This window comes from Pseudomonas sp. G5001 (assembly GCF_013385475.1).
Taxonomy (GTDB): Bacteria; Pseudomonadota; Gammaproteobacteria; order Pseudomonadales; family Pseudomonadaceae; genus Aquipseudomonas.
In genome coordinates this window covers 1-114,189 of sequence record NZ_JACAPZ010000043.1, presented here as the reverse complement: position 1 = coordinate 114,189, position 114,189 = coordinate 1, and the positions used below count along the sequence as shown (strand labels likewise).

Annotated in this window: 109 protein-coding genes and 1 tRNA gene (1 of these 110 only partly in view); 58 read left to right on the top strand and 52 right to left on the bottom strand. The window is 61.3% G+C overall.

Annotation, left to right across the window (positions count from 1 at the left end; genetic code table 11):
• Together HX805_RS28485 and HX805_RS28480 are read left to right on the top strand one after the other, a co-directional pair.
• Positions 1-122: the 3' end of a pyridoxal phosphate-dependent aminotransferase gene (locus HX805_RS28485; protein ID WP_177117518.1), read on the top strand. It extends 1,087 nt beyond the left edge of the window; 122 of the gene's 1,209 nt are visible here — the last part of the coding sequence; its start codon lies beyond the left edge, outside the window; the stop codon is at positions 120-122.
• A 91-nt stretch (positions 123-213) separates the two neighbouring features.
• On the top strand, positions 214-1,509 hold the full coding sequence (locus tag HX805_RS28480) for a cation:dicarboxylate symporter family transporter (protein WP_177117517.1): 1,296 nt from the start codon (positions 214-216) through the stop codon (positions 1,507-1,509).
• Positions 1,510-1,610: 101 nt separating this feature from the next.
• On the opposite strand, the gene yghU is transcribed toward HX805_RS28480, so the two are convergent.
• The 4 genes from yghU to HX805_RS28460 form a co-directional block, all read right to left on the bottom strand.
• Positions 1,611-2,444, bottom strand: a complete 834-nt coding sequence (gene yghU / locus HX805_RS28475) for a glutathione-dependent disulfide-bond oxidoreductase (RefSeq protein WP_177117516.1) — start codon at positions 2,442-2,444, stop codon at positions 1,611-1,613.
• A gap of 133 nt (positions 2,445-2,577) precedes the next feature.
• A complete protein-coding gene (locus tag HX805_RS28470; protein WP_008433267.1) occupies positions 2,578-4,005 on the bottom strand; it encodes an efflux transporter outer membrane subunit in 1,428 nt (475 codons plus the stop codon).
• Positions 3,998-5,179: an efflux RND transporter periplasmic adaptor subunit gene (locus HX805_RS28465; RefSeq protein WP_177117515.1), complete on the bottom strand. Its 1,182-nt coding sequence runs from the start codon at positions 5,177-5,179 to the stop codon at positions 3,998-4,000. Before HX805_RS28465 ends, HX805_RS28470 begins: the two co-directional genes overlap by 8 nt.
• Position 5,180: 1 nt before the next feature.
• A complete protein-coding gene (locus HX805_RS28460) occupies positions 5,181-8,369 on the bottom strand; it encodes an efflux RND transporter permease subunit (RefSeq protein WP_008433261.1) in 3,189 nt (1,062 codons plus the stop codon).
• Between the two features lie 309 nt (positions 8,370-8,678).
• Here HX805_RS28460 and HX805_RS28455 point away from each other — a divergent pair, with 309 nt between their 5' ends.
• Both HX805_RS28455 and mug read left to right on the top strand, forming a co-directional pair.
• Positions 8,679-9,065 carry a MarR family winged helix-turn-helix transcriptional regulator gene (locus tag HX805_RS28455; protein WP_003207888.1) on the top strand — a complete coding sequence of 129 codons (387 nt, stop codon included), beginning with the start codon at positions 8,679-8,681 and terminating at the stop codon, positions 9,063-9,065.
• 361 nt (positions 9,066-9,426) lie between these two features.
• Positions 9,427-9,942: a G/U mismatch-specific DNA glycosylase gene (gene mug, locus HX805_RS28450; protein ID WP_177035754.1), complete on the top strand. Its 516-nt coding sequence runs from the start codon at positions 9,427-9,429 to the stop codon at positions 9,940-9,942.
• On the opposite strand, the gene HX805_RS28445 is transcribed toward mug, so the two are convergent.
• Positions 9,929-11,974 carry a prolyl oligopeptidase family protein gene (locus tag HX805_RS28445; protein ID WP_177080317.1) on the bottom strand — a complete coding sequence of 682 codons (2,046 nt, stop codon included), beginning with the start codon at positions 11,972-11,974 and terminating at the stop codon, positions 9,929-9,931. The two genes, mug and HX805_RS28445, sit on opposite strands and share 14 nt — an antisense overlap.
• A gap of 152 nt (positions 11,975-12,126) precedes the next feature.
• On the opposite strand from HX805_RS28445, the gene HX805_RS28440 reads away from it, so the two are divergent.
• Positions 12,127-12,390 carry an Ada metal-binding domain-containing protein gene (locus HX805_RS28440; RefSeq protein ID WP_177047093.1) on the top strand — a complete coding sequence of 88 codons (264 nt, stop codon included), beginning with the start codon at positions 12,127-12,129 and terminating at the stop codon, positions 12,388-12,390.
• A gap of 65 nt (positions 12,391-12,455) precedes the next feature.
• On the opposite strand, the gene HX805_RS28435 is transcribed toward HX805_RS28440, so the two are convergent.
• A tRNA-Asn gene (locus HX805_RS28435) sits at positions 12,456-12,531 on the bottom strand.
• 176 nt (positions 12,532-12,707) lie between these two features.
• On the opposite strand from HX805_RS28435, the gene HX805_RS28430 reads away from it, so the two are divergent.
• Positions 12,708-14,090, top strand: coding sequence for a glycerophosphodiester phosphodiesterase family protein (locus tag HX805_RS28430; RefSeq protein ID WP_177117514.1), 1,383 nt, complete (start codon positions 12,708-12,710; stop codon positions 14,088-14,090).
• A 42-nt stretch (positions 14,091-14,132) separates the two neighbouring features.
• Here HX805_RS28430 and HX805_RS28425 read toward each other — a convergent pair whose 3' ends face one another.
• From HX805_RS28425 to HX805_RS28415, 3 genes are read right to left on the bottom strand one after another with little or no spacing between them, the layout of a single operon-like run.
• On the bottom strand, positions 14,133-15,365 hold the full coding sequence (locus HX805_RS28425; protein ID WP_003216714.1) for a CaiB/BaiF CoA-transferase family protein: 1,233 nt from the start codon (positions 15,363-15,365) through the stop codon (positions 14,133-14,135).
• Between the two features lie 26 nt (positions 15,366-15,391).
• Positions 15,392-16,921 (bottom strand): 3-hydroxyacyl-CoA dehydrogenase, encoded by a 1,530-nt coding sequence (locus HX805_RS28420; protein WP_177117513.1) that lies wholly within the window; start codon positions 16,919-16,921, stop codon positions 15,392-15,394.
• Positions 16,922-16,923: 2 nt separating this feature from the next.
• Positions 16,924-17,709 (bottom strand): enoyl-CoA hydratase, encoded by a 786-nt coding sequence (locus tag HX805_RS28415; protein ID WP_010175990.1) that lies wholly within the window; start codon positions 17,707-17,709, stop codon positions 16,924-16,926.
• Between the two features lie 263 nt (positions 17,710-17,972).
• Here HX805_RS28415 and HX805_RS28410 point away from each other — a divergent pair, with 263 nt between their 5' ends.
• The 4 genes from HX805_RS28410 (at position 17,973) to HX805_RS28395 (ending at position 22,612) form a co-directional block, all read left to right on the top strand.
• Entirely contained in the window at positions 17,973-18,830 is an 858-nt protein-coding gene (locus HX805_RS28410; protein ID WP_008433245.1) for an IclR family transcriptional regulator, read from the top strand.
• Between the two features lie 69 nt (positions 18,831-18,899).
• Complete coding sequence (locus HX805_RS28405) at positions 18,900-20,054, top strand: acyl-CoA dehydrogenase family protein (RefSeq protein WP_003216725.1); 1,155 nt, start codon at positions 18,900-18,902, stop codon at positions 20,052-20,054.
• Positions 20,055-20,241: 187 nt separating this feature from the next.
• Positions 20,242-21,516 carry an MFS transporter gene (locus tag HX805_RS28400; RefSeq protein WP_003216727.1) on the top strand — a complete coding sequence of 425 codons (1,275 nt, stop codon included), beginning with the start codon at positions 20,242-20,244 and terminating at the stop codon, positions 21,514-21,516.
• Positions 21,517-21,685: 169 nt separating this feature from the next.
• Positions 21,686-22,612 (top strand): GGDEF domain-containing protein, encoded by a 927-nt coding sequence (locus HX805_RS28395; protein ID WP_003216729.1) that lies wholly within the window; start codon positions 21,686-21,688, stop codon positions 22,610-22,612.
• Between the two features lie 21 nt (positions 22,613-22,633).
• On the opposite strand, the gene HX805_RS28390 is transcribed toward HX805_RS28395, so the two are convergent.
• The 7 genes from HX805_RS28390 to HX805_RS28360 form a co-directional block, all read right to left on the bottom strand.
• The gene (locus tag HX805_RS28390; protein ID WP_218166164.1) at positions 22,634-23,395 is read right to left on the bottom strand and encodes a TenA family transcriptional regulator; all 762 of its coding nucleotides are present in this window, start codon (positions 23,393-23,395) and stop codon (positions 22,634-22,636) included.
• Between the two features lie 79 nt (positions 23,396-23,474).
• Positions 23,475-25,937 carry an EAL domain-containing protein gene (locus tag HX805_RS28385; protein ID WP_177117512.1) on the bottom strand — a complete coding sequence of 821 codons (2,463 nt, stop codon included), beginning with the start codon at positions 25,935-25,937 and terminating at the stop codon, positions 23,475-23,477.
• Between the two features lie 75 nt (positions 25,938-26,012).
• Positions 26,013-27,833: an ABC transporter ATP-binding protein gene (locus HX805_RS28380; RefSeq protein ID WP_003216734.1), complete on the bottom strand. Its 1,821-nt coding sequence runs from the start codon at positions 27,831-27,833 to the stop codon at positions 26,013-26,015.
• Entirely contained in the window at positions 27,826-28,461 is a 636-nt protein-coding gene (locus HX805_RS28375; protein WP_008433236.1) for a DsbA family protein, read from the bottom strand. The genes HX805_RS28380 and HX805_RS28375 overlap by 8 nt, the downstream gene beginning before the upstream one ends.
• A gap of 3 nt (positions 28,462-28,464) precedes the next feature.
• A complete protein-coding gene (locus HX805_RS28370; RefSeq protein WP_003216738.1) occupies positions 28,465-29,409 on the bottom strand; it encodes a rhodanese-related sulfurtransferase in 945 nt (314 codons plus the stop codon).
• 274 nt (positions 29,410-29,683) lie between these two features.
• Positions 29,684-29,977, bottom strand: coding sequence for a BolA family transcriptional regulator (locus HX805_RS28365; protein ID WP_003216739.1), 294 nt, complete (start codon positions 29,975-29,977; stop codon positions 29,684-29,686).
• A gap of 6 nt (positions 29,978-29,983) precedes the next feature.
• A complete protein-coding gene (locus HX805_RS28360; protein ID WP_003216742.1) occupies positions 29,984-30,502 on the bottom strand; it encodes a DUF2059 domain-containing protein in 519 nt (172 codons plus the stop codon).
• Between the two features lie 193 nt (positions 30,503-30,695).
• Between HX805_RS28360 and HX805_RS28355 the strand changes: the two genes are divergently transcribed.
• Entirely contained in the window at positions 30,696-32,084 is a 1,389-nt protein-coding gene (locus HX805_RS28355; RefSeq protein WP_003216744.1) for a class II fumarate hydratase, read from the top strand.
• Here the strand turns inward: HX805_RS28355 and HX805_RS28350 are convergent.
• The 3 genes from HX805_RS28350 to pap all read right to left on the bottom strand — a co-directional run bounded on the left by HX805_RS28350 (position 32,081) and on the right by pap (position 36,029).
• Positions 32,081-33,037 carry a DMT family transporter gene (locus HX805_RS28350; protein WP_177117511.1) on the bottom strand — a complete coding sequence of 319 codons (957 nt, stop codon included), beginning with the start codon at positions 33,035-33,037 and terminating at the stop codon, positions 32,081-32,083. The genes HX805_RS28355 and HX805_RS28350 overlap by 4 nt on opposite strands.
• Positions 33,038-33,224: 187 nt before the next feature.
• Positions 33,225-34,409: a thiolase family protein gene (locus tag HX805_RS28345; protein WP_003216747.1), complete on the bottom strand. Its 1,185-nt coding sequence runs from the start codon at positions 34,407-34,409 to the stop codon at positions 33,225-33,227.
• A gap of 102 nt (positions 34,410-34,511) precedes the next feature.
• Entirely contained in the window at positions 34,512-36,029 is a 1,518-nt protein-coding gene (gene pap / locus HX805_RS28340; RefSeq protein WP_177009485.1) for a polyphosphate:AMP phosphotransferase, read from the bottom strand.
• A 141-nt stretch (positions 36,030-36,170) separates the two neighbouring features.
• On the opposite strand from pap, the gene mnmC reads away from it, so the two are divergent.
• The 5 genes from mnmC (at position 36,171) to HX805_RS28315 (ending at position 43,477) form a co-directional block, all read left to right on the top strand.
• Positions 36,171-38,159 carry a bifunctional tRNA (5-methylaminomethyl-2-thiouridine)(34)-methyltransferase MnmD/FAD-dependent 5-carboxymethylaminomethyl-2-thiouridine(34) oxidoreductase MnmC gene (mnmC, locus tag HX805_RS28335; protein ID WP_177080311.1) on the top strand — a complete coding sequence of 663 codons (1,989 nt, stop codon included), beginning with the start codon at positions 36,171-36,173 and terminating at the stop codon, positions 38,157-38,159.
• Between the two features lie 154 nt (positions 38,160-38,313).
• Positions 38,314-40,086, top strand: coding sequence for an N-acetylglutaminylglutamine amidotransferase (locus tag HX805_RS28330; protein WP_003216754.1), 1,773 nt, complete (start codon positions 38,314-38,316; stop codon positions 40,084-40,086).
• 3 nt (positions 40,087-40,089) lie between these two features.
• Positions 40,090-41,835 (top strand): N-acetylglutaminylglutamine synthetase, encoded by a 1,746-nt coding sequence (gene ngg / locus HX805_RS28325; protein ID WP_177117510.1) that lies wholly within the window; start codon positions 40,090-40,092, stop codon positions 41,833-41,835.
• A gap of 170 nt (positions 41,836-42,005) precedes the next feature.
• Positions 42,006-43,190: an osmoprotectant NAGGN system M42 family peptidase gene (locus tag HX805_RS28320; RefSeq protein ID WP_003216760.1), complete on the top strand. Its 1,185-nt coding sequence runs from the start codon at positions 42,006-42,008 to the stop codon at positions 43,188-43,190.
• Between the two features lie 59 nt (positions 43,191-43,249).
• Positions 43,250-43,477 (top strand): YheU family protein, encoded by a 228-nt coding sequence (locus HX805_RS28315; RefSeq protein WP_003192759.1) that lies wholly within the window; start codon positions 43,250-43,252, stop codon positions 43,475-43,477.
• A gap of 3 nt (positions 43,478-43,480) precedes the next feature.
• On the opposite strand, the gene csrA is transcribed toward HX805_RS28315, so the two are convergent.
• A complete protein-coding gene (csrA, locus tag HX805_RS28310; RefSeq protein WP_008433220.1) occupies positions 43,481-43,690 on the bottom strand; it encodes a carbon storage regulator CsrA in 210 nt (69 codons plus the stop codon).
• 283 nt (positions 43,691-43,973) lie between these two features.
• On the bottom strand, positions 43,974-44,795 hold the full coding sequence (locus HX805_RS28305; RefSeq protein WP_177028910.1) for an SDR family oxidoreductase: 822 nt from the start codon (positions 44,793-44,795) through the stop codon (positions 43,974-43,976).
• A 329-nt stretch (positions 44,796-45,124) separates the two neighbouring features.
• Here HX805_RS28305 and HX805_RS28300 point away from each other — a divergent pair, with 329 nt between their 5' ends.
• Positions 45,125-45,277, top strand: a complete 153-nt coding sequence (locus HX805_RS28300; protein ID WP_003216767.1) for a DUF3309 family protein — start codon at positions 45,125-45,127, stop codon at positions 45,275-45,277.
• 60 nt (positions 45,278-45,337) lie between these two features.
• Here HX805_RS28300 and HX805_RS28295 read toward each other — a convergent pair whose 3' ends face one another.
• From HX805_RS28295 to HX805_RS28275, 5 genes are all read right to left on the bottom strand, one after another.
• Positions 45,338-47,425, bottom strand: a complete 2,088-nt coding sequence (locus HX805_RS28295) for an LTA synthase family protein (RefSeq protein ID WP_134326018.1) — start codon at positions 47,423-47,425, stop codon at positions 45,338-45,340.
• 396 nt (positions 47,426-47,821) lie between these two features.
• Positions 47,822-48,013 (bottom strand): PLDc N-terminal domain-containing protein, encoded by a 192-nt coding sequence (locus HX805_RS28290; protein WP_003172956.1) that lies wholly within the window; start codon positions 48,011-48,013, stop codon positions 47,822-47,824.
• A 68-nt stretch (positions 48,014-48,081) separates the two neighbouring features.
• A complete protein-coding gene (locus HX805_RS28285) occupies positions 48,082-48,612 on the bottom strand; it encodes a hypothetical protein (protein ID WP_177117509.1) in 531 nt (176 codons plus the stop codon).
• Between the two features lie 41 nt (positions 48,613-48,653).
• A complete protein-coding gene (locus HX805_RS28280) occupies positions 48,654-49,169 on the bottom strand; it encodes an ankyrin repeat domain-containing protein (RefSeq protein ID WP_003216773.1) in 516 nt (171 codons plus the stop codon).
• Positions 49,170-49,265: 96 nt separating this feature from the next.
• Entirely contained in the window at positions 49,266-51,092 is a 1,827-nt protein-coding gene (locus HX805_RS28275) for a long-chain-acyl-CoA synthetase (RefSeq protein ID WP_102368460.1), read from the bottom strand.
• 398 nt (positions 51,093-51,490) lie between these two features.
• On the opposite strand from HX805_RS28275, the gene HX805_RS28270 reads away from it, so the two are divergent.
• Entirely contained in the window at positions 51,491-51,769 is a 279-nt protein-coding gene (locus HX805_RS28270) for a DUF3509 domain-containing protein (RefSeq protein WP_003216777.1), read from the top strand.
• A 54-nt stretch (positions 51,770-51,823) separates the two neighbouring features.
• Here HX805_RS28270 and HX805_RS28265 read toward each other — a convergent pair whose 3' ends face one another.
• From HX805_RS28265 to aroC, 4 genes are all read right to left on the bottom strand, one after another.
• Complete coding sequence (locus HX805_RS28265) at positions 51,824-52,108, bottom strand: response regulator transcription factor (RefSeq protein WP_003216779.1); 285 nt, start codon at positions 52,106-52,108, stop codon at positions 51,824-51,826.
• A 235-nt stretch (positions 52,109-52,343) separates the two neighbouring features.
• Positions 52,344-52,889 (bottom strand): acireductone dioxygenase, encoded by a 546-nt coding sequence (locus HX805_RS28260; RefSeq protein WP_177028913.1) that lies wholly within the window; start codon positions 52,887-52,889, stop codon positions 52,344-52,346.
• Between the two features lie 28 nt (positions 52,890-52,917).
• Entirely contained in the window at positions 52,918-54,069 is a 1,152-nt protein-coding gene (locus HX805_RS28255) for an MFS transporter (RefSeq protein WP_168197526.1), read from the bottom strand.
• A gap of 148 nt (positions 54,070-54,217) precedes the next feature.
• Positions 54,218-55,309: a chorismate synthase gene (gene aroC, locus HX805_RS28250; protein WP_003213122.1), complete on the bottom strand. Its 1,092-nt coding sequence runs from the start codon at positions 55,307-55,309 to the stop codon at positions 54,218-54,220.
• Between the two features lie 143 nt (positions 55,310-55,452).
• Between aroC and HX805_RS28245 the strand changes: the two genes are divergently transcribed.
• Positions 55,453-56,415, top strand: coding sequence for an alpha/beta hydrolase (locus tag HX805_RS28245; protein WP_177117508.1), 963 nt, complete (start codon positions 55,453-55,455; stop codon positions 56,413-56,415).
• 100 nt (positions 56,416-56,515) lie between these two features.
• Positions 56,516-57,319: a hypothetical protein gene (locus HX805_RS28240; protein ID WP_003213127.1), complete on the top strand. Its 804-nt coding sequence runs from the start codon at positions 56,516-56,518 to the stop codon at positions 57,317-57,319.
• 147 nt (positions 57,320-57,466) lie between these two features.
• Here the strand turns inward: HX805_RS28240 and prmB are convergent, their stop codons facing one another.
• Entirely contained in the window at positions 57,467-58,375 is a 909-nt protein-coding gene (gene prmB, locus HX805_RS28235) for a 50S ribosomal protein L3 N(5)-glutamine methyltransferase (protein ID WP_003213129.1), read from the bottom strand.
• Between the two features lie 240 nt (positions 58,376-58,615).
• Between prmB and HX805_RS28230 the strand changes: the two genes are divergently transcribed.
• The 5 genes from HX805_RS28230 to HX805_RS28210 all read left to right on the top strand — a co-directional run bounded on the left by HX805_RS28230 (position 58,616) and on the right by HX805_RS28210 (position 61,390).
• The gene (locus HX805_RS28230; protein WP_008433198.1) at positions 58,616-59,206 is read left to right on the top strand and encodes a cysteine hydrolase family protein; all 591 of its coding nucleotides are present in this window, start codon (positions 58,616-58,618) and stop codon (positions 59,204-59,206) included.
• Between the two features lie 130 nt (positions 59,207-59,336).
• Positions 59,337-59,657, top strand: a complete 321-nt coding sequence (locus HX805_RS28225; protein ID WP_003213133.1) for a hypothetical protein — start codon at positions 59,337-59,339, stop codon at positions 59,655-59,657.
• A gap of 75 nt (positions 59,658-59,732) precedes the next feature.
• Positions 59,733-60,290 (top strand): Smr/MutS family protein, encoded by a 558-nt coding sequence (locus HX805_RS28220; RefSeq protein WP_003213135.1) that lies wholly within the window; start codon positions 59,733-59,735, stop codon positions 60,288-60,290.
• Positions 60,291-60,369: 79 nt separating this feature from the next.
• The gene (folE, locus tag HX805_RS28215) at positions 60,370-60,915 is read left to right on the top strand and encodes a GTP cyclohydrolase I FolE (RefSeq protein WP_003204506.1); all 546 of its coding nucleotides are present in this window, start codon (positions 60,370-60,372) and stop codon (positions 60,913-60,915) included.
• Between the two features lie 103 nt (positions 60,916-61,018).
• Positions 61,019-61,390, top strand: a complete 372-nt coding sequence (locus HX805_RS28210) for a glutathione S-transferase N-terminal domain-containing protein (protein ID WP_063031984.1) — start codon at positions 61,019-61,021, stop codon at positions 61,388-61,390.
• A 46-nt stretch (positions 61,391-61,436) separates the two neighbouring features.
• Here the strand turns inward: HX805_RS28210 and HX805_RS28205 are convergent, their stop codons facing one another.
• The 3 genes from HX805_RS28205 to HX805_RS28195 are packed head-to-tail and all read right to left on the bottom strand — an operon-like array spanning position 61,437 to position 64,379.
• Entirely contained in the window at positions 61,437-61,757 is a 321-nt protein-coding gene (locus HX805_RS28205) for a hypothetical protein (protein WP_087694789.1), read from the bottom strand.
• On the bottom strand, positions 61,754-63,085 hold the full coding sequence (locus HX805_RS28200) for an acyclic terpene utilization AtuA family protein (RefSeq protein WP_177080307.1): 1,332 nt from the start codon (positions 63,083-63,085) through the stop codon (positions 61,754-61,756). Before HX805_RS28200 ends, HX805_RS28205 begins: the two co-directional genes overlap by 4 nt.
• A 1-nt stretch (position 63,086) precedes the next feature.
• Complete coding sequence (locus HX805_RS28195; RefSeq protein ID WP_003213142.1) at positions 63,087-64,379, bottom strand: CitMHS family transporter; 1,293 nt, start codon at positions 64,377-64,379, stop codon at positions 63,087-63,089.
• Between the two features lie 131 nt (positions 64,380-64,510).
• Between HX805_RS28195 and HX805_RS28190 the strand changes: the two genes are divergently transcribed.
• Positions 64,511-65,407, top strand: a complete 897-nt coding sequence (locus HX805_RS28190; protein WP_177051909.1) for a LysR family transcriptional regulator — start codon at positions 64,511-64,513, stop codon at positions 65,405-65,407.
• Between the two features lie 105 nt (positions 65,408-65,512).
• Here HX805_RS28190 and HX805_RS28185 read toward each other — a convergent pair whose 3' ends face one another.
• Positions 65,513-66,115 (bottom strand): glutathione S-transferase family protein, encoded by a 603-nt coding sequence (locus HX805_RS28185; RefSeq protein WP_008432197.1) that lies wholly within the window; start codon positions 66,113-66,115, stop codon positions 65,513-65,515.
• Between the two features lie 10 nt (positions 66,116-66,125).
• Complete coding sequence (locus HX805_RS28180) at positions 66,126-67,292, bottom strand: PLP-dependent aminotransferase family protein (protein ID WP_134326011.1); 1,167 nt, start codon at positions 67,290-67,292, stop codon at positions 66,126-66,128.
• Positions 67,293-67,374: 82 nt separating this feature from the next.
• Here HX805_RS28180 and HX805_RS28175 point away from each other — a divergent pair, with 82 nt between their 5' ends.
• From HX805_RS28175 to HX805_RS28165, 3 genes are all read left to right on the top strand, one after another.
• On the top strand, positions 67,375-67,809 hold the full coding sequence (locus tag HX805_RS28175; RefSeq protein ID WP_003212841.1) for a MarR family winged helix-turn-helix transcriptional regulator: 435 nt from the start codon (positions 67,375-67,377) through the stop codon (positions 67,807-67,809).
• Positions 67,810-68,000: 191 nt separating this feature from the next.
• A complete protein-coding gene (locus HX805_RS28170) occupies positions 68,001-69,347 on the top strand; it encodes an NCS2 family permease (protein WP_003212843.1) in 1,347 nt (448 codons plus the stop codon).
• A gap of 63 nt (positions 69,348-69,410) precedes the next feature.
• Positions 69,411-70,037, top strand: coding sequence for a LysE family translocator (locus HX805_RS28165; protein ID WP_008432192.1), 627 nt, complete (start codon positions 69,411-69,413; stop codon positions 70,035-70,037).
• A gap of 130 nt (positions 70,038-70,167) precedes the next feature.
• On the opposite strand, the gene uraH is transcribed toward HX805_RS28165, so the two are convergent.
• A complete protein-coding gene (gene uraH, locus HX805_RS28160) occupies positions 70,168-70,521 on the bottom strand; it encodes a hydroxyisourate hydrolase (RefSeq protein ID WP_134326010.1) in 354 nt (117 codons plus the stop codon).
• Between the two features lie 462 nt (positions 70,522-70,983).
• Here uraH and puuE point away from each other — a divergent pair, with 462 nt between their 5' ends.
• The 8 genes from puuE (at position 70,984) to HX805_RS28120 (ending at position 78,261) form a co-directional block, all read left to right on the top strand.
• A complete protein-coding gene (gene puuE, locus HX805_RS28155; RefSeq protein ID WP_008432189.1) occupies positions 70,984-71,910 on the top strand; it encodes an allantoinase PuuE in 927 nt (308 codons plus the stop codon).
• Entirely contained in the window at positions 71,907-72,422 is a 516-nt protein-coding gene (gene uraD / locus HX805_RS28150; RefSeq protein WP_102606293.1) for a 2-oxo-4-hydroxy-4-carboxy-5-ureidoimidazoline decarboxylase, read from the top strand. The genes puuE and uraD overlap by 4 nt, the downstream gene beginning before the upstream one ends.
• An 80-nt stretch (positions 72,423-72,502) precedes the next feature.
• Complete coding sequence (alc, locus tag HX805_RS28145; RefSeq protein WP_003209112.1) at positions 72,503-73,498, top strand: allantoicase; 996 nt, start codon at positions 72,503-72,505, stop codon at positions 73,496-73,498.
• A 137-nt stretch (positions 73,499-73,635) separates the two neighbouring features.
• The gene (locus HX805_RS28140; RefSeq protein ID WP_003209110.1) at positions 73,636-74,139 is read left to right on the top strand and encodes an ureidoglycolate lyase; all 504 of its coding nucleotides are present in this window, start codon (positions 73,636-73,638) and stop codon (positions 74,137-74,139) included.
• A gap of 50 nt (positions 74,140-74,189) precedes the next feature.
• Positions 74,190-75,491: a urate hydroxylase PuuD gene (locus tag HX805_RS28135; RefSeq protein WP_087694785.1), complete on the top strand. Its 1,302-nt coding sequence runs from the start codon at positions 74,190-74,192 to the stop codon at positions 75,489-75,491.
• 196 nt (positions 75,492-75,687) lie between these two features.
• A complete protein-coding gene (locus tag HX805_RS28130) occupies positions 75,688-77,040 on the top strand; it encodes a nucleobase:cation symporter-2 family protein (RefSeq protein WP_087694784.1) in 1,353 nt (450 codons plus the stop codon).
• 43 nt (positions 77,041-77,083) lie between these two features.
• Positions 77,084-77,479 (top strand): hypothetical protein, encoded by a 396-nt coding sequence (locus HX805_RS28125; protein WP_143495519.1) that lies wholly within the window; start codon positions 77,084-77,086, stop codon positions 77,477-77,479.
• Positions 77,476-78,261: an outer membrane protein OmpK gene (locus HX805_RS28120; RefSeq protein WP_003209104.1), complete on the top strand. Its 786-nt coding sequence runs from the start codon at positions 77,476-77,478 to the stop codon at positions 78,259-78,261. The genes HX805_RS28125 and HX805_RS28120 overlap by 4 nt, the downstream gene beginning before the upstream one ends.
• Before the next feature lie 140 nt (positions 78,262-78,401).
• Here HX805_RS28120 and HX805_RS28115 read toward each other — a convergent pair whose 3' ends face one another.
• Entirely contained in the window at positions 78,402-79,553 is a 1,152-nt protein-coding gene (locus HX805_RS28115) for a patatin-like phospholipase family protein (RefSeq protein WP_177117507.1), read from the bottom strand.
• Between the two features lie 32 nt (positions 79,554-79,585).
• The gene (locus HX805_RS28110; protein ID WP_003209101.1) at positions 79,586-80,521 is read right to left on the bottom strand and encodes a lipid A biosynthesis lauroyl acyltransferase; all 936 of its coding nucleotides are present in this window, start codon (positions 80,519-80,521) and stop codon (positions 79,586-79,588) included.
• Between the two features lie 118 nt (positions 80,522-80,639).
• Here HX805_RS28110 and minC point away from each other — a divergent pair, with 118 nt between their 5' ends.
• The 5 genes from minC (at position 80,640) to HX805_RS28085 (ending at position 84,840) form a co-directional block, all read left to right on the top strand.
• Positions 80,640-81,377: a septum site-determining protein MinC gene (gene minC / locus HX805_RS28105; RefSeq protein ID WP_003209099.1), complete on the top strand. Its 738-nt coding sequence runs from the start codon at positions 80,640-80,642 to the stop codon at positions 81,375-81,377.
• Positions 81,378-81,576: 199 nt separating this feature from the next.
• The gene (minD, locus tag HX805_RS28100) at positions 81,577-82,389 is read left to right on the top strand and encodes a septum site-determining protein MinD (protein ID WP_003209098.1); all 813 of its coding nucleotides are present in this window, start codon (positions 81,577-81,579) and stop codon (positions 82,387-82,389) included.
• A 3-nt stretch (positions 82,390-82,392) separates the two neighbouring features.
• Positions 82,393-82,647 (top strand): cell division topological specificity factor MinE, encoded by a 255-nt coding sequence (minE, locus tag HX805_RS28095; protein ID WP_003175252.1) that lies wholly within the window; start codon positions 82,393-82,395, stop codon positions 82,645-82,647.
• 96 nt (positions 82,648-82,743) lie between these two features.
• Positions 82,744-83,379 carry an RluA family pseudouridine synthase gene (locus HX805_RS28090; RefSeq protein ID WP_008432172.1) on the top strand — a complete coding sequence of 212 codons (636 nt, stop codon included), beginning with the start codon at positions 82,744-82,746 and terminating at the stop codon, positions 83,377-83,379.
• A 171-nt stretch (positions 83,380-83,550) separates the two neighbouring features.
• On the top strand, positions 83,551-84,840 hold the full coding sequence (locus HX805_RS28085) for a M18 family aminopeptidase (protein ID WP_003209095.1): 1,290 nt from the start codon (positions 83,551-83,553) through the stop codon (positions 84,838-84,840).
• A gap of 143 nt (positions 84,841-84,983) precedes the next feature.
• Here the strand turns inward: HX805_RS28085 and glp are convergent, their stop codons facing one another.
• On the bottom strand, positions 84,984-86,210 hold the full coding sequence (gene glp, locus HX805_RS28080) for a gephyrin-like molybdotransferase Glp (RefSeq protein WP_023659056.1): 1,227 nt from the start codon (positions 86,208-86,210) through the stop codon (positions 84,984-84,986).
• Complete coding sequence (gene moaB, locus HX805_RS28075; RefSeq protein ID WP_003209092.1) at positions 86,194-86,733, bottom strand: molybdenum cofactor biosynthesis protein B; 540 nt, start codon at positions 86,731-86,733, stop codon at positions 86,194-86,196. The genes glp and moaB overlap by 17 nt, the downstream gene beginning before the upstream one ends.
• A gap of 75 nt (positions 86,734-86,808) precedes the next feature.
• On the opposite strand from moaB, the gene mobA reads away from it, so the two are divergent.
• Both mobA and HX805_RS28065 read left to right on the top strand, forming a co-directional pair.
• Positions 86,809-87,411, top strand: coding sequence for a molybdenum cofactor guanylyltransferase MobA (mobA, locus tag HX805_RS28070; RefSeq protein ID WP_177035739.1), 603 nt, complete (start codon positions 86,809-86,811; stop codon positions 87,409-87,411).
• A gap of 80 nt (positions 87,412-87,491) precedes the next feature.
• Positions 87,492-87,713, top strand: coding sequence for a YgdI/YgdR family lipoprotein (locus HX805_RS28065; RefSeq protein ID WP_003209090.1), 222 nt, complete (start codon positions 87,492-87,494; stop codon positions 87,711-87,713).
• 57 nt (positions 87,714-87,770) lie between these two features.
• On the opposite strand, the gene HX805_RS28060 is transcribed toward HX805_RS28065, so the two are convergent.
• The 3 genes from HX805_RS28060 to HX805_RS28050 all read right to left on the bottom strand — a co-directional run bounded on the left by HX805_RS28060 (position 87,771) and on the right by HX805_RS28050 (position 89,372).
• Entirely contained in the window at positions 87,771-88,655 is an 885-nt protein-coding gene (locus tag HX805_RS28060; RefSeq protein WP_177028920.1) for a pseudouridine synthase, read from the bottom strand.
• Positions 88,656-88,725: 70 nt separating this feature from the next.
• The gene (locus HX805_RS28055; protein ID WP_003209087.1) at positions 88,726-89,061 is read right to left on the bottom strand and encodes a hypothetical protein; all 336 of its coding nucleotides are present in this window, start codon (positions 89,059-89,061) and stop codon (positions 88,726-88,728) included.
• 74 nt (positions 89,062-89,135) lie between these two features.
• A complete protein-coding gene (locus tag HX805_RS28050) occupies positions 89,136-89,372 on the bottom strand; it encodes a glutaredoxin family protein (RefSeq protein ID WP_177035738.1) in 237 nt (78 codons plus the stop codon).
• Positions 89,373-89,513: 141 nt separating this feature from the next.
• Between HX805_RS28050 and HX805_RS28045 the strand changes: the two genes are divergently transcribed.
• Complete coding sequence (locus tag HX805_RS28045) at positions 89,514-91,235, top strand: monovalent cation:proton antiporter-2 (CPA2) family protein (protein WP_177117506.1); 1,722 nt, start codon at positions 89,514-89,516, stop codon at positions 91,233-91,235.
• Here the strand turns inward: HX805_RS28045 and HX805_RS28040 are convergent.
• A complete protein-coding gene (locus HX805_RS28040) occupies positions 91,222-92,430 on the bottom strand; it encodes an ammonium transporter (protein WP_003209083.1) in 1,209 nt (402 codons plus the stop codon). The two genes, HX805_RS28045 and HX805_RS28040, sit on opposite strands and share 14 nt — an antisense overlap.
• 348 nt (positions 92,431-92,778) lie before the next feature.
• On the opposite strand from HX805_RS28040, the gene HX805_RS28035 reads away from it, so the two are divergent.
• From HX805_RS28035 to HX805_RS28000, 8 genes are all read left to right on the top strand, one after another.
• Positions 92,779-93,093, top strand: a complete 315-nt coding sequence (locus HX805_RS28035) for a YqjD family protein (protein WP_003209080.1) — start codon at positions 92,779-92,781, stop codon at positions 93,091-93,093.
• 2 nt (positions 93,094-93,095) lie between these two features.
• A complete protein-coding gene (locus HX805_RS28030; protein WP_003209078.1) occupies positions 93,096-93,482 on the top strand; it encodes a phage holin family protein in 387 nt (128 codons plus the stop codon).
• Positions 93,479-93,820, top strand: a complete 342-nt coding sequence (locus HX805_RS28025; RefSeq protein WP_008432159.1) for a hypothetical protein — start codon at positions 93,479-93,481, stop codon at positions 93,818-93,820. The genes HX805_RS28030 and HX805_RS28025 overlap by 4 nt, the downstream gene beginning before the upstream one ends.
• Before the next feature lie 92 nt (positions 93,821-93,912).
• Positions 93,913-95,076, top strand: a complete 1,164-nt coding sequence (locus HX805_RS28020; protein ID WP_008432158.1) for an EAL domain-containing protein — start codon at positions 93,913-93,915, stop codon at positions 95,074-95,076.
• A gap of 72 nt (positions 95,077-95,148) precedes the next feature.
• Positions 95,149-96,480, top strand: a complete 1,332-nt coding sequence (locus tag HX805_RS28015) for a deoxyguanosinetriphosphate triphosphohydrolase (protein ID WP_003209075.1) — start codon at positions 95,149-95,151, stop codon at positions 96,478-96,480.
• 225 nt (positions 96,481-96,705) lie between these two features.
• Positions 96,706-97,113 carry a response regulator gene (locus tag HX805_RS28010; protein WP_177117505.1) on the top strand — a complete coding sequence of 136 codons (408 nt, stop codon included), beginning with the start codon at positions 96,706-96,708 and terminating at the stop codon, positions 97,111-97,113.
• A gap of 249 nt (positions 97,114-97,362) precedes the next feature.
• A complete protein-coding gene (locus HX805_RS28005) occupies positions 97,363-97,989 on the top strand; it encodes a response regulator transcription factor (protein WP_003209072.1) in 627 nt (208 codons plus the stop codon).
• 8 nt (positions 97,990-97,997) lie between these two features.
• Positions 97,998-101,630 carry a transporter substrate-binding domain-containing protein gene (locus HX805_RS28000; RefSeq protein ID WP_032898907.1) on the top strand — a complete coding sequence of 1,211 codons (3,633 nt, stop codon included), beginning with the start codon at positions 97,998-98,000 and terminating at the stop codon, positions 101,628-101,630.
• A 44-nt stretch (positions 101,631-101,674) separates the two neighbouring features.
• Here the strand turns inward: HX805_RS28000 and HX805_RS27995 are convergent, their stop codons facing one another.
• Complete coding sequence (locus HX805_RS27995; protein WP_003209067.1) at positions 101,675-102,157, bottom strand: GAF domain-containing protein; 483 nt, start codon at positions 102,155-102,157, stop codon at positions 101,675-101,677.
• Positions 102,154-103,044 carry an ATP-binding protein gene (locus tag HX805_RS27990; protein WP_003209065.1) on the bottom strand — a complete coding sequence of 297 codons (891 nt, stop codon included), beginning with the start codon at positions 103,042-103,044 and terminating at the stop codon, positions 102,154-102,156. Before HX805_RS27990 ends, HX805_RS27995 begins: the two co-directional genes overlap by 4 nt.
• Before the next feature lie 167 nt (positions 103,045-103,211).
• Here HX805_RS27990 and HX805_RS27985 point away from each other — a divergent pair, with 167 nt between their 5' ends.
• Complete coding sequence (locus HX805_RS27985) at positions 103,212-105,521, top strand: response regulator (protein WP_003209064.1); 2,310 nt, start codon at positions 103,212-103,214, stop codon at positions 105,519-105,521.
• Here HX805_RS27985 and HX805_RS27980 read toward each other — a convergent pair.
• The 3 genes from HX805_RS27980 to msrB form a co-directional block, all read right to left on the bottom strand.
• On the bottom strand, positions 105,505-105,957 hold the full coding sequence (locus HX805_RS27980; RefSeq protein WP_177022168.1) for a MarR family winged helix-turn-helix transcriptional regulator: 453 nt from the start codon (positions 105,955-105,957) through the stop codon (positions 105,505-105,507). The genes HX805_RS27985 and HX805_RS27980 overlap by 17 nt on opposite strands.
• A complete protein-coding gene (locus HX805_RS27975; RefSeq protein WP_003209061.1) occupies positions 105,954-106,439 on the bottom strand; it encodes a glutathione peroxidase in 486 nt (161 codons plus the stop codon). The genes HX805_RS27980 and HX805_RS27975 overlap by 4 nt, the downstream gene beginning before the upstream one ends.
• A 131-nt stretch (positions 106,440-106,570) precedes the next feature.
• Entirely contained in the window at positions 106,571-106,963 is a 393-nt protein-coding gene (gene msrB, locus HX805_RS27970) for a peptide-methionine (R)-S-oxide reductase MsrB (RefSeq protein ID WP_087694771.1), read from the bottom strand.
• A gap of 202 nt (positions 106,964-107,165) precedes the next feature.
• Here msrB and HX805_RS27965 point away from each other — a divergent pair, with 202 nt between their 5' ends.
• On the top strand, positions 107,166-108,377 hold the full coding sequence (locus HX805_RS27965) for a pyridoxal phosphate-dependent aminotransferase (protein ID WP_003209058.1): 1,212 nt from the start codon (positions 107,166-107,168) through the stop codon (positions 108,375-108,377).
• Positions 108,378-108,691: 314 nt separating this feature from the next.
• Positions 108,692-109,579, top strand: coding sequence for a protease HtpX (gene htpX / locus HX805_RS27960; RefSeq protein WP_003209055.1), 888 nt, complete (start codon positions 108,692-108,694; stop codon positions 109,577-109,579).
• 51 nt (positions 109,580-109,630) lie between these two features.
• On the opposite strand, the gene HX805_RS27955 is transcribed toward htpX, so the two are convergent.
• The gene (locus HX805_RS27955) at positions 109,631-110,287 is read right to left on the bottom strand and encodes a thiopurine S-methyltransferase (protein WP_177040539.1); all 657 of its coding nucleotides are present in this window, start codon (positions 110,285-110,287) and stop codon (positions 109,631-109,633) included.
• A 102-nt stretch (positions 110,288-110,389) separates the two neighbouring features.
• Between HX805_RS27955 and HX805_RS27950 the strand changes: the two genes are divergently transcribed.
• Positions 110,390-111,157: a class III extradiol ring-cleavage dioxygenase gene (locus HX805_RS27950; protein WP_003209052.1), complete on the top strand. Its 768-nt coding sequence runs from the start codon at positions 110,390-110,392 to the stop codon at positions 111,155-111,157.
• Positions 111,158-111,226: 69 nt separating this feature from the next.
• Here HX805_RS27950 and HX805_RS27945 read toward each other — a convergent pair whose 3' ends face one another.
• Positions 111,227-112,900, bottom strand: a complete 1,674-nt coding sequence (locus HX805_RS27945) for a DEAD/DEAH box helicase (RefSeq protein ID WP_003209050.1) — start codon at positions 112,898-112,900, stop codon at positions 111,227-111,229.
• Positions 112,901-113,323: 423 nt separating this feature from the next.
• Here HX805_RS27945 and HX805_RS27940 point away from each other — a divergent pair, with 423 nt between their 5' ends.
• Positions 113,324-114,115 (top strand): crotonase/enoyl-CoA hydratase family protein, encoded by a 792-nt coding sequence (locus tag HX805_RS27940; protein WP_134326003.1) that lies wholly within the window; start codon positions 113,324-113,326, stop codon positions 114,113-114,115.
• Positions 114,116-114,189: the final 74 nt, after the last annotated feature.

Sequence of the window (114,189 nt, the reverse complement as noted above, 5' to 3'; positions counted from 1 at the left end):
CCACCGTGAGTGGTGCGGCGTACGGCATGTCGCCGTATATCCGCCTGTCTTTCGCCAGCTCGCTTGACGTGATTGAAGAAGGTTGCCGTCGCCTGAATGAAGCGTGCCATCGATTGCGCTGACGGATTCCCGCCCCATCCGGCGGCCAGGGATGGCCGCTCATTGACTGCCTAGAACAACACTCATAATCATTGATATAAATGAGGCATTCCCATGCACAAGCCCCGCATCGCGCTGGTCTGGCAAATCCTGATCGGCTTGCTCGCCGGCATCGCCATCGGCGCCCTGCTGCACCGTTTTCCCGAATCCCGGCCGTGGCTGGTGGACAACCTGCTGCAACCGGCGGGCGATATCTTTATCAAGCTGATGAAGATGATCGTCGTGCCCATCGTGTTTGCCTGCATGGTGGTGGGCATTGCCGGGCACGGTGACGGTAAATCCCTGGGACGCATCGGGGCCAAGTCCCTGGGCTATTTCTTCTGCATCACCACCCTGGCGATCATCGTCGGGCTGGTGATGGGCAACCTGCTCCAGCCGGGCGCCGGCACCGAACTGGCCAGCCTGCAAGCGAGTGCCGTGACCTTGCCCACCAGCAGCGCCGGCGGCGGCCACAGCCTGGGGCAGATCATTGTCGGGATCATTCCGGACAACGTCATCAATGCCATGGCCCAGGGCAGCCTGCTGTCGGTGCTGTTCTTCGCGGTGATGTTTGGCCTCGGGGTATCGCGCTTGCCGGCCGAGCGCAAGGACCCGGTGATTGCCCTGCTGCGCGGGGTGTCGGAGGCGATGTTCAAGGTCACGTCGATGATCATGGCCTATTCGCCCATCGGCGTGTTCGGGATGATCGCAGTGACCGTGGCCAACTTCGGGTTCAGCTCGCTGTTGCCGTTGGCCAAGCTGATCCTGGTCAGCTACGTGTCGATTGCATTCTTCGTGCTGGTGGTGCTCAACCTGGTGGCGCGGCTGTGGGGGATCAACCTGTTTGCGTTGATGCGACATATCAAGGACGAACTGATTCTGGCGTTCTCCACCGCCAGTTCGGCGGCGGTGATGCCGCAACTGATGAAGAAACTCGAAACCTACGGCGTGCCGCCTTCACTGGTGAGCTTTGTGGTGCCGGTGGGGTATTCGTTCAACCTGGACGGTGCGTCGCTGTTCCTGGGGATCGGCACGCTGTTTGTGGCGCAGCTGTATGGCATCGACCTGAGCCTTGGCGACCAGGCCCTGCTGGTGGTGACCATGGTGCTGACATCCAAGGGCGCGGCCGGGGTGCCGGGGTTCATGTTCGTGATTCTGTCGGCGACCCTGGCGAGTGCGGGCTTGCCGTTGGAGGGCATCGCCTTCATCGCCGGGGTGTATCGCCTGATGGAAATGCCGACCACCGCGTTGAACGTGCTGGGCAATGCCCTGGCACCGCTGGTGATTGCCAAATGGGAAAGGCGTGAGAGCACCGCAGAAACCTGTGGCGAGGGAGCTTGCTCCCGCTGGGCCGCGAAGCGGCCCCAATAAGCATCCCGCATTCTTTCAGGTAGAAAGTGGGCGCAGGTTTTGGGGCTGCTGCGCAGCCCAGCGGGAGCAAGCTCCCTCGCCACAAGGGTGGGTGTGGTGGGTCAGTCGAGGTCCGACGCGTCATGCCGCTCGCGCAGTTGCTCTGACGGCTCGCCCGACACACGGTTGACCCGGCGCCCACGCTGCACCGCCGGCCGCGCTTCGATGGCATTGGCCCAGCGCACGACGTGCTTGTAATCCTGCACCGAGAGAAACTCCCCCGCCTCATACAAGCGGCCTTTCACCAGGCCGCCATACCACGGCCAGATCGCCATGTCGGCGATGGTGTACTCATCCCCGGCAATGTATTCGTGCTCGGCCAATTGCTTGTCCAGTACGTCCAGTTGGCGCTTGGTTTCCATGGCGAAGCGGTCGATGGCGTATTCGATCTTGGTCGGCGCGTAGGCATAGAAATGCCCGAAACCACCGCCCAGGTAAGGCGCGCTGCCCATCTGCCAGAACAACCACGACAGGCATTCGGCACGGGCCGCCGGTTCGGTGGGCAGGAACGCGCCGAACTTCTCGGCCAGGTACTGCAGGATCGCACCCGACTCGAACACCCGAATCGGCTTGGGCCCGCTGCGGTCCAGCAGCGCGGGAATCTTCGAGTTCGGGTTCACGCCGACGAAGCCGCTGCCGAACTGGTCGCCGTCACCGATCTTGATCAACCACGCATCGTATTCCGCCCCCTGGTGACCCAGGGCCAGCAGCTCTTCCAGCAGGATCGTGACCTTCTGGCCATTGGGCGTTGCCAACGAATACAGCTGCAACGGATGACGGCCTACCGGCAATTCCTTGTCGTGGGTCGCGCCGGCAATGGGCCGGTTGATGCTGGCGAAGGTGCCGCCGTTTTGGGTCTTCCAGGTCCAGACTTTTGGCGGTACGTAATCAGTCATGCCACTACTCCTTGGATTCAATGTTCACAACAACTAACGGCAGGAGCGAGCTTGCTCGCGAAAAACTCGAGGGCGCCGTGTTCTTTCAGGATGCCCGCGGTGTGGTCGACGACCTTCGCGAGCACGCTCGCTCCTACAGGTTCTTTTGGGCCAGTTGGGCCATATTCCAACCGCCACCCAGTGCCTTGATCAGCCCTACGTTGGCGCTTAACTGTTGAGTCTGCAGATCCAGCACCGTGCGCTGTGCCTGCAACGACGCTACCTGCGCCGTCACCACGTCCAGGTACGCCGCGCCACCCTGGCGATAGCGTGCCAGGGACAAGTCCTCGGCGTACTGCGCGGCTGCCGCCGCATCGCGCTGATCCACCAGGGCGGTGTCGAGCCCGGAGATGATCGAGAGGTTGTTCTCCACCTGCTCGAACGCGGTCAACACTACACCACGATACTTGGCCGCGGCTTCATCGGTTGCCGCCTTGGCACTGTCCACCCCGGCCTGGCGCGCGCCGCCGTCAAAAATCGTCCCCACCAGCGACGGGCCGATGGCCCAGAAAATGTTGGGCGCGCTCAACAAGTGCGCGAACTCATCACTCTGGAAACCTCCCTGGGCACTCAGGGTAAGGGCCGGGAACCAGGCGGCTTTCGCCACCCCTATGCGCGCATTGGCCGAGGCAATCCGGCGCTCGGCAGCGGCGATGTCCGGCCGACGCTGCAACAGCGTAGACGGTACACCGGTGGGCACGCCGGGCAAGGCGATATCCGCGACGCTTGGGGCAATCGTGTAGGTCGATGCGGACTCACCCAGCATCGCCGCTATCGAGTGTTCAAGCACTGCACGCTGCACCAAATTCTGGCTCAGCTGCGACTTGACCGTCGACAGTTGGGTACGCGCCCGCGCCACGTCCAGCCCGGAGACGATACCGCCGCCGTGCAAGCCTTCGGTCAGGCTCAAAGCCTTGGCATAGGCATCGCTGGTTTCCTGCAGCAACTGGTCTTGCCGGTCGATGCCACGCAGGCGGATGTAGCTGTCGGCCAATTGCGCCTGCAAGCTCAGACGCACCGAAGCCAGGTCCGCCTTGGCGGCCTGGGCGTCGCTGGTGCCGGCGGCAACGGTGTCGCGCACACGGCCCCAGAGGTCGACTTCATAGTCCAGTTCGACCCCCACTGTCCCGGAATCGTAAACATTCGGCGGGCTGGCCGAGCGCAGTGGCCGGGTGTCCGACTGGCGAATGCGCTGGGCATTGCTGGAACCGATCAGCTTTGGAAACAGCCCGGATTGCGCCTGGGCCAAAAACGCCTGGGCCTGGGAATAGTGAGCCAGTGCCGCGCTCAAGTCCGGGTTGCTTTGCAGCAACTGCTGCTCCATCGCATCCAGTTGCGGGTCCTTGTAGATGTGCCACCAACCGTCGCGACTTGCTTGGTCGTTCGGCGTGCCGACGGTCCACGGTCCCTGGGTATGGAACTGCGCGGCAATGGGTACCTCCGGCACGTCCAGCGGTGGCGCAAGGTGGCAGGCACCGAGGCCCAGGGTCGCGACCAATACCAGGCAAGTGCGCTTAGCCATGGGGTTTGGCCTCCACGGGATTGGCGGCCAGCTGCACCGAATCGTCGTCGGCCAGGCCGTCGGGCGGGGTGTCGATCACGCGGTCGGTGGCGACCAGGCCGCTGCCGATTTCCACGCTGTCACCGAAGTCCCGGGCGATGGTCACGGTCTTGAAGTGCACATGATTATTCGCGTCGAGGGTGGCCACGCGCATGCCCTTGTCATCGAACACCAGGGCGCTGGCAGGCAGGCGCAGCACGTCGGTCTGCACCGGCAAGGTGAACTGCACGCTGGTGTAGCCGCCCGGCAACAGGCGGCTGCCGGGGTTCTCCACCAACAGTTGCACCAGGGTGCTGCCGGACGCGGCGTTCACCGCATCGGCAGTGGCGATCACCTTGGCGTTGAAGGTTTCACCGCGATACTCCGGCACGCTCAGACGTGCCACGGTGCCCACCTGGATCTGCGGCGCCGACGACTGCGGCACCTGCACATACACCCGCAGGCGGCTGACGTCAGAGACCGCGAACAGCTCTTTGCCGGTGGCACCACCGGCACTGATCAACGCCCCCACATCGGTGGAGCGTGCAGTGACCACGCCGGCGAACGGCGCAGTCAAACGCTGGAAGCCCTTGGTGGCAACCAACTGGTCGACGTTGGCCTTGGCCGCGACCACTTTGGCCTGCTTGGCAGTCAGGTCGCCGGTGCGCTCATCCACGTCCTGGCGCGACACCGAGTCCGACGAAAGCATCGCCTGCCAGCGCTTGGCGGTGGTCTGTGCCAGCGACTCGTCGGCCTGGGCCGAAGCCAGCACGGCCTTGGCTTGCAGCAGTTGCTGATCGAGCTCCGGCGTGTCGATTTCGGCCAGCAGTTGCCCGGCCTTCACGTGGTCGCCGATGTCGACGTTCCAGGTCTTGAGGTAGCCATTGACCCGGGCAAAGATCGACGCCCGCGAATACGCCTCAAGACGCCCCGGCAGGTTCAGGATCGGACCCTGGGGCTGCACGCTCGGGGTGATCAGGATCACGCTGGGCAACGCCTGGGCATCGGTCCAGGTTTTCAGGTCATGGGATTCGCTGGCGCGCACGCCGATGCCGAATACCACCACGGCAACCAGGACCACCAGCCCGAGCAACAGCCAGAGCAGACCACGGGATTTACGGCGGGGCGAACCCGGATTGGAAACGGAAGCAGACATGTCAAACCCCTTGAGTGGCGGTGGTCGCAAGCGTGGCGTGCTGACGCCGCCCGTGCACAAGACTGAAAATCAGCGGAACCAGGAACAACGTGGCAATGGTGGCGAAGGCCAGCCCGCCGATGACCGCACGGCCCAGCGGGGCATTCTGTTCGCCGCCCTCCCCCAGGCTCAGCGCCATCGGCGCCATGCCGATGATCATCGAAATCGCGGTCATCAATACCGGGCGCAGACGGGTAAAGCCGGCTTCAAGCGCCGCCTGCACCGCATCCCCGTGCACGGCCAGGCGTTCGCGGCAGAAGCTCACCACGAGGATGGCGTTGGCGGTGGCCACGCCCATGCACATGATCGCCCCGGTCAGCGCCGGTACCGACAGCGGCGTGTGGGTGATGAACAGCATCCACACGATGCCCGCGAGCGCCGCCGGCAAGGCGGTGATGATCACGAACGGGTCAGCCCAGGACTGGAAGTTGACCACGATCAGCAGGTAGATCAGCACCACCGCGCCAAGCAGGCCAAACAGCAAGCCACTGAAGGCCGCGTTCATGGTTTGCACCTGGCCCTGCAACAGCACCTTGGAGCCGGTGGGCACTTCGCTGGCGTGGGCGGCGATGATCTTCTGGATGTCGGCGGCAACGGCACCGAGGTCGCGGCCCTGGATTGCGGTCAACACCTCGACCACCGGCTGGATGTCCGACTGGGTCACCACCGAGTTCGCGTGGCTGCGTTCGATGGACGCCAGGCCGCCGAGGGTCTGGTCTTGCGCCGAACCGGGGCTGCCGCTCAACGGCAGGTTATGCAGGGCGGCCAGGGTGTCGAGGCCGTACTGCGGGGTTTGCATCACAATCGGATAAGACACGCCGTTGGCCGGGTTGAGCCAGAACGTCGGCGCCACCTGGCTGGAACCCGCCAGGTTGACCACCAGGCTGTTGGTCACATCGCGCTCGTTCAGGCCCACCAGTTGGGCCTGGGTACGGTCCACATCGATCTTGAACGTGGGCAGTTGCCGCGACTGCTGGATACGCGCATCCACCACACCCGGCACCCGCCGGATTTCCCGCAGCAACGTGCTGGCGTAGGTGAAGTTGGCGGGCAGGTTATTGCCGCTGACTTGCACATCCACCGGCGCCGAAGAACCGAAGTTGAGGATCTGCCCGACGATGTCCGAAGCCGGGAACGAAAACACCGCATTCGGGAATTCACGGGGCAGCCGCTCCCGCAGTTCGCGCATGTATTCGGCGGTGGGACGATGGCCCTCTTTCAGGCTGATCTGGATGTCGCTGTCCTGTGAGCCCACGGTGCCGGTGTTGTTGTAGGCCACGTTGATCCCGCTGATGGCCAGGCCGATATTGTCGACGATGGCCGCCAGCTCCCGGGGCTCGATCACGTTATGAATGGTGTTCTCGATCTGCGAGACCAGCCGCGCATTGCTCTCGACCCGCGTGCCGATCGGTGCACGCACATGCAACAGGATCTGCCCGGAGTCGACGTCGGGGAAGAAGTTGCGACCCAGGAATGGCACCAGCGCAAACGACACGGCGACGAACGCCAGCATCGCGATCACCGCGATACGGCGGTGGTGCAAGGCACTCTCCAGTGCCCCGTGGTAAACCCCGCGAAACGCCTCGAACTGGCGCTCGAACCCGCGCTGGAATTTCACCAGCGGGTTGCTCGACGGCGCCACCACCGGCGTGCCGTCCGCATGATGTTCGTGAGGCTTGAGCAGGTAATTGGCGAGGGTCGGCACCAGGGTTCGCGAGAGGATGAACGAGGCGATCATCGCGAAGATCACCGCTTCGGCCATCGGCACAAACAGGAAGCGCGCCACGCCTTCCAGGAAAAACATCGGCACAAACACGATGCAGATACACAGCAGCGACACGAACGCCGGCGTGACGATCTGCGCCGCGCCGTCGAGGATCGCCGTCTCCACCGGCTTGCCCTGTTCCAGGTGCCAGTTGATGTTTTCGATGGTCACCGTAGCGTCATCCACCAGGATCCCCACCGCCAATGCCAGGCCGCCGAGGGTCATGATGTTGAGGGTTTCGCCGAGCGCCGACAGTGTCGCAATCGACGACAGGATGGCCAATGGGATCGACGTGGCGATGATCACCGTGGAGCGCCAACTGCCGAGGAACAACAGGATCATCAGGCTGGTCAACGCGGCCGCTATGATCCCTTCCCGGGCGACGCCGCTGATGGCCGAGCGCACGAACAGCGACTGGTCGCCGATCAGGTCGATATTCAGGTTGGGCGGCAAGGCGCCTTTGTTGTCGGCCAGTTTGTCCTTGATCCCGGCGATCACCCCGAGGGTCGACGCCGAACCGGTCTTGAGCACTGGCAGCAGCACGGAGCGGTTGCCGTTGACGTGCACGATGTTGGTCTGCGGCGGGTTGCCGTCACGCACCGTGGCCACGTCACGAATCAACACGGTGGTGCCGTCGGCGGTCTTGATCGGCAGGTTTTCCAGGTCGTGGAAGTCCGTCGGCGAGTTGTTCAGTTGCAGGTTGAACTCGTAGCTGCCGATCTTTTGCGTGCCCACCGGGGTGATCAGGTTCTGCGTGGCCAGGGCAGTGGCCACGTCCTGCGCCGAGAGACCACGGGCCTGCATGCGTGCGGAGTCGAGGTCGATCTGCACCTGGCGGGTCTTGCCGCCGAACGGGTATGGCAGTGCGGCACCGGGCACCGTGGTCAGCATCAGGCGCACGGTGTTGAGGCCCAGGTCACCGAGTTTCTGTTCGCTGAGGCCTTTGCCGGACAACGCCAACTGCACGATCGGCACTGTCGAGGCGCTGTAGTTGAGGATCAGCGGCGGCGTGGTGCCCGGCGGCAGTTGACGCAGGATGGCCTGGGACACCGAAGTCATCTGCGCGTTGGCCGTACTGATGTTGACTCCCGGCTGGAAGAACACCTTGACGATGCCGTAGCCGTTCAGCGATTGCGCCTCGATATGGCGGATGTCGTTGACCGTGGTGGTCAGCACCCGCTCGAACGGCGAGGTGATGCGGCCGGCCATCTGGTCGGGCGGCAAGCCGGTGTACTGCCAGATCACGGCAATCACGGGGATGCGAATTTCGGGGAAGATGTCGGTCGGGGTACGCCAGGCCGCGAGCGGGCCCACAATCAGAATGAAAATAGCCAATACCAGGAAGGTATAGGGGCGCCGCAATGCGATGCGCACGAGGTTGAGCATAGATGTGATCCAGACAGGAAGTTGATGACTGAAGGAGGTACCGAACAGCGCTTCCCTCCTGCCCCGCCCGTCTGTGTTCCGGGCCAACTGCACTGACATCCGGTCAAAATAGAGGCATATGCCACGATATAGCGTTTAGTGGCATACGCAACTAATTTGTTGCAGCATGTGTCAATATTCATCTTGCCGGATTAACGTTCGGTTAACCCTTGATCTGTAGCGAGTGATCAGCCTGTGAAATGCGCACCGCCTGTCCTGAATAGCCCGAGCACCTGCTCCAACGGAGCCGTGCGGCGCGCGTCCCGTCGTATGGCGCAGATCTATGACGAGGCGTTTGCGCCGTTTGGTCTGAAGGCCACCCAGTATTCGCTGATGAACCACATCGCCAATGGGGACGCTCCGAAGATGCGCGACCTGGCGCAGTCGTTGGTGATGGATTTGTCGGCCCTGGGGCATACGCTCAAGCCGCTGGTGCGGGATGGGCTGGTGGTGTTGCGGGTGGATGAGTTGGACCGCCGCAGCCGGCGGGTGCTGTTGACCGACGCGGGGCAGCGTAAATACGAAGAGGCGCGGGTGGTGTCCAGGCAGATGGCGGTCCGGTTTGATGAGGTGTTTGGGGCTGAGGCGGCTTGCGAGTTGCGTAAGGCCATGGACTTTATTGCGTCTGATGAGTTTGCTCGGGCGTTGTTGGGTTAGGGGGCATATCCGTTATTTAGGTAATGGCTGATATTGCTTCCGCTCTCGCCTGCATTACTCCGCGGGCCGCCCAAGATCAAAATCAAGAGCGGGCACAGTCAAATGTGGGAGCGGGCTTGCTCGCGAAGGTCGTCAACGATGACGCTGGCATCCTGATTCAACGCGGCGCTCTCGGGTTTTTCGCGAGCAAGCCCGCTCCCACATAAAGCAGCTCTGCTGTTGATCTGCGGGCCCCGTTAACCATGATGGCCGCTGTAAAGATAGCCTGAACAGGTTCACAGGGTATCCCGACTAACGCGATACGCCAGACCGCCCCTGTGTTTTTCCCAACGTCGTGAAAGACACTTGCCTGAGACTCAGCATGAACGAAACACTCGAAGACATTCTGACCAAAGACCTGGCCGTGATTTTCTGCGGCATAAACCCGGGGCTGAAGGCCGCCACCACCGGGCATCACTTCATGGGCAGGAGCAATCGGTTCTGGCGCACGCTGCACCTGGCCGGGTTTACGCCCCATGAAGTGCAGCCGGAGAACGACCTCACGATCCTGCAATACCAATGCGGGCTGACCACGGTGGTGGAGCGGCCTACGGCCCGGGCGGACCAGTTGTCGGCGGATGAATTCAGGGCGGCGGCGGCGGGTTTTGAACGCAAGATCGCACGTTATGCGCCACGGTATGTGGCGTTTCTGGGAAAGGCCGCCTATAGCGCGTTGAGCGGGCAGAAGCAGATTGCCTGGGGGCTTCAACCGCACACCCTGGGGTGTGCGGCGGTGTGGGTTCTGCCCAATCCCAGCGGCAGGAACCTTGGGTTTACGCTCGACCAATTGGTGCAGGCGTACCAGCAATTAAGGCTGGCAACACTCAGTCCCGATTAGAACTCAACTTCTCCCACAAAAAGCTGTAGACCAGCGCACTCATATGCGCAGCCTGTGCATTGTCTGCCGCCCCGCCGTGCCCACCTTCGATATTTTCGTAGTACGTCACGTCCTTGCCGGCCTCGATCATCTTCGCCGCCAGCTTGCGGGCGTGGGCTGGATGCACCCGGTCATCGCGGGTCGAGGTCAGGAAAAACACCGGTGGGTAGGCCTTCGCCGGATCGAACAGGTGGTATGGAGAAAACGTCTGGATGTACGCCCACTCTTCAGGTACGTCCGGGTTGCCGTATTCCCCCATCCACGACGCCCCGGCCAACAGGAGGTGATAGCGCTGCATGTCGAGCAAGGGCACCTGGGAGACGATTGCACCGAACAGTTCCGGGTATTGAGTAAGCATATTGCCGACCAACAGACCACCGTTGCTGCCACCCTCCGCGCCCAGGTGTCGGGGCGAAGTAATCCCGCGGTCGATCAGGTCACGGGCCACTGCGGCAAAATCTTCGTAGGCACGCGGACGGTTCTGCTTGAGTGCGGCCTGGTGCCAGCGCGGGCCGTATTCACCGCCACCGCGAATGTTGGCAACCACGTACACCCCGCCCTTCGAAAGCCAGGCGCGGCCTGCCTTACCGGAGTAATACGGGGTCAGGGAGTATTCAAAGCCGCCGTAACCATAGAGCAAGGTCGGCGCTGTGCCGTTGCGCGGCAGGTCTTTGCCGAGCACCAGGAAATAGGGCACACGAGTGCCGTCCCTGGAGACCGCAAAGTGCTGCTCGATCACGTGCTGGCTGGAATCGAAAAAGGCCGGCAGGGTTTTCAGTACCTCGGGCGGATGACCGATCTCGGCCAGCGACAAGGTGGTCGGCGTCAGGTAGTCAGTGGTCACCAGCCAGACGGCATCACTGTCGTCGCTGTCCACTGCGCTGGCACCCACCGTCCCCATGCTCGGCGCCCCGGTGAACGGGCTGTGCTGCCAGCCGTTCGCGCCGGGAGTGAGGACGCTGAGGCGGTTCTTGACGTGATCCAGTACGTTCAGCACCAGGTGATTCAACGTCCAGAAAAACCCTGCCAGCGAGGTGCTGTCCGTAGGGGTGAACAGCACCTCGAAATCCCGCTGGCCTGCCATGAAGCGATCAAACCGGATCGCCAGCAACGAGCCGGCCACAAACACTTCATCAAGCGTCCAGTCCTCCCGCAGTTCCAGCAGCAGCCAGTCTTTGTACACCGACTTTTCCGCCGAGTTCGGCGCGTCGATTTTGCTTAACTGGTTGTCGCTGCCCCGCAGGTACAGCTCGTTGTTGTAGAACGCCAGCGTGCGGCTGACGAAGTCACGCTCGTAGCCGGGCGTGTCGTCGTGCATCGCCGCGATGTACATATCATCCAGCGCGCCTTCATAGACAAGACTGGCGGCACTCAGCGGTGTACCGCGCTGCCACTGCTTGACGATGCGCGGGTAACCGGAACGGGTCATCGACCCTTCACCAAAATCGGTATAGACATAGACGTTGTCACGGTCGATCCAGCCCAGGCCGCCCTTGGACTCGGGCAACTGGAAGCCGTCTTCGACCCAGGTCTTGCTGGCCAGATCAAACTCGCGGGTGACATTCGCATCGGCGCCGCCACGGGACAGCGCCAGCAGGCAGCGCTGGTAGTCCGGGCGCAAGAAATCAGCACCGTGCCACACCCAGTTTTCGCCTTCGGCGGCGTTCAGTGCGTCAAGGTCCAGCAACGTTTCCCAGGCAGGTTGAGGCTTGCGGTACTCCGCCAGCGTGGTGCGACGCCACAGGCCCCGCGGGTGGGCGGCGTCCATCCAGAAGTTGTAGTAATAGGCGCCGACCTTATCGACGTAGGGGATGTTGCTGTCCGAGTCCAGTATCTCCAGCACATCGGCCTTGATCTGCTTGAAGCTGTCGGAGCGGGCGAGCCGGTCTTCGGTCCTGAGGTTCTGGGCGCGTACCCAGTCCAGTGAACGCGTGCCGTCGACGTCTTCAAGCCATTGGTAGGGATCATTGGACGTTTCGGGAAGTTTTGACATGTTCGAATCCTGTCGAAAAGCAGAAATGGATAGCGTGCCCGACTTTGAGCCTTTTTGAGCGATAAAAAAAGCAAGAAACCGGGTGTGCCAGCCGATCTGATCGGCGATACATGGCGGACGTACCGCAGGCTGGTGCGGCAGGAGGACAGGCGATGACTGACAAAAACATGTGGATGCTGATGGGCGCAGACGCAAGCCCCTTCCCAAGCCCCGAGCCGGGAACGCTGGGCGGCCACCGAGGCGGCAAGCGCTATGGAAAGCTCGACTGTCGTGCGGCGCTGGGAGCCATTGCGCGTGGCGGCTACGTGAAAAATCGCGTGTTTTTTCTCGATGAAGCCACGGCTATCGCCGCGGGATTTCGTCCTTGTGCGGTGTGCATGCCTGCCGAATATCGCCTGTTTCGAGGGCACGCCTGAATCGAGTGTCCGGGACAAATTCCAGGCAAAAAAAAGCCTGCATCGCTGCAGGCTTTTTTACTATCTGGCTCCACGACCTGGACTCGAACCAGGGACCCAATGATTAACAGTCATTTGCTCTACCAACTGAGCTATCGCGGAATGCGCCGTATGTTACTGATTGAAAAGGAGAAGTCAAGCATTCAGTGAGATTTTTGCTTCACCCCAGGTGCGCCGCGCTGGAAAATCACCACGCCACTTCCTGTCACGACGCTGTCATACGTCAACGCCAACATCCGCAGATACCCCGCCCCTACCCTCTTCTTGAAGGACGACACATGCACACTCGCTCAGGCCCGCCAGCGGTAAAAACCCTGCTTGCCCGTTTTATCGTTATCGGATGCAGCCTGACGGTGAGCGCGTGTGACAGTGTGACCAGGAGCGCGCCTGTCGCGCCTGCTTCGTTCAAAACCCTGGACGGTGCACCGCCGCTGGTTATCGGCCATCGCGGCCTGCCAGGACTGTACCCGGAAGAAACCCGGGCCTCCTACGAGCATGCAGCCGACGCTGGTGCGGATTCGCTGGAGCTGGACCTGCACATGACCAAGGACTGTGTATTGGTGGCCCGGCACAATCCCTGGTTGAGCGACAACACCAACATCAGCGACGTCGCGAAGACCAATCCCGAAGTTGCACGCCGCAAGCGCACGGTGCCGGGTGTACTGGTTAACGTCAGGTATCCGGCCACTGCAGAAAATGGCCCGGCCCAGTACCTGAGTGATCTGACTGACCCCAACGATCCAAAATCCGTGTTGAAGTCCTTGATCGTGGATGGCGAAGACCATACCAACGACTGGTCAATCAGCGATTTCACCCTGGCCGAACTCAAGCAATGGATCGGCGGCACGACGTATGATGCCCGCGACGAGCGCCCGACCGAACTCAACGGCAAGCTGCCGATCCTGAGTTTCCAGGAAGTGATCGACATCGCGAAAGCCAAAAGCGCCGCCACGGGCCGGGTGATTACCACCTACCCGGAAAGCAAGAACCCGATCTGGAACAATGCCCAGGCCATCGCCAACGGCTGCGGCGCGCCGGGCAGTCATCCGTTCGAAGCGGCGTTTCTCAAGACCCTTGAAGACAACAACCTCAATCGCAAAGATGCGCCGGTGTTCGTGCAGAGCTTCGACCCGAACAGCCTGAAATACCTGCGCTCCATCGGCCTGCAAACCAGGGCGGTTCAACTGGTGGATGGGAACGGGGTGAACTTCAAGACCGGCGAGACCATTTTCATCACCGACAAACCCAACACCTTCGTCAGCGGCCGCCCCTACAGCTGGACCGTCGCCGGCGACCCACGCGCCTTTGGTGCGATGCTGTCCCCGGCCGGGCTGGCCGAGGTCAAGACCTACGCCGACGGCATCGGGCCATGGAAGCCGCAAGCGATGTCGCTGACCGCCGCTTCAGCGCAAAACCCCGGCTTGCCCGAGGTCGATACCTTCAAGCCCACCAGCCTGATCAGCGATGCGCACAAGGCCGGCCTGTTCGTGCATATTTTCACCTTCCGCAACGAAGCCAAATACCTGGCAGGTGCCTACAAGGGCAACCCGGCGGCGGAATACATGGCCTTTTTCCGCGCCGGTGTTGACGGTGTGTTTACGGATTTCACGCCGACTGCCGTTGCGGCCCGAACTGCCTACCTTAAAGAAGTCGCGCGCTAAAAAGTCGTGCGCAAAGATGGCGGCCTTATGGGCCGCCATCCTTCAGTCGAGTTGCTCAATCACCCCTCCTGCCTTGAGCTGCCCCAACTGCTCTGCCGACAACCCGAGGCGCTCGCCCAGTACCTCATCGGTATGCTGCCCCAACATCGGCGCCGGCCTTACATACTCTACCGGCGTGCCCGACATCTTGATCGGGCTGCCGACCATCTCGAACTGCGGATTCCTGGGATGCGGGATCTTCACCATCAACCCACGGGCAATCACCTGCGGCTCTTCCAGGGATTGCGCGATGTTGTTGATCGCCCCCACCGGTACTTTCGAGGCGTGAATACTCGCCACCCACTCGTCCGCCGTGCGCCCCAGGAAGTGCGCCGACAACAGTTCGACAATCTCCGCCCGATGCGCAACCCGATCGGCATTGCGCCGAAAGCGCGGGTCTTCCGGCAGGTGCGGCAAACCGATGCTGTGGCACAGCGCTACAAACTGGCTGTCGTTGCCGCAGGCAATAATGAAGTCGCGGTCGGCGGCGCGGAACACCTGGTACGGCACGATGTTGGCGTGGGCGTTGCCGAAACGCTGCGGCACCTTGCCCGAGGCCAGGTAGTTCATGCTCTGGTTGGCCAGGGTTGCCACTTGTACGTCCAGCAGCGCCATGTCGATGTGTTGGCCAACGCCGGTGCGTTCGCGGCTGAGCAGTGCGGCCTGGATCGCGACGGTGGAATACAGGCCGGTCATCAGGTCGGAGAACGCCACGCCGACTTTTTGCGGGCCGCCGCCGGGCAGGTCGTCGCGTTCGCCGGTGATGCTCATCAGGCCGCCGATGCCCTGGATGATGAAGTCGTAGCCGGGTTCTTCGGCGCGCGGGCCGGTCTGGCCGAAGCCGGTGATGGAGCAGTACACCAACCGTGGATTGATCTCGGCCAGGGTCGCGTAATCCAGGCCATAACGCGCCAGGGAACCGGCCTTGTAGTTTTCGATCAGTACGTCGGAGCTGGCCGCCAGGGCCCGCACCAGTTCCTGGCCTTCGCTGGTGGCCAGGTCAATGGCCACGGATAGTTTGCCGCGGTTGGTGGACTGGTAATAAGACGCCTGCCCGGACGACTCGCCGGTGTCAGTCTTCATCCACGGCGGGCCCCAGCCGCGGGTATCGTCGCCACTCTGTGGCCGTTCGATCTTGATCACTTCCGCGCCCAGGTCGGCCAACACCTGGCCACACCAGGGCCCGGCCAATACCCGGCTTAAGTCCAGCACCCGCAAACCTGTCAATGCACCCATTATTCTTGTCCTGTGATGAATCGAAATCAGCCGACTGCCGGCTCTTCATGACGCAGGGAAATCCCCAGCGCCGCACGCCGCCGCAGCCAGGGGCTGGGGCGATAACGTGGGTCGTGGGTAAGTTCGCTCATGCGTTGCAAAATCGTGAGGATGCGCCGTGGCCCGAGGGCATCGCCCCAGGCGAGCGGGCCTTGTGGATAACCCAGGCCGAGTTGTACGGCCTGGTCAATATCGTCGACGCTGGCGATGCGTTGCTGGGCAATGTCGCAGGCCAGGTTGACCACCATCGCCAGGGTGCGCTGGGCAACGAAGCCGACGCTGTCGCTGATCACTGTCACACCTACACCGTCATTGGCGAGCAACGCGTGGGCGGCATCGCGGGTGGCGGTGGACGTCAGCGGGTTTTGCATCAGGGTGCGGTGGCGCGACAGGTCGGTCAGCAGGTCGATGCACAGGGTGCGTGCCGGGTCAGTGTGGAAGCGCTCGCTGGCCGAGGTGGCGTCGAGACCGTAGGGCGCCAGCAGGCACAACGCTTCAGGCGAAGGCTGCGCCGCGCTTTCAAGGTGAGCGCCCAACTCGATCACCAGGGCGCTGAGGCGCTCGTAGTCGTCGGTGTTTTCGGTGGCGATCCATACCGGCGGGAATTGCTTGATGGAAGGCACCGGCTGCGGCTGCGGGCCGTCCACCACCTGGCCATTTTCATAGCGGTAGAAGCCCTGCCCGCTCTTGCGCCCGAAGCGTCCGCCCACCAGCATCTGGCGGGTCAAGGGCGATGGTTTGTAGCGCGGGTCCTGATAGAACTGGTTGTAGATCGACTCCATCACCGGGTGGGAAACGTCGAGCCCGGTGAGGTCCAGCAGTTCCAGCGGCCCCATGCGAAAGCCTGCGCCTTCACGCAGGATACGGTCGATGTCGCCACGCTCGGCAATGCCTTCATCGAGCATCTTCAAGGCTTCGGTGCCGTACGCACGGCCGGCGTGGTTGACGATGAAACCCGGAGTGTCCTTGGCGCGCACGCCGCGATGGCCGGTACGGGCGACGAAGGCCAACAGGTCATCGCCGACCTTCGGTGCGGTGGCCAGGCCGTCGATTACTTCGACGACGCGCATCAACGGTACCGGGTTGAAAAAGTGCAGCCCGGCGACCCGCTCAGGGTGTTGGCAGCCGGTGGCGATGGCCGTGACCGACAGCGACGAGGTGTTGGTGGCGAGGATGCACGCCGCGCTGACCACACCTTCCAGCTGCTGCAACAGGCCGCGCTTGGCCTCGAGGTTTTCGACAATGGCTTCCACCACCAGGTCGCAGTCGTGCAGCGCCTCAATGGTGGCGGCAACTTGCAGGTTCGCAAGCGCAGCGTCCACCGCTGCCTGGGTGATCTTGCCCTTGGCGGCCAGCTTCGAGAGCGTGGCGCCGAGGTTATCCCGAGCGGTTTGCGCCGCACCGTCGCGGGCATCGAACAAGCGCACCAACACGCCCGCCTGAGCGGCAATCTGAGCAATCCCGGCGCCCATCACGCCGGTGCCTACCAGGCCCATGATCTTGATTGAATCAGCCATTGTCATTCCCCCAGGTAGTTCGCGGTGCGTTTTTCGAAGAACGCCGCGGCGCCCTCCTTCTGGTCTGCCGAATCGAACAGCAGTTGAAAGGCCTTGCGCTCCAACACCAGCGCGCTTTCCAGCGGCAGGTCGGCGCCGGCCAGCATCACTTCCTTGATCTGCTCCACCGCCAGTGGCGGCAAGGCGGCGATCTGCGCGGCCAGTTCCAGGGCGCGGGGGATGGTCTGGTCATCCGCCACCACTTCGCTGAGCATGCCCATGGCCAGGGCTTCCGGGGCCTTGACCATGCAGCCGGTCAACGCGATGCGCATGGCCTGGAACTTACCCACGGCGCGTACCAGGCGCTGGGTGCCACCGGCGCCCGGCATCAGGCCCAGCTTGACCTCGGGCTGGGCGAAGCGCGCCGATTCCCCGGCGACGATCAGGTCGCAATGCATGGCCAGCTCACAACCGCCGCCCAGGGCAAACCCGTTCACCGCGGCGATCACCGGCTTGGGGCAGCGGCTGATGGCTTCCCACAGGTATTCGGTGTGGCGGCGATACATCTCGATCGGGCTGGCGCTGGCGAATTCCTTGATGTCGGCACCGGCCACGAAGAACTGGTCGCCGCCGGTGAGCACGATGGCGCGCACATCACGGCGCTTGGCCAGGGCACGAAAGTGCTCGGCCAGCTCTTCGCGAACCTGGGCGTTCAAGGCGTTTTTCACTTCGGGACGGTGGATGCGTACCACGGCGACGCCATTGTCCTGGACGTCGAGGTGCACTACGGGTTGGTCGAGGCTGGCCACAAATTCTCCTGCTGCAATGTTCTTGTTAGTTCGGATATCGCCAGTTTCGCTATGCGAAACAACATTCCGTATTTAGCGATAATCATAAGGACCGAGTTGCCGTGATGTAAACGTAAAAACCTGAACCTCCGATAAATCGGGCTATAACTCGTTGTTTAGACGAGTTTTATTAAACAAAAAGACAACACCACGCAAAGTTGATTAGTTTCGCTGTGCGGAATACAATTTTGTTTTGTTGATTTTCTAAAAAAAGGGGGACTAACATGCGCCGTCGAAACCTGGACCCGAACACACCCGAAACACCTGCCGGCAACCACGCCTTCGAGCACTTGCTGATCGATCCGATGAATGCCGACGAGGAAGAAGACAAGGACCGCCAGTTCGTCACCGCCCTGGCCCGAGGCCTGGAATTGCTGCGCTGCTTCACCCCCAGCGAAAGCGTGCTGGGTAACCAGGAGCTGGCACGCAAGACCGGGCTGCCAAAGCCGACGATTACGCGGATGACCCATACGCTGACCCGCTTGGGCTATCTCAAGCACCTGCCGCAGTCAGGCCGGTATCAGCTGGATGTGGGCGTGATGGCATTCGGTTACGCAATGCTGTCGAACCTGTCGGTGCGGGCCGTGGCCCATCCGCTGATGGAGACGATGGCCAAGTACGCCCAGGCCGCGGTGGCGATGGCCACGCGGGACCGCCTGGACATGGTTTACCTGGACGTGGTCCAGGGTGAAGCCAACATGACCATGCGCCGCCAGGTCGGCACACGGTTGCCGTTGCACTTGAGTTCCGCAGGCCGCGCCTGCCTGGCAGCGATGCCGGAAAACGAGCGGGAATTTATCCTCGACCATATCCGCCAGCGTCACCTGGAGGACTGGCCGGGCATCAGGAAGGGTCTGGAACGTGCCTTCCGGGATTACACCGACTTCGGCTACTGCATGTCGATCGGTGAGTGGCACCGCGATGTAAACGCCATCGCCGTACCGCTGCTGCATGCACAACATGGGCTGCTGACGTTCAACTGTGGCGGACCGAGTTTTCACCTTTCCCGGGAGAAACTCGAGGACGACATCGGGCCCCGTCTCAAGCACATGGTGAACAACATCGAGGCCGCCGCCCGCTAGACAGATCGGTGCAAGGCCTCGGCAGATTGACGACAACAGGCCCGCCGAACGGGCCGCTGAGGAATGCACATGATCCGAGACCCCGAAACGCTTCATCTGTTGCTGGAAACCCTGCAGCAGTTCGTCAACGAGGCGCTGATCCCCCGGGAAAACGAACTGGCCGAGACCGATGACGTCCCGGCGGATATCGTCAGCCAGTTCCGCGAGCTGGGCCTGTTTGGCCTGACCCTGCCCGAAGCCTACGGCGGCCTCGGGCTGACCATGGAAGAAGAGGTCAACGTGGCCTTTGAACTGGGCCGCACCTCGCCGGCATTTCGTTCCTACTTCGGCACCAACAACGGCATCGGCTCCATCGGCATCCTGCTGGACGGCACCGAGGCGCAGAAGCAGCACTACCTGCCAAAACTCGCCAGCGGTGAACTGCTCAGTTCGTTCTGCCTGACCGAGCCGGACTCCGGCTCCGACGCCGCCTCGCTGAAAACCACGGCGGTGCGCGACGGTGATCACTACGTCATCAACGGCACCAAGCGCTTTATCACCAACGCCCCCCACGCCGGGATCTACACGGTGATGGCCCGTACCAACCCGGACATCAAGGGCGCGGGCGGCATCAGTGCATTCATTGTCGAGCGCAACACCCCCGGCCTGTCTCTGGGCAAGCGCGACCACAAGATGGGCCAGAAAGGCGCCCACACGTGCGACGTGATTTTCGACAACGTGCGCGTACCGGCCGACCAACTGATCGGTGGCGTCGAAGGCGTGGGGTTCAAGACCGCAATGAAGGTGCTCGACAAGGGCCGCCTGCACATTGCCGCCGTCAGCGTCGGGGCCGCCGAGCGCATGCTCAACGATGCCCTGAACTACGCCTTGGAGCGCAAGCAGTTCGGCCAGCCGATCGCCGAGTTCCAGCTGATCCAGGCGATGCTCGCCGACAGCAAGGCCGAGATCTACGCCGCCCGCTGCATGGTGGTGGACGCCGCGCGCAAGCGTGACGAAGGCCTGAACATCGGCACCGAAGCGTCCTGCTCGAAAATGTTCGCCACGGAAATGTGCGGCCGCGTGGCCGACCGTTGTGTGCAGATTCACGGCGGTGCCGGGTATGTGAGCGAGTACGCCATCGAGCGGTTCTATCGCGATGTGCGCTTGTTCCGCCTGTATGAAGGCACTACGCAGATCCAGCAATTGGTGATCGCCCGCAACATGATTCGCGAGGCCAAGCACTGAACCCCGGGAACAACACTGGACCAATGTGGGAGCGGGCTTGCTCGCGAATGCGGTACATCAGCCACCGGATGCATTAACTGACACACCGTTTTCGCGAGCAAGCCCGCTCCCACATTTTGACCGTGTTCCAACCGCATTACCGCAACACCCATAACTTGTGCCCTAACAACTACAACAAGGTATCGCTATGGAAGTCGCCGCTTCGGCGGGTGCGTTGTCGCCCGCGCAAAACAAACTGTGGATCATCGTATTCATCTTCTGCTTCCTCGGCCTGCTGATCGACGGTGCCGACTTGATGCTGCTGTCCTACAGCCTCAGCAGCCTCAAGGCCGAGTTCGGCCTGACCAGCGTCGAAGCCGGCAGCCTGGGCAGCTTCACCCTGGCCGGGATGGCCATCGGCGGGATTTACGGCGGTTGGGCCTGTGACCGTTTTGGCCGGGTGAAAACCGTGGTCTGGAGCATCGTGCTGTTCTCCGCCGGCACGGCGATCCTGGGCATGACCCACAGCTATTGGCAGTTCGCGAGCACCCGTTTCTTCGCGTCCCTGGGCCTCGGCGCGCTGTATGTCGCGTGCAACACCCTGATGGCCGAATACGTGCCGACCCGCTATCGCACCACCGTGCTCGGCACCTTGCAGGCCGGTTGGTCGGTGGGCTACATCGTCGCCACCCTGCTCGCCGGCTGGATCCTGCCGAACCACGGCTGGCGCTGGTTGTTCTACGTGGCGATCATCCCGGTGATCCTCGCCGTACTGATGCAACGCCTGGTGCCGGAGCCGCAAGCCTGGATCAAGGCCCAGGCCGAACGTGCCCGGGAAAAGGCCGAAGGCATCAAGCGCGTGTCGGCGAAGAAACCCGACGGCATGTTCAAGCTGATCTTCAGCGACCCGAAAGCCAGCCGCATGTTTATCCTCTGGGCACTGACCGCAGGCTTCCTGCAGTTCGGCTACTACGGCGTGAACAACTGGATGCCGTCGTACCTGGAAGGCGAGCTGGGGATGAACTTCAAGTCGATGACCAGCTACATGGTCGGCACCTACGCGGCGATGATTTTCGGCAAGATCCTCGCCGGGCTCGCGGCAGACCGCCTGGGCCGGCGCCTGGTGTTCGCCGTCGGCGCGCTGGGCACGGCGATTTTCCTGCCGGTGATCGTGCTGTTCCAGAGCCCGGACAACATCCTGTGGATGCTGATTGTGTTCGGTTTCCTGTACGGCATCCCCTACGGCGTGAATGCGACCTACATGACCGAAAGCTTCGAAGCGAAATTTCGCGGCTCGGCAGTGGGCGGCGCCTACAACATTGGCCGAATCGGCGCGGCGGTGGCACCGGCAGCCATTGGTTTCCTGGCGTCCCATGGCTCGATTGGCGTGGGATTCCTGGTCATGGGCGGCGCGTACTTTATCTGCGGCGTGATCCCAGCGCTGTTTATCCGCGACAAGCAGTTCGACCCGCAAAAACAATAAGCCCTAACCCGGGGCCCGCGGCAACGCGGCCCCGGCTATAAGACGTGCGGCAGTTATACCCTTAGGCAAACCGGGCTAGACTGTACGTCAGTCCTACGGAACTGAAGGAACAGTACGACGCTCTCACCCAGCCTGTAAGACAGTTTTGTGCTTAGAGGCTCATTCGCTTATGAAAACACCGACCCAGACCAACGCAATTGACTTCGACAGCGCCAAATTGCAACGCCTGGGCTTTGGTCAGCCTTCCCTTCTTACACGACGCCCCGCGACGGTTGAGCAACTTCGCCAGCAACTGGGCATGCAATTGCAAACCAGCCTGGAGCCGGAGCATATCCTTGCGTTGTTCTTCCGCGAGATCCAACGCCTGGTGCCGCTGGACGCCCTGCAATACCGCCACGAAGCCAGCGACCTGCGCCTGGAGTACGGTCACCGCGGCCATCATTCGGTGAGCTATGCCCTCAGCCATGAAGGCGAGCACCTTGGCGAACTGGTGTTTCGGCGCAACCAACGCTTTCTCGAAGACGAACTGGCCAACCTGGAATCGCTGCTGGCCACCTTGCTCTACCCGATGCGCAATGCCCTGCTCTACCGTGCGGCGACTCGCAGTGCCCTGCGCGACCCACTGACCGAAACCGGTAACCGCATCGCCATGGACCAGACCCTGCAACGGGAAATCGACATGGCTCGCCGGCACCTGCAACCCCTGTCCTTGCTGATGCTGGACATCGACCACTTCAAGCACATCAACGACAGCCACGGCCATGCCACGGGCGACAAGGTGCTCAAGGCGGTCGCCGCCTCGATCAAGAGCCAGCTGCGCAATGTGGACATGGTGTTCCGGTTTGGCGGGGAAGAGTTTCTGATCCTGCTGTCCAACACCGGCCGGGACGCGGCATCGATGGTCGGCGAGCGCCTGCGCCAGGCGGCACAGGCCCAGGATTATTGGGCGGATGATGAGCGGATCGAATTGACGGTGAGCCTGGGCTGCTCGACCTTGCTGGCGGGAGAGTCCGCCGAGAGCCTGTTGCGCCGGGCGGACAGCGCCTTGTATGTGGCCAAGCGTGAAGGCCGCAATCGGCTGGCAATGGCGGGGTAATTTACCCCGCCATCACCCCGTTTACGCCTCGCTGGCAACCAGGGCCGGTTGTTTGCGGGGGGCGGCCACCGACTTTTCCAGCTGCATGCAACGTTCCAGGAACAGGTACATGTAGTCGTAGCTCTTGCAGACCGCCTGGCGCAGCTCTACCTGCAGTTCCTTGGTCGGGTTCATGCCGGCCAGGGTGCAGATGATTTCCAGGGCTTCCCAGGGATGTGCGTCATCGTACTGGGCATGCATCTTCAGCCACTTCATCGCGCGCTTGCGGTCTTCCTCAGGGAAAGCCGCGGCATAGACGCCGGTGGAACACACCACGGCGGACCACTCCCCAGTGGCCCCCTCGATGGCGTAGTTGGTGGCGGCAATCGCGACAATCAGCGAATCGGCCGAGCTGGTGTGCCAGCACCAGTGGCTCAGTGCATGCAGCTCCGGCGGCACTTCCTGTGCCTGCAATTCTTCCAGGCTGACACCATGGGCGCGGGCCCAATGCACCCAATAATCGGCGTGGTTGAGTTCCACGCGAATATTGCGCATCAGCCAGCGGCGCGCCATGTCCTCCCCAGGATGGCGGGCAAATTTGGTCTTGGTGAGGTTCTGTGCCATGTACAACGCAAACTGTTCAACCACCGGCCAGCCACCAATCAGGTAGTGGCGCATGGTCTTGGCGCTGAGCTTGTTATCGCGCATGCGCTGGTACAGTTCGTGTTCGACAACGCGACGCTTGCTCTCGCTACAGTCCTGGATCAGCTGTTGCGCCCAGGCGGGGTAACTTGAGGCTTCCATAAGCGGGCCGGTTCTGTTGAATGTGTCGATCACTGTCGGGCTCCTTTTGATTTGTGATATGTACAGACCAGCAAATGTTTCATCGGAACGTGCCAGGCGCCTTGAATAACAGGGGCTGCGGTCGCACAGGTCGACACTGCAAACTATCAAAGGTAAACAACTGCGGTCGCTCGATCAGGTATCCCTGAGCGTAGTCGACCCCGATCTCAAGCAAGGCTTGTTCGATCTGGGGTGTCTCGACAAATTCGGCAATTGTGCGCTTACCCATGACATGACCGATGTGATTGATCACTTCGACCATAGCGCGGTTAATCGGGTCGTCCAGCATATCCTTTACGAAACTTCCATCGATCTTCAAGAAGTCTACAGGTAAATGTTTAAGATATGCGAACGAGGACATCCCGGCGCAGAAGTCATCCAGGGAGAAATGGCACCCTAACTCTTTGAGCTCGTTGATAAAACGAATCGCACTACCCAAATTCGCTATAGCGCTGGTTTCTGTAATTTCAAAACAAATCATTTCCGGTGGAATGCCGTAGGCAATGAATTGCTCACGCAGGAACCCAAGAAAGTCCTCATCGCCGATGGTAGTGCCTGACAGATTGATCGCACACATGGCCATGGGCCGGCCCGGGCGCTCACGCATGCAGCCCGCGATGATCTTGAACACGTTCTCCACCACCCAACGGTCCAGGGAGGTCATCAAGCCGTAACGCTCGGCGGCCGGGATAAAACTGTCCGGCAGGATGATCCGCCCCGCCTCGTCATGCAGGCGCAGCAGGATTTCGATATGCCCATGCCCCTGTTCGGTGTGCCCAAGGGGCGCGATTTCCTGGGCGTACAGGCAAAAACGGTTCTCTTCCAGCGCCATGTGCAGGCGCTGCACCCAGGCCATCTCGCCAAAGCGTAGGGACAATTCCGAGTCATCAGCGTGATACACCTGCACCCGGTTGCGGCCCTTTTCCTTGGCCATGTAGCACGCCATGTCGGCGGCTCGCAGGGAAGTCTCCAGGGTGGTCGGGGCGTGCGTGATGTGCACCAGGCCAATACTCACGGTGGTGACAAACGGCCTGCCCTTCCACACAAAGTGCAGGCTCTGCACGGTGTGGCGCAGGCTTTCGGCGATTTTTTCCGCCACCGGCGCCGGGCAGTTCTCCAGCAGGATGCCGAACTCGTCGCCGCCCAGCCGGGCCAGGGTGTCACCTTCACGCAGGTCGGACTGCAAGAGCGCGCAGATATGCCGCAACAGTTCATCCCCCGCGGCATGCCCGCAGGTGTCGTTGACCAGCTTGAACTGGTCCAGGTCGAGGAACATCAAGGCATGGCGCCCGGTTTGCTGGCGCCCGACGTTGTGCAGCACCTGCTCCAGGCGGAACTCGAACTCGCGGCGGTTGGCCAGGCCGGTCAAGGCGTCGTGGGTGGCCTGCCAGGACAGGTTGGCGATGTACTGGCGCTCCTGTGTCATGTCGTGCAACACCAGCACCGCGCCGACGACTTTGCCGGCACTGCGGATCGGCGCGCCCACCAGGGTGACGGACACGGTGGTGCCGTCCAGGCGCTGGATCAGCTTGGAGTGCTCGCTGCCCCCACCGAGCTGGCCGCCCAATATGTGTTCGATCAGGGTAAAGCCGTCGGCCTGGGCATTTTCGTCCAGCAGGTTGAACAGCGCCGCCAGCGGCAGCCCCTGGGCCTGGGCGGCTTTCCAATGGGTCAGGGCTTCGGCGGCCGGGTTCATATACGCAATGGCGCCGTCGACATCGGTGGTGATCACTCCGTCGCCAATCGACTCCAGGGTGATCTGCGCCCGCTCCTTCTCCAACTGGAGCGCGTCGGCAAACGCATGCCGCTGGGCCAGCAGCTTGTGGGTGCGCAACAGCGCCAGCACGATCAAGCCCAGTGCCGTGGCCAGGTTGGTCACCAGCAGCAGGCGCAGAATCATCCGCGAGCCTTCACCCAGGGCATCGCTGAAGGCTTTCGCGGCCGGCGTCACCCCGTCGTTGATCGCGAAGATCCGCTGCTTCCAGCGGTGTACGTCGCTGCTGCTGACCTGATTGGCCATGATCGCTCGGTGCATCTCCTGGGCCAGGTCGTCCAGTTGCACAAGGTAGCCATCGCCCACCGTCCACAGTTCGATGGCTTTTTCCAGGTAACTGAAATGGCGGAAGTTGAGGTACAGCCAGATCAGGCTGGAAACGTCGTCAGGGTGGTTACCGCCCTTGAGGATGCCCTGGCGCGCGGCAGGCAGGTCCGGCGTCGGGCGGTCCAGGGCCAGCCGCAGCTCATGCCCGCCCTGGGGTACGGCAATCGCGTTCTGGTATTTGAGGTAGGTGGCTTCGTCGCGGCTGTCGGCGTAGAGCGTCAGGTAAAAGATCGCGTCTTTCTGGCCCTTGGACCACAGGCTTTCGCCCGCCACATAACCGCGCACCGCCGAGAGTACGTAGAGACTGACGCAGCCTAACAATGCCTGGAACAGCACGACGGCGATAAAAGGCCACACAATGCCCAATAACCGAGGGGTTCCGAGAGTCTGCTTTTGCTTCATGAGGTCCCTTGCACATGCACAACTAAAATACGCACGCGAGTGAAAACCGCTCCTGATAGCTCAGCGTAGGCTAAATCACCGCACTTGTTGCAAGTGTCCGTAAAGTTTGGCGTACAAGCCACCATCAGCAATCAACTGCTGATGGTCGCCATCTTCGGCAATATGGCCGCCATCGAACACCAATACCCGATCCGCCTGTTTCACCGCCGACAGCCTGTGGGCGATGATCAACGTGGTACGGCCACTGAGAAACCGCGCCAGCGCCTGGTGCAGGTTGTATTCGGTTGCCGCATCCAGGGCCGAGGTGGCCTCGTCGAGTATTACCACTTTCGGCTCCGCCAGCACCATCCGTGCAATGGCCAGGCGTTGACGCTGCCCACCGGAAAAGCGCACGCCGGAGCGTCCGACCACGCTGTCCAGGCCCAGCGGCAGCGCCTTGACGGTCGCATCCAGCTGGGCAATTTCCAGCGCCTGCCAACAGGCCTGGTCGCTGCGCTCGCGGCCCATGGTCAGGTTGGCGCGCACCGTATCATTGAACAGTGCCGGGTGCTGCAGCACCACGGAGACATTCTCGCGAATCGTCTCCAGGCCGATTTCCTGCTGGGTCGAACCACCGAAGCGAATGCTGCCGGCCTGCGGCGTATACAGCCCCAGCAACAGCTGCACCAGGGTACTTTTGCCGCCGCCGCTGGCGCCGACAATCGCGACTTTTTCACCCGGGGCGATGTTCAGGTTCAACTGGTCCAGCACCAGTTCCTCGCCGTAGCCGAAATTCAGGCCGCGCACTTCGATGCCGACTGTCTCGCGTCCGGTAAACGGATCGGCACCGCCCGCGTATTGCGGTTCATCGGCGCGGGCCAGCAATTCGTTGATCCGCGTCAGCGCCCCGCCCGCCGCGTAGTAGGCGTATTGCAGGTTCAGCAACTGTTCCACCGGGCTGATCATGAACCACAGGTAACTGAACACCGCGAGCATCTGGCCGATGGACAGGTCGGAAAACAGCACCGTCAGCATCGCCGCCGCACGGAAGATGTCGATACCAAACTGGAACAGCAAGCCACTGGCGCGGCTGGAGGCGTCGCTTTTCCACTGGGAATTGACCGCAAAATCCCGCACTTCCTGGGCCCGCTGGCCCAGGCGCCCGAGGAAAAAGCCCTGGCGATTGCCGGCACGCACTTCCTGGATCGCATCGAGGGTTTCGGTCAGCGCCTGGGTGAACCGCGACGTGCTGTCGTTTTCCAGCTTCTTCAGGTGCTTGACCCGCTTGCCCAACTGCACCGTGGCGTAGATCACCAGCGGGTTGAACAGCAGGATCAACAGTGCCAGCTTCCAGTGCATCCACATCAGGATCCCGGAGGTGCCTACCAGGGTGAGCATCGCCACCAGGAACCGGCTGAGGGTTTCACCGACGAATTTGTCCACCGTGTCCAGGTCGGTGACCAGGTGCGTAGTCACCGTGCCGCTGCCCAGGCTTTCGTATTCGCTGAGGGAAATGCGTTTGAGGCGCTCGATCAGCCGCACGCGAATGCGATAGACGATGTCCTTGGCCAGTCGCGCAAACAACCGCGCCTGCAGCACGTTGAACACCAGGGCGCCGCAACGCAGCAGCAAGGTCACCAGCAGCATCAGGCCGATATAGCCGGCGGCCTTCTGCCAACCCAAGGGCAATGCGTGGTTCATCACCTTCAGTGCCGCATCGCCATGGCCCAGCAGCACTTCGTCCACCAGCAACGGCAGCAGCAATGGAATCGGCACGCTGCACAAGGTCGCCAGCACGGCGACGCCATTGGCGATCCACAGGGATTTCTTGTGATGCAGCGCCAGGCGGCGGACTTCCGCCCAGGTCAGCCGGTCGACACGCTTGGGTTGCTCAACGGGATCGGGCTGATCATGCACAGGCAGCTCGCTCCAGCCAGCGGCTCAGCAGCGGCGCCAATTCGGACAGCGGCTGATAGCCGTTGGTCAGCAGCGCCAGTTGCCCATTACGCTCCGCCAGCAAGGTCGGGAAACCGGCGATGCCCAGGTCCTGGACCCAGGTGAAATCCGCCGCGGTGGCCGCGTGCTGGTCGGCGCGGTCGAAAGCTTCGGCGAACTCGATACGCGGCACGCCGGCGGTCTCGGCCAGTTCCACCAATACGTCGGCGCGGGTCACGTCGCGCCCTTCGACGTAGAACGCCTGCTGGATCAGGCCCAGCAGTTTCCACGCGCAATCCGGCGCCAGGCTGCGGGCAGTGACCACGGCGCGGCAAGCCGGCTCGGTGTCGTAGACAAAACCATCAGGCAGTGCACCTTCACGCTTGAACGGCTGGCCGGTGGCGTCGGTCACGGCCTGCCAATGCTCAAGAATATAGCGCCGGGTCGTCGGCTCCAGCGCCGCGCCACTGCCGGTGCGCAAGCCGCCCACCACCAGGTGCAGCTCCACGCCTGCGGCCTGGGCCTGCTCAACCAGCGCCTTGGCCACCGGGGCGAAACCCCAGCACCAGGAGCACATCGGATCCATTACATAGAGCAGGCGTGCGGACATGGCTCAGGCCTCGGAGGATGGGGATTGCTTGTAGTTGTAGCCAATCGGGTGCGGCATATTGCGGGCCTTGGCCAGTTCAATCTGCTTTTGCCGGTCGATCGCGCTGCGACGGGTCTTCTCTGAAAGCTTATCCCAGCAATGCGGGCAACTGATGCCAGCTACATAGTGTTCGGATGCACGGTCCTCGACGCTGACCGGTGTGCGGCAGGCATGACATTGATCGTAGTCGCCTTCGCTCAAGTCGTGGCGCACGGTCACGCGATTGTCGAACACAAAGCAGTCGCCCTGCCACTTGGTTTCTTCCTGCGGCACCTCTTCGAGGTACTTCAGGATGCCGCCCTTGAGGTGATACACCTCGTCGAAACCCTCGCTGAGCATATAGCTCGAGGCCTTTTCGCAACGAATGCCGCCGGTGCAGAACATGGCGACTTTCTTGTGTTTGGCCGGGTCGAAGTTGGCTTTGATGTAGTCGGGAAATTCGCGAAAGCTGGTGGTCTTCGGGTCGATCGCGCCTTCAAAGGTGCCGATGGACACTTCGTAGTCGTTGCGGGTATCGATCAGCAGCACTTCAGGGTCGCTGATCAGCGCATTCCAGTCCTGCGGCTCGACGTAGGTGCCGACTTTCTTGTTCGGGTCGACGCCTTCGACGCCCAGGGTCACGATCTCTTTCTTGAGCTTGACCTTGGTGCGGTAGAACGGCTGCTCGTCGCAGTACGACTCTTTATGGTCGATGTCGTCCATGCGCGGGTCGTTCTTGAGCCAGGCCATCAAGCCATCAATGCCTTCGCGGCTGCCGGAAACGGTGCCGTTGATGCCTTCTTCGGCAATCAGCAAGGTGCCTTTGATGCCGTTGTCGACCATCGCCTGCAGCAGTGGCTCGCGCAGGGCGACGTAATCTTCGAGGGTGACGAACTTATACAGTGCCGCCACGACAATCGGTTGAGTCATGGGTGTTCTCTCCAGGTGGCTACCCTCGTAAAGGGTGAACCGGATGCAAAAAAAACGCGCCGACTGAGCGGCGCGTTGCGGATTCTAACAAAAATGGCGACGATTATGGACCGCCTCTTACTGTGGCGAGGGAGCTTGCTCCCGCTGGGCTGCGGAGCGGCCCCAACCAGGCAGTTGCAACCTTTCAGAAAGATCGCGGTGATTGGCAGAAGGGCTGCTGCGCAGCCCAGCGGGAGCAAGCTCCCTCGCCAGATCAAGCTGATGTGCCACAGTGTCAGTGACCTCCGGCGCAGGTCGGCGAGGCCGGGGCTGCGTCGATTTTCGCCCATTCTTCAGGCGTGTAGGTATGCAGCGCCAACGCATGGAATTCGCTCATCAGGTCACCCAACGTGGCATAGACCTTCTGGTGGCGCTTGACGCGGTTGAGGCCCTCGAACTGCTGGCTGACCAGCACGGCCTTGAAGTGGGTCTGCAACCCACGGCTGTGCATATGGCTTTCATCCAGCACGCTCAAGTGTTCCGGGCTCAGGGCGACGAGTGCCGATTCGATACGCTGTTGCATGGTCATTCCTGTTTACTTCTTCTTGGCCGGGGCCGGGGCTTTTGGCGTCAGCTCGTTGGTCATGTCTTCCAGCAGCTTGTTCACCACAGGTACCGCGCTTTCCAGCTTGGCCTGGGTCATCTGGGCCGATTGCTGGGTCAGCTGGGGCATTTTCTCCAGGACTTTCTTGCCCAGTGGCGACTGGTAGAACGCAACCAGGTCCTTGAGCTCGGATTCGCTGAAGTTGTCGGTGTAGAGCTTGATCATGTCCGGCTTGAGCTTGTTCCAGCCGATGGCCTGGTCCAGGGCGGTGTTGGCCTTGGCCTGGTAGGTGTCCAGGACGGTTTGCTTGGAAGCAGGCGCCTTGGTCTGCTCGAAACGCTGGGCGAACATTTGTTGCACTTGCATGTACACCGGGGTACCCAGCTTGTCGGCATGGGCCAGGGTAAGGAAGGCTTCGGCACTGGCGTTGTGGCTGGCGGTATCGGCAAAAACCTGGCCGCTGGCACATACCAGAGCAACCGCGGTACAGATGGCACGAAGACGAGTCATCGAGTTTCCTTTTCTAGCAGGCGAGGTAAGACCCCAAGGGCGCCCATTCTGCGCCTAAAAAACGCCGCGGCTCAACCCCACGCCTTGTGGGGCCTGGTTTTGCGGGGCTTAATCCGATGAAAAGTCTTTTAAGGGAACCCCACCGGGCGATCAGGGCCTAAACTGCGCAAACGAACCTGAAGGAGTGTGCCCGATGAGCCGTATCGAAACCGACAGCCTGGGAGAAGTGCAAGTCCCGGATGACGCTTACTGGGGCGCGCAGACCCAACGCTCGCTGGTGAACTTCGCCATCGGCGACCAGCGCATGCCCCTGGCTGTGTTGCACGCCCTGGCCCTGATCAAGAAGGCTGCGGCCCGGGTCAACGACCGCAATGGCGACCTGCCCGCCGACATCGCCCGGCTGATCGAACAGGCCGCCGACGAAGTGCTCGCCGGCGAACACGACGACCAGTTTCCCCTGGTGGTGTGGCAGACCGGCAGCGGCACTCAGAGCAACATGAACGCCAACGAAGTGATCGCCGGCCGTGCCAACGAGCTGGCGGGCAAGCCCCGTGGCGGCAAGAGCCCGGTGCATCCCAACGACCACGTCAACCGTTCCCAGAGCTCCAACGACTGCTTCCCCACCGCCATGAGCATCGCCGCCGTGCAGGCCGTCACCGAGAAGCTGTTGCCGGCGATCCGTGAACTGTCTGGTGGTTTGGCAGAGTTGTCGGCGCGCCACATGAAGCTGGTGAAAACCGGCCGCACCCACATGATGGATGCGACGCCCATCACCTTCGGCCAGGAAGTCTCGGCCTTTATAGCGCAACTCGACTACGCAGAACGCGCGATCCGCAGCGCCCTGCCCGCCGTGTGTGAACTGGCCCAGGGTGGTACTGCCGTCGGCACCGGGCTCAATTCACCCCACGGTTTTGGCGAGGCGATTGCCTCGGAATTGGCCGCGCTGTCGGGCCTGCCGTTTGTCACCGCACCGAACAAATTCGCCGCGCTGTCGGGCCATGAGCCGTTGACCACCCTGCACGGCGCCTTGAAGACCCTGGCCGTGGCCCTGATGAAAATCGCCAACGACCTGCGCCTGCTGGGCTCCGGCCCGCGTGCCGGGCTGGCGGAAGTCAAGTTGCCGGCGAATGAACCGGGCAGCTCGATCATGCCCGGCAAGGTCAACCCGACCCAGTGCGAAGCGCTGTCGATGCTGGCCTGCCAGGTGCTGGGCAATGACGTGACCATTGGCTTCGCCGCCAGCCAGGGCCACTTGCAGTTGAACGTGTACAAGCCGGTGATCATCCACAACCTGCTGGAATCGATCCGCCTGCTGGCCGACGGTTGCAGCAACTTCCAGGAGCACTGCATCGCCGGCCTGGAACCCGACGCCGAGCAAATGGCCGCGCACCTTGAGCGTGGCCTGATGCTGGTGACGGCGCTGAACCCGCACATCGGCTACGACAAGTCCGCCGAGATTGCCAAGAAGGCCTATGCCGAAGGGCTGACCCTACGGGAAGCGGCGCTGAAGCTGGGCTATCTCACGGACGAAGAGTTCGACCAGTGGGTGCGTCCGGAAAACATGCTGGAAGCCGGTCATTAAGACGCCAATCGTGCACGCCGGGCCCTGAGCCCGGCGAACAGCGACGGCGCCAACGCCACGGTCGCAGACCCCAGCACCACCAACACGGCACCGCCGTAGCCGAGGGCATTGATGTCTTCGGCGTGCACATACTCGGGCCACATCCACGCGGCCAGCGCCACCGCGACAAGGGTCACCAATGGCGTCAGCGCCAGGGTGGCGCTGACGCGCGAGGCTTCCCAGTGGGCCAGGGCTTCGGCGAATGCGCCGTAGGCAATCAGCGTATTGAAGCAGCAGGCCAGCAGCAGCCAGCCTTGCAGCGGGCTCAGTTGCAGCGCTTCCATCGGGTGCGCCCATGGCGTCAGCAAGAGCGCGCAGGACAGGTAGATCACCATCATCACCTGCAACGAATTCCATACCGTCAGCAACTGCTTCTGGCCCAGGGCGTAGAAGGTCCAGATGGTGGTGGCCAAGAGAATCGTCAGCACCCCGGCGGTGTAGCTGCCCAGGGAGGTCAACAACTCGGTCAGGCGCTGGTTGAAGAACAGGCCGAAGCCGATGATCAGCACCAGCAGGCCCATGCCCTGCCCGAGGCTGAAGCGTTCCTTGAACACGAAGACGCTGGCGATCATCAGGAAGATCGGGCCCACCTGTACCACCAGTTGCGCGGTGCCGGGGCTCAGCAGTTTGAGGCCGACCAGGTAGAGCACATAGTTGCCCATCAGGCCGCACACGGCGATCGCTACCAGCCAGCCACCTTTTGGTCCGAGGGAACGCCAGCTGGGCAGGCGCCTTACGGCGGCGAGATAGATAAACAGACAACTGCCGGAGACGACCAGGCGAAACCAGGTGACGGTGACGGGGTCCATCACCTGCAAGACCTGTTTGAGTTTGATCGGCAGAATGCCCCAGAGCAGCGCGGTCAGCAGGGCCAGGGATAAACCGTAGACCCAACGGCCCGATGAGATGTGCATGAGTGCCCCGAATGCCTGAGGTGGAGGAGGTGCATTCTAGGGGGATGTGAACGGATTGGGATACGGTGCTGATCAAATGTGGGAGCGGGCTTGCTCGCGAAGGCGGTCTATCAGCCAACATTTTCATCGACTGCCCCGCCGCATTCGCGAGCAAGTCGAATCGTCGCACCGCCACTCCCACACTGAGTCAGCGTACGGCTTCGAACAAGCCGGTGGCCCCCATGCCGCCGCCCACACACATAGTGACAATGCCGTAACGCAACTTGCGCCGCTGCAACTCACGCACCAGATGCCCCACCTGCCGCGACCCCGTCATCCCAAACGGATGCCCGATGGAAATCGACCCGCCGTTGACGTTGTACTTGGCGTTATCAATTTCCAGCCGATTACGCGCATAAAGGCACTGCGAGGCAAACGCCTCATTCAGCTCCCACAAATCAATATCCGCCACCGCCAGCCCACGGGCCTTGAGCAACTTGGGCACCGAAAACACCGGCCCGATCCCCATCTCATCCGGCTCACACCCCGCCACCGTAAACCCGCGAAAAAACGCCTTGGGCTTAAGCCCCAGTTCCAGCGCTTTTTCCAGGCTCATCACCAGTGTCATGGAAGCCCCATCAGACAACTGCGAGGAATTCCCCGCCGTCACCGACCCATCCTCCGCAAACACCGGTTTCAATCCCGCAAGACTGGCCAACGTCGTATCCGGACGATTGCAATCATCCCGATCCACCACCCCCTCCAACACCTGCACCGCGCCAGTGTTCTTGTCCTCAACCTTGTACTTCACCGCCATCGGCACGATTTCATCATCGAACAACCCGTCAGCCTGGGCCTGAGCCGTACGCTGCTGGCTTTGCAGCGCATACAGATCCTGCTCTTCACGACTGACGTGATACCGCCGCGCAACGATTTCCGCCGTCTGCCCCATGGGAAAGTAAATGCCCGGCACCTGCTCCTTGAGCAACGGATTGATCAGGTTATCGGTGTTGACGCTCTTCATGGTCAGGCTGATGGACTCGACCCCACCGGCCACGATGATCTCGCTGCAACCGGAAGCAATCTGGTTGGCGGCGATCGCAATCGCCTGCAACCCCGAGGAACAGAAACGGTTGAGGGTCATGCCCGCCGTACCGGTACCCAGTTGCGACAACACCGCCACATTGCGGCCGATGTTGTAGCCCTGGGCACCTTCGTTGGAACCGGCGCCGACGATGCAGTCCTCGACCGTGGCCGGGTCGATGCCATTGCGGGTCAGCAACGCGTTCACGCAATGGGCAGCCATGTCATCGGGACGGGTCTGGTTGAACTTGCCGCGAAAGGACTTGGCCAGGCCGGTTCGCACGCTGTCGACGATCACTACTTCACGCATGGGCTACCTCAATTGTTGTGGTTGTTGAGAGATGGATCGAGCATAGATCCCGCCCTCTTCAACCGCGACAATCATTCACCCCGCGTATGCAAAAGCATGGCGTTACTTCTTCTTGTCCTTCTTGTCATGCTTGTCGGTCTTGTCGAACGCTTCCTCCAGCGCCCGGTTGATGGTGCGCAGTACCTTCACCCGCGCCCAGCGCTTGTCGTTGGCTTCAACCAGCGTCCACGGCGCAATCTCGGTGCTGGTGCGGTCCACCATGTCGCCCACCGCCGCCCGGTAGTCGTCCCACTTCTCGCGGTTACGCCAGTCGTCCTCGGTGATCTTGAAGCGTTTGAACGGGATTTCCTCGCGGGCCTGGAACCGCTCCAGCTGCGTCTGCTTGTCGATCGCCAGCCAGAACTTGACCACGATCACCCCGGCGTCGCGCAGTTGCTCTTCGAAGTCGTTGATCTCGCCGTAGGCGCGCATCCAGTCCGTCGGCGTGCAGAAGCCTTCGATGCGTTCCACCAGCACCCGGCCATACCAGGAGCGGTCGAACACGGTGAACATGCCCCGCGCCGGAATCTTCTGCCAGAAACGCCACAGGTAAGGCTGGGCGCGCTCGTCTTCACTGGGCGCGGCAATCGGCACGATGTGGTACTGCCGGGGGTCGAGGGCTGCCGCCACACGCCGGATGGCCCCACCCTTGCCCGCCGCGTCGTTGCCTTCAAACACTGTCACCAACGCGTGCTTGCGCATGCGTTTGTCGCGCATCAGCCCGGAGAACCGCGCCTGCTCGGTAATCAGTTGTTCTTCGTAATCGTCCTTTTCAAGGCTCAGGCTCATGTCCAGGCTGTTCAGCAGGCTCATCTGGTCAACCGCCGATGGCAGCGGCGCCGGGTTCATGCCGCTGGCTTTACCCTTGGGCACTTTCAAGGCGTTTTGCAGGCCTTCGAGCAGGATCTTGCCGACGGTCAGCCCGCGGTAGTGCGCATCGACACCCTCGATCACATACCAAGGCGCATAGTCACGGCTGGTGCGGCGCAGGATCCGCTCACCAAAATGCACAAACTTGTCGTAGGTCTTTGACTGCTGCCAGTCCAGCGGGCTGATGCGCCAGCTGTGCAGCGGGTCGTCCTGCAAGGCTTTGAGCCGGGATTTCATTTGCTTCTTGGAGAGGTGGAACCAGAACTTGAAGATCAGCGCACCTTCATCACACAGCATCTTTTCCAGGCGCTCGGCCCCGGCGATGGCCTGATCCAGCCGCGCGTCCTTGATCTCGCCATGGACGCGACTCTGCAGCATCTGGCTGTACCAGTTACCAAAAAAGATCCCCATGCGGCCTTTCGCCGGAAGCTGGCGCCAGTAGCGCCAGGCCGGTGGGCGGGCCAGTTCTTCGTCGGTCTGCTGATCGAAGGTGCGCACCTCGATCAGGCGCGGGTCCATCCATTCATTCAGCAATTTGACGGTTTCACCCTTGCCCGCGCCTTCGATGCCATTGATCAGGATGATCACCGGGAAGCGCTTCTGCTGTTGCAGTTCGTACTGCACTTCCAGCAAGGCTTCACGCAGGGCCGGCACTTCGGCGTCGTAGGTGTCTTTGTCGATGGCGTGACCGATTTCGGCAGATTCGAACATGGGCGGCTCCGTTCCAGAAGTGATCAAGACTAGCGGATTGGGCAACAACACGTGGCAGGAAATTCCGCAGCGGCTTGCCATGGATCAATGACAACCCTGTTGATCAGCTAGAATGGCCGCCTTGCCTTTGCCGAGCCGCTCATGAACCCCGTATCCCACGCCCAGCTTGACTGGGATGACCAAGGTCGCCCGCACTCGCGGGTCTTCGATGACGTGTACTTCTCCGACAAGTCGGGCCTTGAAGAAACCCGCTACGTGTTCCTCGAACAGAACCGTCTGCAGGAACGTTTTGCGGCGCTGCCGGTGGGCGGGCGCTTGGTGATTGGTGAGACGGGCTTCGGCACCGGCCTGAATTTTTTGTGCGCCTGGCAGTTGTTTGATCAACACGCGGAGGCGGGTGCGCGCCTGCATTTTGTCAGCGTGGAAAAGTACCCGCTGAGCCACGCCGACCTGCAGCGCGCCCTCGCCCTCTGGCCGGAACTGGCACCGTTCGCCGAGCAACTGTTGGCGCAATACATCGCGATTCACCAAGGCTTCCAGCGGCTGGTACTGGATAACGGTCGAGTCACCCTGACGTTGCTGATCGGCGACGCCCTGGAGCAATTGCCGCAGCTGGACGCGCAGGTCGACGCCTGGTTCCTCGACGGTTTCGCCCCGGCCAAGAACCCCGACATGTGGACTGCCGAGCTGTTCGCCGAACTGGCGCGGCTGGCGGCGCCGGGCTCGACCATCAGCACCTTTACCAGCACCGGCTGGGTACGGCGGTTGATCAACGCCGCCGGGTTCAAGATGAAGCGCACCCCCGGCATCGGCCACAAGTGGGAAATCCTGCGGGGTGAGTTTCTCGGCTGGCCCGCTGAAACGCCTGCGCCTGCCGCGGCAAAACCCTGGTTTGCGCGCCCACCTGCGGTTTCCGGTGAACGCCATGCACTGGTCATCGGTGGTGGCCTGGCCGGTTGCGCCACGGCGGCCAGCCTGGCGGCACGGGGCTGGCGCGTCAGTTTGCTGGAACGCCACGCAGCGCTCGCGCAGGAAGCCTCCGGCAACCCGCAAGGGGTGTTGTACCTCAAGCTTTCCGCCCATGGCACGGCACTTTCGCAGTTGATTCTCAGCGGTTTCGGCCACACCCGGCGCCTGCTGGAACACCTGCAACGTGGCGTGGACTGGGATGGCTGCGGCGTGCTGCAACTGGCCTTCAACGCCAAGGAAGCCGAGCGCCAGGCACAACTGGCCGGCGCTTTTGCCCCGGACCTGTTGCACCTGCTGGATAAAGAGCAGGCACAGGCGCGCGCCGGGATAACGCTGGAGCACGGCGGCTTGTTCTTCCCCGAAGGCGGCTGGGTTCACCCGCCGGCGCTGTGCGAATGGCAAGCCAGGCACCCGCTGATCGAAGTGCTCCAGCACCACGACGCCCTTGAGCTCAAGCAGGTCGACAGTCAGTGGCAGGCGTTGCAGGGCGATACGGTTCTGGCTCAAGCCAGTGTGGTCGTGCTGGCCGGCGCCGCCGAGATCAAGCGGTTTTCCTTCAGCGCTGACTTGCCCCTCAAGCGCATCCGCGGGCAAATCACTCGCCTGCCGCAAACGGCGCAAAGCCAGGCGTTGGCCACAGTGGTGTGCGCCGAGGGCTACGTCGCCCCGCCACGCCTGGGCGAGCACACCCTCGGTGCCAGTTTCGACTTCAAGAGCGATGACCTTACGCCCACGGTGGCCGAGCACGCGGGCAATCTGCAGATGCTGCGGGAAATCTCCCTCGATTTGCTGCAACGCCTGGGCGCCGACAGCCTGGCACCCGAACAGCTCGAAGGCCGCGCCGCCTTCCGTTGCACCAGCCCGGACTACCTGCCGATCGTCGGGCCGCTGGCGCAGCGAGAGGCGTTTGATCACACCTACGCCGCCCTCGGCAAAGACGCCCGGCAGGTCCCTGATGCGCCGTGCCCGTGGTTGCACGGCGTGTATATCAACAGTGGCCATGGCTCACGGGGGCTGGTCACCGCGCCACTCTGCGCAGAGCTGCTGGCCGCCTGGCTCGACAATGAGCCCCTGCCGCTGCCGCGCAATGTCAGCGAAGCCTGTCACCCCAATCGGTTCGCGCTGCGTGCCCTGATCCGCGGTAACCCAGGCAAATCCTGAGGGCCATGACGGGCTCGCAACCCGTCAAGGCTCTTTGCCTTATAACGTATTGTTCTAAAACTCCCACAATTTACCCGGGTCAGTCTCTGGGTACCCGCCGTTTTGGCGGGCTGCATTTCTATCCCTCCCCAACGGAAAAACCGGTAAGGAATTTATGTGCGGATTAGCTGGAGAGTTACGTTTCGATCACCAACCTGCCGACCTGGCAGCGGTGGAACGAATCACCCATCATTTGGCGCCACGCGGTCCTGACGCGTGGGGCTTTCATGCCCAGGGGCCGATTGCCCTGGGCCATCGACGCCTGAAAATCATGGACCTGTCGGATGGCTCCGCCCAACCGATGGTCGACGCCCAACTGGGCCTGTCCCTGGCGTTCAACGGCGCGATCTATAACTTCCCGGAATTGCGTGAAGAGCTGGAAGCCCTGGGCTACGCCTTCTATTCCGGTGGCGACACCGAAGTGCTGCTCAAGGGCTACCACGCCTGGGGCGAAGCCCTGCTGCCCAAGCTCAACGGGATGTTCGCCTTCGCCATCTGGGAGCGCGATGCCCAGCGCCTGTTCATCGCCCGTGACCGCCTCGGCGTGAAGCCGCTGTACCTGTCGCGCACCGGCCAGCGCCTGCGTTTTGCTTCGGCCTTGCCGGCGCTGCTAAAGGGTGGCGATATCAACCCGATCCTCGATCCGGTGGCCCTCAATCACTACCTGAACTTCCACGCCGTGGTGCCGGCGCCGCGCACCCTGCTGGCGGGCATTGAAAAGCTGCCGCCCGCCTCCTGGATGCGCATCGACGCCGATGGCAAGACTGAACAGAAAACCTGGTGGACCCTGCCCTACGGCCCCCACGCCGATGAAGCCAACCTGACCCTGGAAGACTGGACCGACCGCGTGCTCGACAGCACCCGCGAAGCCGTGGCGATTCGTCAGCGGGCGGCGGTGGATGTGGGCGTGCTGCTTTCCGGCGGTGTCGATTCCAGCATGCTGGTGGGCCTGTTGCGGGAAGTCGGCGTGCAGGACCTGTCGACCTTCTCCATCGGTTTTGAAGACGCTGGCGGCGAGCGCGGCGACGAATTCCAGTATTCGGACTTGATCGCCAAGCATTACGGCACCCGTCACCACCAACTGCGTATCGCCGAAAGCGAAATCATCGAGCAATTGCCGGCGGCGTTCCGTGCCATGAGCGAGCCGATGGTCAGCCATGACTGCATTGCCTTCTACCTGCTGTCCCGGGAAGTGGCCAAGCATTGCAAGGTGGTGCAAAGCGGCCAGGGCGCCGATGAACTGTTCGCCGGTTACCACTGGTACCCGCAGGTGGATGGCGCAAGCGACCCGTACGCGGCCTACCGCGACGCTTTTTTCGACCGCAGCTACGACGACTATGCCGCTACCGTCGCGCCGAAATGGTTGACCGCGAATGACGCCGCCGGTGACTTCGTGCGCGAGCATTTCGCCCAGCCCGGCGCCGATGCGGCGGTGGACAAAGCCCTGCGCCTGGACAGCACCGTGATGCTGGTGGATGACCCGGTCAAGCGCGTCGACAACATGACCATGGCCTGGGGCCTGGAAGCGCGCACACCGTTTCTCGACTATCGCCTGGTAGAACTGTCGGCCCGCGTGCCGGGCAAATTCAAACTGCCGGACGGCGGCAAGCAAGTGCTCAAGGAAGCGGCGCGCCGGGTGATCCCGAGCGAGGTCATCGACCGCAAGAAAGGCTACTTCCCGGTGCCCGGCCTCAAGCATTTGCAGGGTGACACCTTGAACTGGGTGCGTGAGCTGCTGCTGGACCCAAGCCAGGACCGCGGCCTGTTCAACCCGGCCATGCTCGACCGCCTGCTCACCGATCCCCAAGGCCAACTGACCCCGTTGCGCGGCTCCAAGCTGTGGCAACTGGCGGCGCTGAACCTGTGGCTCAGCGAACAAGGAATCTGATTCATGAAACCTCATGCCACGGCTTACAGCCAACGCTTGCTGCGAGGCCAGGCGCCCTCCTACGAGCGCCTGCAAGCCCGCTTCGCCGAAGACGGCAGCGAACTGGACCCCACGCCGATTGCCGTGCATTGCGGTTGGGGCCGGCTGCTGATCGGCCACACCTTCCCGGACCCGGCGAGCCTCGCCCTGGAGTTGCTCAACGAGCAACCCGGCGAACGGGATATCGCGTTGTATGTGGCAGCGCCACAGCAGATCCTCGGGATTGATCCCCAGCAGTTGTTTCTCGACCCGTCCGATACCCTGCGCCTGTGGTTCACCGACTATCGTCCGGCGACCCGAGTGTTTCGCGGGTTCCGGATTCGCCGGGTACAAACCGAGGCGGACTGGCAGGCGGTGAACCACCTGTACCAGGGGCGCGGCATGTTGCCGGTGGACCCGGCGCTGCTCACGCCACGCCATCAAGGCGGCCCGGTGTATTGGCTCGCCGAGGACGAAGACAGCGGCGCGGTGATCGGCAGCGTGATGGGCCTGAACCACCAGAAGGCCTTTCACGATCCGGAGAACGGCTGCAGCCTCTGGTGCCTGGCGGTCGACCCGCAATGTACCCGCCCCGGCGTGGGTGAAGTGCTGGTACGCCACTTGATCGAACACTTCATGAGCCGCGGCCTGAGCTACCTCGACCTGTCGGTGCTGCACGACAACCGCCAGGCGAAAAGTCTCTACGCCAAGCTTGGCTTTCGCGCGCTGACCACCTTCGCCATCAAGCGCAAGAACGGGATCAACCAGCCGCTGTTCCTCGGCCCTGGCCCGCAGGCGGAGTTCAATCCCTATGCGCGGATCATTGTCGAGGAAGCCCATCGGCGCGGGATCGACGTGCAAGTGGACGATGCCGATGCCGGCTTGTTCACCCTGAGCCACGGTGGCCGCCGGGTGCGCTGCCGCGAATCCCTCAGCGACCTGACCAGCGCCATCAGCATGACGTTGTGCCAGGACAAGAGCCTGACCCACAAGGTGTTCAAGGCCGCAGGCCTGAACCTTCCGGCCCAGCAATTGGCCGGCAGTGCCGATGACAACCTGGAGTTTCTCGACGAGCACCAGCGTATTGTGGTCAAGCCGCTGGATGGCGAACAAGGCCAGGGTGTGGCGGTGGATTTGCAGACCATTGAAGACGTGCAAAAAGCCATTGAGGCGGCCCGCCAATTCGACACCCGTGTACTGCTGGAAAGCTTCCACGAAGGCCTCGACCTGCGCATTCTGGTGATCGGTTTCGAAGTGGTCGCCGCCGCCATTCGCCGCCCGGCGGAAGTCACCGGCGATGGCCAGCATTCCATTGGCGCGTTGATCGAAGCCCAGAGCCGCCGACGCCAGGCCGCCACCGATGGCGAAAGCAAAATCCCCCTGGACCATGAAACCCAACGCACCCTGCAGGCGGCCGGCTACGACTACAACAGCATCCTGCCCCGTGGCGAACGCCTGGCAGTGCGGCGTACCGCCAACCTGCACACCGGCGGTTGCCTGGAAGACGTCACCGCCATCCTCCACCCGACCCTGGTGGACGCCGCCGTGCGCGCCGCCCGTGCCCTCGACATTCCCATGGTGGGCCTGGACCTGATGGTGCCGGCCGCCGACCAACCGGACTATGTGTTTATCGAAGCCAACGAACGGGCCGGGCTGGCCAACCATGAACCGCAGCCGACGGCTGAAAAGTTCGTGGACCTGTTGTTCCCGCATAGCCAACCGACGGCTTGAGAAAGGTGTTGCCTTGACTGGCGCTTTCGCGAGCAAGCCCGCTCCCACAGGGGAATGCATTCCAAATGTGGGAGCGGGCTTGCTCGCGAAGACGCCGGGACAGCCAACACAATCTCTGAGGCGCCCCTTTCATCGAAACCATCGATGCCCTCAACTCATCAGGAGTTTCCATGACCCGAACCATCCCCGAACCGGATCTCGCTTACCTGCAAAAAGTGCTGCTGGAAATGCTCGCCATTCCCAGCCCCACCGGGTTTACCGACACCATCGTGCGCTACGTTGCCGAGCGCCTTGAGGAACTGGGCATTCCCTTTGAAATGACCCGGCGCGGCACCATCCGCGCCACCCTCAAGGGCCAGAAAAACAGCCCCGACCGCGCCGTTTCCGCGCACCTGGACACCATCGGCGCCGCCGTGCGGGCGATCAAGGACAATGGCCGCCTGACCCTCGCGCCGGTCGGCTGCTGGTCCAGCCGTTTTGCCGAAGGCAGCCGCGTCAGCCTGTTCACCGATAACGGCGTGATCCGTGGCAGCGTGCTGCCGTTGATGGCCTCCGGTCACGCGTTCAATACGGCCGTGGATGAAATGCCCATCAGTTGGGACCACATCGAACTGCGCCTGGATGCCTACTGCGCCACCCGCGCCGACTGTGACTCCCTGGGTATCAGCGTCGGCGATTTCGTCGCCTTCGACCCGCTGCCGGAGTTCACCGAGAGCGGGCATATCAGCGCCCGCCACCTGGACGATAAAGCCGGGGTTGCCGCGCTGCTGGCAGCGCTCAAGGCGATTGTCGACAGCGGCCAGCCGCTGCTGATCGACTGCCATCCGCTGTTCACCATCACCGAAGAAACCGGCAGTGGTGCGGCGGCGGCATTGCCGTGGGATGTGAGTGAGTTCGTCGGCATCGACATTGCGCCGGTGGCCCACGAGCAGCACTCCAGCGAACACGCGGTGAGTGTGGCGATGCAGGACTCCGGCGGGCCGTATGACTATCACCTGTCCCGCCACCTGCTGCGCCTGGCGGCGGAGAATGAGTTGCCGGTGCGCCGCGACCTGTTTCGCTACTACTTCAGCGACGCGCATTCGGCGGTAACCGCTGGCCATGACATTCGCACCGCGCTGCTGGCGTTTGGTTGCGATGCCACCCACGGCTATGAGCGCACGCACATCGACAGCCTCGCCGCGCTGAGTCGCCTGCTGGGCGCGTACATCCTCAGCCCGCCGGTGTTCGCCAGCGATGCACAGCCGGCCAAGGGCTCCCTCGACCGGTTCAGTCACCAGATCGAACACGACACACAAATGGAGAGTGATACCCGCGTGCCGTCGGTGGACAGCCTGGTGGGCCAAAAAACCTGAGACTGGCAACTCGGATCCCGGCGCAGTAGCATCGCCGGGATTCCCTAGCCGAGGCTTGTATGCTGATTCCCTACGATGCACTTGAAGTCGACACCCTGACACGCCTCATCGAAGACTTCGTGACCCGCGACGGCACCGACAATGGTGACGACACACCTCTGGAAACCCGGGTGCTGCGGGTACGCCAGGCGCTGACCAAGGGCCAGGCGCTGATTGTCTTCGACCCCGAGAGCGAGCAGTGCCAGTTGATGCTCAAGCACGATGTGCCCAAGCACCTGTTCGACTGAGACTCAAGGATTGGGCACAGGCACTGGATGGGTGTTGGCCTGCTGCCCGTGGCGGCTGAGGATCTTCTGATAGACCTCCGCCCGGTGCACATTGACCCCCACCGGCGCTTCCACACCCAGCTTCACTTGGGTGCCGTTCACTTCCAGAATGCGCAAGGTGATCTGGTCACCCACCGAAATTATTTCACCTACCGCGCGGCTTAATACCAGCATGGGGTTCGTCCTTTTTAAGTTACCGAACCCCGACCATGCGCTCCCTGCCTGGCACCATCAATGGCCTTCAGGTTAAACAGGCATGCCTTACACATCAGGGTAAATTACCCTACAGACAGGCAGTGAATAATCTCGAATTACACCCAAGAACCAAACGATATGTTCAAATTTGCAGGCACTCTCTGTGGCTAGAGAGCTTGTTGTGGCGAGGAGCTTGCTGTGGCGAGGGAGCTTGCTCCCTCGCCACAACAAGCCCTCGCCACATCAGGTGCTCACCTGAAATTCAACCTTTTACCGCCTGCGACTGAGCTTTCGCCCGCATCTTGTCTGCCATCACGGTCATCTCGTCATACAGCAGTTGCGGGTTCTTCTGTTTCAATGCCCAGGCCATGCGCCCCTGCTCGTGGGGCAGGATCATGAATTGCCCTTGCGCCACTTGCTGGTAGATGTAGTCGGCGATTTCTGCGGCGGTGATCGGCGAGCTTTCCAGCAGCTTGCCCACCTGGGCTTTCATCGCCGGCGTCGGCCCGCGGAACGAGTCCAGCAGGTTCGTCTGGAAGAAGGATGGGCACACCACATGCACGCCGACTTCCTGTTGCTTGAGTTCCACCAGCAGGCTTTCCGAAAGTGCCACCACGCCGGCCTTGGCCACGTTGTAGTTGCTCATGGCCGGGCCCTGCATCAGGGCGGCCATGGACGCGATGTTGATGATGCGGCCCTTGCTCTTTTCCAGCAGCGGCAGGAAGGCTTTGCAGCCCTTGACCACGCCCATCAGGTTGATCGCGATCTGCCAGTCCCAGTCTTCCAGGGACAGTTCGCTGAAGAACCCGCCCGACGCCACACCGGCGTTGTTGACGATCACGTCGATGCCACCGAACTTTTCCTCACAGGCCTGTGCGAACGCGGTGAGCTGGCTGTAGTCGCGCACGTCGCAGCGCTGGGTGAAACCGTCACCGCCGGCCTGGCGTACAAGCTTGAGGGTTTCTTGCAGGCCCGCTTCGCTGACGTCCGACAAGGCCAGTTGCCAACCCTCGCGGGCCCAGCGCAGAGCGATTTCGCGACCCAGGCCAGAACCGGCGCCGGTGATCATCATGCGATTTTGCATAGGAAAGTAGCCTTGTGGTTCACGGAAGAAGTGAGCCGCAGTGTAGCGAAGGTTTTTCCCGCACCCACGCACCATCAGACTGCTGAATGCCCCAGGCAAACCGTGGGCCGGGTCCGATAGCGGGAAACCCGCCAAGTTCCATTTATTTGAACTAAGGACAGTTATTTGCAACGGGGTTAAAGGAAATAAGCAAGTTAGCGAAAAGCTTTAAAAAAACACGGAATTTTCTGCCAAACACATGGGTCGGAGTTATTAAGGCGTCCGTATCAGTTGTCGGGCCTATTCGTTAAATAACAGGTCTTTTCAGAAGACAATAAGGAAAACAAAACATGAGCCTCATTCTTATCATTATTCTGATCCTCCTGCTGGTCGGCGGTCTTCCAGTGTTCCCTCACTCACGCAATTGGGGTTACGGGCCATCGGGTATTCTCGGTACTGTGTTGGTAGTGCTGTTGATTCTGTTGTTGCTCGGCAAGATATAACGCGTTCCAGCGTGCAAAAAAAAGAGGCCTTAAAAGGCCTCTTTTTTTATGCGCGGGTGTTTAGTCCGGCTTGCCGTCCACCACACCGGCGGTGTTGTCCAGCAGGCTCTTGGTAGCCGTCTGCAGGAACGACTCGAGCTTCTGCTTCAGCGCAGCCTCGTCCGGCGATTCTGGAATCACCTTCCCGGTCGGGTTGGCGCCCAGTTCGTATTCCCACAACTTAGGTGGCATTTCCTTGGGCAGTACCAATACGCGGTCACCGGTGAGCAAGGCGACGGTCTGGTCGCTGCCCGACGGCTTGATCACGCCAAAGCCCTTGTCGCCTTCCGGCAGGTTGAGCAGGTCACGGCCCCAGCACTGGTGCAGGGTGTCACCGCCAAGGCGGCCCATGATGGTCGGCACGATGTCGATCTGAGTGCCCACGGTGTGGTCACGCTCGCCGAACTTCTCCTGCATGCCCGGTGCGATCATCAGCATCGGCACGTTGAAGCGGCCCAGGTCCATTTCGGTGATCTGCTGCTCGTTGCCGAAGCCGTGGTCGCCCACGATCACGAACAGGGTTTCCTTGAAGTACGGCTCCTTGCGGGCCTTTTCAAAGAACTGGCCCAAGGCCCAGTCGGAGTAACGCATGGCCGTCAAATGCTCGTTGAGGCTGCCACGGTCGGTGACCTTCTCGACCGGCAATGGCGTCGGCAACGCGTACGGCGTGTGGTTGGACAGGGTTTGCAGCAGCGCATAGAACGGTTTGCCGCCTTCACGGGCCTTCAACTCTTCCAGGCCACGGTTGAACATGTCCTGGTCGGACACGCCCCAGGTCGGGTCCGAGAACACCGGATTGACGAAGTCATTACGCCCGATGAAGTTGGTCATGCCCTGGTTGCTGAAGAAGCCCGACTGGTTATCCCAGGCGAAGTCGCCGTTGTAGACGTACACGTCGTCGAAATCGCGATGGCTGAGCAGCTGCGGCAGGCCCGACAGCTTGTGGCTGCCTTCCGGGGTCTGCATCAGGTATTCGAAACCCGGCAGGTTCGGGAAGCAGGCCATGGTGGCGAACATACCCTGGTGGGTGTGGGTGCCGTTGGAGAAGAAGCGGTCGAACAGCAGGCCTTCCTTGGACAGTTTGTCGAAGTACGGCGTGATGTTGCCCGGGCGGCCCAGGGCGCCCACCGAGTGACCGGCGAAGCTTTCCATCAGGATAACCACGACGTTCTTGATCGGCAGGGTCTTCTCGGCCGGCGGCGTGAAGTCACGGCGTACCGCGGCGGTGTCGGTGTCGACCAGTTTCTCGGTCGGCAATACCAGCATGTCGCGCACGGTCTGGGTGGCCAGCGGCTGCTCCAGGGTGGCTTTCCAGATGTTCGAACGCTCCTCGGAGAAGCGCGATTTCGCCGCCGCAATCAGCGACAAGGTACCGTTGAGGCCCAACTGGTTGGCGAAGTTCGAGTCGGTGGTGTACACGTCGCCCCAACGCAGTGGCGGGCCCTGGCGCAGGGTGCCACGGATGGCGACCACGGCGACCAGCAGGCAGACCACGAACACCGCGATGCGCGTGTACCACGGCGCTACCTGGCGAGTGCCGATGCTGCCACCGCTGAACGGGCCGCGTGGGCGCGTTGCACGGTCGGCGCCTTTGAAGGCGATACTCAGGATCAGCGTACCCACGGCCCAGGCCAGCAGGTAGCGCACCACCGGGAAACCGTACCAGAGCATGCTCATCACGGTTTTCGGGTCTTCCTTCACGTACTGGAAGACCAGGCCGTTGAGGCGCTGGTGGAACTCGCGGTAGAAGTCCATTTCCATCAGGCCCAGGAACAGCGCGATGCTGGACGCGACCGTCAGCCACAAGCGGAAGAACCCGCGCGCCGCCATGGCCCGTACGCTGAACAACGCCAGCAGCAGCGGCACCAGCACGTACATCACCAGGCGGATATCCAGGCGCAGGCCGTTGGCGAACGCTTCAAGGAAAGTCGAGGCCGGTGTGTCGAGGATCATCTCGCGGTTGTAGACCAGCAGCGCCAGGCGCAGCAGGGAGAACATCACCATCATGATCAAGGCACAAAGCAGCGTGTACGCCAGATGGGATTTGACGGTCGGTTGCAGCAAGCGATTAGAAGCTCGCTGCTGATTCAGGGCGTCCGGGTTTGCCATGTCGTTTTAGGACCCATTGGAAGTTTAAGTTGCGAATGAATACAGCGGCGCCCCGCCCTCGCCCAGGCAGGCTGGGGTAGACGGTGAACGCAATGGCGCAAATGGTGCCCGATCAACGCCGGCAACGCCATTGATTACTCAATCCGGCCAGTGTTTGAGACTCGTCTTAGAGCATCCGGCAGGAAAAATAGCCGGCGAATTGTCTTGGATGGAATGTGAAAATTCTGTGCAGCGAATATCTCGAAACACAATAACGGGCGTACGGAAACAGATGTGGGAGCGGGCTTGCTCGCGAATACGGTAAATCAGTCGATACATCAGGTGACTGTTACACCGTATTCGCGAGCAAGCCCGCTCCCACACTTACTGTGCCCGCTCTGGATAGCGTTGTTTGGATCAGATCCGCACGTTACCGCGCGGCCCGGCGATCGCCCAGATGATCAAGCCCAGTACCGGCAGCAGCAGGATCAACAGGATCCACAACACTTTGGCGCCGGTACTCGCGCCGCTTTTGAACACGTTGATGATCGCCCAGATATCCAGCGCGAGGATGATCAACCCGATCAGACCATTAAAAGTGGAACCCATGGTGTCGCTCCTAAGTGAGGGCTTGCCTGCTTAGGATAGTCAGCCGTGGCCGGGGGTTCCGTTTTATTTCAGACGTGTACCGCAACCCGCAGGGCTTCCAGCGACGGTTCGCCCTTTATGCCGGTTTCGGCACACAACTCCAGCACCCGTGGCACGTCGTCGCCGTAGACCAGCACAGCCTGGATCTCATCGTCCAGCAATTGGCTGAAGTTCATCAGCACGTAGCCGCCGTTCTCCGGGTTGAGGGCGCTCATCTGGATCTGGATGCGGTTCAGCGCGGTCAGGGCTTCCGTCTTGGCCAGTTGCTTGGGCTTGAGGTTGAACGCCACGCCGGGGCCAAAGGAGGCGACGATCTGGGCGAACAGGTCCAGGTAGGTGTCGGCCTGGAACAGCACGGTGTCAGGCAGGCTGCCGACGACGATCCACTCACCCAGGGGAATCGGGAAAGTGTCGTCGTAGTTGATGTCGGGGTTGGCGGCCAGGAAGGCTTCAGGATCGGCGTAGGCCTGGGCCGCTTCGTCAGCCACCTTGGCGATCTCGGGTTCGCTCATGCAGCCGGAGCTGATTTTGCTGATGAGTTCGACGAGTGCGGTTTTCATGGGGTGGTCCTGTGGCGGGGCTGATTTTGAGGGCGCAAAGCCTACACCAGTTTTTCCAACTGCGCCGCCGTATCCACCGCCCCCATGGTCTGCGCGGCTGCCAGCGCGGTCACGCCCTGAGCATCGGTGGCCTTGGGATTGGCGCCCTGGCTGATCAGGTAGTCCACCATTTCGGTACGGTTGAACATCGCCGCCATCATCAAGGCGGTGCGACCATCAGAGGATGCGCCTTCGACCAACGCTCCGCCTTCGATCAACGCCTTGACCACCGGCAGGTTGCCCTTGAACGCCGCGCCGGCAATCGGCAGCTGGTTCTTGTCGTTGGCAATCTGGGGGTCGGCCTTGAATTCCAGCAGCACTTTCACCGCGTCCACATGGCCATGGTAGGCCGACAGCATCAACAGCGTATCGCCATTGTGGTTGCGCAGGTTCGGCGGCAAGCCCTTGGCCAGCAACGCCGCCAGCATCGCGGCATCGCCCTTGCGCGCCACATCGAACACCTGCTCGGCAAATTCGGCGGCTTCGTCTTCGGTCATTTGTTTGGCTTGGTCTGACATGTGGGGCTCCTTGTCTGGTGTCTCATAAGGCGCCCAGTCTCGCGATGGAGTTCCCCACTGTCATGCCTTTTTTCCCAAAAGCGGCGATAGGCAGAATCAATAACGGAACTTGCCCGCCTGGATATCCGCCAACAGTTGCCCGGTGACCGGCACATAACTGTCCGACCCAGGCAGCCAGGCAAAGATCGGATCATCACCGGCCTTGCCCGGGTCGAACGCTTCCTCCTTGAGTTTCACCTTCTGGTATTTGAAGGTGCCCGTGGTTTCCATCTTCACCTTGATCCGCAGGAACAACGGCACCGCATACGCGGGCAATTGCCCGTGGGCGAAGGTCAGCAACTCGCGCATGTCCAGGGAAGCCAGGGATTCGGCAGGCGTAATGGCCGCCATGCCCGCGCGGCCGTTGGTGTTTTCAATCTCCACGCCGTAGGCCACCACTTCGGAAATCTGCGGGTGCTGCAGGAAGATGTTCTCGACTTCGGTGGTGGAGACGTTTTCACCTTTCCAGCGGTAGGTGTCCCCCAACCGGTCAACGAATTGGGCGTGGCCAAAGCCGATATTGCGCAACAGGTCGCCGGTGTTGAAATAACGGTCGCCCTTCTCGAACACGTCGCTGAGCACCACCTTGCGGTTCTTCTCGGGGTCGGTGTAGCCGTCGAACGGTGCCTTGTCATCGATCCTGGCCAGCAACAGCCCCTGGCCCCCCTTGGGCACTTCGCGCATGAAACCGTCGGCGCCGCGAATCGGCTCACAGCTGTCATGGGCGTAGTCCACCAGTGCCCAGTGCATCAGGGAAAAGCCGATGGTGTTGTCGAAGTTCAGCACATTGGTGAAGCCGATGTTGCCGTCACTGGCGGCGTACAGCTCGCAGATATGATCAACGCCAAAGCGCTGCTTGAACTCAGCCCAAACCCCAGGGCGCAGGCCGTTGCCGATCATCTTCGTCACCCGGTTATCCAGGTCGCGCCCGTGGGCAGGCTGGTCGATCAGGTAGCGGCACAGCTCGCCGACATAACCCAGGGTGGTCGCATTGAATTTGCGCACATCGTCCCAGAACTGGCTGGCGCTGAACTTGCGGCGAATCGCGAACCCCGACGCCCCGGCAATCGCTGAACCCCAGCACACGCACAGGCCAGTGGCGTGATACAGCGGCAAGGTGCAATAGACGACATCCTCGGGCCCCATATCCAGGGCGATGGTGCCGAAACTGGCCGAGGACTTCATCCAGCGGCCGTGTTTGAAAATGCCGGCCTTGGGCAAGCCGGTGGTGCCGGAGGTGTAGATATAGAAGCAAGGGTCGTTGAAAAAAATCTGCTGGGTGCTGGCGGGGTTTTCCACCGGGCAGTCGGCGCTGGCAGCCATCAGGTCGACGTAATCCGGCGGCACATGGCTGTGCTGCTGATCGGCAATAAACCAGGTTTTATCCGCCTCGATGGCCACCTGGCTGCGCACGGCCTCGTAGGCCCCTACCAACTCGGCACCCACCACAATGGCCGCCGGCGTCACCAGGTTGAGGCTGTGAACCAGTGCGGTCTGGGTTTGCGAGGTATTGAGCATCGCGCAAATGCCGCCCACCTTGGCCACGGCCAGTACGCTGAGCAACAACTCGGGGCGGTTCTCGATAAACAACGCCACCACGTCGCCCTTGCCGATCCCCTGCTGCTGCAGGTAGTGAGCCATGCGGTTGGCCTGCTGGTTGGCCTGGCGGTAGCTCAGCACCGTGTCGCCATACAGCAGCGCGGCGCCGTCGGGGTTGCGTTGGGTGGCTTGTTCAAAGGTCCAGCCCAGGCCGCAAGGCTGGTCGGGATCGGTGATGTTGGCAACGCGGATTCCGCGCACCAGGCGCGGCAGTGCACGGACAATGGTGGGCACCTTACGCAGCATCATGCCCCAGGTGATCATGTCACTTGGCGGGTGGTTCATGGCGGGAACGTCCTTTTTCTTATTGTTCGTATGACCCTCAAGGCACCCATCGCACTGTAAGACCCGCGCCGAATGCCTTGCAGGAAAATACGCCAGCCGTTCTTCGGCTGTACACGCAGGATTTGAAAAGTTTTGTATCCCGAAAGGAAAAGGAATTTAGCGCACCGCCAGGTGGTCACTATGGAAGACCTGCCTTGCGTGCCAGCTGTGAAACACTTGGCAAAACCCCGCAAAATGCAGGATGCACGATGGCCATTCATGCAAATTGCACGAAACCGGAAATCTTAAAATTTTATAACTGATTGATTTATAACGATTTTTTAAGATACTCAGTACTGGCACAATCACTGCACCTATCACTCCACGCTGCAAAACATGAGCTAACGGAGCTGATAGACATGAGCCTGATCCAAGATAAATTTTCTTCTGTGTTCTCCAATTTCGACGTCACCACCCAGGCGCGTCCTGATGGCGGCATCCTGCTGACCTTGCGTAACAGCGAAGGCAAGCAGATCAAACGTTCGATCTCTTATCAGCAACTGCACACGGCCGACCAACTGACGTGGGTCATCAGCGCCATTCGCCGCGACCTGGCTGAACAAGCCAGCGACCTGCCACAGATTTCGATGCTGCAAAGCCAGAACCGCTTTGCCCTGCCGACCTACCATTCGGCTTGACCGTCATGCAGGACCCGAACAGGTCGTGGTGCCGTTGCGCACCACGGCCTTTTTTTATTTGCACAATCCCTGTTTCACCGCCTCGTTCACGGCCTGGACCCGGTTAGTCACCTGCAACTTGCCGTAGATGTTGCGCAGGTGAAACTTCACCGTGGCCTGGGAGATGGAGCGAATCCTGCTGATTTCCCACACCGTCTTGCCCTCGACCGCCCAATGCAGGATTTCCCGTTCCTTTGGGGTCAGGGGTTTACCCGACAACATCGCACGCGCCTTGCGGTTGGCAACCGGCGCGCTGTCCGTTTGCGTGGACGGTTGTTCCTGTGGCTCCGAACCGCTCATGCAGGCCTCTCTCTTCATATAGGTCTTGTAACGCCCGAAGTCGGATTACTCCTATTGACAGGCGAATAAATATTGAGACCAGAGAGAGTTACACAAAGAGTGGAAGTAACAAGTAAGGTCAACGATAAACAGCTGTTACCCACAAACTTTCAAGTTTATTCCTACAGCGATTTCCAACCTGAAGGAATTGAAGTTAAAAAAATGCCCCCTGTTCAGGAGGCATTGCCGGACGAACTTAGTCATCAAGCCGGGGAAAACCCTCGGCGATCGCGTCGCCGGTCAGCATGACCGCCAGCCCTTCAGGGTCACTGAACAGGCGGATCGCCACAAAGTGCGGGTTCTCCCCCATATCAAACCAGTGCGGGATGCCGCTCGGCACCAAGATCAGGTCGTTTTTCTCGCAGAACACCGCGTACACATAATCTTCGATGTGCAAGGTAAACAGCCCACGACCCGCTACGAAAAAACGCACGTGGTCTTGGGCCATGCGGTGTTCGTCGAGTCGCTCGGCGCGCAATTGGGCTTTCTGCGGGTGATCGTTGCTGACGCGGAGCACATCAACGGTGGTGTAGCCGCGCTCGGTCATCAGCTTGTCGATGGGCGCCTGGTAGGCGGCGATAATCTCAACCTCGCTGGCCCCGGGCTCAAGTCGGGTAGCCGCCTGCCAGCGATCGAACCCCACACCCAGCTCGGCCAGGGTCGAGGCGATATCGTCCTGGTGAGTCAGGACCTTGTTCGGGGTGTCGGGGGTGCAGATGTGGTAAACCGCGAGATAGCTCATCAAACTCTTCCTCTGTCACGGGAGCCGCTCATGGCCGCTCCTCTTGCAATCGAATGCCAATGATTAGGGCGGCGGCCAGGGCCGCGACGCTGGCAATGCTGAAGGTCAGGGTCGGCCCCAGCAGGTTCCAGCTGTAACCTGAATAGAGTGCGCCCAGCGCACCGCCGGTACCGGCCAGTGCCGCATACAGTGCCTGGCCCTGCCCTTGCTGGCGAGCACCAAAGCTGCGTTGCACGAACTGGATGGCCGCCGCGTGGAAGCTGCCGAAGGTCGCCGCGTGCATCACCTGCGCCAGCAACAGCACCCAGAAGAATTCGGCAAACGAGCCCAGCAGCAACCAGCGCAGTGCGGCCAGCAGGAAACTCGCCATCAATACCCGGCGTACCGAAAAGCGCGTGAGAATCCGGCTCATGGCCAGGAACATCAAGACTTCCGCCACCACGCCCAGCGCCCACAACATGCCGATCACGCCACGGCTGTAACCGAGGTGTTCAAGGTGCAGGGTGAGGAAGGTGTAGTACGGGCCGTGGCTCATTTGCATCAGCGCCACGCAGGCATAAAACGCGAGGACGCCGGGGCTGCGCAGTTGCCGCAAAAAGCCGTCACCGGCCAGGCGGTTGCCCTGGGCCGGCGGCTGCGCATTCGGCACCCAGAGGCTCGCGCCGATGATGCCGGCCATGATCACCACGACCACCACCGGGTAGATATCCAGGCTCAGCCAGTCGAACAAGCGGCCCATGATCACCACGGTGAGGATAAAACCGATGGAGCCCCACAACCGCACCTGGCTGTAGCGCGAGGTCTGGCCTTGCAGGTGCGCGAGGGTGATGACTTCAAACTGCGGCAGGACCGCGTGCCAGAAGAACGCGTGCAAGGCCATCACCAGCGCCAGCCAGGCGTAGGTCTTGCTGACAAAGATCAACGAGAAACTCACCAGGGTGCACACCGCGCCAAAGCGCACGATGGCCAGGCGCCGGCCGGTGTAGTCCCCCAGCCAGCCCCACAGGTTGGGCGCCACGCAGCGCATCAGCATGGGGATGGCTACCAGCTCGCCGATGCGCGCGCTGGAGAACCCAAGGTGATCGAAGTACAGCGCCAGGAACGGCGCCGTCGCCCCCAGCAGGGCGAAATAGAACAGGTAGAAGCTGGAGAGTCGCCAGTATGGAAGGGCTTGCGTCAGCATAAGTGACTTGTGGCGAGCGAGCCTGCTCGCGCTGGGTCGCGAAGCGGCCCAAATGGAAGCGCCGCAGTTCTCCAGGTACTACCGGGTTGCAGGCTTTGGGGCCGCTGCGCAGCCCGGCGCGAGCAAGCTCGCTCGCCACCCACGGTCACAGCTGGCCCAATACCGGAGTACTGACTTTTACGTCGGCGTTTTGCCCACGATGACGCAGCAGGTGGTCCATCAACACAATGGCCATCATCGCTTCGGCAATCGGCGTGGCACGGATGCCGACGCACGGGTCGTGACGGCCCTTGGTGATCACGTCCACCGGGTTGCCGTGCACATCGATCGAGCGGCCCGGCGTGGTGATGCTGGACGTCGGCTTGAGGGCCAGGTGCGCAACGATTGGCTGGCCGGAGGAGATGCCGCCGAGAATGCCGCCGGCGTTGTTGCTGAGGAAACCTTCCGGGGTCAGCTCGTCACGGTGCTCGGTGCCACGCTGGGCCACACAATCGAACCCGGCGCCGATTTCCACGCCCTTGACCGCGTTGATGCTCATCAGCGCGTGGGCCAGTTCGGCATCGAGGCGGTCGAAGATCGGCTCGCCCAGGCCCGGCATCACGCCTTCGGCAACCACGGTGATCTTGGCGCCGACGGAATCCTGGTCGCGGCGCAACTGGTCCATATAGGCTTCCAGCTCCGGCACTTTGTCCGGGTCTGGGCAGAAAAAGGCGTTGTCTTCGACGCTGTCCCAGGTCTTGAACGGGATTTCGATCGGGCCCAGCTGGCTCATGTAGCCGCGGATCACGATGCCCTGGGTCGCCAGGAACTTCTTGGCAATCGCACCGGCCGCCACGCGCATCGCGGTTTCCCGCGCCGAGCTGCGGCCACCGCCACGGTAGTCGCGCTCGCCGTATTTGTGGTGGTAGGTGTAGTCGGCGTGGGCCGGGCGGAACAGGTCCTTGATCGCCGAGTAGTCCTTGGACTTCTGGTCGGTGTTGCGAATCAGCAGGCCGATGGCGCAGCCGGTGGTGCGGCCCTCGAACACGCCCGAGAGGATTTCGACTTCGTCGGCTTCCTGGCGCTGGGTGGTGTGGCGACTGGTGCCGGGCTTGCGGCGGTCGAGGTCACGCTGCAGGTCTTCCAGGGACAACTCGAGGCCCGGCGGGCAGCCGTCGACAATGGCGACCAACGCCGGGCCATGGCTTTCGCCCGCGGTGGTAACAGTGAACAGCTTGCCGTAGGTATTGCCGGACATGCAGGGCGCTCCGTGAAATCAGTTGAATCAAGTCAACCGTAATAACTTAAGGCGGCCAGTATACGCAGGCTAACCGACTAGTTCATCCTCGAAACCTTACCGGTAGACGTTGGTCCAACCGGCACCTTCCTCATGATGGCGCGATGATGCTGCGAGTTCTGCTTTTGACCCTCACTCTGTTTTCCAGCCTTGGCTTCGCCGCCTCCCCTGTCGTGCTGCAACGGCCCATCAGCCTGGACACCGGCAGTGGCGAGCTGTTTGGTTCGCTGTTGTTGCCCAAATCCGACAAGCCGGTGCCGGTGGTGCTGATCATCGCCGGCTCCGGGCCCACCGACCGCAACGGCAACAGCGCCGACGGCGCACGCAACGACAGCCTCAAGCGCCTGGCCTGGGTGCTGGCCAGGCACAACATCGCCAGCGTGCGCTACGACAAGCGCGGCGTGGCCGCCAGCCTTGCCGCCACCCCCGATGAACGCAACCTGACCCTGGATGCCTACGTGTCCGACGCCGTGGCCTGGGGCAAGTTGCTCAAGGCCGACCCACGCATGGGCCCGCTGATTGTGCTGGGCCACAGCGAAGGTGCACTGGTGGCCGCCCTCGCCGCCCCGCAGCTCAACCCGGCCGGGGTGATTTCCCTGTCGGGCAGTGCGCGCCCGGTGGACCAGGTGATCCGCCAGCAACTGGCCGACCATATGCCTCCAGCGCTGTTACTGCGCAGCAACCAGATTCTCGATCACCTCAAGGCCGGCCAGGTGGACGCCGATGTGCCCACCCCCCTTGAGGGCATTTTCCGCCCCAGCGTGCAGCCCTATCTGATCAGCCTGTTCCGCGCCGACCCTTCGGCGGCCTTTGCCAAATTGACCATGCCGGCGCTGATCGTCCAGGGCACCAATGACCTGCAGGTCGGCGTGGCCGATGCGCAACAATTGCAGAAGGCCAAGCCCGACGCCGAGCTGACGGTGATCGAGGGCATGAACCACGTGATGCGGATCGTGCCCAATGACGTTAAGCAGCAATTGGAGTCCTACAACGACCCACAGTTGCCGCTGGCTGCAGAACTGGGCACCCGCCTGGTTCGCTTTATCGACGGACTTCGCACCAGTTAAGCGAGTATTGCCCCTCCAGTCCTGAGCAAAACGGCCGATAAGCCATGGGTCGACAGCAAAAAGCCTGTCGGCCCGCAGAGCTTGGACAGGATCGCGCCGAATGACGAACACCGAAGCAACACCCGAACCTACCGCCGATACCACGGCTGACACCGAGGCCGCCGCATCGGCCGCGTTACCGTGGGCGGAGGTGCAGGCCGAACATTTCAAGATGCTGCGCCTGGCCCCTTTGGCCACCGACCGTGCCACGGGCGTGCGGCCCCTGCGCTTTGTGCAGTTTGGCTGGGCCGAACGCAACAACAAGGACCACAGCCTGCTGCGCATGGTCATTCAGTTGCCGGGCCAGCGGGTGCGCCGGGAACAGAACCATTTGGATATCTGGGTCGATCACGCGACCCATCGGGTGCACTTTGGCCCGGGCAACAGCCTGGAGATCGAGCCGGCTAACCGCGGCATCGGCCGTTTCCTGGTAGCCCAGGGCGCCGCCTGGGCGAAAAAGAAGTGGTCGCACTACCGCGTCGACGGCGTCGACCTGGCCAACAAGGACGCCCTCAACGAAGCCACGCGCCTGCGCCGGGATCACTTCCTGCGTATCCAGGGCTTTGATGTGGCGTACGCCGATGTCCAGCATTTGAAGGGCAACGTGCAGCCGGGCAAGGTCAGCGATGTGCTGGACAGCTGGAACACCGAAAAGCTGCAGTTCGTGGAGATTCTGGAAGCGGCGCAGATGCTGCAACAGGCCGAGCAGAACCTGGCGGAACAGGAAGTGAAGCTGCGCAAGGAAGAGGAAAAAGTCACCAAGTTCAAGCGCGAAGACAGCGGGTTGCGCTTCACGATTACGTGCCTGGTGGCGTTTACCGTGTTTCAGGCGGGGTTGTTGATCTGGATTGCGACGCATCGGTAATCCGGTTTATCAATTGAAACCGGATCAAAATGTGGGAGCGGGCTTGCTCGCGAATGCGGTGTGTCAGTCACCGGATATCTTGACTGAGCCACCGCATTCGCGAGCAAGCCCGCTCCCACACTGACCGCGTTACCCACTTGGAAGCGGTTAAACCCTGGCGGCAAACACCGCCTGATGCGCCCGGCACTGCTCGGCCGTCAACATGAACACGCCATGCCCGCCGCGCTGGAACTCCAGCCAGGCGAAGTCCACTTCGGGGTACAACGCCTCGACGTGAACCTGGCTGTTGCCCACCTCGACAATCAACAGGCCCTTCTCGGTCAAGTGATCTGCCGCCTCGGCCAGCATCCGCCGAACCAGGTTCAAGCCGTCGTCACCGCAGGCCAGGCCCAGCTCCGGCTCGTGTTGGTATTCATCCGGCATGTCGGCAAAGTCTTCGGCGTCGACATACGGCGGGTTGGACACGATCAGGTCAAAACGCTGGCCCGGCAAACCATCAAAGCCGTCGCCCTGAACGGTATACACGCGCTCATCGACGCCATGGCGCTCGATGTTCTGGTTGGCCACCTCCAGCGCTTCGAAGGACAGGTCGCCCAGTACCACTTCGGCGTCCTGGAACTCGTAGGCGCAGGCAATACCGATGCAACCGGAACCGGTGCACAGGTCCAGAATGCGTGCCGGCGGTGTGCCCAGCCACGGTTCGAAGCGGTTTTCGATCAGTTCGCCAATCGGTGAGCGGGGAATCAATACACGCTCATCAACGATAAACGACATGCCGCAGAACCAGGCTTCCTTCAACAGGTAAGCGGTCGGCACACGCTCGTGGATACGGCGGTGCAGCAACCGTTGCACGTGGGAGATTTCCTCTTCTTCCAGGTTGCAATCCAGGTAACTGTCGGCAATTTCCCATGGCAGGTGCAAGGCGCCGAGCACCAGTTGCCGGGCTTCGTCCCAGGCATTGTCGGTGCCATGGCCGAAAAACAGGTCTTCCCCATGGAAACGGCTGACGGCCCATCGGATGTGGTCGCGCAAGGTGCGCAGGCGGGAAGTGATCACGGGGGCAAGCTCCTGGAAAAAACGACCGGCGATTCTAACAGTCTTAAGCTGTACCGACGATGTACGAAAAAACCCTTTGCCGCACGTCGGATTTCATCTTAAACGTGGTTTTTGCCTAAACGTAGTGCCCTATTGACATCGCTGCACGCCAACAACGGCGTACCTTACGATGGTAGCGATTCACAGAAGCGCTCAGCCAGAGGACAATGTCACAAAAGCCCCACTCACAGGAGCCCCAGAATGTCCGTTCCAAAGACGATGTTTCAACTCAGCGGTCGTGGTTACGCAGCGGCGAACCTGAACCATGCGACCCTCGTGATCATCGACGCCCAGAAGGAATACCTCAGTGGTCCCCTCGCCCTCTCGGGCATGGACGCTGCTGTCGAAAATATCAAGCAACTGGCGGCTGCCGCGCGCAACGCCGGGCGCCCGATCGTGCATGTGCGCCACCTGGGCACTGTCGGCGGGTTGTTTGACCCTCAGGGCGAGCGCGGTGAGTTCATTCCTGGCCTTGAGCCACAGGCCGACGAAACCATCATCGGCAAGCTGCTGCCCAGCGCCTTCCACGGCACCGGCCTGGAGAAACACCTGCAAGACCTCGGTTCCCTGGACCTGATCGTCTGCGGCTTCATGAGCCACTCCAGCGTCAGCACCACGGTGCGTGCGGCAAAAAACCTGGGCTTTCGCTGCACCCTGGTGGAAGACGCCTGCGCCACCCGCGACCTGCCTTACAAGGGCGGCATCCTCAGCGCCGACCACGTGCAGCAGACTGAAATGGCCATCATGGCTGACAACTTCGCCACCCTCGCCTTGACCAAAGATCTGATCTGATCGACCTTCGATGAGCGGGTAGCCGCCCGCTCATCCGCAAATACCTGTCATTTGCTGCAATTGCCTCTGTACCCGGAACAACCTGTGTATCTTCCGGTCGAAGGGCCGATACCCTGGAGGAAAGGTCGGAATGAAGATATCCGATGGTTTTGATGCTCGTCGCTTGCGCCCCAAGGGCCCGAGCAACTGGCGTCTGCGCATCGGCGCCGGCTTTGCCGCGCTGTTGGCGATAGGTGGCGTACTACTGGCAATTGCTGGCGGCGCTGGTTTGGTTGGACACTCACCGGCCCTGGGCGAGCTGAATGCCAGCCCTGGCGGTTCTGCAATACTCTTGGTCATCGGCCTGCTGGTGCTGTGGTTCGGCGTATGGCTGTGGCGCCGTTGCCGTCGGCGCATGCGCCAACCGCTGTCACTGAACATCGCTTCGCACCTGATGAAAAAGCACGACTGATGGCGTACAGATAGCGTTTGTTGCGCATCAAGCCGCCGCGATTAGGTAAACTGCCCGCCCTTCGCGGAGGCTGACATGCAAGACGACGATTTTTCCCTATTCAAGAACGAGCTGCGCGGCGTCAAGCCGATCAAGCATGATCGCGCCGACACCGGCAAACCCAAGACCGATCGCGCCCAGATCGCCAAGCTGCGCCAGGCCGCGACCGTGCGCACGGACGCCACCACCGTGGACGGCCTGTCGGATCAATTCGTTATCGATGTAGGTCCCGAAGACGAGTTGATGTGGGCCCGCGACGGCGTGCAGGAAAGCCAGATGCGCAAGCTCAAGGTCGGCCAGATCCCGTTCGAGGGCAGCCTCGACCTGCACGGCATGACCGTCGAAAAAGCCCGCGAAACCCTCTGGGCGTTCCTCGCCGAAGCCACCAAATTCGAAATCCGCTGCGTGCGCGTCACCCACGGCAAGGCCGTGCGCCTGGACGGCAAGCGACCGATGATCAAAAGCCACGTCAACACCTGGTTGCGCCAGCACTCCCAGGTGCTGGGTTTTACGTCGTGCCAGCCACGTCACGGCGGCGCTGGCGCGGTGTATGTGATGCTCAAGCGCACCATGATGGAAGGCCGCGACGAGTAACAAGTGCCATCGTCAGGCTTGCAGCGATGTGTTGGCCGCCGTACCCTTGCCCTTTGCGAAAATCCCACTAGGTAGTTTCATGTCCCTGGAACAGAATTACACCGCGATCCTCGGCCAGCTCGGCGAGGACGTTTCCCGCGAGGGCCTGCTCGACACGCCAAAACGTGCCGCCAAGGCCATGCAGTATCTCTGCCGCGGTTATGAACAGACCCTCGAAGAAGTCACCAACGGTGCCTTGTTCAGCTCTGACAACAGCGAAATGGTGCTGGTCAAGGACATCGAGTTGTACTCGCTGTGCGAACACCACCTGCTGCCGTTCATCGGCAAGGCTCACGTCGCGTATATCCCGAGCGGCAAAGTGCTGGGCCTGTCGAAGGTCGCGCGTATCGTCGATATGTATGCCCGCCGCCTGCAGATCCAGGAAAACCTCAGCCGCCAGATCGCCGATGCGGTCCAGCAGGTCACCGGCGCCCTGGGCGTTGCAGTGGTGATCGAGGCCAAGCACATGTGCATGATGATGCGCGGTGTGGAGAAGCAGAATTCGTCGATGATCACGTCGGTGATGCTGGGTGAGTTCCGCGAAAACGCGGCGACCCGCAGCGAGTTTCTCAGCCTGATCAAGTAATACGCGGCACCTGGAAAAACCGGCGTTCATCGCCGGTTTTTTTTCGCCTGTGAAAAATCAGGTAAGCTGCGCCCCCTTAAGTCTAGGGCAAGAGGTTTCAGCCATGTTCGTCAAAGCACTTCGAGTGGGCCTCGGCCACGTCATCATCGCCGGCGACTTCCTGACTCGTCCGCGCAAAAAGCAGCGCCCTGCCGAACAACAGGCGCAGGTGAACGCAGCGGCCAAGGACCTGACCCTGTATCAATTCCACGCCTGCCCGTTCTGCGTGAAGACCCGCCGCACCCTGCACCGCCTGAACGTGCCGGTGGCCTTGAAGGATGCGAAGAACAACGAGCAAGACCGCCAGACCCTGCTGGAGCAAGGCGGCAAGATCAAGGTGCCATGCCTGCGCATCGAAGAGAACGGCCAGACCACCTGGATGTACGACTCCAAGGTGATCATCGATTACCTCGACAAGCGGTTTGCGGCGGTCTGACAAACAGCGAGGATCCAGTGTGGGAGCGGGCTTGCTCGCTCCCACATTAGTTTGGTATTGCCAATTCAAGATCCAGTAATGCTGAGCCCAGGCACTTGCCATGGGCATCCAGCGCTAGCGATCGCGTCACCCCGCCCCGCAAGATCCCCGGCAACACGAAGTTCAGTGCCTGCACATTGGGCAGCTCATAGCGCCGCACCGGTGCGGCGCCCGCCTCCAGCAACGGCGCAAAAAACGCCGCTACCACCTCAGCCGTGAGTTGCTCGCAGAGCAGCGGATAGTCCTCGGCCCGATACGCGATGATCGAGATGTTCGAGGTGTCGCCCTTGTCTCCCGTTCGGGAGTGGGCCAGGGTGTGCAGCTTCATGCTTCGATCCTCGGGTTGACCGCGTGACGAGGCAGCAGCAACGATGCCACCGCCACCACCTGGCGCAGGCTCTTGCTGGCGCCACCGCCGCCGGACGGGCCGTTGGTGTAGAGAGTTTCCACTTCATTGCCGACACGCACCGCCTCGCTGCGTTCTGCGCAGCGGGCGGCTATGCGCAGGCGCACTTCCCACGGTTCAACCGTGCTGCGCGGGCCGTGCAGGGAGTCGACGCCGATCAATTCGGCACGCACGTCCTGCATGCGCACGCCGGTCAACTCCAAGCGTTTCAGGACCACATCGCGAGCCAGTTGCGCACGAGCGACCGCGCCCGGGCCACCGTAGGAAATCTGCCCCTCACCGATCCAGCCGTCCAGATAACCGACGCTGACTTTCAACGCTTCGGGACGTGGCCGTCCGCTCGCGCCGTGGGCACGCACCCGGTCCACGGCTTCTTCGGTAAACGCCACCTGGGAAAAATCCGCGCACACGTCCGGTGTGAGGTAGGCCGCCGGGTCGTGCACTTCGTAGATCAATTGTTCGGTGCACGTGGCACGGCTGACCCGCCCACCGGAACCTGCGACCTTGGTGATCAAGGCCTCGCCGTCTGCGTCAATCTCGGCCAGTGGAAAGCCCAGGCGTGCCAGGTCGTCCACATCCTTGAAGCCCGGATCGGCAAAGTAGCCACCGCTGACCTGCCCCGCACATTCCAGTAAATGCCCCACCAGCGTGCCGCGCCCCAGCCGTTGCCAATCATCCGCAGCCCAGCCGAATTCGAACATCTGCGGCGCCAGGAACAACGAAGGGTCTGCCACCCGGCCGGTGATCACCACGTCGGCCTCGGCGCGCAAGGCGTCGATAATGCCGTCGGCGCCCAAATAGGCGTTCGCGGAAATCAATCGCTCGCCCAACGAGCCAAGGGTCTGACCGTTGTCGAGCAACTGCTCCGGCTGGGCACGCAAGGTCTCAAGCACGTCGTCGCCAACCACCGCCAGCACCTTGAGGTTAAGCCCCAGTTCACTGGCAATCCGCCGCACTTCAACCGCCGCCGCCACCGGATTGGCCGCGCCCATATTGGTGATTACCCGCAGGCGTCGGCGCCCTTCGGACCGGCCGACAAAGGGCAGCACGCGGCGCATGCGCTCACTCAACAGCGGGTCGTAACCGCCTTGTGGATCGCTGATCCGCGCCTGTTGCGCCAGGGCGATGGTGCGCTCGGCCAGGCATTCGAAGACCAGGTAATCCAGGTCGCCCTGTTCGGCCAATTCCACCGCAGGTTCGATACGGTCGCCGGAGTAGCCGGCGCCGGAACCGATGCGCAAGGTTTTCATTTCAAATCACTCCCAGGAGCAAAGCCGTCAGAGTCATCAACACCGACGCGGCAAACAGAAAGGGGATGGTGAAGCGCTGGTGATCGGCCAATTCGATCTTGCACAGGCCCACCAACAGGAAGGTCGCAGGCGTCAACGGGCTGACCGGAAAGCCGGTGGTGTGCACGCCCAGCAACGAGGCCTGGGCCACTTGCAGCGGGTCGACGCCCAAGGCCTTGCCGACTTCGGCGATCACCGGCATCACGCCGAAGTAGTAGGAATCCGGGTCAAACAGCATGCTCAGCGGCATCGACAGGAAGCCCACCACCGCCGGGATCAACTTGCCGTGGCCCGCCGGAATCTGCGCCACCGCCACTTCGGCGATGGCCTTGAGCATGCCGGTGCCTTGCATGATGCCGGTGAACACACCGGCGGCGAGCAGGATGCTGGCCATGGTCAGGGCGGTTTTTGCGTGGGCGTCGATCCGCGCGCGCTGGGCGTCGACGTTCGGGTAGTTGATGCACAGTGCCACCACGGTGCCGAGCATGAACATCACCACCGGGTCGACCCAACCGGCGATCATCACCACCATCACCAGTACCGTCAGGACCAGGTTGACCCAGAACAGCCGCGGGCGACGCAGGGCAATGTCATCGTCGCTGAGCACCCGTTGCGGCACTGCGTCCACGCTGGAACCAGCGCCCAGGCCCAGGCGTTTTTCTTCCCGGTGGCCCAGCCACCAGGCGCAGGCGAATACAAAGACCAGGCCAACGATCTGCACCGGGATCAGCGGCTGGAACAAGTCCGCCACCGGCACGTGCAGCGCTGCCGAGGAACGCAGTACCGGGCCGGTCCACGGCAGAAAGTTGACCCCGGCCGCCATCGCCGCCACACACGCGAGGATGCGTTTATCAATTCCCAGCCGCGTGTACAGCGGCAGCATCGCCGGCACCGTCACCAGGAAGGTCACCGCGCCGGAGCCGTCGAGGTGCACCAGCAGGGCCAGGGTCGCGGTACCGACGACAATCCTTGTAGGACGCGTCCCTACCGTGCGCAGGATGCGATCAATGATTGGATCCAGCATGCCGGCATCGGTCATGATCCCGAAGAACAGGATCGCAAACACAAACATCCCCACCACGGGGGCGACGTTCTTGATGCCGGTGATGATGAAGGCGCTGGTTTGCAGGCCGAAACCGCCCAGCAGCGCGGCGATGATCGGCAAGGCGATCAGGGCCACCAGTGGCGACAGGCGTTTGCTCATGACGGCAGTGAGCAGGCACAGGATGGTGATGACACCCAGGGTAGCGAGCATGGGGTAGCTCCAGAACGGCGTTTTCGGCCGGTTATTGTTTTCCCTGGAGTATTGGAATCGCGTTAGGCTTTGTAAATTGGAATATTCGGCACCCCACATTCGAAAAAACAAAACGCCCGAGCAAAATAAAAATGAAAAATTCGATCCAGCATATCCAGGCGTTTCTCGCCGTTGCCCGCACGGGCAGTTTTACCAAGGCTGCCAACGAACTGCATTTGTCGCCCTCGGCGCTGACCGTGCAGGTGCAACAACTGGAGGAATGGCTGGGCGTCGCGCTGCTCGACCGCAGCCCGCGCCACGTCAGCATCACCGCCGCCGGGCTGGATGCACGCGGGCCGATGGAGAAGCTGTTGCTGGACCTGGACAACATCGTCACCGGCTCCCGTGACCTGGCAGCGCTACGACGAGGCGTGGTGACCATCGCCGCCCTGCCCTCCGTGTGCGCCGGCGCGTTGCCTCCCGCCCTGCGCCTGTTTCGCGAGCGTTTTGCCGGGATCGAGGTGCGCTTGCATGACCTGGTTGCTCACCGCATTCATGCGCAAGTGCGTTCGGGCGAGGTGGATTTCGGCATTGGTGTGCGGGCGCGGCTGAGTCATGGACTGGCGTTTGTGCCGGTGCTGAATGATCGGTTATGTGCGTTCGTGCCGCTGGATCATCCGCTGACTCGTTTTGCAAAGTTGAGCCTGGAGCAACTGGCCGACCAGCCGATCATCCTCACCGGCCGCGACAGCAGCGTACGGGAACAGGTGGACGCGTTGTTCGATGACACACGCCTGACGATGCTCGCGGGGATGGAGGCCAACTACATGTCGACCGTGTTGGCGTTGGTGCGGCAGGGCTTGGGGATCAGTGTGTTGCCGGAATCGGCGGCGGACAGTCTGGAGGGGTTGAAGCGGATTACCATTGATCATCCGGGGGTGAACCGGGAGATCGGGTTGATCAGTCGCAGTGGACAGCCGTTGAGCCCAGCGGCGCAGCGCTGTTTTGAGTTGCTCAGTGAAGAATTACCTGGCGCACCGCAAAACTAAATGTGGGAGCGGGCTTGCTCGCGAAGGCGGTGGGTCAGCCAATACATGTGCTGACTGGTACACCACCTTCGCGAGCAAGCCCGCTCCCACATTTTCGAGCGCATTTCAGCCCAGCATCGGCACATGCTTGGGATGGCTGGCCACGCGCTTCAACCAGGCTTGCACACCTGGATAGGCGCTAAGGTCAAAGCCACCTTCATCCGCCACATGGGTGTAGGCATACAGCGCCACGTCGGCAATCGAGAATTGGTCGCCCACCAGATACGGTGTCAATTGCAACTGGCGCTCCATCACCTTCAGGGCTTTATAACCGCCCTTGTGCAGCTTCTTGTATTCCTCCAGGCGATCTTCCGGCAGCCCCAGGTAAAACTGGATAAACCGCGCCACCGCGATGTACGGCTCGTGGCTGTACTGTTCGAAAAACTGCCACTGCAGCACCTGGGTGCGCAGGCGCGGTTCGCTGGGCAGGAACTCGCTGCCATCGGCCAGGAAGTTGAGAATCGCATTGGACTCCCACAGGCAGGTGCCGTCTTCCAGCTCCAGCACCGGGATCTTGCCGTTGGGGTTCTTGGCCAGGAACTCCGCGGTCTGGGTGTCGCCCTTCAGGATGTCGACATCGATCCACTCATAGTCGATGCCCAACAGGCTGAGCATGAGTTTGACTTTGTAGCAGTTGCCCGATTTGTAATCGCCGTAGACCTTGTACATGGAGGCTCCCCTATGCCGCTTGCGCGTGCTGTGCTTGACGGACCACCGCAGCGAGACGCTTGAGACCTTCGTCCAAGCGCGCCGGGTCGATATGGCTGAAATTGAGCCGCAGGTGACCGTGATGATTGTCCGGCTCGGAAAAGAACGGTTCACCGGGCATGAACGCGATGTCCTGGTCGAGCGCAGGTGCCAACAAGGTGCGGGTATCGAGCGGCTGTTTCAAGGTCAGCCAGAAGAATAATCCGCCCTGGGGTATTTGCCAGTCGGCCAGATCGCTGAAATGCCGCGCCAGTGCAGCCTGGAAAGCGTCGCGCCGGCCCCGGTAAAAGCTGCGCAACGCTACCAGGTGATGCTGGTATTTCTCGGTGCCGATCCATTGCATCGCCTGCCACTGGCCAACGCGGTTGGTGTGCAGGTCGGCTGATTGCTTGAGTTTGAGCAGGTGCGGGAACAGGTCCGGACTGGCGATCAGGTAGCCGACCCGCAGGCCGGGCAACAAGGTCTTGGATACGGTGCCGGTGTAGATCCAGCTGGCCTTTTTCAGCCGGCTGACGATGGGTTGCGCGCTGCCGCCGTCGAAGGTCAGTTCGCGGTAGGGTTCGTCTTCGATCAGGGTTACGCCAAACTCGTCCAGCAACGCGGCGACGGCCTCGCGCTTGGCATCGCTGTAGCGCACCGCCGAAGGGTTCTGGAACGTCGGGATCAGGTAGACGAAGGACGGGCGATGCTGCTCAAGGCTGCTGCGCAAGGCTCTGAGGTCCGGACCGTCCGCTTCAAGCTGTACGGTCAGGCAATCGGCGCCGAACAATTGGAAAATCTGCAATGCCGCAAGGTAAGTCGGGCCTTCCAGGAGGATTTTGGTGCCCTTGTCGATGTACAGCTTGGCCGCCAGGTCCAGGGTTTGCTGGGAGCCGCTGACCACCATGACCTGGCGGGCATCGCAGGCAATACCCAGCACCCGCGCCTCGGCCGCCAGCAATTCACGCAACTGTGGCTCGCCTTCGCTCATGCCGTATTGGCCGATATTCAGCGGCATGCCTTCCCAATCCAGCGTGGGCAGCATCACTTCGGCCGGCAGGCCACCGGCGAAGGACATCACCTGCGGCTTTTGCGCCGCCGCGAGGATTTCACGGATCAGGGAGCTTTTAAGACGCGAAACACGTTCTGAGAAGGCCATAAGGGTCACCGGTAGCAAAGCCTGGGGAAAATACGTCAAACTGCTTGACCGAAATTACGACGACTTGGGCAGATACGTCAATATGCTTGACCTTAAAAACCAGACCAGCCAGCAAACCGCCATGGAAGCCTTCTTCTTCGGCTACCAGGCGTTCACCGCCAAGGCTGACGAAATGCTGGAGCGCCGCGGCTTGAGCCGGGTGCATCAACGCATCGTGTTTTTTATCGCGCGCTACCCGGCCTTGAGCGTCAAGGAGCTGCTGGAACTGCTCGGCGTGAGCAAACAGGCGCTGAACATGCCGTTGCGCCAACTGCAGGAAATGCACCTGGTGGACAGCGTGGCGTCCGAGACCGACAAGCGTAAGCGCCTGCTGGAGTTGACCGAGGAAGGCCGGCGTTTCGAACAATCGCTGCGGCGCGAACAGGTAAAGCTGCTGCAACGGGCGTTTGCCGAGGCAGGCGAGACGGCGGTAGAAGGCTGGCTGGCGGTAAACAAGGCACTCAGTGGCCAATCCTGAATTGCCTTTCATCCCCTTTCGCACACAAAATAGAAAACATTATTTGCTTTATTTGTATACAAAAGCATAATTCGCTTCGTGCGAGTTCCTGACCTATTGGTCAACAAAACCCGCTGGTACCTCAAAGCGCTGCTGCCCACTCATGTGTCCGGCGCTGGAAATAACAATAAAACTCTTGAGGAGTACTTGCTGTGGAAAGCCGCAAATCCGAAGCCCCTACGCTCGACCTCTCGCCAACCCACAACGGTTGGCTGGAACGCCTGTTCAAACTGCGCTTGCATGGCACCACAGTGAAGACCGAGCTGATCGCTGGCCTCACGACCTTTATCACCATGGCCTACATCATCTTCGTCAACCCCAACATCATGGCCGACGCCGGCATCGATCACGGCGCGGCGTTTGTCGCCACCTGCATCGCCGCTGCGCTGGGTTGCCTGCTGATGGGGCTCTACGCCAACTGGCCGGTAGGCCTGGCGCCGGGCATGGGCCTGAACGCGTTTTTCACCTACACCGTGGTCGGGACCATGGGCTACAACTGGGAGACGGCACTGGGTGCGGTGTTTATCTCCGGTGTGTTGTTCATGATCCTGACGCTCTCACGCATTCGCGAGTGGCTGCTCAACAGCATTCCGGTGAGCCTGCGCCATGCCATGGGCGCCGGCGTCGGATTGTTTCTCGGGGTGATCGGCCTGAAAACCGCCGGCATCATCGTGCAAAGCCCGGCCACCCTGATCAAGCTCGGCTCCCTGCATGAACCCGCCCCATTGCTGGCGGCCATCTGCTTCCTGTTGATTGCGATCCTCAGCTACCACCGGGTATTCGGCGCGATCCTGATCAGCATCATCGCCGTGACCCTCGCCGGTTGGGGCCTGGGCCTGGTGGAGTACCACGGCATCCTGGCCACCCCGCCAAGCCTGGCGCCGACCTGGATGGCCATGGACGTGATGGGCGTGTTCAACGTCAGCATGATCAGCGTGGTGTTCGCCTTCCTGTTTGTGCACATGTTCGACACCGCCGGCACCCTGATGGGCGTGGCCCAGCGCGCAGGCCTGGTGAATGCCGACGGCAAGATCGAAAACCTCTCCCGCGCCCTGAAAGCCGACAGCGCCTCCAGCGTGTTCGGCGCCATGGTCGGCGTGCCGCCAGTCACCAGTTACGTGGAAAGCGCCGCCGGGGTTGCCGCTGGTGGCCGCACCGGGCTGACGGCGGTTACGGTTGGCGTGTTGTTTATCGCAGCGATGTTTTTTGCCCCGCTGGCTGGCATGATTCCGGCCTATGCCACCGCCGGCGCGTTGATCTATGTGGCGATGCTGATGATGAGCGGCATGGCCCATATCAATTGGGACGACGCCACCGACAGCATTCCGGCGATCGTCACGGCGATCATGATGCCCCTGACCTTCTCGGTGGCCGACGGCATCGCCCTGGGTTTCATCACCTACGTGGCGCTGAAGGCCGGTACGGGTAAACACAAGGAAATTTCCATCAGCCTGTGGGTGCTTTGCGCGATCTTCATCGCCAAGTTCGCGTTCCTGTAGGCCAACCCGCTTGACCCTGCCTCACCCCGTCGGGTGGGGCTTTTGTACGAATGGAGGAATGCAATGAGTCTGGAAACCTGGCTGCTGTTCAGCGGCGCTGCGCTGGTGGTGATCCTGATCCCCGGCCCCCTGTCCTTGCTGATGATCAGCAACAGCCTGAACTACGGCCTGCGCCGTTCGTACCCGGCCTTTCTCGGCGGGGTGATTGCTTCCATCTGCCTGCTGAGCGCCTCGGCGCTGGGTTTGGGTGCGTTGTTGCTGGCATCGGAACAGCTGTTCAGCGCCCTGAAGATCGTCGGCGCGCTGTACCTGTTCTACCTCGCCTGGCAGAGCTGGCAGCAATCCCGGCAACCGGCCCACGTCGCCGACGTACCTCAAGTGGCCGCCACCCCGCGTTTTCGTGCGCTGTTTGGCCGGGCCTTTGTGCTGGGCGCCAGCAACCCGAAGGACATCCTGTTTTTCGCCGCCTTCCTGCCGCAATTCCTCAGTGCCCAGCAGGCCTTTTTGCCGCAGTTGCTGATCATGATCGCCACCTGGACCGTGCTCGACCTGCTGTGCAAACTGGCCTACGGCCTCGGCGCCCATGGTGCCGCGCGCTACCTGCGCAGCGGCAGGGGCCAGAGCTGGTTCAACCGGATCAGCGCGGGCTTGTTCACAGGCGCCGGCGCTGCGTCGCTATTGAGCCGCTGAAGATCCAGCCCCGATCGCACTGAAGATCGGGGCCGCCTTTATGGTGCAATCAGCAGGCGAAAAAAAGCCCGCAGTGTGAGCGGGCGAAAAACCAACGAAGAGCTTTGGGGGTGTGAAGCGCGGTGACGACTCAGCTACCGCGATAGGTGGAGTAGCTGTAAGGCGAAATCAGCAAAGGCACGTGGTAGTGATCCTGTTCGGCGCTGATGCCGAAGCGCAGCACCACCACATCGAGAAATGCAGGTTCGGGCAGTTGCACACCGCGGGCGCGGTAGTAATCACCGGCGTTGAACTGCAACTGATAGACACCGCTGCGGTAGTCATCGCCTTGCAGCAGGGGTGCATCGCAGCGGCCGTCGCTGTTGGTCAGGGTGCTGGCGACCAGCTCAAGCTGTGCACCCTCGACACGGTACAACTCAACCTTGATTGCGCTGCCAGGGCAGCCATGCGCGGCGTCCAATACGTGTGTGGTCAAACGTCCCATAGCGTCTGCGCGCCTCCCGAAGTCAGTAAAAAGTGAAAGACCGCACCTTTTCAGGTCACTGAAAAAGTCGGCGATGGCTGATTAAGACACTTTTCAAAAAAATTGTACACAATAAATTCAACAAGCCTGCGTTCCGTTGCTGACGCCGATACTGTAGGAGCGAGCTTGCTCGCGAAGATCGTTAACGATAACGCAGCGCTTCAGGGTTAACGAGGCGCTCTCAGGTTTTTCGCGAGCAAGCTCGCTCCTACAGTGAATGAGGTTTTTTTCAATTTAGCTGACCAGTCAGGCAGGTTTCTTGCAGTGCTATTCTGCAAAGACCCTGCGGAAAAAATGCAGAAATACAGGCTTACAAAGTGCACACCAAGTTGTATACAATCAGTCATCGTTGTGACGCCACCCAGTCTTTCCGCTGCCCGGCCGCCACACACACCGCTACCACGAACAAGAAGGAAGACTGCAGTGAGCGCTGACTACCCACGCGACCTGATCGGTTACGGCAGTAACCCTCCTCACCCACACTGGCCGGGCAAGGCCCGTATCGCCCTGTCGTTCGTACTCAACTACGAAGAAGGTGGTGAGCGCAACATCCTGCACGGCGACAAAGAGTCGGAAGCCTTCCTGTCCGAGATGGTCTCGGCGCAACCGCTGCAAGGCGAGCGCAACATGAGCATGGAGTCGCTGTACGAATACGGCAGTCGTGCCGGCGTGTGGCGCATCCTCAAGTTGTTCAAGGAATTCGATATCCCGCTGACCATCTTCGCCGTGGCCATGGCCGCCCAGCGCCACCCGGATGTGATCCGCGCGATGGTCGCCGCCGGCCACGAGATCTGCAGCCACGGCTACCGCTGGATCGACTACCAATACATGGATGAGGCCCAGGAACGCGAGCACATGCTCGAAGCGATCCGCATCCTCACCGAACTCACCGGCGAGCGCCCACTGGGCTGGTACACCGGCCGCACCGGCCCCAACACCCGGCGGCTGGTAATGGAGGAAGGCGGCTTCCTCTATGACTGCGACACCTATGACGACGACCTGCCCTACTGGGAACCCAACAACCCGACCGGCAAGCCGCACCTGGTGATCCCCTACACCCTGGACACCAATGACATGCGCTTCACCCAGGTCCAGGGTTTCAACAAGGGCGACGACTTTTTCGAATACCTGAAAGACGCCTTCGACGTGCTGTATGCCGAAGGCGCGGACGCACCGAAAATGCTCTCCATCGGCTTGCACTGCCGCCTGATCGGCCGCCCGGCACGCCTGGCCGCCCTCAAGCGGTTTATCGAATACGCCAAGGGCCATGATCAGGTGTGGTTCACCCGCCGCGTCGACATCGCCCGTCACTGGCATGACGTACACCCTTTCCAGGGAGCCGCCAAATGACCGCGTTCCAAACCCTGAAACCGTCGACCCTGAGCCGCGACGAATTCGTCAAAGCCTTCGCCGACATCTACGAACATTCGCCATGGGTGGCCGAAAAGGCCTTCGACCTGGGCCAGGACGCTTCGATCGACGAGATTGAAACCCTGCACCAGCGCATGAGCGACATCCTGTTGAGCGCCGATCACACCAGTCAACTGGCCCTGATCAACGCTCACCCGGACCTGGCGGGCAAAGCGGCCGTCCAGGGCCAGTTGACCGAAGCCAGCACTAATGAACAGGCTGGCGCCGGTATTCACCAATGCTCGAGCGACGAGTTTTCGCGCTTCACCGAGCTGAACGATGGCTACAAGGCCAAGTTCAAGTTTCCCTTCATCATGGCGGTAAAAGGCAGCAACCGGCACCAGATCCTTGCCGCGTTTGAAACGCGCATTCACAACTCGGTGGAAGCCGAGTTCAAATGCGCGCTGGCCGAGATCAATAAAATCGCGTTGTTCCGATTACTGACCCTTTAGCAGACCTGGCCCGAGCGATTCATGAACGCCCAGGGCCTGGCGAGCATCCCAAGCCACTTACTTTAAGGCAGACAAGAAGAATGAAAGCGCAACCCGTACCTTTCGAAAAGTTCGTCAACCTGGCCGACGCCCGCCTGGGCACCAAGATCATCTCTGTCACCGATGACTGGTTCGCCGACGCCAACCGTCTGTTCCAGCCGACCCCGGCCGTGTGGAAGGAGGGCGTTTTCGATGACAACGGCAAGTGGATGGACGGCTGGGAGTCGCGCCGCAAGCGCTTCGAAGGCTACGACAGCGCCGTGATCCGCCTGGGCGTACCGGGTTCGATCAAAGGCGTGGACATCGACACTTCATTCTTCACCGGCAACTTCCCGCCATCGGCGTCCCTGGAAGCCTGCTTCCTGGCGTCCGGCGAGCCGGATGACAACACCCAATGGGTTGAAGTGCTGTCGGCGGTGGAGCTGCAAGGCAACAGCCATCACTTCCACGAGATCAACAACGACCAGGCCTTCAGCCACCTGCGTTTCAACATCTACCCGGATGGTGGCGTGGCCCGTCTGCGTGTGTACGGCATTCCGTTCCGCGACTGGTCGGCGGTGGGCGACAACGAACAGGTGGACCTGGCTGCTGCATTGAACGGCGGCCGCGCACTGGCCTGCTCCGATGAACACTTCGGGCGCATGAGCAACATCCTCAACCCGGGCCGTGGCATCAACATGGGCGACGGCTGGGAAACCGCACGTCGTCGTACGCCGGGCAATGACTGGGTGATCGTCGCACTGGGCCACCCGGGCGAGATCGAGAAGATCGTGGTCGACACCCTGCACTTCAAGGGCAACTACCCGGACACTTGCTCGATCCAGGGCGCGTTCGTGAAGGGCGGCACCGACAGCCAGATCGAAACCCAATCGCTGTTCTGGCGCGAACTGCTGCCGGCGCAGAAACTGGAAATGCACGCTGAACACACGTTTGCCGAGCAGATCAAGGCGCTGGGCCCGATCACCCACATTCGTCTGAATGTGTTCCCGGATGGTGGTGTGAGCCGCCTGCGGGTTCTCGGTAAGGTCTCGAAGTAACACCCGATCGTTCCCACGCTCTGCGTGGGAATGCATACCGTGACGCTCTGCGTCACAAGAGCGGACGCAGAGCGTCCAGGGCGGCGTTCCCACGCAGAGCGTGGGAACGATCCATACACAAGATTAAGAAGACAGCCATGCGCACACTGATGATCGAACCCCTGACCAAAGAAGCCTTCGCCCCTTTCGGAGACGTTATCGAAACCGATGGCAGCGATCACTTCATGATCAACAACGGGTCGACCATGCGCTTTCATAAACTGGCGACGGTTGAAACCGCCACGCCAGAAGATAACGCGATCATCAGCATCTTCCGCGCCGACGCGCAGGACATGCCGCTGACCGTGTGCATGCTGGAACGACACCCGCTGGGCAGCCAGGCTTTCATCCCGCTGCTCGGCAACCCCTTTCTGATCGTGGTCGCGCCACTTGGCGATGAACCTGTATCGGGCTTGGTCCGCGCCTTCGTTACCAACGGCAGGCAGGGCATTAATTACCATCGCGGCGTCTGGCACCACCCGGTGCTGACGATCGAAAAGCGGGATGACTTCCTGGTGGTTGATCGCAGTGGCACAGGCAATAACTGCGATGAGCATTTTTTCAAAGAGGATGAGCGGTTGATCCTCGCCCCCCACCAATAAGAGAAGGTCTGATCACTCGACGACAGAGTGACAGGCGAGAGGTAAAGACTGTGGAAGCACATTTGATGGAATGGCTGAACCTGAGCGTGCGCTGGGTTCACATGATCACTGGCGTCGCCTGGATCGGCGCTTCGTTCTACTTCGTCTGGCTGGAAAACAACCTCAATCGCGTGAACCCCAAGGACGGCCTCGCCGGTGACTTGTGGGCGATCCACGGTGGCGGTATCTACCACCTGGAAAAATACAAACTGGCCCCGCCGACCATGCCGGACAACCTGCACTGGTTCAAATGGGAAGCCTACTTCACCTGGATGTCCGGCATCGCGCTGCTGTGCGTGGTGTTCTACGCCAACCCGACCTTGTACCTGCTGGCCCCGGGCAGCAGCCTCAGCGGTCCGGAAGGTGTGTTGCTGGGCCTCGGTTCGCTGCTGGCCGGCTGGTTCATCTACTCCTTTCTGTGCGACTCGGCACTGGGCAAGCGCCCTGCCCTGCTCGGCCTGATCCTGTTCGTGCTGTTGATTGCCGCCGCGTACGGCTTCAGCAAAGTGTTCAGCGGCCGTGGTGCGTACCTGCATGTGGGCGCCGTGATCGGCACCATCATGGTGGGCAACGTGTTCCGCATCATCATGCCGGCCCAGCGCGCGCTGGTGGCAGCCATCGCCGAAAACCGCACGCCCGACCCGGCACTGCCGGCCAAGGGTTTGCTGCGTTCGCGGCACAACAACTACTTCACCTTGCCGGTGCTGTTCATCATGATCAGCAACCACTTCCCGAGCACCTACGGCAGCCAATACAACTGGCTGATCCTGGCGGGCATCGCGGTAGCGGCCGTGTTGGTGCGTCACTACTTCAACACCCGTCACAACAGCCAGAAATATGCCTGGACCTTGCCGGTTGGCGCGCTGGCGATGATTTGCCTGGCCTACGTGACCGGCCCAAAACCGGTGGCGACTGCACCGGATGTGGCCAAGGCTCCTGCGGCCATCGAATACCAGCCGCTGCCGGAAACGGCGTTGGGTGGCGGGCTTAAACCGGCTGCTCCAGCGGCACCTGCACCGGCGCCTGCCGAAGCAGCACCGGCCCAGGCCTCGATTGATTTTGACAAGGTCCACGGGGTGATCCAGGAGCGCTGCGCGGTGTGCCATTCGGCCAAGCCGACAAGTCCGTTGTTCAGCACCGCGCCGGCCGGGGTGATGTTTGATACGCCGCAGCAGATCCAGCAAATGGCCCCGCGCATCCAGGCACAGGCCGTGGCCAGCCAGATCATGCCGCTGGGCAATATCACCCAGATGACCCAGCAGGAACGGGACTTGATTGGCACCTGGATCACTCAGGGGGCGCGTACCAACTGACTGATTAACGCAGGACTAGTGTGGGAGCGGGCTTGCTCGCGAATGCGGTGTGTCATTCAACACTTCAGGTGACTGAACCACCGCGTTCGCGAGCAAGCCCGCTCCCACATGGGATCTGCGGTGTGCTTTGACGAATGAGTTCCACACGGCAATTGAATGCCGAACAACACAACAATAAAAAGATCCGAGGTGTTGCATGTCCCAGCTAGAAACGCAGACTCCTGCCGCGCCCGCCATGGTGCGGCTGCCCCTCTTGCAACTGATTCTGGTAGGCCTGCAACACGTCTTGCTGATGTACGGTGGCGCCGTCGCCGTGCCTTTGATCATCGGCCAGGCTGCGGGCCTGAGCCGTGAAGAAATCGCCTTCCTGATCAACGCCGACCTGCTGGTGGCGGGCATCGCAACCATGGTCCAGTCCTTCGGCATCGGCCCGGTAGGCATTCGTATGCCGGTGATGATGGGCGCCAGTTTCGCCGCTGTCGGCAGCATGGTGGCCATGGCCGGCATGCCCGGCATCGGTCTGCAGGGGATCTTCGGTGCGACCATCGCCGCCGGTTTTTTCGGCATGGTGATCGCGCCGTTCATGTCCAAGGTCGTGCGCTTCTTTCCACCGCTGGTGACCGGTACCGTGATCACCGCCATTGGTCTTTCGCTGTTTCCCGTCGCGGTCAATTGGGCCGGCGGTGGCGCAGCGGCGTCCACGTTTGGCTCACCGATTTACCTGGCGATTGCCGCGCTGGTGCTGGCCACCATCCTGCTGATCAACCGTTTCATGCGCGGCTTCTGGGTGAATATCTCGGTGCTGATCGGCATGGCCCTCGGCTACGGGCTGTGCGGGATGATCGGCATGGTCGACCTCAGCGGCCTGGCGCGCGCCCCGTGGGTGCAAGTGGTGACGCCACTGCATTTCGGCATGCCCAAGTTCGAGTTGGCGCCGATCCTGTCGATGTGCCTGGTGGTGGTGATCATCTTCGTCGAGTCCACCGGGATGTTCCTCGCCCTGGGCAAGATCACCGGCCAGGAAGTCACGCCGAAGATGCTCCGCCGTGGCCTGTTGTGTGACGCCGGCGCATCGTTTTTTGCCGGGTTCTTCAACACCTTCACCCACTCCTCGTTCGCGCAGAACATCGGCCTGGTGCAGATGACCGGCGTGCGCTGCCGTTCGGTGACGATCGTGGCCGGCGCGTTCCTGATTGTGCTGAGCCTGCTGCCCAAGGCCGCCTTTTTGGTAGCGTCGATTCCACCCGCAGTGCTGGGCGGCGCGGCGATTGCCATGTTCGGCATGGTGGCAGCCACCGGGATCAAGATCCTCCAGGAAGCCGACATTGCCGACCGTCGTAACCAGTTGCTGGTGGCGGTGAGTATCGGCATGGGATTGATCCCGGTGGTACGTCCCGAATTCTTTGCACAGTTGCCGCTATGGATGAGCCCGATCACTCACAGCGGCATCGCCATGGCCACGATCAGCGCGCTGTCGCTGAACCTGTTATTCAACATCCTGGGTGGCGCCGAACGCGCTGCCCCAAGCGCTCACGCACACCCACATTGATTCCTGCGTCACAACAAAAACAATAACGATCAGGGAACACACCATGTACGCCATTCACCCGGGGCCGGCCACGCGCCGTGCCCCATTCTCGCCCCGCGCGCTCTTTAACGGCGCACTTGAGCACAGGCCTGGGAGTCAGTATTCTCGGCGCCCGCTCAAATCGACTCAAAAAAAAACAGCGAATGTAAAAGCTGACTGCAAGGCCAACTTATCCCGGCCCCACGTCCGCAGCCAATGTGTGCAAAAACTCTCCGAATTCGACTGTGTTCATCACAGCCGACGGGGATTTTTTGGCTTTTTAAACACCTTGGCGCAGCTCTTGCTAAAAGCATCAAAGCTGACCGAACAGACGATTTTTGCGGCAAGCCAAAAGACGCCACACCAGAGCGTCCGCTTAGAAAAAAAACCAGAAACCTTTACCTCGGGAGCAACCGAATGAAACGTACCGTGAACAGCCTGATGCTGGCAGGATCCCTGCTGGCCGGGGGCCAGGCCATGGCCGGTGATCTGCTGCAGTGGCAGAACAACAGCCTGACTTATCTGTGGGGCAAGAACTTCACTGTTAACCCGCAGATCCAGCAAACCGTGACCTTCGAACACGCCGATGCGTGGAAGTACGGCGACAACTTCTTCTTCCTCGACCGCATCTTTTACAACGGCAAGGAAGACGGCAATGTCGGCCCGAGTACTTACTACGGCGAGTTCAGCCCACGCTTGTCGTTCGGCAAGATCTTCGACAAAGACTTGTCGTTCGGCCCGATCAAGGACGTGTTGCTGGCGTTCACTTACGAGTTCGGCGAAGGCGACAACGAGTCGTACTTGCTCGGCCCGGGCTTCGACCTGGCAATCCCTGGTTTCGACTACTTCCAGCTGAACTTCTACCAGCGCCAGACCGAAGGCAATCGCCCGGGTGACGGCGTATGGCAGATCACACCGGTGTGGTCGTACACGATCCCGGTGGGCAACTCCAATGTGCTGATCGACGGCTTCATGGACTGGGTGGTGGATAACGACAAGAACGCCCGCGGCACTTACCACGCCAACCTGCACTTCAACCCGCAGATCAAATATGACCTGGGCAAGGCGTTGCATTGGGGCGAGAAGCAGTTGTATGTCGGTATCGAATACGACTACTGGAAGAACAAGTACGGGATCCAGGACAGCGGCGCGTTCGAGACCAACCAGGACACTGCGAGCCTGTTGGTGAAGTACCACTTCTAACCACACCGCCTATCCCCTGTGGAATCGGGTTTATGTGGGAGCGGGCTTGCTCGCGAATGCGGTGGGTCAGTCAATACATCTGGCGACTGACACACCGCATTCGCGAGCAAGCCCGCTCCCACACAAGCCCGCTCCCACATTCAGTCCGGTGTCAGGCCCAGGAACCGCTGCAACTCTTCGCGCTTGGCCAGCGCATCCCGCCTTCCCAGCTCGATCAATTCGCTGCAATACCCCGCCTCGAACAGCAGGTAGCTGAGCACACCCGCGCCACTGGTTTTGGTCGCCCCCGGCCCGCGCAGAAACAGGCGCAATGCCGCCGGCAATTCCTGGCGGTGACGTGCCGCAATTTCGTCGATTGGCTGACTGGGAGCGATCACCAATACTTCCACTGGCGCCAAACCTTGTATCGCCGCGTTGGCCGGCAACACGTGGCTGAACTGGTTCAGGCGCTCGAGCAATTCGATATCGCTTTCCAGGCTATCGATGAACGTGCTGTTGAGCATGTGCCCGCCGATCTGCGCCAACGTCGGCTCCTGGCCGGTGAAGGTGCGCGCCGGGTTCGATGGATCGTTGCCACGCGGGTTGCCACTGACCCCCACCACCAGCACGCGGCTGGCGCCCAGGTGCAACGCAGGACTGATCGGCGCCGACTGGCGCACCGCCCCGTCACCAAAATATTCCTGGCCGAGTTTGACCGGCGCAAACAGCAACGGAATCGCCGAGCTGGCCAGCAAATGTTCAACGGTCAATTGGGTGGGAATGCCGATGCGCCGATGCCGCAACCAGGCATCGATGGTGCCGCCGCCCTGATAGAAGGTCACGGCTTGCCCGGACTCGTACCCGAACGCGGTCACCGCCACAGCATGAAGGTGTTTCTCGCGGATCGACTGCGCGATGCCTTCCAGGTGCAGTTTGTCGCGCAACAAGTCCCGCAGCGGCGAACTGTTGAGCAGCGCCACTGGCACCTGCGCCCCCATCCCCAGCAGGCTGTGGATAAGGAATCGACTGGCCTGGCTGATCACCCCGGGCCAGTCGCTGCGCAGCACCAGGTGGCTGCGAAAGCCCTGCCAGAAGGCGGTCAGGCGCTGGATGGCGGCGGTAAAGTCCATGGCGCCACTGGCCAGGCTCACTGCATTGATCGCCCCGGCCGAGGTGCCGACAATCACCGGAAATGGATTGGCCGCGCCCGGCGGCAACAGCTCGGCTATCGCCGCCAGTACCCCCACCTGATAGGCGGCCCGCGCCCCGCCGCCGGAAAGAATCAAGCCTGTGACCGGTTCAGCTGAGCGCATTGCATCACTCCATGGTGCTTGGGGACTTCAGATCAACGACGGCGTTTTTCATACAGCTTAGGCTCACCTGGCGGCCGGCTCTTGAAGCGGCGGTGCGTCCACAGGTATTGCTCGGGGCATTCGCGCACGGAGGCTTCGACCCACTGGTTGATGCGCAGGCAATCGATCTCGTCGGTTTCACCGGGGAAGTCGGTCAGCGGCGGATGGATCACCAGGCGATAACCGCTGCCGTCGGCCAGGCGTTCCTGGGTGAACGGCACCACCAGAGCCTTGCCCAGGCGGGCGAACTTGCTGGTGGCGGTCACGGTGGCGGCCTGAATGCCGAACAATGGCACGAAGATACTTTGCTTGGCGCCGTAGTCCTGGTCCGGTGCGTACCAGATCGCACGACCGGCCCGCAGCAGCTTGAGCATGCCGCGCACGTCTTCGCGCTCTACGGCCAGGGAGTCGAGGTTGTGCCGCTCGCGGCCACGGCGCTGGACGAAATCGAACAAGGGATTGCCGTGCTCGCGGTACATGCCGTCGATGGTGTGCTTCTGCCCGAGCAAGGCGGCGCCGATTTCCAGGGTGGTGAAATGCAGGGCCATGAGGATCACGCCCTTGCCTTCCAGTTGCGCCTGCTTGAGGTGCTCCAGCCCTTCGACATGGGCCAGGCGCGCCAGGCGCGGCTTGGACCACCACCAGCTCATGGCCATCTCGAAGAACGCGATGCCGGTGGAGGCAAAGTTTTCCTTGAGCAAATGTTTACGCTCTTTAGCGGACTTTTCCGGGAAGCACAGTTCCAGGTTTCGTGCGGCGATACGTCGACGTTCACCGGCCACCCGGTACATTCCCGCCCCCAAGGCACGGCCAATCCCCAGTAAAGCCCGGTACGGCAACTGCACAATCAGCCACAGCAAACCCAGCCCCAGCCATAACAGCCAGAAGCGCGGATGAAAAAATACAGCTCGAAAACGCGGGCGATCCATTCAAGATTCCGGTAAAGACAACGGCCGCGCATTCTACAACGGTTCGACCCGGCTTGCGGCTAGCGGATGTTCTCGTTATAAGTCTCGACACTTTTCGTGACAAGCCGCTTTGCCGACCATGAGCCAAACCGAACCGCTAGACCAAGATCCCGTGTTCCAGTTGAAAGGCAGCATGCTCGCCATTACCGTGCTGGAACTGGCCCGCAACGACCTTGATGCCCTGGACCGCCAGCTCGCCGCCAAGGTCGCCCTGGCGCCGAACTTCTTCAACAATGCACCGCTGGTGCTGGCCCTGGACAAGCTCCCGGCCGGCCAGGGCGCGGTCGACCTGCCCGGGCTGATGCGCGTGTGCCGCCAGCATGGCCTGCGCACCCTGGCGATCCGTGCCAGCCGTATCGAAGACATCGCCGCGGCAATCGCCATTGAACTGCCAGTACTGCCGCCGTCGGGTGCCCGCGAGCGTCCGCTCGACCCGTTGGTCGGCGAAGAGAAGAAAAAACCGGAGAAACCGCCGGAGCCGACGATCAAGCCGACAAAGATCATCACCTCTCCCGTACGGGGCGGGCAGCAGATTTACGCCCAGGGTGGCGACCTTGTCGTCATCGCCCCGGTCAGCCCGGGGGCGGAACTTCTCGCCGATGGAAACATCCATGTATACGGCCCCATGCGTGGTCGTGCCCTGGCCGGCATAAAAGGTGACACCAAGGCCCGTATTTTTTGCCAGCAGTTGACCGCTGAGCTAGTGTCCATCGCAGGCCAGTACAAGGTTTCGGAAGATTTGCGCCGCGATCCGCTGTGGGGGGCCGGGGTACAAGTCAGCCTGTCGGGCGATGTGTTGAACATCGTTCGTCTTTAACGGATACTGCCGCATTTTCCAAGCATCTCTGGACTCTGATAGCACAGCGAAAACGGCAAAACTTGTGTAGGAATAATTTTAAGGTGGGGTTTGCCCAGGCAAACCGTGCTTTCTCCTACAAGAGCTGCCCGCCTGCAGCGAGTGACAAGAGATGTTTTTCAGGGACTAAAAAGTCCTTTTTCCTTAGGGGTGAAACACCTTGGCCAAGATTCTCGTGGTTACATCCGGCAAGGGTGGTGTGGGTAAGACCACCACCAGCGCCGCTATCGGTACCGGCCTCGCTCTGCGCGGCCACAAGACAGTTATCGTCGACTTCGACGTCGGCTTGCGTAACCTCGACCTGATCATGGGCTGTGAACGCCGCGTGGTTTACGACTTCGTCAACGTCGTCAATGGCGAAGCCAACCTGCAACAGGCCCTGATCAAGGACAAGCGCCTTGAGAACCTGTATGTACTGGCCGCCAGCCAGACCCGCGACAAAGACGCGCTGACCAAGGAAGGCGTGGGCAAGGTCCTCGCCGAACTGAAGGAAACCTTCGAATACGTGGTGTGCGATTCCCCGGCGGGTATCGAGACCGGTGCTCACCTGGCGATGTACTTCGCCGACGAAGCCATCGTCGTGACCAACCCTGAAGTCTCCTCGGTACGTGACTCGGACCGCATGCTCGGCCTGCTGGCCAGCAAGTCCCAGCGCGCCGAGAAAGGTGAAGATCCGATCAAGGAACACCTGCTGCTGACCCGCTACAACCCTGAGCGCGTCAGCAATGGCGAAATGCTCGGCGTTGAAGACGTGAAGGAAATCCTCGCCGTGACCCTGCTGGGTGTGATCCCGGAATCCCAGGCCGTCCTGAAGGCATCCAACCAAGGTGTGCCGGTGATTCTTGACGACCAGAGCGACGCCGGCCAGGCGTACAGCGATGCGGTAGATCGCTTGCTGGGCAAGACCGTGGAACATCGCTTCCTCGATGTTAAGAAGAAGGGATTCTTCGAGCGTATCTTTGGAGGCAACTAAACAATGAAATTTCTCGACTTCTTTCGCGCCAACAAAAAGCCAAGTACCGCGTCGGTAGCGAAAGAGCGTCTACAGATCATCGTGGCGCACGAACGCGGCCAACGCAGCACCCCGGATTACCTGCCAGCCCTGCAGAAGGAACTGGTGGAAGTGATCCGCAAGTACGTCAACATCGGTAACGATGACGTGCATGTCGCCCTGGAAAATGACGGCAGCTGCTCGATTCTGGAACTCAATATCACCCTGCCTGATCGTTGATCGAAAAGGCGGTCGCCACGGCGGCTCGGTTACCTGGCTCCCCTCACGGGGCCGGGTGAGCGAGCCGCCGTTGGCGTTTGTTACGAGGCTGTTTTAATGCCGTTGTCCAATGTCCATATCCTTCATCAGGACGCTGCTGTCCTGGTGGTGAACAAGCCTACCCTGCTGCTCTCGGTGCCCGGTCGCGCCGACGACAACAAGGACTGCCTGATCACCCGCCTGCAGGAAAACGGCTACCCCGAAGCCCGCATCGTCCATCGCCTGGACTGGGAAACGTCCGGGATCATCCTGCTGGCCCGAGACGCGGATACCCACCGTGAACTGTCCCGCCAGTTTCATGACCGGGAAACCGAAAAGGCCTACACCGCACTCTGCTGGGGCCAACCGGAACTGGACAGCGGCAGCATCGACTTGCCCTTGCGCTACGACCCACCGACCAAGCCACGGCACGTGGTGGACCACGAGTTCGGCAAGAACGCGCTGACCTTCTGGAAAGTCCTGGAGCGTTGCGGCGACTGGTGCCGGGTTGAGCTGACACCGATCACCGGCCGCTCACATCAACTGCGCGTGCATATGCTGTCCATCGGGCATCCGTTGCTGGGCGATGGCTTGTACGCCCATGAACAGGCCTTGGCTGCCTGGCCACGGCTGTGCCTGCACGCCAGCATGCTGAGCTTCACCCATCCCCAGAGCGGCGAGCGTCTGCGCTTCGAGTGCCCCGCGCCGTTTTAACCTGTAAACGCAATTAAAATGTGGGAGCGGGCTTGCTAGCGAATGCGGTGGATCAGTTAGCTCATTCGGCGACTGACACACCGCATTCGCGAGCAAGCCCGCTCCCACATTTGTTCTGTGCACTTATCCCGTCGGACGGTAAACTCGCGCCATTGCTGTCTGGAGCTACTTATGCGCGAAGAGTTGAACCAAGGCCTGATCGACTTCCTCAAGGCCTCCCCTACCCCGTTCCATGCCACCGCCGCCCTTGCACAGCGCCTGGAAGCGGCCGGTTTCCAGCGTCTTGACGAGCGCGAGACCTGGACCACCGAGGCCAACGGGCGCTATTACGTGACCCGCAACGACTCCTCGATCATCGCCTTCAAACTCGGCCGCCACTCGCCCCTGCAAGGCGGCATCCGCCTGGTCGGCGCCCACACCGACAGCCCGTGCCTGCGGGTCAAGCCACAGCCTGAACTGCAACGCCAGGGCTTCTGGCAACTGGGTGTGGAAGTGTACGGCGGCGCGCTGCTGGCGCCGTGGTTCGACCGCGATCTGTCCCTGGCCGGCCGCGTCACTTTCCGCCGCGACGGCAAGGTCGAAAGCCAGCTGATCGACTTCAAGCTGCCCATCGCGATCATCCCCAACCTGGCCATTCACCTGAACCGTGAAGCCAACCAGGGTTGGGCGATCAATGCCCAGACCGAACTGCCGCCGATCCTTGCGCAGTTCGCCGGTGACGAGCGCGTAGACTTCCGCGCAGTGCTGACCGAGCAACTGGCTCGTGAACACGGGTTGAACGCCGATGTGGTGCTCGACTATGAGCTGAGCTTCTACGATACCCAGAGCGCGGCCGTGATCGGCCTCAATGGCGACTTTATCGCCGGTGCCCGCCTCGACAACCTGCTGTCGTGCTACGCCGGCCTGCAAGCCCTGCTCACCGCCGAAACCGATGAAACCTGCGTGCTGGTCTGCAACGACCACGAAGAAGTCGGCTCGTGCTCCGCCTGCGGTGCCGACGGCCCGATGCTGGAGCAGACCCTGCGTCGCCTGCTGCCCGAGGGTGATGAGTTCGTACGCACTATCCAGAAGTCGCTGTTGGTGTCTGCCGACAACGCCCACGGCGTGCACCCCAACTACGCCGAGAAGCACGACGCCAACCACGGCCCGAAACTCAATGCCGGCCCGGTGATCAAGGTCAACAGCAACCAGCGCTACGCCACCAACAGCGAAACCGCCGGGTTCTTCCGCCACCTGTGCATGGCCGAAGAAGTGCCGGTGCAGAGCTTTGTGGTTCGCAGCGACATGGGTTGCGGCTCGACCATCGGCCCGATCACCGCCAGCCACCTGGGCGTGCGCACCGTGGATATCGGCTTGCCGACGTTTGCCATGCACTCGATTCGCGAGCTGTGCGGCAGCCACGACCTGGCGCACCTGGTGAAGGTGTTGAGTGCGTTTTACGCGAGTCGCGACTTGCCGTAATTGCAGGATGAACACAAATCAAATGTGGGAGCGGGCTTGCTCGCGAATGCAGAGGGTCAGTCAATACATCGGGTGACTGATCCACCGCTTTCGCGAGCAAGCCCGCTCCCACATTTTGATCTTCATTGTTTGATAGGTCGGGCTCAGTTCAACACTTCACTCAGCGGAATGAAGCTGACCCGGTCACCGATCTCCAGCGTCGTCCCCTCCAGCACTTCTACCAAACCTTCGGCCCACGCCGCGCTACGCAGCACACCCGAGCTCTGGTTGCGGTAGATGATCGCCTTGCCCTGCTCCAGCCGCCCGCGCAAATACTCGCGGCGATTCCCCGGCTTGGGCCAGACAAATCCCACGGGCACTTCAATGCGCAGCGGCTGCACGTCTTCCACGCCCTGGCGGCGCAACAGGTAAGGCCGCGCCAGCAAGGCAAAGGTCACCAGCGTCGACGCCGGATTGCCCGGCAAACCGATCACCGGTACACCACGGAAATGCCCGAACGTCAGCGGCTTGCCCGGCTTGATTGCCAGCTTCCACAGCGCCAGCTCCCCTTCTTCCCGCAGTGCAATCCCGAGAAAATCCGCCTCGCCCACCGACACACCGCCGGTGGACAGAATCAGGTCTACCGAGCCCAATGCGCCCAGGCGTTCGCGGGTTTGTTCCAGGTCATCCGGCAGGATCCCGGCGTCCACCACTTCGCAGCCCAGGCGCTCCAGCCAGCTGCACAGCACTCGGCGATTGCTGTTGTAGATCTGCCCGGGACCCAGCGGCAGGCCCGGCTCGATCAACTCGTCGCCGGTGGACAGCACAGCCACGCGGGCGCGTCGTACCACCTCCAGCCGATCACGACCCAGCGAAGCCGCCAGGCCCAACTCGATCGGGCCCAGGCGTGTACCTGCTGGTAACACCCACTCGCCCACCGTGGTTTCCTGGCCTTGGGGACGGATGTTTTGATCCACCTGCAACGCTTCGGTGAAGCTCACCCGCTGATCGGCATGGACCACGGCGTTTTCCTGCATCTCGACGCAGTCCGCGCCCTCCGGTACCGGGGCTCCGGTGAAGATCCGCGCGCAGGTACCGGCAGCCAAGGGCTCGGGTGCCGTGCCCGCAAAAATGCGCTGGCTGACTACCAGTGGCTCACCGGTCCAGTCCGCCAGGCGCAGGGCGTATCCGTCCATGGCGCTGTTGGGCCAGGGCGGCAAGTCCAGCGTGGAGATCAACGCCTGGGCCAGCACCCGACCATCACACTCGGCCAGCGCCAACGTTTCCGGCTCGCGGATCGGCGCTGCCTCGGCCATCGCCAGCAATTGTTCGAGGGCGTCTTCCACCGGCATCAACGCGCCGGTCTTGCCCGGCTTACCCACGGGATTCACAGGGCTCGGCCTGTTTCAAATGCGGGACGAAGTTGCACGGGCGGTGACGGTTATCCAGTTGCTCGGCGAGAATCCCGTCCCAACCGGTGCGCACCGCGTTGGTGGAGCCCGGCAGGCAGCACACCAGTGTGCCGTTGGCCAGGCCGGCCAGGGCACGGGATTGCACGGTGGAGGTGCCGATATCGGCCACGGAGATTTGCCGGAACAGTTCGCCGAAACCATCCACCTGCTTATCCAGCAGGCAGCTCACCGCTTCCGGGGTGCTGTCGCGGCCGGTGAAGCCGGTGCCGCCGGTGATCAACACCACCTGCACCACGTCTTCGGCAATCCAGTGCGCCACTTGCGCACGGATTTTGTACAGATCATCTTTAAGCAAAACTCGCTCGGCCAGCAGGTGACCGGCGGCGGTCAGGCGGTCGACGAAGACCTGGCCCGAGGTGTCGGTTTCCAGGGTGCGGGTGTCGCTGACCGTCAATACAGCGATATTCAGGGGTACAAAGGGCGCATCAGCCTTGGCTTTCATGGCTCGGTCCGGTTGTCGAAGGAACAGCCCGATGTTATATCACAGCCCCCCATTTCACTGCCCGCAGGAGCCGTCATGCCAAGCCATTCTTCCCCACTGCCCTGCTCGATCCTTTTGCTGGCCGGCGGTCGTGGCCAGCGCATGGGCGGCCTCGACAAGGGCCTGCTGGACTGGCACGGGCAGCCGCTGATCGCGCACCTGCATCGCCTGGTGCGGCCGTTGACCGACGACCTGATCATCTCCTGCAATCGCAACCAGGCGCAGTACGCGGCCTACGCCGATCAATTGGTCGGCGATGACAGCCCCGACTTTCCAGGGCCACTGGCCGGCATTCGCGCAGGACTGGCGGTGGCGCAGCATGGGCATCTGCTGGTATTGCCGTGCGATGTGCCGCAGATCGATGCACGATTGCTCGCCGACCTGCGCAGCACGGCGCAGCAAAACCCGTTGCTGCCGGTGATGGTGCGCCACGGCGATTTCTGGGAACCGCTGCTCTGCGTGATCCCCACTTCGCTGCGCGAGCCCTTCGAACGGGCCTGGGCAGCCGGCGAGCGCAGCCCGCGCCAGATCATGCAGGCGCTGGGGGCCAAGGCCCTGGATTGCCCCGCCGACGATCCGCGCCTAGCCAACCTCAATACACCGGAGTTGTTGCACCGCCCGCCCAGCGTGTCAGAATGAGCGTCGAACAAGGAACTTTGCCGACGTTACACACGTCACAAGGTCAGTACTCAACAAAGCATTCTCTCGGAGACAAACTCATGACTCAACGGACCATCGCCGCTCTCATGCTTGCACTGGGCCTCGCTACCCTTGCCGGTTGCGCCTCGCCGACAGTGATCACCCTGAATGACGGTCGCGAAATCCAGGCCGTCGACACTCCTAAATTCGACAAGTCCACCGGCTTCTACGAATTCGAACAGCTGGATGGCAAGCGCACCCAGATCAACAAGGATCAGGTTCGCACCGTTAAAGACCTGTAAGTCTTAACGCCAGATACAAAAAAGCCCGCGTAATGCGGGCTTTTTCGTTGCTGGCGTTTACCAGTCCAGGCTGATCTCGCTGCGAAAGTCGCGCTCAAGGCCGGTGACCGGGTCGATGAAACGCACCCCCTGGGCCAGCAGCTTGAGCGGGTTGGCGTAGTCGTCCTCGGCATCCTTGATAACGTCGGGGTAGAACGGATCGTTGCAGATACTCGCGCCCAGGGCCGTCATGTGCACCCGCAACTGATGCTTCTTGCCGGTCACCGGAAACAGGCCATAGCGCCACAGGTCGCCATTCTTTTCCCGCACCTCGACCGCCGTCTCGGTGTTGCTCGCCCCCTCGCCTTCCTGCATGCGAAAGAACGGCTCGCCATCCACCAGCCGGCTTTTGTGCACCAGCGGAAAGGTCAGCCCAGGCAATGCAGGGGCAATGGCTTCGTAGAACTTGTCGATCTTGCGCGTGGGAAACAGCTGTTGATACGCCGAGCGCGTCTGGGGGTTGGCCGAAAACAGCACCAGCCCTGCGGTATGCCGATCAATGCGATGCAGCGGCACCAGCGCCGGGTTGTCGAGGCGACGGATCAAACGCCGCAACAGGGTCTGCTCGACGTATTCACCGGCAGGCGTGACCGGCAGGAAATGCGGCTTGTCGGCTACCACCAGGTGTTCATCGGCGTACAGGATCGTCTCCTGCACCGGGATTACTTTCTCGTTCGGTACTTCGCGAAAGTAGTAGATGCACAGGCCTTCGCGGTAGGCGAGGTCCTGATTGATGGGAGTGCCATTGATGTCCAGCACCCTGCCCCGGGCGATGCGGTCCAGCCATTGCTCTCGGCTGATGGCCTGGAAGTGCTCACACAGGCAATCCAGCACGGTGGCCCAGGCGCCTGGCGGCAGGTACAAGGTGCTGGCTTGGTGCTGGGCAGCGGAAAAAACGGACATGGCAGGCTCAAGACGTGGACATACAGGCGCGCATTATCCCGCATGCAGCCGGATCAGGCCCAGCACAGATTCAGGCCTTGGCCAATTCCGCGCGCAACACCGGTGACGCACTGGCCGCCTCGGTGAATTCCTTGAGCCAGCGCAGCACATCCACCGCTTCCCAGCGGCCCGGGTCGTAAAGCGCATACAGCAAGCCCTGGTAACCCACCACATCCAGTTGCTTGTGATAACCCGCGCGCTGGAACAGCGCCTCGATCTCGGCAAAGCAGGTGTTGAAATGCACTTTGTTAAACGGCGTCTTGCCTTCCGTGACCAGGCCATCGAGGCGCAGCTCGTTCACCGCGTCACGCACGACGTCGGCGGACATGCGATTGACGCTGCTTTTCAGTTGTTCAACATTCACCACGGGCGTTCCCTCTCATTCAATCGCTGTACAAACATACAGTAACCGAATAATCGGGAACTCGCCATCGCCGAGTGCTAGCTAAGAAAGTTCACTACCTGCGCTTTGTCGAACGGCCACTCCAGCTCCGCGCCCGTGTCTACCCGGCGCAGCACCGGAATCCGCAGGCCGTAGGCTTCATACAGGGCCTCGGAATCGGCGATATCCACCAACTCCACCAGCAGGCCGTGTTCGACCAACGGCATGATTTCGGCTTCGGCAAACTCACACAGATGGCAGCCCAGGGTGCCGAACAACTGACATTCAGGAAGCATGGCAAAGGGTCCGAGAAGAATCAGGTGCCTATTCTAACAGCGTCGGGACACTGCAAAAGCCTGACCCAGATCAGCATGGCGTATAACTGATTCAGCGACTCTCGCGACTTTTTTCCCGTAATACCTGCAATGGAGCTGCATGTGTTTGCCAACCTGCTGATTATCCTGGCCTCCTCCCTGGTGGTGATTGCGCTGTTTCGTCGCCTGCAACTGCCGCCGGTGCTGGGCTATCTGTGTGTTGGCCTGGCCGTGGGCCCCACCGCCCTCGACTGGGTCAATGACAGCGAAGAGTTGCCAGACCTTGCCGAACTGGGTGTGGTGTTCCTGCTGTTTTCCCTGGGCCTGGAGTTTTCTCTCAACAAAATGCTCAGCCTGCGCCGGGTGGTGTTTGGCTTGGGCAGCCTGCAGGTACTGTGCTGCGGGTTGCTGCTGGGCGGTTTGCTGGCACTGTTCGGCCTGTCGCCGACGACCGCGCTGTTGCTCGGTGCTGGACTGGCACTGTCGTCCACCGCCATCGTCAGCAAGGAGCTGACCAGCCTCGGCGAAATCTTCAGCAGCCATGGCCAGAATGCGATTGGGGTATTGCTGTTCCAGGATGTAGTGGCCGTATTGCTGCTGACCCTCGTGCCAGTGTTCGCCGGTAACAGCGAGCAAGCCTGGTACTGGGCATTGCCACTGACCCTGGGCAAAACCGTGGTGCTGTTCCTCGGCCTGCTGCTGGCCAGCCGCTGGTTGCTGCCGCGTTTGTTCCGTGAGGTGGCGGCGTCCCATTCGGCCGAATTGTTCGTGCTGCTGGCACTGGTGATCGTACTGCTCACCGCCTGGCTGACCCACTTGCTGGGCCTGTCCCCGGCACTCGGTGCGTTTCTCGCCGGCATGCTGCTGGGGGAAAGCCATTACCGCCATCAGATCGAAGCCGATATCCGGCCGTTTCGCGACATCCTGCTAGGACTGTTTTTTGTCAGCATCGGCATGCTGATCGACCTGCAACTGTTCGTCAGTCATAGCCTGTTGATTCTCGGCCTGACCCTCACGCTGATGTTGATCAAAGGCTGTGTGGTTGCGCTATTGGTGCAACTGCGCGGCAGCGACGGTGAAACCGCATGGCGCAGCGGCCTGGCGCTGGCCCAGGGCGGCGAGTTCTGTTTCGCCTTGATGGCGCAAATGCAGCAAAGCCGCCTGCTGCCCGCCGACATCAGCGGCCTGCTGCTGGCTGCCACCTTCTGCTCGATGCTATTGACTCCGCTGTTGCTCAGGGCTGCACCCGCGATTGCCCTGCGCCTGCACCGCAAGCCCAACCAGCAAGTACAGCTTGAAGAGATTACGGCCCTGAATGCCGAGCTGCGCGACCACGCGGTGATCTGCGGCTACGGCCGGGTTGGCCAGTCCATCGGGCGCTTCCTGCACCGTGAACAACAGGCGTTCATTGCCCTTGATGACGACCCGGAGCGAGTCCAGGAAGCGTCTACCGAAGACAGCGCCGTGCATTACGGCGACTGCCGCCGTGGCGCCCTGCTCAGCGCGGTCGGCCTGGAACGTGCGCGCCTGGTGGTGATCGCGGTGGACAACAGCGACGTCGCCCTGGCCGTGCTCAACGAAGCGCGGCGGATCAACCTGACCGTGCCGATCCTGGTACGCACCCGCGACGACAGTCAGCTGGCCGAACTGAAAGCCGCCGGCGCCACTGAAGTGGTGCCCGAGTTGCTGGAGTCGAGCCTGATGCTCGCCTCCCATGCGTTGATCCTGCTGGGGTTGTCGGAGCAGCAGGTGCAAGGCCGTGTCGATGCAGTGCGCCAGAGCCGGTATCGGCTGTTACATGGCTGCAACCAGAACGAAGGGGACGCGCCCCTCAATCCTGACTGACCGCGCCAATCTTGTGGATCGACAAATCCGCGCCGTAATACTCCTCTTCCTGACTCAAGCGCAGGCCATGCACGCGTTTGATCACGCCATATACCAGGAAGCCACCGGCCAGCGCCACCACCACACCCAGCGCGGTGCCGATCAACTGGCTGATCAGACTGACGCCGCCCAAACCGCCCAGGGCGGTCTGGCCGAAGATCCCGCAGGCAATCCCGCCCCACACGCCGCACAGCCCGTGCAACGGCCATACACCCAGCACATCGTCGATTTTCCAGCGATCCTGGGCGGCAATGAAGAACCAGACGAACAAGCCGCCCGCCACCACGCCGGTCACCAACGCGCCCACCGGGTGCATAAGGTCGGAACCGGCACAGATCGCCACCAACCCGGCCAATGGACCGTTGTGCAAGAAGCCTGGGTCGTTACGGCCGATCACCAATGCCGCTACCGTGCCACCGACCATCGCCATCAACGAATTGACCGCCACCAGCCCGCTGACCCCGGACAGGGTTTGCGCACTCATGACGTTGAAGCCGAACCAGCCGACGATCAAGATCCACGAGCCCAACGCGAGAAATGGAATGCTCGACGGCGCGAACGCCACCAGGCGCCCTTCCCGATAACGCCCCTGCCTTGGCCCCAGCAACAGCACCGCCGCCAGCGCCAGCCAGCCGCCCATGGCGTGCACCACGACGCTGCCGGCAAAGTCATGGAAGCTGGCGCCGAAGGTGGCCAGCAACCAGGCTTGCAGGCCGTAGTTGCCGTTCCACACCATGCCTTCGAAAAACGGGTAGATGAAGGCTACGATCAACGCAGTGGCACACAGTTGCGGAACAAACCGTGCACGCTCGGCGATTCCCCCGGAAATGATCGCCGGGATCGCCGCCGCGAAGGTCAGCAGGAAGAAGAACTTCACCAGGCCGTAGCCGTGGTCGGCGCTGATCACCGCCGCCGGTTGCATGAAGGTCACCCCGTAGGAGATCCAATAGCCTATAAAGAAATAGGCCAGTGTGGAAATCGCGAAGTCACTGAGGATTTTCGACAGGGCATTGACCTGGTTCTTCTGGCGCACCGTGCCGACTTCCAGGAAGGCAAAGCCGGCGTGCATGGCCAGGACCATGACCGCGCCAATCAGAATGAACAGCGTGTTGGAGCTGTGGACGAGGGTGTCCACCGCGCTTTGCAAATTTTCCATGGAGGATGGCAGGCCTGCAGATGCAGGAAAAAGCACCAAAGCAGTTCATGACCTTCATGATGCGCACTAAATTGGCACCAACGATCCGACCCTCGTTTGAGGCCGTGAACCGCTTTGGCGCAGCGATCATTGAAAAAGGCAGAATCCGACAGGGTTTTTCCGCGAGTTTTAGTTATTTAGGGTAAGGTTTTTCAGGGTTTGAGCCCCAACCGCCCGGATTCAGCGCAAGGCCCCGGGCCTGCGCACCAAGGCAAAGCAAAAGCTGTACCAGACAATTGCAGTGAACCTTCACCGACACCGGTGACTCGAAACCAGAAGTAAACAGACCAGCCACTCACGGAGATAACCATGGCCAGAAAAACGGCAAAGACTGCTCAAGAAATACTGATGGCGGATTTTCAAACCCTGGTCAGCGATACCGAGAAGCTGCTGGACGACACGGCGATCCTCGCCGGTGACCAGGCTGACGAGCTTCGCAGCAAGATTCACGAAAGCCTGCTCAAGGCCCGTGAAACCCTGCAACTGACCGAAGACTCCCTGCGCGAACGCGGCCAGGCGGCGGTCACGGCCACTGAAGACTATGTGCAGGCCAACCCCTGGCAGTCCGTCGGCATTGCGGCCGGCGTGGGCTTTTTGATCGGCCTGCTGGCTACAAGGCGCTAATCATGTCTATCGGCGAATCCGGCTCGTCCACGGGCCCAAGTTCTACTTCACGGCGCCTGGGCGCGGCTGTCCTGGGTTTGCTGCACAGCCATGTCGAGCTGTTCGGCATCGAGTTGCAGGAGCAGAAAGCCCGCACCGTCAGCCTGTTGCTGTTCGCCGGCCTGGCGCTGGTGTTTGCCTTGCTGTTGCTGGTGGGTTTGTCGGCGCTGGTGATGATCCTGGTGTGGGATACCTACCGCCTGACCGGGATTATCAGCCTGTGTGTGTTCTACATACTGGCCGCAGCATTCTGCGGGTTGCGCCTGAAGGCGGCGGTGTTCGATGAGTCCACGCCGTTCCACGCCACCCTCGAAGAGCTGGCCAACGACCGGGAGCGCCTGCTGCCATGAGCATGACTGAATTGCCGCAAAACACTTCCCGGCGAGAAATGCGCAAGGCGTTGATCCGCCTGCGCATGGAAATGCACCGCCAGGAAATCCGTCACGAGTCCCAGCAACTGATGCTGCCGCTGCAAAAGGTCCGCAACATGGGCCAGAGCTGGCAGGACGGTTTTGGCATCAAGCACGCGCCGCTGTGGGGCGTGGGCGTGGTGACGCTGCTGGGGTTTCTCACCGGCAAAGGCGCCAAGGGCGGCGGAATCGGCACCATGACCCGCCTGGTGCGGCTGGGTGCCGGCCTGATCCCGCTGATCAAACTGGCCATGCAAGGTGCTTCGCGCAAAAGTTGAGCGTGCTGGCTGCATTCTTGCAAACAGATCAGGCCCGGCCCTCTCCATTGAGGGCCGGGCCTTTTTTATTTCCGGTCTTTTAAGGAGGCCCCGTGATCGACGGGCAACCGCTCGCCTGCTTCCAGCCATTCATCGACACCGCCACCGGCCGCATCGCCGGCGTAGAAGCCCTGGGCCGCCTACGCCAGGCGAATGGCCAACTGCGCTCGGTGGGTCCGCTGTTCGCCGACCCGCGCACGCCCTCGGTGGCCTTGCGCCGCCTGGACCGGCAGATCCGTGACAATGCCCTGAGCCGCCTGCATGAAGCCCCGCAGGAGTGGTTCCTCAGCCTGAATATCTCGCCACGCTGGATCACCCGCCTGCGCCCGGGCCAGGCGCTGCCGAGCCTGAAGCAATTGCAACTGCATAACGTCGACCCGCGCCGCATCGTGTTCGAGATCACTGAACTGGGCGGCGATATCCTGCGCCTGGCCGAAGTCGTCGAGCGCTACCGCGAGGCCGGCGCGCGGATTGCCATTGATGACTTCGGCGCCGGCTATTCGCAGCTGGACCGGGTGCTGGCCTTGCAGCCGGACATTCTCAAGCTGGACATGCGCCTGTTCCAGGCCGCGGCCCGCGGTGGCCCGAGCGGTGAGGTGGTACGGGCACTGGCGCAAATGGCGGAAAAAACCGGCTGCTGGATCATCGCCGAAGGGGTGGAAACCGAGGCCCAACTGAATTTCGCCCTGGAATGCGGTTCGCGTTATGTCCAGGGCTACCTGTTCGCCCAGGCCCAACTGGACTGGTTCGACACCGACGCATTCGTGCCGCGCTTCGCCCAGCTGCGCACCGGCTATGTCCAACAGAAGCTCGCCGAACGTGGCCGGATCATGCAACTGCGCCAGCAACTGGCGGAGCTGATGCAGATCCTGCAAACCTGGGCCCACACCCGCGCACCGCTGAGCCACCTGCCGCAATTGCCGGCGTTTCCCTGGCTGCTGCGTTTTTACCAGTGCGACCGGCATGGCACGCAACTGACACCCAACTTCGAATGGCACCAGGGCGCCTGGCAAGCCGACAGCCGCTACCTGGGCCACAACTGGTCATGGCGTCCGTATTTTTATCATTTGCTGGCCGAAGGTTGGGAGGAGCGGCGGCTGACCCTGTCCTCAACCTATCGCGATGCCACGACCAACCAGTACTGCCTGACTGCCGGACAATTCTTTGATAATGGTCAGCGCTTGCTGTTAATCGATATCGACGCCGCCGGCCTGTAGTTTTTCGCTTGCGAAGGCCTGGCTGAACCGGGAAGCTGGGAGCCGTCATTCACCGCACGGAGAGTACCCGCCTTGGATTGGCCCACCCTGCTTACCCGCGAACGCCTTGGAAAACCCCTGCACAGCCCGGAAGAACTGGGGCGCAGTCCGTTTCACAAAGACCATGACCGCATCATCTTTTCCGGTGCGTTTCGCCGCCTGGGCCGCAAGACGCAAGTGCACCCGGTGACCAGCAACGATCACATCCACACCCGGCTGACCCACTCCCTGGAAGTCAGTTGCGTGGGACGATCCCTGGGCATGCGCGTAGGCGAGACCATCCGCAGTGCCCTGCCCGACTGGTGCGACCCGAGCGACCTGGGCATGGTGGTGCAGTCAGCCTGCCTGGCCCATGACATCGGCAACCCACCCTTCGGCCATTCCGGCGAGGACGCGATCCGGCACTGGTTCCAGCAAGCTTCGGGCCGTGGCTGGCTGGATGACATGAGCAGCGCCGAACGCAATGACTTCCTCAATTTCGAAGGCAATGCCCAGGGCTTCCGGGTACTCACGCAACTGGAATACCACCAGTTTGATGGTGGCACCCGCCTGACCTACGCCACCTTGGGCACCTACCTGAAATACCCCTGGACCGCCCGCCACGCCGACTCCCTGGGCTACAAGAAACACAAGTTCGGCTGCTACCAGAGCGAACTGCCGATCCTGGAGCAGATCGCCCAGAAGCTCGGCTTGCCGCAGTTGGAAGAACAACGCTGGGCCCGGCACCCGCTGGTGTACCTGATGGAGGCGGCTGACGATATCTGCTACGCGTTGATCGACCTCGAGGACGGCCTGGAAATGGAGCTGCTGGAATACGCCGAGGTCGAGTCACTGCTGCTGGACCTGGTGGGCGACGACTTGCCGCAAACCTATCGGCAACTCGGCCCGCTGGATTCCCGGCGACGCAAGCTGGCGATCCTGCGAGGCAAGGCCATCGAACACCTGACCAACGCCGCGGCCCGGGCGTTCGTCGAACAACAGGACGCGCTGCTGGCCGGCACCCTGCCGGGGGACCTGGTGGAACATATGCACGGCCCGGCCAAGCGCTGCGTGCTGGATGCCAAGGACATGGCCCGCAAGAAGATTTTCCAGGACAAGCGCAAGACCCTGCATGAGATCGGCGCCTACACCACCCTGGAAATCCTCTTGAATGCCTTCTGCGGCGCGGCGCTGGAACAACATGGCGGTCGCACACCGTCGTTCAAGAACCGACGCATCCTCGACCTGCTGGGCAATAGCGCCCCGGACCCTTCCTGGTCATTGCACGCGTCCTTCCTGCGCATGATCGACTTTATCGCCGGCATGACTGACAGCTACGCCAGCGAGATGGCCCGCGAGATGACCGGCCGCTCCAGCCCGCAATAAATCGGAGCCCTGGCTGATGGCCAGGGCGACTTTTCAAAGAATCGCCCTACGCACGGAACAGAGCGGCCTGATCGAAGTTCTTCCCCGCCGCGATGAATAATCGCGCGCCCTGACCGCAGTCTTTCGACCTGCTCCTGCGCCCGATAGCTGGCGGGCCCATTAACTTCTTACTACACGCCCTGGTGGAGCGTCTTCAGGGCTCTTGTCCATTCCATGGAAAAAACCATGCTCGAACAACTTCGCATCCTGTTGGTGGAGGATCACCCCTTTCAATTGCTGGCCACCCAATGCCTGCTACGAAACTATGGCTACCACGACCTGGCACTGGCCGAGAATGCAGAACAGGCAATGCGGCTGATGACACAAACCGACGTGCCATTCGATATTCTGCTCTGTGATCAATGTTTGCCCGACTTGCCCGGGCTGGAGTTGATTGAAATTGCCAACCGCAGGGGCTTTATAAGGTCCGCGATATTGCTCAGCGGCCTGCCCGTCAATGAACTGGAACACCTGATGGCCCAGGCATCCCGACGCAACTTTCCATTACTTGGCTATTTGTCGAAGCCGTTAAGCCACCTTGAGCTGAATGAACTCATACGCCAATCACGCCTTACTCGCTCAACAGGAAAGTAGGAAGTTAAACACCCGGGCAATCCGAAAACGCCTCTTTATAACGCTGCGCTCTCACGACCAGTTACTTTTAAATTCCACCCACGCAAAACTCTTACACCCAAACAACAAACACCTCACAGAGCGTAATCCCTTGCTTTTTTTGATGTAGGATTATTCTTGTTTTACGTTTGTTCCACATCAAGTTCATCCTCCTTCATTGCCATGTGAGCTAATGTGCCGACTTTATTTGCGCCTGTATGGAATTTGATCATGAACTCAGTTTTTATTATTGACGACCACCCCGTCATCCGACTTGCCATTCGGATGTTGTTAGAACACGAAGGCTATAAAGTAGTGGGAGAAGCCGATAACGGTTGTGATGCGATACAAATGGTCAAGGAGTGTCAGCCTGACCTGATTATCCTTGATATAGGCATTCCGAAACTCGATGGCCTGGAAGTGCTGTGCCGGTTCAACGCAATGAGTACGCCGACCAAGACGTTAATACTCACTGCCCAGACCCCCAAGCTCTTTGCTACCCGGTGCATGCGCTCCGGCGCGGATGGCTATGTGTGCAAGGAAGGTGACTTGAGCGAACTGCTCAGTGCCATCAGGGCGGTCTTGTCAGGTTACAACTACTTCCCGAGCCAGGCCCTTAACGGCAGCACTAACGAAACGGATAACAATGAAGAGCTTGAACTGTTCAAAGTCGTCAACGATCGTGAACTCATGGTATTACAACTTTTTGCCCAAGGCCGGACAAACAAGGAAATCGCCAAGGGCATGTTTCTCAGCAACAAGACTGTCAGCACTTACAAAAAAAGGCTCATGCAAAAACTGAAAGCCAAATCCTTGGTAGAACTTATCGAGATGGCAAAACGTAACGCGCTAGTGTGAGAAATCGGATGCCCAGGCGATTAAAGGACTATCTAATCATATTGAGTATCGGGGTGTGCCTCAGCACTTCCGTGCCTGCCGAACAAACTGTTCCCGAGCAATATGCCCTGCTGGGGCGTGCCGGTGCCGTTCAACTGGACACCCCCCTGAACAAGACACAGCGCCAGTGGCTGCAGAACAAACGGGAACTGATACTGGGCACCTCTGCACCCGACTATCCGCCCTTCGACATCACCTCCAGCGGGCGTGATTATGAAGGGCTGACTGCCGATTACGCCGGGCTGCTGGCCAGGACACTGGCGATACCGCTCACCGTGTTGCGCTACTCCTCCCGTGAAGCCGCGATCCAGGCGCTGGCAAACGGCGAAATCGATTTTCTGGGGTCTGCCAACGGTTTTGAAGCGGCGAATCCCGACATCGTGCTGTCACTGCCCTACGCAGTGGATCAGCCGGTACTGGTGACCCGTGAAGGTGAGAACCGCGACCTTGGCGACGGCCTGGCCGGCCTGCGCCTGAGTCTTGTCTACCATTACCTGCCCATGGACGAAGTGCAGGCGCTGTACCCCAAGGCGACCATCCACGCCTACCCGTCCTATCAAAATGCCTTGAATGCCGTGGCATTCGACCAGGCTGACGTATTCCTGGGCGACACCATTTCCACTCACTACATGATCAACAAGGGCTACCTGAAAAATATCCGCATGGCCAACTTCGGCAAGCACGAGGCCCACGGGTTCAGCTTCGCCTTGCGCAAGGATCAACCCATTCTCCTGAGTATCATCGACTCAGTGCTCGATGGCGTATCAACCTATGAACGTGACAGCATCGCCAAGCGCTGGAGTGCGGGCAGCGACATTCTGCTGACCGACCGCAAGCTGCAACTGAGCCTGCGCGAAGAGCGCTGGCTCAAGGACAACCCCGTGGTGAAGGTGGTGGTCAATGAAACCCTCGCCCCCCTGACGTTCTTCGATACCGACGGCAAGTTCCGGGGCGTCACCGCCGACGTGCTGGAGCTGATCCGCCTGCGAACCGGCCTGCGCTTCGAGATTCAACACGTGCGTGACGTCGCCAACATGATGGAACTGGTGCAGACCGGCGCAGCCGACATCATCGGCGCAATTACCCCCAGTACCGGGCGCGAGTCCCAGTTGAACTTCAGCCGCCCCTACCTGGAAAACTCCTACGTATTACTGACCCGTAAAGAGCCGGGCGCGCCCACAAGCCTTCAAGAACTGGCCGGCAAGCGCCTGGCGATTACCCAGGGCAATCAGCTGGAAAAATTCCTGCAGCAGGCATTTGCCCAGATAAACCTGGTGGAAACCGGGGATACCTTCAAGGCATCGGAATTGCTGGCACAGGGGCAAGTCGACGGCGCAGTGAACCCTTTGGTGATCGCCAACTACCTGCTTTCTTCTCCGGCATTCCAGGACAAACTGCAGATCAGTTCCAGCATCGGCACGTTGCCTGCGACGTTTGCCCTGGCGACGTCCCGACACGCCACGGAGCTGAGTTCGATCCTGGACAAGGCACTGCTGAGTATCGCCCCGGATGAGATGGCGGCGATCAACAGCCGCTGGCGCGGCTACAACGCAGCGTCCGATGGCTACTGGCGCAATTACCATCGCCTGATTGCCCAGATCATCATCGGCACCGGGCTGCTGCTGTTGATTTCCCTGGCCTGGAACGGCTACCTGCAGCGCCAGATCAAGCACCGAAAACTGGCCGAGCGCGCCCTTAACGACCAGTTCGAGTTCATGCGGGCGCTGGTCAATGAAACGCCCCATCCGATCTACGTACGCGACCACAACGGCTATCTGCAGACCTGCAACGACAGCTACCTGCAGACGTTCGACATCAAGCGTGAAGACGTCATCGGCAAAAGCATCACGCAGATGAGCATGGCCCTTGAGACGGAGGCGGCGCAGTACCATGCCGACTACCAGCGGGTAGTGGCCGAGGGTAAACCGTTGATCCTTGATCGCACCCTGCACGTGCACGGGAAAAAACTCACGATCTACCACTGGATCCTCCCCTACCGCGACTCCGTGGGCGAGGTCCAGGGCATCATTGGCGGCTGGATCGATATCAGCGAACGGCGCCAGTTGTTCGACGAGTTGCGCGCCGCCAAGGAACGCGCCGACGAGGCCAATCGCGCGAAAAGTACGTTCCTGGCCACCATGAGCCACGAAATCCGCACGCCGATGAACGCCGTCATTGGCATGCTGGAATTGACACTCAAGCGCGCCGATCAGGGTCATCTTGATCGCCCTGCGATCGAGGTCGCCTACAACTCGGCCAAGGACCTGCTGGAGTTGATCGGCGACATTCTGGACATTGCACGTATCGAATCCGGTCGGTTGAGCCTGGCCCCGGAGCGGGTCAACCTGCGCGAAGTCATCGAGTCGGTGGTCCGCGTGTTCGATGGCCTGGCGCGCCAGAAAACCCTGAGCCTGGTGCTGGAGTTCACCCCCGATGTCGAGGATACCGACGTACTGATCGACCCTCTGCGGTTCAAGCAGGTGCTCTCGAACCTGGTGAGCAATGCGATCAAGTTCACTGAACGCGGGCAGGTGAAGATCAAGGTGCAGCTGAAGGCGACCGGGCAACCTCAACAGATCGAGATGAAACTGGTAGTGGAGGACACCGGCATCGGGATCAATCGCGAAGACCAGCTACGCCTGTTCGAGCCCTTCGCCCAGGCCGACAACTCCGGGCACCTGGCCAGGAGCGGCGCCGGCCTGGGCCTGGTGATCTGTCGCAGCCTGTGCGCCATGATGGGCGGGCAATTGAGCCTGAGCAGCGTGCCCATGGTAGGCACCCAGGTCCACGTCAGCCTGAAGATGACCAGCCTGCCGCCGGTCAAGGCCGTAGACAAGCTCGAACCGGCCGCAGCCACGCCGGCGCCAGTACTCAACGTGCTGGTGGTGGATGACCATCCGGCCAACCGCTTGCTGATGTGCCAGCAACTGGGTTTCCTGGGGCATCAGTTCACCGCGGCCCATCATGGTGCTGCGGGGTTCCAGGCCTGGCGCCAGGAACACTTCGATCTGGTCATTGCCGACTGCAATATGCCGATCATGAACGGCTACGAATTGAGTCACTCCATTCGCGAGTATGAGGAGCGCGAGCAGAAAACCCCGTGCGTGATACTCGGCTTCACCGCCAACGCGCAGCCCGAGGAGAAACAACGCTGCTTTGACGCCGGCATGAATGACTGCCTGTTCAAACCCATCAGTCTTACTGCGCTGGAACAGCACCTGGCGCAGGTCGATCCGCTGCCCACCCGCAACGTGTTTACCCTGCAAAGCCTGGACGCGATGACGGGCGGTGACCCACAGTTGAGCCGGCGTTTGCTCGAGGAGTTGCTCAGCAGCAGCCGGAATGATCGGGTCGAGCTGATGGCCATGCTGGCACGGCAAGCCGCGCCCGGCGACCTGATCGACCAGGCCCACAAGATCAAGGGCGCCGCCCGGATCATCCAGGCCGATACCTTGTCCGGACAATGCGAAGCGTTGGAGCAGGCGTGTGGCGAACGCGAGACACCACACGTTATCGAGGCGGGCATCAAGGCAATAGAGAAATCCATGCTTGAGCTGGAGAGGATGCTGCAGATGCAACTGGACGTGCTGGACTGTCGATAGTCTGCAGGAGCGAACTTGCTCGCTCCTGCAGGAGACTCACCCCATCAACAATCGGTCAACCGCAGGAAAATCGCCGCCAACTGCTCGATGCCGGCCTGATCCTGCGGGGTAAACCGCGACAGCGATGGGCTGTCCAGGTCGAGCACACCAATCAAGCGCCCGTCCTTGACCAACGGGACGACCAACTCGCTGTTGGACGCACTGTCACAGGCGATATGCCCCGGGAATGCATGCACGTCTTCCACCCGCTGGGTTTGCCGCGAGGCCGCTGCCGCGCCGCACACACCGCGACCGAACGGAATGCGCACACAGGCGATCTGCCCCTGGAACGGCCCGAGCACCAGCTCTTCATTGCGGTTGAGGTAGAAGCCTGCCCAGTTCAAATCATCCAGCTGGTTGAACAGGAACGCAGAAAACTGCGCGGCATTGGCAATGAAATCCCGCTCATCCGCCAACAGCGATTCCAGCTGCGCATGCAGCATGGCGTAGCCATCGAGGCCGGTTCCAGCCTGTTGCAAATCAATCATGGTTGACGCTCCAACAACTTGAGGCCCACCCAGTAGCGGGCGAACTGATAGGCACAACGGCCGTTGCGATTACCGCGCCCGGTGGCCCAGCGCACGGCGAGGATGTCCAACTCTTCATCGCGTTGCCACTGCAGACCGGCCTTACTCGCCAACTCACCGATCCAGTGCTCGACCACATCCAGGAAGTGCTCCTGATTGAACGGGTAAAACGACAGCCACAAACCGAAACGGTCAGACAGGGCAATCTTGTCCTCCACCGCTTCGTTGGGATGCAGCTCGCCGTCTATGGTCTTCCAGTTCTCGTTATCGCTCTGGTTCTCGGGCACCAGGTGACGACGGTTGGAGGTGGCATACAACAGGACGTTTTCCGGCGCCTGCTCCAGGGAGCCGTCGAGTACGCTCTTGAGCACACGATAATCGCTCTCGCCGGCTTCGAAAGACAGGTCATCGCAGAACAACACAAAGCGTTGTGGCAATTTGATCAGTTGCTCGACCACCCGCGGCAAGTCCGCCAGGTGATCGCGCTCGATCTCGATCAGGCGCAGCCCGGCCTTGGCGTGCTGCGCCAGTAAGGCGCGCACCATGGACGATTTACCGGTGCCGCGCGAGCCCCAGAGCAGCGCATGGTTGGCCGGCAGGCCGTCGAGAAACTGTTGGGTGTTACGGGCCAATTGTTCGCGCTGTTTATCCACGCCGATCAGGTCGGACAGGCGCATATCCAGGCTGACTTCCAGTGGCAATAAAAAGCCGCTGCGACCTTCGCGCTGCCAACGGGCAGCCAGGCAATGGTTCCAGTCAACGGCTTCGCGCGGGGCAGGCAACAAGGGCTCCAGGCGAGCCAGTACCGCGTCGGCACGCTCAAGAAAGGCATTCAATCGAGAATCCACGACTATTCCTCTGGCAAGTTCTTGTAAAAGATGGCGTATTGGCAACCCTGAGGCAGACCGTGCAGGGCTGCACCGAATAAAATCGATTCATGCCGGGCAAGTTTGAGCCTGTGGATGTTCAGCTATGCTTGCCGGGCGAAAGGAAACGTAAAGTGGTACAGCACCCGATGGATATCAAGTTCGCCCACCGCTTGTCTTATAAACAAGCCAGACTGACAGTGCTGGTCGGATTCGTCTTGGGAACCTTGCTCAGCCTGATACAGATTGGGATTGATTATGCCAGCGAAGACGCTTCCATCAACCGGGAAATACGTGCGCTGATTGAAATCAGCCATAACCCGGCTTCGCGCATCGCCTACAACATCGACGCCGAGCTGGCCCAGGAACTGACGCTGGGCCTGCTGCACTCCCCCGCCATCACCCATGCACAACTGATCGACAACAACGGTTTGGTGCTGGCCGATGTCCATCGCCCGCGCAAGGAAAGCACCTACCGGCCCATCAGCGACTTCCTGTTTGGCGCCAACCGCCAATTCGAAGATCGGCTCTACCTCGCCCACATGCCCAACGATTCCCTCGGTGTACTGCGTCTTGACGTAGACACCTACGCGTTCGGCAGCCGCTTCCTGCACCGCGCCGAGATCACCCTGCTCAACGGCTTCGCCCGCAGCCTGATCCTCACCGGCATTCTGTTGGCGCTTTTCTACGTGATGCTGACCAAGCCGCTGGTGCGCATTATCCGCGAGCTGAGCTCACGCAAGCACGAGCGCCTGGACTGCCCGCCGGGGCACGAGCACGACGAGATCGGTGTACTGGTCAACGTCGCCAACCAACAGTTTGAAAACATGGAGACTGAAATCCAGCAACGCCGGCATGCTGAAAATCGCCTGACCGAATACCTCGGCCAACTGGAAGACATCGTCTCCGCACGCACCACCGAGCTCAAGGCGATCAATCATCGGCTGACGCTGTCGAACGACGAGCTGGAAGCGGCGAAGATGACGGCCCTGGGCATGGCCCAGGCACGGGCGGCGTTCCTGGCCAACATGAGCCATGAAATCCGTACACCGCTGAACGGCCTGCTGGGGATGATCGCCCTCTCCCTCGACAGCCCGCTGAACGCCGAGCAACGCCAGCAACTGTCGATCGCCCATGACTCCGGCAAAGTACTGGTGGAGCTACTCAACGATATCCTCGACCTGTCGAAGTTCGACGCCGGCCAACTGGAACTGGAAAGCATCCCGTTCGACCTCGGTTCACTGGTGGAAGACACCGCCAACCTGCTCTCGCAAAACGCCGCGCCCAGCGTGGAGCTGACGTGCCTGATCGACCCGCAGTTTCCCGCCCAGGTGCTGGGCGACCCGACGCGGGTACGGCAGATTGTCAGCAATTTGCTGTCCAACGCCCTGAAGTTCACGCGTTTCGGCCGGGTGGATGTACGCCTCAGTGCCCAGGCCGGCCGGGTCAGGATCGAGGTGTGCGACACCGGTATCGGGATCGCCCAGGATGCCCAGGTCAAGATTTTCCAGCCGTTCACCCAAGCCGGTGCGGGCATCACCCGCCAGTTCGGCGGGACAGGCCTGGGCCTGGCGCTGACCCACAACCTGTGCGAAGCCATGAAGGGCCGCCTGAGCATCAGCTCGGAAGCTGGCTTTGGCAGCCAGTTCTGTGCCGACCTGCCCTTGCCGACCCACTTGCCGGCGGTGCGCCTGGCGCCTTTGGCTGGAGATGTAATCGCCATCACCAGCACCAGCAGCGGGCTGGCAGAACTCCTCACCAGCCTGCTGCCGAGTTGGGGCCTGGCTCCGCGCTGTTATTCCATCGACGATGACTTGAGCGGGCAGAATCCCGACCTGCTGATCACCGACTGCCCCGAATGCCTGTTCCGCCTGCGCCCGATGATCACCGCCCCGATCCTGGTGGTAACCGCCTACGGCAACTTCATGCCCAGCGAAGAAGTTGCGGCCCTGGCCCCCTTGCAGCAACAGGCCCGCCCCCTGAGCCGCACCGCGCTGTACCAGGTCCTGCAACGCAACTTGCGCACCGATCCGGACCTGGTCCTGGACCTGATCCAGCTGGAAACCGGCCCCCTCGCCCACCGGGCGCGCATCCTGCTGGTGGAGGACAACCCGGTCAATCAACTGGTGGCCAAGGGCATGCTCGGCAAGCTCGGGTGCGAGGTAATCGTCGCCGCCCACGGTGGTGAAGCCCTCAAGCTGCTGGAAGAGCAAGGCTTCGACATGGTGTTGATGGACTGCAATATGCCGGTGATGGATGGCTATGAGGCCAGTCGGCAGATCCGCCGCAGCGGGCGCTGGCCGGACTTGCCGATCGTCGCCTTGACGGCCAATGCCATGTCCGAGGAACGCGAGCGCTGCCGGGCTGCGGGCATGAACGATTACCTGGCCAAGCCGTTTCGCCGGGAAGAACTCAAGGCCTTGCTCGATCTGTGGGTGCCGACTACGACAAGTCTTTGATCTGGCGCAACAGCTGATCCAGACCGTCACGCAAGGCATCGGCCTGGTTCAGGTCAACGCCGCTGTCACACAACAGGCGGGCCTTCAGCGGCTGCACCCGGTCGCGCAGGTGCCGGCCTTCATCGGTCAGGCTCAGGTGCACTTCACGCTCATCCAGCGCACTGCGCTGACGCCGCACCAGGGCAAGCTGCTCCAGGCGCTTGAGCAGTGGCGTCAGCGTGCCGGAATCCAGCAGCAGGCGCTCGCCCAGTGCCTTGACCGTAGGCTGCGACACCACTGCAGCCTGCCATTCCCACAGCACCAGCATCACCAGGTATTGCGGATAGGTCAGGCCCAACTGATCGAGCATCGGCTTGTAGGCCCGGGTGACCGCGCGGGAGGCGGCGTAGAGCTTGAAGCACAGTTGGTCGTCGAGGGCCAGGGACAGGTCGGTCATTTGAGCAGGGCTTCGATCTCTTGGGTCAGGTCCTGGGGCTTGGTGGTCGGGGCGAAGCGCTTGACCACCTGGCCGTCGCGACCGATCAGGAACTTGGTGAAGTTCCACTTGATGCCCTTGGAGCCCAGCAATCCCGGGGCCTGCTTTTTAAGCTGTACGAATAATGGGTGGGCATCGCTGCCGTTGACGTCAATCTTCTTGAACAGCGGGAAACTGACACCAAAGTTCAGCTCGCAAAACTCCGAAATGGCGCCTTCGTTGCCCGGCTCCTGCTTGCCGAACTGGTTGCAGGGAAAGCCCAATACCACCAGTCCCTGGTCCTTGTAATGCTGCCAGAGCTCCTCAAGCCCCTTGTATTGCGGGGTGAAGCCGCACTTGCTGGCAGTGTTGACCACCAGAATCGCCTTGCCGGCGAAATCGGCCAAGGTCTTTTGCTCACCCTTGATGGTGGTGCAAGGGATGCTCAGCAGGTTGTCGCTCATGGCAGTGCCTCTACAGAGATAAGAAGGACTGAACGATAGTAGGCAATTCAATTGTGTGCAATTTAATTGGCGGGACTTATGCCTTGATATAACGGCCCCTGCGGGCACGAAGCCCGCAGGAGCTTGACGGCTCAGCGCGGTACCAGGTCCAGGCACACCGAGTTGATGCAGTAACGCAAACCGGTCGGCGGCGGTCCGTCCGGGAACACGTGGCCCAGGTGCGCATCGCATTTGGCGCAGGTGACTTCGGTACGGATCATGCCGTGGCTGATATCCCGAATCTCGACCATGGCCTGCTCGGCGATCGGCTCGTAGAAGCTGGGCCAGCCGCAGCCGGAGTCAAACTTGGCCCTGGAATCGAACAGCGGCTCATTGCAGCAGATGCAGTGGTAGACGCCGTCGGTCTTGGTGCCGTTGTACTTGCCGCTGAACGGTCGCTCGGTGCCTTTGAGGCGGCACACGTTGTACTGCTCCGGGTCGAGCATGGCTTTCCATTCTTCAACGGTTTTCTGCAACTTTTCCATCGGTACACCTCGGCAACTGAAAAAGCCTGATCTGTGTCTTTTCCATGGATCAGGCGGCACGTATGATTGCGCCTCTTCAAAGCGCCAGTCTGGCACCCGCGTTACCGGCATTCAAACGTATTTATGGGTCAGGCCAACGCAGGATTCTCAGCACGGTAGTCTTCACACCGTCTGGATCGTTCATTTTCAGGATCACATCGCCATGCAGGTCAGCAAATCGAACAAGCTCGCCAACGTCTGCTACGACATTCGCGGCCCGGTGCTCAAGCACGCCAAACGCCTGGAAGAGGAAGGCCATCGCATCCTCAAGCTGAACATTGGCAACCCGGCACCCTTTGGTTTCGAAGCGCCGGACGAAATCCTCCAGGACGTGATCCGCAACCTGCCTACCGCCCAGGGCTACAGCGACTCCAAAGGCCTGTTCAGCGCGCGCAAGGCCGTCATGCAGTACTACCAGCAGAAGCAGGTTGAAGGTGTCGGCATCGAAGACATCTACCTGGGCAACGGCGTGTCCGAGCTGATCGTCATGTCCATGCAGGCCCTGCTCAACAACGGCGACGAAGTGCTGGTTCCGGCTCCCGACTACCCGCTGTGGACCGCCGCCGTAACCCTGGCCGGTGGCCATCCGGTGCATTACCTGTGTGACGAAGGCGCCGACTGGTTCCCGGACCTGGCCGACATCAAGGCCAAGATCACCCCGAACACCAAGGCCCTGGTGATCATCAACCCGAACAACCCCACCGGCGCCGTCTACTCCAGGGAAGTGTTGCTGGGCATGCTCGAACTCGCGCGCCAGCACAACCTGGTGGTGTTTTCCGATGAGATCTACGACAAGATCCTCTACGACGACGCCGTGCACATCTGCACCGCCTCCCTGGCGCCGGACCTGTTGTGCCTGACCTTCAACGGGCTGTCTAAATCCTACCGGGTGGCGGGCTTCCGTTCCGGCTGGATCGCCATTTCCGGCCCCAAGCACAATGCCCAGAGCTACATCGAGGGCATCGACATGCTGGCCAACATGCGCCTGTGTGCCAACGTGCCGAGCCAGCACGCCATCCAGACCGCACTGGGCGGCTACCAGAGCATCAACGACCTGGTGCTGCCACAAGGCCGCCTGCTGGAGCAGCGCAACCGCACCTGGGAACTGCTGAACGCGATTCCCGGCGTCAGTTGCGTCAAGCCGATGGGGGCGCTGTATGCGTTCCCGCGGATCGACCCGAAAGTGTGCCCGATCCTCAACGACGAGAAGTTCGTGCTCGACCTGCTGCTGTCGGAAAAGCTGCTGGTGGTCCAGGGTACGGCGTTCAACTGGCCGTGGCCGGATCACTTCCGGGTGGTCACCCTGCCGCGGGTGGATGACCTGGAGATGGCCATTGGTCGCATCGGCAACTTCCTGAAGTCCTATCGCCAGTAATGGGCATTGCGCTGTACGGCCCCCCCGTGGTCGTACAGCGATTATCTGGCAACACTTCTCTGCCCTGCGCGGGCGGTATCGCCTTTTACACCTGCCGGCTCCACCCTTGCTCGGGCATCACCCTATAATTACAGGGCTGCAAGGTAATGGGGCGAGGCTGCCGAGCCACACCAGGCCTCGGAAATTCCCTTCAAGGCTCTACATTCAGGCTGTAGGACACAGTTTGAAATAGTCCCCCGGTTGAATAGCCCCATGCCGCACCTTATATACCCCGCAGTACGCGACATATTAAGCATGAGGAGAATTCTACAACCATGATGCGCATTCTGCTGTTCTTGGCCACTAACCTGGCGGTCGTGCTGATTGCCAGCATCACGCTGAGCCTTTTCGGCTTCAATGGGATCATGGCGGCCAACGGGGTTGATCTGAACCTCAATCAGCTGCTGATCTTCTGTGCGGTCTTTGGTTTTGCCGGGTCGATTTTCTCGCTGTTCATCTCCAAGTGGATGGCGAAGATGAGCACCAGCACCCAGATCATTACCCAGCCACGCACCCGTCATGAGCAATGGCTGCTGCAGACCGTCGAGCAACTGTCCCGCGAAGCCGGGATCAAGATGCCTGAAGTCGGGATCTTCCCGGCCTATGAAGCGAACGCCTTTGCTACCGGCTGGAACAAGAACGACGCCCTTGTGGCCGTCAGCCAGGGCTTGCTGGAGCGGTTCTCGCCCGACGAAATCAAGGCGGTGCTGGCCCACGAGATCGGCCACGTGGCCAACGGTGACATGGTCACCCTGGCGCTGGTCCAGGGCGTGGTGAACACCTTCGTGATGTTCTTCGCGCGGATCATCGGCAACTTCGTCGACAAGGTGATCTTCAAGAACGAACAAGGCCAGGGCATGGCCTACTACGTGGCGACCATCTTCGCCGAACTGGTACTGGGCTTCCTCGCCAGCTCGATCGTGATGTGGTTCTCGCGCAAACGGGAATTCCGCGCAGACGAAGCCGGCGCACGCCTGGCCGGTACCGGCGCGATGATCAGCGCCCTGCAGCACCTGCGCTCCGAACAGGGCTTGCCGGTGCACATGCCGAACACCCTGACCGCCTTTGGCATCAACGGTGGCATCAAGCAGGGCATGGCTCGCCTGTTCATGAGCCACCCGCCACTGGAAGAGCGAATTGACGCACTGCGTCGTCGCGGCTGATAGCGACAAGAAGAAGGGGCGATTCAATCGCCCCTTTTTTGTGGGCGCTCTTCAGCGCCTGGCCAACCGGTACACCCGCTCGTCCAGGCGCGTGACGCCATCCTTAACAAACTTCCAGCTGTCCCCCAGGATGTCCTGCTCCTGCAGCACATCCAGGCTCCACCGGCCGCCCAGGAGCAATTGCACTTCCTCATCGCTCACCGCGAACGGCGGGCCGGCCTTTTGCGACTGTTCATAATCGAGGGTGATCAACAGGCCACGACTGCCTCCCGCCAGAATCCCATTCAAGTGCGCCGCATACTGCTCGCGCATCAACGGTGGCAGGGCAATCAGCGCCGCCCGGTCGTAAAGCGCTGTGCAACCAACCACGGCACCGGCATCCAGGGCGAAGAAATCCCCGCACCACAGCTCGATGGAACCCGCCTGGAAAACTTTGAAAGCGCCGCGCTGGCTGACCTGCGGCATCAGCTCCTGCTCGCTGAAAAACTCTTCAACGGCCTTTTCCGACAACTCGACCCCGATCACCCGATGCCCGATGCTCGCCAGCCACACCAGGTCCAGGCTCTTGCCGCACAACGGCACCAGCACCTGCGCCCCGTTCGCCACGCCCAGGCCGGGCCAGTGACGCAGCAGGTAAGGATTCACTTCGGGCAAGTGGAAACCCGTCTGATTGCGCGCCCACCGCTCATGCCAAAATCCAGGTTCCATGATTCACCCTAAAACTTGATCAAATAGCGCTAAAACTTATATTAGATTTAGATCAATGATCTGATTGAAGATGGTCCCATCTTAACCCTCAGGACCCTACTCATGCTGCCCAGCCTGTTTATCTCCCACGGTTCGCCCATGCTTGCCCTGCAACCCGGTGCCAGTGGCCCGGCACTCAAGCGCCTGGCGGCCGAGCTGCCACGCCCCAAGGCCATTGTGGTGGTCTCGGCGCACTGGGAAAGCCAGGGGCTGCTCGTGACTGGCAGCGCCGCACCAGAGACCTGGCACGACTTTGGCGGCTTCCCACGGGAACTGTTCGCGGTGCAGTACCCGGCCCCCGGTGACCCGCAGTTGGCCGCCCAAATCGTGCAGCTCCTCAAGGCTGACGGCCTGGAAGCGCGCATTGATGATCAGCGCCCCTTCGACCACGGCACCTGGGTGCCCCTGTCGCTGATGTACCCGGCGGCCGATATCCCGGTGGTGCAGGTATCGCTGCCAAGCCGCATGGGCCCTGCCCTGCAAACCCGTGTCGGCCACGCACTGGCGAGCCTGCGGGAACAGGGCGTGCTGCTGATCGGCTCCGGCAGCATTACCCACAATCTCGGCGAACTGGACTGGCATGCCGGGCCGGAGAGCATCGAGCCCTGGGCGCGGGATTTTCGCGATTGGATGGTCAGCAAACTGGCAGCCAACGATGAAGCCGCGCTGCACGACTATCGTCGCCAGGCACCTCATGCCGTGCGCAGCCACCCCAGCGACGAGCATTTGCTGCCGCTGTATTTCGCCCGGGGCGCCGGCGGTGAATTCAGCGCAGCCCACCAAGGCTTTACCATGGGTGCGCTGGGCATGGACATCTACCGTTTCGCCTGATTGCAGGCAAAAAAAATCCCCGAACCAGTCGGGGATTTTTTATGTTCGATCAATCAGCCCGGGGGCGGATCAATCTTCGCGGTAGCGACGCAGCTTCAACTGCTTACCGGCAACGCGGGTGTCCTTCAGCTTGGTCAGGAGTTTCTCCAGGCCATCTTCCGGCAGCTCTACCAAGGAGAAGCTGTCACGCACCTGGATGCGACCGATTGCTTCACGTGCCAGGCCACCCTCGTTGAGGATAGCGCCCAGCAGGTTCTTGGCAGCGATGCCATCACGCGCGCCCAGCGCGGTACGGCAGCGAGCACGGCCTTCAGCCAATGGAACCGGAGCACGACGCTCACGATCACCACGGTCCGGACGGTCGCCAGTACGCTCTGGACGATCACCGCGCGGAGCGTTGTTCGGCACCAGTGGACGTTCTTTCTCGATGGCAGCCAGGGTCAGGGCCTGACCGTTGGTAGCCTTGCGCAGCAGGGCTGCAGCCAGGGCACGCGGGGTGCAACCGATATCGGCAGTCAGGCGGTCCAGCAGATCGCCGTGGGTCGATTCAGCATCAGCCACCAGTGGCGACAGGCTGTTGGTCAGTTTCTTGATGCGCGCATCGAGAACGGCCTGGGCATCCGGCAGGCGGACTTCGGCAACTTTCTGACCGGTTACACGCTCGATCACTTGCAGCATGCGGCGCTCACGTGGAGTCACCAGCAGCAATGCACGACCTTCGCGACCAGCACGGCCGGTACGGCCGATACGGTGAACGTAGGACTCTGGATCGTAAGGCATATCAACGTTGAACACGTGAGTGATACGTGGAACGTCGAGGCCACGGGCAGCAACGTCGGTCGCCACAACGATGTCCAGACGGCCATCCTTGAGGGAGTCGATCACGCGCTCACGCTGGTTCTGGGCAATGTCACCGTTCAGCGCAGCGGCTTTGTAGCCTTTGGCTTCCAGGGCGCTGGCCAGGTCCAGGGTCGCTTGCTTGGTGCGCACGAACATGATCAGGGCGTCGAAGTCTTCGACTTCCAGCAGGCTCAATACAGCCGAGGTCTTCTGGTCAGCGTGAACCAACAGGTGAGCCTGTTCGATCGCGGTAACGGTCTGAGTTTTGGTCTGGATCTTCACGTGTTGCGGATCGCGCAGATGGCGTTCGGCAATGGCACGGATCGACTGTGGCAGGGTAGCCGAGAACAGTACGGTCTGACGGGTTGCTGGCAGTGCCTTGAAGATGACTTCCAGGTCGTCCATGAAGCCCAGCTTGAGCATTTCGTCAGCTTCGTCCAGAACCAGGTGGTTCACGGTCGACAGCACTTTTTCGTCGCGACGCAGGTGGTCGCACAGACGGCCCGGAGTGGCGACAACGATCTGTGCGCCGTTACGGATTGCTTTCAGTTGTGGGCCCATAGGCGCGCCGCCGTAAACGGCCACAACGGTAACGCCCGGCATTTGCTTGGCGTAGGTTTCGAAAGCGGTTGCTACTTGCAGCGCCAACTCACGGGTTGGCGCCAGGATCAGGGCTTGCGGCTCGCGCTTGGCAGGATCGATGCAGTGCAGGATTGGCAGGGCGAACGCGGCGGTTTTACCGGTACCGGTTTGCGCTTGGCCAATCATGTCTTGGCCGGCCATGATGATCGGGATCGATTGCTGCTGAATAGCCGAAGGTTCTTCGTAGCCAGTCGCGATGACGGCAGCAAGAATGTTCGGGTTAAGATTAAAAGCGGCGAAGCCGCCGGTTTCCTGGGTCATGGGTCTGCCTCTAAGTGCATCCGCAAAGACCCATGCTCCAAAGCTGCGCATGCCGTGTTGAGACTCAAGAGTCGCCCTGGCTGCTTTGTCGGCGGGGATTTGCGAAAACGAATGAATGAAAAAGATTCGTCAAGGAAGAGTCCGCTGTGCGGACGTGCAGCCGAAGCTGACTTCGGGGAATTGCGCTACCTAAACGCGGCCCGGTTAAAGGCCGGCGCGCACTATACCGGAAATCGCTGAAAAAGGGAGCTTTTTTTATCGCAAACCGCAGGTAAACGCCTCTGCATCAAAGGCTTTGCGCATCCAGGCAGCAGGGTCTATTTTTCAAAGGCCCGGCCCTGTTGGTCATGACGCTTAAACGGTTCACCCTTAACAGCGGGCCCTTCGGTCCGAAACCTCCCTTTGCGCCCGAGGGCACACCCCATGAACCAAGCCACCAACAGCCGCGTCAGCCGTGAACAGCAGGGTCATATCCTGTTGCTGGGCCTGGATCGCGTGGCCAAGCGCAATGCGTTCGACCTGGAATTGCTCAATGATTTGAGCCTGGCGTATGGCGAATTTGATCGCAATGAGCAAGCGCGGGTGGCCATTGTCTTCGGGCATGGCGATCACTTTACGGCCGGATTGGACCTGGCCAATGTGGGGCCCACGATGGCACAAGGGTGGCAACCGCCGTTGGGTGGTTGTGATCCGTGGGGCGTTTTCGCAGGGCCCCGGGTCAGTAAGCCGGTGATTGTTGCGGCTCAGGGGTACTGCCTGACCATTGGTATCGAGTTGATGTTGGCGGCGGATATCAATCTGTGTGCCAGCAATACCCGGTTTGCGCAGATGGAAGTGCAGCGCGGGATTTTTCCTTTTGGGGGCGCGACGTTGCGCTTTCATCAGATCGCGGGGTGGGGGAATGCCATGCGCTGGTTGCTCACGGGGGATGAGTTTGATGCCCATGAAGCGCTGCGGTTGGGGTTGGTGCAGGAGGTGATGGCCAGCGAGGATTTGTTGCCCCGGGCGGTGGCGCTGGCAAACCGCATTGCCCAGCAGGCGCCGCTGGGGGTGCAGGCCACGCTGATGTCGGCGCGCCAGGCACGGATCGAGGGGGAGACCGCGGCGGCGGCCGGGTTGCCCGTTTTGGTGGAGAAACTGCTGAATAGTGAGGATGCCAAGGAAGGTGTACGGGCGATGGTCGAGAAGCGGCCTGGGGTTTTTAAAGGCTGTTGATTGTGGAGGGGGGCTTGGGGCGGGGTACATATCCGTTATTTAGGTAACGGCCACTATTGGTTCCGCTCTTACAG

Bases quoted from the DNA above. Each gene is read 5' to 3' on its own strand.
- HX805_RS28040 (WP_003209083.1), bottom strand. From the start codon at position 92,430: ATGGAAAATTTGCAAAGCGCGGTGGACACCCTCGTCCACAGCTCCAAC.
- csrA (WP_008433220.1), bottom strand. From the start codon at position 43,690: ATGCTGGTATTAAGCCGCGCGGTAGGTGAAATAATTTCGGTGGGTGAC.
- minC (WP_003209099.1), top strand. From the start codon at position 80,640: ATGAGCCAAACCGAACCGCTAGACCAAGATCCCGTGTTCCAGTTGAAA.
- HX805_RS28060 (WP_177028920.1), bottom strand. From the start codon at position 88,655: ATGTCCGTTTTTTCCGCTGCCCAGCACCAAGCCAGCACCTTGTACCTG.
- HX805_RS28265 (WP_003216779.1), bottom strand. From the start codon at position 52,108: ATGAGCGGTTCGGAGCCACAGGAACAACCGTCCACGCAAACGGACAGC.
- HX805_RS27975 (WP_003209061.1), bottom strand. From the start codon at position 106,439: ATGAGCGACAACCTGCTGAGCATCCCTTGCACCACCATCAAGGGTGAG.
- HX805_RS28050 (WP_177035738.1), bottom strand. From the start codon at position 89,372: ATGCTTCCTGAATGTCAGTTGTTCGGCACCCTGGGCTGCCATCTGTGT.
- HX805_RS28375 (WP_008433236.1), bottom strand. From the start codon at position 28,461: ATGTCCGCACGCCTGCTCTATGTAATGGATCCGATGTGCTCCTGGTGC.
- HX805_RS28180 (WP_134326011.1), bottom strand. From the start codon at position 67,292: ATGGCCTTCTCAGAACGTGTTTCGCGTCTTAAAAGCTCCCTGATCCGT.
- pap (WP_177009485.1), bottom strand. From the start codon at position 36,029: ATGTTCGAATCTGCCGAAATCGGTCACGCCATCGACAAAGACACCTAC.
- HX805_RS28240 (WP_003213127.1), top strand. From the start codon at position 56,516: ATGACGAACACCGAAGCAACACCCGAACCTACCGCCGATACCACGGCT.
- HX805_RS28130 (WP_087694784.1), top strand. From the start codon at position 75,688: ATGTCCCAGCTAGAAACGCAGACTCCTGCCGCGCCCGCCATGGTGCGG.
- HX805_RS28385 (WP_177117512.1), bottom strand. From the start codon at position 25,937: ATGAAGCAAAAGCAGACTCTCGGAACCCCTCGGTTATTGGGCATTGTG.
- htpX (WP_003209055.1), top strand. From the start codon at position 108,692: ATGATGCGCATTCTGCTGTTCTTGGCCACTAACCTGGCGGTCGTGCTG.
- minE (WP_003175252.1), top strand. From the start codon at position 82,393: ATGAAATTTCTCGACTTCTTTCGCGCCAACAAAAAGCCAAGTACCGCG.
- HX805_RS28405 (WP_003216725.1), top strand. From the start codon at position 18,900: ATGATCCGAGACCCCGAAACGCTTCATCTGTTGCTGGAAACCCTGCAG.
- HX805_RS28350 (WP_177117511.1), bottom strand. From the start codon at position 33,037: ATGCACATCTCATCGGGCCGTTGGGTCTACGGTTTATCCCTGGCCCTG.
- HX805_RS28115 (WP_177117507.1), bottom strand. From the start codon at position 79,553: ATGCGCTCAGCTGAACCGGTCACAGGCTTGATTCTTTCCGGCGGCGGG.
- HX805_RS28395 (WP_003216729.1), top strand. From the start codon at position 21,686: ATGAAAACACCGACCCAGACCAACGCAATTGACTTCGACAGCGCCAAA.
- HX805_RS28230 (WP_008433198.1), top strand. From the start codon at position 58,616: ATGTCCGTTCCAAAGACGATGTTTCAACTCAGCGGTCGTGGTTACGCA.
- HX805_RS28360 (WP_003216742.1), bottom strand. From the start codon at position 30,502: ATGACTCGTCTTCGTGCCATCTGTACCGCGGTTGCTCTGGTATGTGCC.
- mnmC (WP_177080311.1), top strand. From the start codon at position 36,171: ATGAACCCCGTATCCCACGCCCAGCTTGACTGGGATGACCAAGGTCGC.
- HX805_RS28185 (WP_008432197.1), bottom strand. From the start codon at position 66,115: ATGTACAAGGTCTACGGCGATTACAAATCGGGCAACTGCTACAAAGTC.
- moaB (WP_003209092.1), bottom strand. From the start codon at position 86,733: ATGAAAGCCAAGGCTGATGCGCCCTTTGTACCCCTGAATATCGCTGTA.
- yghU (WP_177117516.1), bottom strand. From the start codon at position 2,444: ATGACTGATTACGTACCGCCAAAAGTCTGGACCTGGAAGACCCAAAAC.
- HX805_RS28205 (WP_087694789.1), bottom strand. From the start codon at position 61,757: ATGAAGCTGCACACCCTGGCCCACTCCCGAACGGGAGACAAGGGCGAC.
- HX805_RS28345 (WP_003216747.1), bottom strand. From the start codon at position 34,409: ATGCGTGAAGTAGTGATCGTCGACAGCGTGCGAACCGGCCTGGCCAAG.
- HX805_RS28165 (WP_008432192.1), top strand. From the start codon at position 69,411: ATGAGTCTGGAAACCTGGCTGCTGTTCAGCGGCGCTGCGCTGGTGGTG.
- HX805_RS28065 (WP_003209090.1), top strand. From the start codon at position 87,492: ATGACTCAACGGACCATCGCCGCTCTCATGCTTGCACTGGGCCTCGCT.
- aroC (WP_003213122.1), bottom strand. From the start codon at position 55,309: ATGTCCGGCAATACCTACGGCAAGCTGTTCACTGTTACCACCGCGGGC.
- HX805_RS28470 (WP_008433267.1), bottom strand. From the start codon at position 4,005: ATGGCTAAGCGCACTTGCCTGGTATTGGTCGCGACCCTGGGCCTCGGT.
- HX805_RS28210 (WP_063031984.1), top strand. From the start codon at position 61,019: ATGTTCGTCAAAGCACTTCGAGTGGGCCTCGGCCACGTCATCATCGCC.
- HX805_RS28480 (WP_177117517.1), top strand. From the start codon at position 214: ATGCACAAGCCCCGCATCGCGCTGGTCTGGCAAATCCTGATCGGCTTG.
- HX805_RS28440 (WP_177047093.1), top strand. From the start codon at position 12,127: ATGACTGACAAAAACATGTGGATGCTGATGGGCGCAGACGCAAGCCCC.
- uraD (WP_102606293.1), top strand. From the start codon at position 71,907: ATGACCGCGTTCCAAACCCTGAAACCGTCGACCCTGAGCCGCGACGAA.
- HX805_RS28465 (WP_177117515.1), bottom strand. From the start codon at position 5,179: ATGTCTGCTTCCGTTTCCAATCCGGGTTCGCCCCGCCGTAAATCCCGT.
- HX805_RS28400 (WP_003216727.1), top strand. From the start codon at position 20,242: ATGGAAGTCGCCGCTTCGGCGGGTGCGTTGTCGCCCGCGCAAAACAAA.
- alc (WP_003209112.1), top strand. From the start codon at position 72,503: ATGAAAGCGCAACCCGTACCTTTCGAAAAGTTCGTCAACCTGGCCGAC.
- HX805_RS28260 (WP_177028913.1), bottom strand. From the start codon at position 52,889: ATGAGCTATCTCGCGGTTTACCACATCTGCACCCCCGACACCCCGAAC.
- HX805_RS27965 (WP_003209058.1), top strand. From the start codon at position 107,166: ATGCAGGTCAGCAAATCGAACAAGCTCGCCAACGTCTGCTACGACATT.
- HX805_RS28220 (WP_003213135.1), top strand. From the start codon at position 59,733: ATGCAAGACGACGATTTTTCCCTATTCAAGAACGAGCTGCGCGGCGTC.
- HX805_RS28425 (WP_003216714.1), bottom strand. From the start codon at position 15,365: ATGGGTGCATTGACAGGTTTGCGGGTGCTGGACTTAAGCCGGGTATTG.
- HX805_RS28460 (WP_008433261.1), bottom strand. From the start codon at position 8,369: ATGCTCAACCTCGTGCGCATCGCATTGCGGCGCCCCTATACCTTCCTG.
- HX805_RS27985 (WP_003209064.1), top strand. From the start codon at position 103,212: ATGGATATCAAGTTCGCCCACCGCTTGTCTTATAAACAAGCCAGACTG.
- HX805_RS28125 (WP_143495519.1), top strand. From the start codon at position 77,084: ATGTACGCCATTCACCCGGGGCCGGCCACGCGCCGTGCCCCATTCTCG.
- HX805_RS27980 (WP_177022168.1), bottom strand. From the start codon at position 105,957: ATGACCGACCTGTCCCTGGCCCTCGACGACCAACTGTGCTTCAAGCTC.
- HX805_RS28245 (WP_177117508.1), top strand. From the start codon at position 55,453: ATGATGCTGCGAGTTCTGCTTTTGACCCTCACTCTGTTTTCCAGCCTT.
- ngg (WP_177117510.1), top strand. From the start codon at position 40,090: ATGAAACCTCATGCCACGGCTTACAGCCAACGCTTGCTGCGAGGCCAG.
- HX805_RS28085 (WP_003209095.1), top strand. From the start codon at position 83,551: ATGCGCGAAGAGTTGAACCAAGGCCTGATCGACTTCCTCAAGGCCTCC.
- HX805_RS28030 (WP_003209078.1), top strand. From the start codon at position 93,096: ATGTCTATCGGCGAATCCGGCTCGTCCACGGGCCCAAGTTCTACTTCA.
- HX805_RS28035 (WP_003209080.1), top strand. From the start codon at position 92,779: ATGGCCAGAAAAACGGCAAAGACTGCTCAAGAAATACTGATGGCGGAT.
- HX805_RS28275 (WP_102368460.1), bottom strand. From the start codon at position 51,092: ATGAACCACCCGCCAAGTGACATGATCACCTGGGGCATGATGCTGCGT.
- HX805_RS28455 (WP_003207888.1), top strand. From the start codon at position 8,679: ATGGCGCAGATCTATGACGAGGCGTTTGCGCCGTTTGGTCTGAAGGCC.
- HX805_RS28330 (WP_003216754.1), top strand. From the start codon at position 38,314: ATGTGCGGATTAGCTGGAGAGTTACGTTTCGATCACCAACCTGCCGAC.
- HX805_RS28270 (WP_003216777.1), top strand. From the start codon at position 51,491: ATGAGCCTGATCCAAGATAAATTTTCTTCTGTGTTCTCCAATTTCGAC.
- HX805_RS28005 (WP_003209072.1), top strand. From the start codon at position 97,363: ATGAACTCAGTTTTTATTATTGACGACCACCCCGTCATCCGACTTGCC.
- HX805_RS28140 (WP_003209110.1), top strand. From the start codon at position 73,636: ATGCGCACACTGATGATCGAACCCCTGACCAAAGAAGCCTTCGCCCCT.
- folE (WP_003204506.1), top strand. From the start codon at position 60,370: ATGTCCCTGGAACAGAATTACACCGCGATCCTCGGCCAGCTCGGCGAG.
- HX805_RS28200 (WP_177080307.1), bottom strand. From the start codon at position 63,085: ATGAAAACCTTGCGCATCGGTTCCGGCGCCGGCTACTCCGGCGACCGT.
- HX805_RS28445 (WP_177080317.1), bottom strand. From the start codon at position 11,974: ATGTCAAAACTTCCCGAAACGTCCAATGATCCCTACCAATGGCTTGAA.
- HX805_RS28430 (WP_177117514.1), top strand. From the start codon at position 12,708: ATGCACACTCGCTCAGGCCCGCCAGCGGTAAAAACCCTGCTTGCCCGT.
- HX805_RS28120 (WP_003209104.1), top strand. From the start codon at position 77,476: ATGAAACGTACCGTGAACAGCCTGATGCTGGCAGGATCCCTGCTGGCC.
- msrB (WP_087694771.1), bottom strand. From the start codon at position 106,963: ATGGAAAAGTTGCAGAAAACCGTTGAAGAATGGAAAGCCATGCTCGAC.
- HX805_RS28355 (WP_003216744.1), top strand. From the start codon at position 30,696: ATGAGCCGTATCGAAACCGACAGCCTGGGAGAAGTGCAAGTCCCGGAT.
- HX805_RS28370 (WP_003216738.1), bottom strand. From the start codon at position 29,409: ATGACTCAACCGATTGTCGTGGCGGCACTGTATAAGTTCGTCACCCTC.
- HX805_RS27950 (WP_003209052.1), top strand. From the start codon at position 110,390: ATGCTGCCCAGCCTGTTTATCTCCCACGGTTCGCCCATGCTTGCCCTG.
- HX805_RS28285 (WP_177117509.1), bottom strand. From the start codon at position 48,612: ATGAAAACCGCACTCGTCGAACTCATCAGCAAAATCAGCTCCGGCTGC.
- HX805_RS28175 (WP_003212841.1), top strand. From the start codon at position 67,375: ATGCTTGACCTTAAAAACCAGACCAGCCAGCAAACCGCCATGGAAGCC.
- HX805_RS28295 (WP_134326018.1), bottom strand. From the start codon at position 47,425: ATGGCAAACCCGGACGCCCTGAATCAGCAGCGAGCTTCTAATCGCTTG.
- HX805_RS28190 (WP_177051909.1), top strand. From the start codon at position 64,511: ATGAAAAATTCGATCCAGCATATCCAGGCGTTTCTCGCCGTTGCCCGC.
- HX805_RS28290 (WP_003172956.1), bottom strand. From the start codon at position 48,013: ATGGGTTCCACTTTTAATGGTCTGATCGGGTTGATCATCCTCGCGCTG.
- HX805_RS28280 (WP_003216773.1), bottom strand. From the start codon at position 49,169: ATGTCAGACCAAGCCAAACAAATGACCGAAGACGAAGCCGCCGAATTT.
- HX805_RS28300 (WP_003216767.1), top strand. From the start codon at position 45,125: ATGAGCCTCATTCTTATCATTATTCTGATCCTCCTGCTGGTCGGCGGT.
- HX805_RS28000 (WP_032898907.1), top strand. From the start codon at position 97,998: ATGCCCAGGCGATTAAAGGACTATCTAATCATATTGAGTATCGGGGTG.
- HX805_RS28025 (WP_008432159.1), top strand. From the start codon at position 93,479: ATGAGCATGACTGAATTGCCGCAAAACACTTCCCGGCGAGAAATGCGC.
- mug (WP_177035754.1), top strand. From the start codon at position 9,427: ATGAACGAAACACTCGAAGACATTCTGACCAAAGACCTGGCCGTGATT.
- HX805_RS28225 (WP_003213133.1), top strand. From the start codon at position 59,337: ATGAAGATATCCGATGGTTTTGATGCTCGTCGCTTGCGCCCCAAGGGC.
- HX805_RS28320 (WP_003216760.1), top strand. From the start codon at position 42,006: ATGACCCGAACCATCCCCGAACCGGATCTCGCTTACCTGCAAAAAGTG.
- HX805_RS27940 (WP_134326003.1), top strand. From the start codon at position 113,324: ATGAACCAAGCCACCAACAGCCGCGTCAGCCGTGAACAGCAGGGTCAT.
- mobA (WP_177035739.1), top strand. From the start codon at position 86,809: ATGCCAAGCCATTCTTCCCCACTGCCCTGCTCGATCCTTTTGCTGGCC.
- HX805_RS28315 (WP_003192759.1), top strand. From the start codon at position 43,250: ATGCTGATTCCCTACGATGCACTTGAAGTCGACACCCTGACACGCCTC.
- HX805_RS27945 (WP_003209050.1), bottom strand. From the start codon at position 112,900: ATGACCCAGGAAACCGGCGGCTTCGCCGCTTTTAATCTTAACCCGAAC.
- HX805_RS28390 (WP_218166164.1), bottom strand. From the start codon at position 23,395: ATGGAAGCCTCAAGTTACCCCGCCTGGGCGCAACAGCTGATCCAGGAC.
- HX805_RS28305 (WP_177028910.1), bottom strand. From the start codon at position 44,795: ATGCAAAATCGCATGATGATCACCGGCGCCGGTTCTGGCCTGGGTCGC.
- HX805_RS28090 (WP_008432172.1), top strand. From the start codon at position 82,744: ATGCCGTTGTCCAATGTCCATATCCTTCATCAGGACGCTGCTGTCCTG.
- uraH (WP_134326010.1), bottom strand. From the start codon at position 70,521: ATGGGACGTTTGACCACACACGTATTGGACGCCGCGCATGGCTGCCCT.
- HX805_RS28010 (WP_177117505.1), top strand. From the start codon at position 96,706: ATGCTCGAACAACTTCGCATCCTGTTGGTGGAGGATCACCCCTTTCAA.
- HX805_RS28195 (WP_003213142.1), bottom strand. From the start codon at position 64,379: ATGCTCGCTACCCTGGGTGTCATCACCATCCTGTGCCTGCTCACTGCC.
- HX805_RS28420 (WP_177117513.1), bottom strand. From the start codon at position 16,921: ATGGCTGATTCAATCAAGATCATGGGCCTGGTAGGCACCGGCGTGATG.
- HX805_RS27955 (WP_177040539.1), bottom strand. From the start codon at position 110,287: ATGGAACCTGGATTTTGGCATGAGCGGTGGGCGCGCAATCAGACGGGT.
- HX805_RS28410 (WP_008433245.1), top strand. From the start codon at position 17,973: ATGCGCCGTCGAAACCTGGACCCGAACACACCCGAAACACCTGCCGGC.
- HX805_RS28365 (WP_003216739.1), bottom strand. From the start codon at position 29,977: ATGACCATGCAACAGCGTATCGAATCGGCACTCGTCGCCCTGAGCCCG.
- HX805_RS27995 (WP_003209067.1), bottom strand. From the start codon at position 102,157: ATGATTGATTTGCAACAGGCTGGAACCGGCCTCGATGGCTACGCCATG.
- HX805_RS28110 (WP_003209101.1), bottom strand. From the start codon at position 80,521: ATGGATCGCCCGCGTTTTCGAGCTGTATTTTTTCATCCGCGCTTCTGG.